Annotated in this window: 82 protein-coding genes, 1 tRNA gene, 3 rRNA genes, 5 pseudogenes and 1 riboswitch (2 of these 92 running past the window's edge); of the genes and pseudogenes, 31 read left to right on the plus strand and 60 right to left on the minus strand. The window is 58.2% G+C overall.

Translation table 11 applies throughout. The features are described 5' to 3' along the window. The 10 genes in view from BLLJ_RS06550 to mraZ are tightly spaced (at most 54 nt apart) and all read right to left on the minus strand, a layout consistent with a single transcriptional unit that may run on beyond the window. Positions 1-206, minus strand: partial view of a UDP-N-acetylglucosamine--N-acetylmuramyl-(pentapeptide) pyrophosphoryl-undecaprenol N-acetylglucosamine transferase gene (locus BLLJ_RS06550; protein ID WP_007052550.1) — the 5' portion only. It extends 976 nt beyond the left edge of the window; the window shows 206 of its 1,182 coding nt (coding positions 1-206); its start codon is at positions 204-206; its stop codon lies beyond the left edge, outside the window. A gap of 15 nt (positions 207-221) precedes the next feature. Beyond that, the gene (gene ftsW / locus BLLJ_RS06555; RefSeq protein ID WP_007054401.1) at positions 222-1,439 is read right to left on the minus strand and encodes a putative lipid II flippase FtsW; all 1,218 of its coding nucleotides are present in this window, start codon (positions 1,437-1,439) and stop codon (positions 222-224) included. Then, the gene (murD, locus tag BLLJ_RS06560; RefSeq protein WP_007054400.1) at positions 1,426-2,871 is read right to left on the minus strand and encodes a UDP-N-acetylmuramoyl-L-alanine--D-glutamate ligase; all 1,446 of its coding nucleotides are present in this window, start codon (positions 2,869-2,871) and stop codon (positions 1,426-1,428) included. Before murD ends, ftsW begins: the two co-directional genes overlap by 14 nt. A gap of 54 nt (positions 2,872-2,925) precedes the next feature. Beyond that, positions 2,926-4,032, minus strand: coding sequence for a phospho-N-acetylmuramoyl-pentapeptide-transferase (gene mraY / locus BLLJ_RS06565; RefSeq protein WP_007052547.1), 1,107 nt, complete (start codon positions 4,030-4,032; stop codon positions 2,926-2,928). A gap of 44 nt (positions 4,033-4,076) precedes the next feature. Beyond that, entirely contained in the window at positions 4,077-5,528 is a 1,452-nt protein-coding gene (locus BLLJ_RS06570) for a UDP-N-acetylmuramoyl-tripeptide--D-alanyl-D-alanine ligase (protein ID WP_007054398.1), read from the minus strand. A gap of 48 nt (positions 5,529-5,576) precedes the next feature. After that, positions 5,577-6,449: a hypothetical protein gene (locus tag BLLJ_RS06575; protein ID WP_007054397.1), complete on the minus strand. Its 873-nt coding sequence runs from the start codon at positions 6,447-6,449 to the stop codon at positions 5,577-5,579. Positions 6,450-6,475: 26 nt separating this feature from the next. Continuing rightward, a complete protein-coding gene (locus BLLJ_RS06580) occupies positions 6,476-8,278 on the minus strand; it encodes a peptidoglycan D,D-transpeptidase FtsI family protein (protein WP_013582825.1) in 1,803 nt (600 codons plus the stop codon). After that, positions 8,275-8,724, minus strand: coding sequence for a hypothetical protein (locus BLLJ_RS06585; RefSeq protein ID WP_007052543.1), 450 nt, complete (start codon positions 8,722-8,724; stop codon positions 8,275-8,277). Before BLLJ_RS06585 ends, BLLJ_RS06580 begins: the two co-directional genes overlap by 4 nt. Before the next feature lie 6 nt (positions 8,725-8,730). Beyond that, entirely contained in the window at positions 8,731-9,810 is a 1,080-nt protein-coding gene (gene rsmH / locus BLLJ_RS06590) for a 16S rRNA (cytosine(1402)-N(4))-methyltransferase RsmH (RefSeq protein ID WP_007052542.1), read from the minus strand. Then, positions 9,810-10,331, minus strand: coding sequence for a division/cell wall cluster transcriptional repressor MraZ (gene mraZ, locus BLLJ_RS06595; protein WP_007052541.1), 522 nt, complete (start codon positions 10,329-10,331; stop codon positions 9,810-9,812). The genes rsmH and mraZ overlap by 1 nt, the downstream gene beginning before the upstream one ends. Before the next feature lie 332 nt (positions 10,332-10,663). On the opposite strand from mraZ, the gene BLLJ_RS06600 reads away from it, so the two are divergent. Both BLLJ_RS06600 and serA read left to right on the plus strand, forming a co-directional pair. Beyond that, positions 10,664-12,943: a HelD family protein gene (locus BLLJ_RS06600; RefSeq protein WP_007052539.1), complete on the plus strand. Its 2,280-nt coding sequence runs from the start codon at positions 10,664-10,666 to the stop codon at positions 12,941-12,943. 10 nt (positions 12,944-12,953) lie between these two features. Then, on the plus strand, positions 12,954-14,153 hold the full coding sequence (gene serA, locus BLLJ_RS06605) for a phosphoglycerate dehydrogenase (RefSeq protein ID WP_007054393.1): 1,200 nt from the start codon (positions 12,954-12,956) through the stop codon (positions 14,151-14,153). 134 nt (positions 14,154-14,287) lie between these two features. Here the strand turns inward: serA and nrdR are convergent, their stop codons facing one another. From nrdR to istA, 4 genes and pseudogenes are all read right to left on the minus strand, one after another. After that, a complete protein-coding gene (nrdR, locus tag BLLJ_RS10050) occupies positions 14,288-14,728 on the minus strand; it encodes a transcriptional regulator NrdR (RefSeq protein ID WP_007056380.1) in 441 nt (146 codons plus the stop codon). A 52-nt stretch (positions 14,729-14,780) separates the two neighbouring features. After that, positions 14,781-15,011 (minus strand): annotated as a pseudogene (locus tag BLLJ_RS06615) (LysM peptidoglycan-binding domain-containing protein); the annotation flags it as partial. An 85-nt stretch (positions 15,012-15,096) separates the two neighbouring features. Beyond that, positions 15,097-15,858, minus strand: a complete 762-nt coding sequence (gene istB / locus BLLJ_RS06620; RefSeq protein WP_013582291.1) for an IS21-like element helper ATPase IstB — start codon at positions 15,856-15,858, stop codon at positions 15,097-15,099. Beyond that, on the minus strand, positions 15,855-17,312 hold the full coding sequence (gene istA, locus BLLJ_RS06625) for an IS21 family transposase (RefSeq protein ID WP_013582292.1): 1,458 nt from the start codon (positions 17,310-17,312) through the stop codon (positions 15,855-15,857). Before istA ends, istB begins: the two co-directional genes overlap by 4 nt. Positions 17,313-17,731: 419 nt before the next feature. Here istA and lexA point away from each other — a divergent pair, with 419 nt between their 5' ends. After that, positions 17,732-18,457: a transcriptional repressor LexA gene (lexA, locus tag BLLJ_RS06635; protein WP_007052535.1), complete on the plus strand. Its 726-nt coding sequence runs from the start codon at positions 17,732-17,734 to the stop codon at positions 18,455-18,457. 165 nt (positions 18,458-18,622) lie between these two features. Further along, positions 18,623-19,561 (plus strand): cation diffusion facilitator family transporter, encoded by a 939-nt coding sequence (locus BLLJ_RS06640; protein WP_007052534.1) that lies wholly within the window; start codon positions 18,623-18,625, stop codon positions 19,559-19,561. 141 nt (positions 19,562-19,702) lie between these two features. On the opposite strand, the gene BLLJ_RS06645 is transcribed toward BLLJ_RS06640, so the two are convergent. Together BLLJ_RS06645 and hflX are read right to left on the minus strand one after the other, a co-directional pair. Then, positions 19,703-20,665, minus strand: coding sequence for an L-lactate dehydrogenase (locus BLLJ_RS06645; protein ID WP_007052533.1), 963 nt, complete (start codon positions 20,663-20,665; stop codon positions 19,703-19,705). A gap of 180 nt (positions 20,666-20,845) precedes the next feature. Continuing rightward, positions 20,846-22,351, minus strand: a complete 1,506-nt coding sequence (gene hflX / locus BLLJ_RS06650; RefSeq protein WP_007056520.1) for a GTPase HflX — start codon at positions 22,349-22,351, stop codon at positions 20,846-20,848. Positions 22,352-22,509: 158 nt separating this feature from the next. On the opposite strand from hflX, the gene BLLJ_RS06655 reads away from it, so the two are divergent. The 3 genes from BLLJ_RS06655 to BLLJ_RS06665 are packed head-to-tail and all read left to right on the plus strand — an operon-like array spanning position 22,510 to position 28,260. Beyond that, the gene (locus BLLJ_RS06655) at positions 22,510-23,166 is read left to right on the plus strand and encodes a class I SAM-dependent methyltransferase (protein ID WP_007054390.1); all 657 of its coding nucleotides are present in this window, start codon (positions 22,510-22,512) and stop codon (positions 23,164-23,166) included. Further along, positions 23,156-27,292, plus strand: a complete 4,137-nt coding sequence (gene hrpA, locus BLLJ_RS06660) for an ATP-dependent RNA helicase HrpA (protein WP_007058451.1) — start codon at positions 23,156-23,158, stop codon at positions 27,290-27,292. The genes BLLJ_RS06655 and hrpA overlap by 11 nt, the downstream gene beginning before the upstream one ends. Next, positions 27,289-28,260: a hypothetical protein gene (locus BLLJ_RS06665; protein ID WP_013582827.1), complete on the plus strand. Its 972-nt coding sequence runs from the start codon at positions 27,289-27,291 to the stop codon at positions 28,258-28,260. The genes hrpA and BLLJ_RS06665 overlap by 4 nt, the downstream gene beginning before the upstream one ends. Before the next feature lie 67 nt (positions 28,261-28,327). Here the strand turns inward: BLLJ_RS06665 and BLLJ_RS06670 are convergent. Both BLLJ_RS06670 and glnA read right to left on the minus strand, forming a co-directional pair. Further along, positions 28,328-28,795: pseudogene (locus tag BLLJ_RS06670) on the minus strand (MFS transporter); the annotation flags it as partial. Positions 28,796-29,012: 217 nt separating this feature from the next. Next, positions 29,013-30,350, minus strand: a complete 1,338-nt coding sequence (gene glnA, locus BLLJ_RS06675) for a type I glutamate--ammonia ligase (RefSeq protein WP_007052524.1) — start codon at positions 30,348-30,350, stop codon at positions 29,013-29,015. Positions 30,351-30,498: 148 nt separating this feature from the next. Between glnA and BLLJ_RS06680 the strand changes: the two genes are divergently transcribed. Beyond that, the gene (locus tag BLLJ_RS06680; protein ID WP_007052523.1) at positions 30,499-31,932 is read left to right on the plus strand and encodes a DUF2252 domain-containing protein; all 1,434 of its coding nucleotides are present in this window, start codon (positions 30,499-30,501) and stop codon (positions 31,930-31,932) included. A gap of 103 nt (positions 31,933-32,035) precedes the next feature. Here the strand turns inward: BLLJ_RS06680 and priA are convergent, their stop codons facing one another. The 8 genes from priA to BLLJ_RS06720 form a co-directional block, all read right to left on the minus strand. Further along, entirely contained in the window at positions 32,036-32,761 is a 726-nt protein-coding gene (gene priA, locus BLLJ_RS06685; protein ID WP_007054385.1) for a bifunctional 1-(5-phosphoribosyl)-5-((5-phosphoribosylamino)methylideneamino)imidazole-4-carboxamide isomerase/phosphoribosylanthranilate isomerase PriA, read from the minus strand. Between the two features lie 69 nt (positions 32,762-32,830). After that, positions 32,831-33,478: an imidazole glycerol phosphate synthase subunit HisH gene (gene hisH / locus BLLJ_RS06690; RefSeq protein ID WP_013582828.1), complete on the minus strand. Its 648-nt coding sequence runs from the start codon at positions 33,476-33,478 to the stop codon at positions 32,831-32,833. 34 nt (positions 33,479-33,512) lie between these two features. Next, on the minus strand, positions 33,513-34,307 hold the full coding sequence (locus BLLJ_RS06695) for a hypothetical protein (protein ID WP_013582829.1): 795 nt from the start codon (positions 34,305-34,307) through the stop codon (positions 33,513-33,515). Beyond that, a complete protein-coding gene (hisB, locus tag BLLJ_RS06700) occupies positions 34,307-34,906 on the minus strand; it encodes an imidazoleglycerol-phosphate dehydratase HisB (RefSeq protein WP_007052519.1) in 600 nt (199 codons plus the stop codon). The genes BLLJ_RS06695 and hisB overlap by 1 nt, the downstream gene beginning before the upstream one ends. An 85-nt stretch (positions 34,907-34,991) precedes the next feature. After that, positions 34,992-36,152 (minus strand): histidinol-phosphate transaminase, encoded by a 1,161-nt coding sequence (locus BLLJ_RS06705; protein ID WP_007052518.1) that lies wholly within the window; start codon positions 36,150-36,152, stop codon positions 34,992-34,994. Beyond that, positions 36,149-37,546, minus strand: coding sequence for a histidinol dehydrogenase (gene hisD, locus BLLJ_RS06710; RefSeq protein WP_013582830.1), 1,398 nt, complete (start codon positions 37,544-37,546; stop codon positions 36,149-36,151). The genes BLLJ_RS06705 and hisD overlap by 4 nt, the downstream gene beginning before the upstream one ends. Before the next feature lie 101 nt (positions 37,547-37,647). Further along, positions 37,648-37,941, minus strand: coding sequence for an acylphosphatase (locus tag BLLJ_RS06715; RefSeq protein ID WP_013582831.1), 294 nt, complete (start codon positions 37,939-37,941; stop codon positions 37,648-37,650). Positions 37,942-37,953: 12 nt separating this feature from the next. Then, positions 37,954-39,429 carry a xylulokinase gene (locus tag BLLJ_RS06720; protein WP_173361539.1) on the minus strand — a complete coding sequence of 492 codons (1,476 nt, stop codon included), beginning with the start codon at positions 39,427-39,429 and terminating at the stop codon, positions 37,954-37,956. A gap of 109 nt (positions 39,430-39,538) precedes the next feature. Between BLLJ_RS06720 and BLLJ_RS06725 the strand changes: the two genes are divergently transcribed. Beyond that, positions 39,539-40,366, plus strand: coding sequence for an aldo/keto reductase (locus BLLJ_RS06725; RefSeq protein WP_007052514.1), 828 nt, complete (start codon positions 39,539-39,541; stop codon positions 40,364-40,366). A 187-nt stretch (positions 40,367-40,553) separates the two neighbouring features. On the opposite strand, the gene rrf is transcribed toward BLLJ_RS06725, so the two are convergent. From rrf to dnaE, 7 genes are all read right to left on the minus strand, one after another. After that, positions 40,554-40,670 (minus strand): 5S ribosomal RNA (rrf, locus tag BLLJ_RS06730). A 170-nt stretch (positions 40,671-40,840) separates the two neighbouring features. Continuing rightward, positions 40,841-43,906 (minus strand): 23S ribosomal RNA (locus BLLJ_RS06735). Positions 43,907-44,338: 432 nt separating this feature from the next. Then, positions 44,339-45,863 (minus strand): 16S ribosomal RNA (locus BLLJ_RS06740). Together the 16S, 23S and 5S rRNA genes form the textbook arrangement of a ribosomal RNA operon. 620 nt (positions 45,864-46,483) lie before the next feature. Beyond that, positions 46,484-46,984: a GNAT family N-acetyltransferase gene (locus BLLJ_RS06745; RefSeq protein WP_007053332.1), complete on the minus strand. Its 501-nt coding sequence runs from the start codon at positions 46,982-46,984 to the stop codon at positions 46,484-46,486. A gap of 96 nt (positions 46,985-47,080) precedes the next feature. Further along, entirely contained in the window at positions 47,081-48,958 is a 1,878-nt protein-coding gene (locus BLLJ_RS06750) for an oleate hydratase (protein WP_007053331.1), read from the minus strand. A 205-nt stretch (positions 48,959-49,163) separates the two neighbouring features. After that, on the minus strand, positions 49,164-49,574 hold the full coding sequence (locus BLLJ_RS06755) for a DUF4186 domain-containing protein (protein ID WP_007053330.1): 411 nt from the start codon (positions 49,572-49,574) through the stop codon (positions 49,164-49,166). 112 nt (positions 49,575-49,686) lie between these two features. After that, positions 49,687-53,244 carry a DNA polymerase III subunit alpha gene (dnaE, locus tag BLLJ_RS06760; RefSeq protein WP_013582833.1) on the minus strand — a complete coding sequence of 1,186 codons (3,558 nt, stop codon included), beginning with the start codon at positions 53,242-53,244 and terminating at the stop codon, positions 49,687-49,689. A 357-nt stretch (positions 53,245-53,601) separates the two neighbouring features. On the opposite strand from dnaE, the gene BLLJ_RS11450 reads away from it, so the two are divergent. The 5 genes and pseudogenes from BLLJ_RS11450 to BLLJ_RS11660 form a co-directional block, all read left to right on the plus strand. Next, positions 53,602-54,051: a transposase gene (locus tag BLLJ_RS11450; RefSeq protein ID WP_007054859.1), complete on the plus strand. Its 450-nt coding sequence runs from the start codon at positions 53,602-53,604 to the stop codon at positions 54,049-54,051. A gap of 30 nt (positions 54,052-54,081) precedes the next feature. Continuing rightward, on the plus strand, positions 54,082-54,516 hold the full coding sequence (locus BLLJ_RS10495; protein WP_007057562.1) for a DUF6508 domain-containing protein: 435 nt from the start codon (positions 54,082-54,084) through the stop codon (positions 54,514-54,516). 4 nt (positions 54,517-54,520) lie between these two features. Next, the gene (locus BLLJ_RS06775; RefSeq protein WP_013582834.1) at positions 54,521-55,831 is read left to right on the plus strand and encodes a DUF262 domain-containing protein; all 1,311 of its coding nucleotides are present in this window, start codon (positions 54,521-54,523) and stop codon (positions 55,829-55,831) included. Further along, entirely contained in the window at positions 55,828-57,771 is a 1,944-nt protein-coding gene (locus BLLJ_RS06780) for a DUF262 domain-containing protein (RefSeq protein ID WP_013582835.1), read from the plus strand. The genes BLLJ_RS06775 and BLLJ_RS06780 overlap by 4 nt, the downstream gene beginning before the upstream one ends. Positions 57,772-58,246: 475 nt before the next feature. Next, positions 58,247-58,448 (plus strand): annotated as a pseudogene (locus BLLJ_RS11660) (IS30 family transposase); the annotation flags it as partial. A 119-nt stretch (positions 58,449-58,567) separates the two neighbouring features. On the opposite strand, the gene BLLJ_RS06795 reads toward BLLJ_RS11660, so the two are convergent. The 5 genes from BLLJ_RS06795 to BLLJ_RS06815 all read right to left on the minus strand — a co-directional run bounded on the left by BLLJ_RS06795 (position 58,568) and on the right by BLLJ_RS06815 (position 70,660). Further along, entirely contained in the window at positions 58,568-59,866 is a 1,299-nt protein-coding gene (locus BLLJ_RS06795; protein ID WP_007057560.1) for a hypothetical protein, read from the minus strand. A gap of 41 nt (positions 59,867-59,907) precedes the next feature. Next, positions 59,908-60,336, minus strand: a complete 429-nt coding sequence (locus BLLJ_RS06800; protein ID WP_007054079.1) for an FtsZ/tubulin family protein — start codon at positions 60,334-60,336, stop codon at positions 59,908-59,910. Between the two features lie 144 nt (positions 60,337-60,480). Continuing rightward, entirely contained in the window at positions 60,481-64,596 is a 4,116-nt protein-coding gene (locus BLLJ_RS06805; protein WP_012577189.1) for a UvrD-helicase domain-containing protein, read from the minus strand. Continuing rightward, positions 64,590-67,895, minus strand: a complete 3,306-nt coding sequence (locus BLLJ_RS06810; RefSeq protein ID WP_224743491.1) for a PD-(D/E)XK nuclease family protein — start codon at positions 67,893-67,895, stop codon at positions 64,590-64,592. Before BLLJ_RS06810 ends, BLLJ_RS06805 begins: the two co-directional genes overlap by 7 nt. A 128-nt stretch (positions 67,896-68,023) precedes the next feature. Further along, positions 68,024-70,660, minus strand: a complete 2,637-nt coding sequence (locus tag BLLJ_RS06815; RefSeq protein ID WP_012577187.1) for a PHP domain-containing protein — start codon at positions 70,658-70,660, stop codon at positions 68,024-68,026. A gap of 83 nt (positions 70,661-70,743) precedes the next feature. Between BLLJ_RS06815 and BLLJ_RS06820 the strand changes: the two genes are divergently transcribed. Next, entirely contained in the window at positions 70,744-71,790 is a 1,047-nt protein-coding gene (locus BLLJ_RS06820) for a helix-turn-helix transcriptional regulator (protein WP_007057559.1), read from the plus strand. Between the two features lie 27 nt (positions 71,791-71,817). On the opposite strand, the gene BLLJ_RS06825 is transcribed toward BLLJ_RS06820, so the two are convergent. The 10 genes from BLLJ_RS06825 to BLLJ_RS06870 all read right to left on the minus strand — a co-directional run bounded on the left by BLLJ_RS06825 (position 71,818) and on the right by BLLJ_RS06870 (position 81,829). After that, positions 71,818-72,684 (minus strand): YihY/virulence factor BrkB family protein, encoded by an 867-nt coding sequence (locus BLLJ_RS06825; RefSeq protein ID WP_074710155.1) that lies wholly within the window; start codon positions 72,682-72,684, stop codon positions 71,818-71,820. Positions 72,685-72,888: 204 nt separating this feature from the next. Then, positions 72,889-73,362, minus strand: a complete 474-nt coding sequence (locus BLLJ_RS06830; protein WP_225090357.1) for a DUF4143 domain-containing protein — start codon at positions 73,360-73,362, stop codon at positions 72,889-72,891. A 315-nt stretch (positions 73,363-73,677) separates the two neighbouring features. After that, on the minus strand, positions 73,678-74,640 hold the full coding sequence (locus BLLJ_RS06835) for an RluA family pseudouridine synthase (RefSeq protein WP_007054072.1): 963 nt from the start codon (positions 74,638-74,640) through the stop codon (positions 73,678-73,680). Further along, positions 74,640-75,188, minus strand: coding sequence for a signal peptidase II (lspA, locus tag BLLJ_RS06840; protein WP_007053323.1), 549 nt, complete (start codon positions 75,186-75,188; stop codon positions 74,640-74,642). The genes BLLJ_RS06835 and lspA overlap by 1 nt, the downstream gene beginning before the upstream one ends. A gap of 21 nt (positions 75,189-75,209) precedes the next feature. After that, positions 75,210-76,589: a DivIVA domain-containing protein gene (locus tag BLLJ_RS06845; protein ID WP_007055428.1), complete on the minus strand. Its 1,380-nt coding sequence runs from the start codon at positions 76,587-76,589 to the stop codon at positions 75,210-75,212. A 139-nt stretch (positions 76,590-76,728) separates the two neighbouring features. Next, the gene (locus BLLJ_RS06850) at positions 76,729-77,031 is read right to left on the minus strand and encodes a YggT family protein (protein ID WP_007054068.1); all 303 of its coding nucleotides are present in this window, start codon (positions 77,029-77,031) and stop codon (positions 76,729-76,731) included. A gap of 121 nt (positions 77,032-77,152) precedes the next feature. After that, entirely contained in the window at positions 77,153-77,632 is a 480-nt protein-coding gene (locus BLLJ_RS06855) for a cell division protein SepF (RefSeq protein WP_007053320.1), read from the minus strand. 12 nt (positions 77,633-77,644) lie between these two features. Then, the gene (gene ftsZ / locus BLLJ_RS06860; RefSeq protein WP_007053319.1) at positions 77,645-78,856 is read right to left on the minus strand and encodes a cell division protein FtsZ; all 1,212 of its coding nucleotides are present in this window, start codon (positions 78,854-78,856) and stop codon (positions 77,645-77,647) included. A gap of 111 nt (positions 78,857-78,967) precedes the next feature. After that, entirely contained in the window at positions 78,968-80,212 is a 1,245-nt protein-coding gene (gene dusB, locus BLLJ_RS06865; protein ID WP_007053318.1) for a tRNA dihydrouridine synthase DusB, read from the minus strand. Positions 80,213-80,356: 144 nt separating this feature from the next. Further along, positions 80,357-81,829: a glycine--tRNA ligase gene (locus BLLJ_RS06870; protein WP_007053317.1), complete on the minus strand. Its 1,473-nt coding sequence runs from the start codon at positions 81,827-81,829 to the stop codon at positions 80,357-80,359. 336 nt (positions 81,830-82,165) lie between these two features. Further along, positions 82,166-82,274: riboswitch (TPP riboswitch) on the plus strand. On the opposite strand from BLLJ_RS06870, the gene BLLJ_RS06875 reads away from it, so the two are divergent. Together BLLJ_RS06875 and thiC are read left to right on the plus strand one after the other, a co-directional pair. After that, a complete protein-coding gene (locus tag BLLJ_RS06875) occupies positions 82,265-83,209 on the plus strand; it encodes a hydroxyethylthiazole kinase (protein ID WP_007053316.1) in 945 nt (314 codons plus the stop codon). It overlaps the preceding riboswitch by 10 nt. Before the next feature lie 82 nt (positions 83,210-83,291). Continuing rightward, positions 83,292-86,045 (plus strand): phosphomethylpyrimidine synthase ThiC, encoded by a 2,754-nt coding sequence (gene thiC / locus BLLJ_RS06880; protein WP_011067965.1) that lies wholly within the window; start codon positions 83,292-83,294, stop codon positions 86,043-86,045. A gap of 114 nt (positions 86,046-86,159) precedes the next feature. On the opposite strand, the pseudogene BLLJ_RS06885 reads toward thiC, so the two are convergent. Further along, positions 86,160-86,424 (minus strand): annotated as a pseudogene (locus tag BLLJ_RS06885) (ATP-binding protein); the annotation flags it as partial. Positions 86,425-86,551: 127 nt separating this feature from the next. On the opposite strand from BLLJ_RS06885, the gene thiD reads away from it, so the two are divergent. From thiD to BLLJ_RS06900, 3 genes are all read left to right on the plus strand, one after another. Beyond that, complete coding sequence (gene thiD / locus BLLJ_RS06890) at positions 86,552-87,361, plus strand: bifunctional hydroxymethylpyrimidine kinase/phosphomethylpyrimidine kinase (protein ID WP_007055440.1); 810 nt, start codon at positions 86,552-86,554, stop codon at positions 87,359-87,361. A 50-nt stretch (positions 87,362-87,411) separates the two neighbouring features. Further along, on the plus strand, positions 87,412-87,789 hold the full coding sequence (locus BLLJ_RS06895; protein WP_007053312.1) for a thiamine-binding protein: 378 nt from the start codon (positions 87,412-87,414) through the stop codon (positions 87,787-87,789). Positions 87,790-88,294: 505 nt separating this feature from the next. After that, a complete protein-coding gene (locus BLLJ_RS06900; RefSeq protein WP_007058690.1) occupies positions 88,295-89,674 on the plus strand; it encodes an MFS transporter in 1,380 nt (459 codons plus the stop codon). 9 nt (positions 89,675-89,683) lie between these two features. Here BLLJ_RS06900 and BLLJ_RS11455 read toward each other — a convergent pair. Continuing rightward, a pseudogene (locus BLLJ_RS11455) lies at positions 89,684-89,964 on the minus strand (serpin regulatory histidine kinase SerK); the annotation flags it as partial. A 338-nt stretch (positions 89,965-90,302) separates the two neighbouring features. Between BLLJ_RS11455 and BLLJ_RS06905 the strand changes: the two are divergent. From BLLJ_RS06905 to BLLJ_RS06940, 8 genes are all read left to right on the plus strand, one after another. Then, complete coding sequence (locus BLLJ_RS06905; RefSeq protein ID WP_007053306.1) at positions 90,303-90,713, plus strand: hypothetical protein; 411 nt, start codon at positions 90,303-90,305, stop codon at positions 90,711-90,713. 21 nt (positions 90,714-90,734) lie between these two features. Beyond that, the gene (serU, locus tag BLLJ_RS06910) at positions 90,735-92,168 is read left to right on the plus strand and encodes a serpin-like protein SerU (RefSeq protein WP_007054058.1); all 1,434 of its coding nucleotides are present in this window, start codon (positions 90,735-90,737) and stop codon (positions 92,166-92,168) included. Positions 92,169-92,211: 43 nt separating this feature from the next. Then, positions 92,212-93,252 (plus strand): LacI family DNA-binding transcriptional regulator, encoded by a 1,041-nt coding sequence (locus tag BLLJ_RS06915; protein ID WP_007054057.1) that lies wholly within the window; start codon positions 92,212-92,214, stop codon positions 93,250-93,252. A 213-nt stretch (positions 93,253-93,465) separates the two neighbouring features. Next, complete coding sequence (locus BLLJ_RS06920) at positions 93,466-94,803, plus strand: MFS transporter (protein ID WP_007058711.1); 1,338 nt, start codon at positions 93,466-93,468, stop codon at positions 94,801-94,803. A gap of 10 nt (positions 94,804-94,813) precedes the next feature. Continuing rightward, positions 94,814-96,370 (plus strand): glycoside hydrolase family 32 protein, encoded by a 1,557-nt coding sequence (locus tag BLLJ_RS06925; protein WP_013582837.1) that lies wholly within the window; start codon positions 94,814-94,816, stop codon positions 96,368-96,370. Positions 96,371-96,564: 194 nt separating this feature from the next. Next, a complete protein-coding gene (locus BLLJ_RS06930; protein ID WP_007056912.1) occupies positions 96,565-97,347 on the plus strand; it encodes an ABC transporter permease in 783 nt (260 codons plus the stop codon). A 259-nt stretch (positions 97,348-97,606) separates the two neighbouring features. Further along, positions 97,607-98,677, plus strand: a complete 1,071-nt coding sequence (locus tag BLLJ_RS06935; RefSeq protein WP_007053300.1) for an ABC transporter substrate-binding protein — start codon at positions 97,607-97,609, stop codon at positions 98,675-98,677. Between the two features lie 123 nt (positions 98,678-98,800). Beyond that, a complete protein-coding gene (locus tag BLLJ_RS06940; RefSeq protein ID WP_013582838.1) occupies positions 98,801-100,018 on the plus strand; it encodes a nucleoside hydrolase in 1,218 nt (405 codons plus the stop codon). 156 nt (positions 100,019-100,174) lie between these two features. On the opposite strand, the gene BLLJ_RS06945 is transcribed toward BLLJ_RS06940, so the two are convergent. The 9 genes from BLLJ_RS06945 to BLLJ_RS06985 all read right to left on the minus strand — a co-directional run bounded on the left by BLLJ_RS06945 (position 100,175) and on the right by BLLJ_RS06985 (position 109,560). Continuing rightward, positions 100,175-100,963, minus strand: a complete 789-nt coding sequence (locus BLLJ_RS06945) for an isoprenyl transferase (RefSeq protein ID WP_007055433.1) — start codon at positions 100,961-100,963, stop codon at positions 100,175-100,177. A gap of 2 nt (positions 100,964-100,965) precedes the next feature. Continuing rightward, the gene (recO, locus tag BLLJ_RS06950; protein ID WP_007054051.1) at positions 100,966-101,685 is read right to left on the minus strand and encodes a DNA repair protein RecO; all 720 of its coding nucleotides are present in this window, start codon (positions 101,683-101,685) and stop codon (positions 100,966-100,968) included. A 49-nt stretch (positions 101,686-101,734) separates the two neighbouring features. Continuing rightward, positions 101,735-103,513 carry an alpha/beta hydrolase family protein gene (locus tag BLLJ_RS06955; protein ID WP_013582839.1) on the minus strand — a complete coding sequence of 593 codons (1,779 nt, stop codon included), beginning with the start codon at positions 103,511-103,513 and terminating at the stop codon, positions 101,735-101,737. A 54-nt stretch (positions 103,514-103,567) separates the two neighbouring features. Further along, a complete protein-coding gene (gene ispG / locus BLLJ_RS06960; RefSeq protein ID WP_007054049.1) occupies positions 103,568-104,791 on the minus strand; it encodes a flavodoxin-dependent (E)-4-hydroxy-3-methylbut-2-enyl-diphosphate synthase in 1,224 nt (407 codons plus the stop codon). Then, positions 104,788-105,978: a 1-deoxy-D-xylulose-5-phosphate reductoisomerase gene (gene dxr / locus BLLJ_RS06965; RefSeq protein ID WP_007053294.1), complete on the minus strand. Its 1,191-nt coding sequence runs from the start codon at positions 105,976-105,978 to the stop codon at positions 104,788-104,790. The genes ispG and dxr overlap by 4 nt, the downstream gene beginning before the upstream one ends. Continuing rightward, positions 105,975-107,678 carry a DivIVA domain-containing protein gene (locus BLLJ_RS06970; RefSeq protein WP_013582840.1) on the minus strand — a complete coding sequence of 568 codons (1,704 nt, stop codon included), beginning with the start codon at positions 107,676-107,678 and terminating at the stop codon, positions 105,975-105,977. Before BLLJ_RS06970 ends, dxr begins: the two co-directional genes overlap by 4 nt. Before the next feature lie 231 nt (positions 107,679-107,909). After that, a tRNA-Val gene (locus tag BLLJ_RS06975) sits at positions 107,910-107,983 on the minus strand. A 163-nt stretch (positions 107,984-108,146) separates the two neighbouring features. Then, a complete protein-coding gene (locus BLLJ_RS06980; RefSeq protein WP_007053292.1) occupies positions 108,147-108,563 on the minus strand; it encodes a DUF3052 domain-containing protein in 417 nt (138 codons plus the stop codon). A gap of 115 nt (positions 108,564-108,678) precedes the next feature. Continuing rightward, positions 108,679-109,560, minus strand: coding sequence for a S16 family serine protease (locus tag BLLJ_RS06985; RefSeq protein ID WP_007056931.1), 882 nt, complete (start codon positions 109,558-109,560; stop codon positions 108,679-108,681). A gap of 220 nt (positions 109,561-109,780) precedes the next feature. On the opposite strand from BLLJ_RS06985, the gene BLLJ_RS06990 reads away from it, so the two are divergent. After that, positions 109,781-111,526 carry a zinc-dependent metalloprotease gene (locus BLLJ_RS06990; protein ID WP_007055437.1) on the plus strand — a complete coding sequence of 582 codons (1,746 nt, stop codon included), beginning with the start codon at positions 109,781-109,783 and terminating at the stop codon, positions 111,524-111,526. Between the two features lie 72 nt (positions 111,527-111,598). Here BLLJ_RS06990 and BLLJ_RS06995 read toward each other — a convergent pair whose 3' ends face one another. Beyond that, positions 111,599-113,173 carry an ATP-dependent helicase gene (locus BLLJ_RS06995; RefSeq protein ID WP_008782659.1) on the minus strand — a complete coding sequence of 525 codons (1,575 nt, stop codon included), beginning with the start codon at positions 113,171-113,173 and terminating at the stop codon, positions 111,599-111,601. 145 nt (positions 113,174-113,318) lie between these two features. Here BLLJ_RS06995 and BLLJ_RS07000 point away from each other — a divergent pair, with 145 nt between their 5' ends. Further along, positions 113,319-114,974 (plus strand): phosphotransferase, encoded by a 1,656-nt coding sequence (locus BLLJ_RS07000; protein ID WP_013410460.1) that lies wholly within the window; start codon positions 113,319-113,321, stop codon positions 114,972-114,974. 148 nt (positions 114,975-115,122) lie between these two features. After that, positions 115,123-115,343, plus strand: the 5' portion of a protein-coding gene (locus BLLJ_RS07005) for a DUF3107 domain-containing protein (protein WP_007054042.1). Its footprint extends 4 nt past the window's final position; 221 of the gene's 225 nt are visible here — the first part of the coding sequence; the start codon lies at positions 115,123-115,125; the stop codon falls past the right edge of the window.

A 115,343-nucleotide genomic window follows, 5' to 3' on the forward strand; every position in this document is an offset into this window, starting at 1 on the left:
CGCGGGAACGGCACTTTTTCGATGGTGTCGAGCTCGTAGCCGGCCTCCGGCACCAAATCCTTCTCCAAACCCACCGCAGTGCCGATGACGGTGACCTGTGCCGTGGGTTCGATGTCGCGAATCGCCCCGGCGACCGCGAGCAGCGGATTGACATGTCCGGCGGTACCGCCGCCAGCAAGAACGATATGTGGTGTGCCTTGATTCATGATTACCGAGTCTACTTACGCGCTCTGACGCGACTGTTTTATCTGCGGTTGAGAGCGCATAAGTCCCACAACCAGTCCGGCCGCCGTCAAGCACATAATCATGGATGAGCCACCTGCGGAGACGAACGGCATAGGCACGCCCAATACCGGGAACACACCCACGACCACGCCGATGTTGACCATGGCCTGGCCCACGATCCAAATGGCGACGCACATCAGCACCATGGCAACATAACGATCGGTGACCTGCAATGCGATGACGATCATGCACCAGGCGAGAATCGCGAAGAACAGCAATACGATGGCGCAACCGACGAATCCGGTCTCCTCGCCGATGATCGCGAAAATGAAATCGTTATGGGCGGCCGGCAGGTAGTTCCATTTCTCCCGCGAATTGCCGATGCCCAATCCCAGAAAACCTCCGGAGGCGATGGCGTACTTGGCGTGAATGGACTGGTAGCATACGCTCTGCGCGTCAGCGGCCGAGCAATCGCCATATGTGGCCAGAATACGACGCAAGCGGTTCGGGCTGGAAACCGCCAATGCACCGACCATAACCACCGCGCCCAATACGCCGACTCCCATCCATTTGCCGGGGAACCCGACGATCAGAAAGGCCACGCCTCCGATGAAGACCAGAATCATGGCCGTGCCGAGGTCCCTGCCGCCCATCACCAGCGCCACGCCTATCGCATACAACACCAACGGCGCGGCATATGCTTTGATTCCCTTCTTGTGGTACATCTTGCTGCAGGCATGCAACGACGAGGGCAGCCATATGCACATCGCGAACTTCATGAATTCAGCCGGCTGGATAGTGGTGAAGCCGAGGTTCAGCCAACCTTTGTTGCCATAGACGTCGATACCCAAAGGAGTAAAGGTCAGCGCCTGCAACAGGCAGGCACCCACCACAAAGAGCACGCCGGTCCGTTTCCAGAACGTCACCGGCATCATCAATGCCACGAAGCCCAGCACCAAGCCGATCAGGCAAAACGCGCCCTGGTTCAGAAGCTGAAGGAACGGCGACTTGCCCAGTGCGGCCATGGTGACCGTGGAGCTGGAGAACACCATGATCAGGCCGAAGCATGTCAGCCCCACCACGGCCATGCGGAAGCCGTGGTAGCACCATAGCGGGTTGAGCAAGCTTCGCCAACCCGTGTAGTCAGTGATTTCGAGTGCGGGCTTGTCAGGGACTCTGTATGCCTTACGCTTATGGGTATCAGTGGAGGCCATGCACCTCGCTCCACGTCTTGGCTGCGGCGGCGAATCGATTGCCTCGATCCGCGTAGGACTTGAACTGGTCCATGGAGGCGCAGGCCGGAGCCATAAGCACGATGTCGCCGGCGGCGGTATACGTGCCGCAGGCTTCGACGGCACGATCCATGACGGTATCGTTGTCTTCGGGATCGATGATGGTCACCGGGATGTCCGGAGCTTGGCTGGCAAACGCTTCGATCATCGGCTGCTGGTCTTTGCCGATGATGACGGCCGCTTTGATGGTGTGTGCCTGGTCCTTGACCAGGTCCTCGAATCGACTGCCCTTGGCCAGACCTCCGGCAATCCAGATCACAGACTTGGCCGGGAAGCTGGACAGCGAGGCGCGTGCCGCATGGCCGTTGGTGGCTTTGGAATCGTCCACAAAACGAACAGAGCCGCCCTCGACTGCGGCCTCAGCCACGGTTTCGATGCGATGGCCGCCCGGCTTGAACGAGGTAAGCGCCTTCAACGCGGTATCGCGATCAGCGCCAAGTCCCAGCACCAACGCCAATGCCGTCAATGCATCGGCCACCAGATGCGGGTACAGTGAGCCGTCCGGCTCTGCCAGATGCGTGAAATCGGTGATGGCGGCCAGTCTGACCGACTCTCCTACTGCGCCGCCGGCCACGCCGCTCCTGTCCACGATCCAGCCATCTTCAATGCCGATCTGGCCGGCTTGAGGGGCCTCGAGCGTGAATCCCACCTTGCGGCATCCTTCGGCAGTCTGAGCCTCGGCCGCCAGTTCGCTGACTTTGGCGTCCTGCGCATTGTAGACGATGGCGCGTTTGGCGTTGTGGAACACCTTGGATTTGTCGGCGGCGTAATTCTCGCGCCCGCCATGCCAGTCGAGGTGATCGTCGGCGATATTGGTGATCGCCGCGCAGTCAAGTGCCAGCGAATCGGTGAAGTGCAATTGGAAGGAGCTCAGTTCCACGCACAGTACGTCGTGCTGCGGATTGGTGGCGCAACGAGACAGGCTCATGCTCATGTCTCCGGAGGCGATATTGCCGGCGGTCGGCGCGTCGAGTCCGCAGGCGGTGAGCATTTCCGAGGTCATCTCGGTGGTGGAGGTTTTGCCGTTGGTGCCGGTGATGCCGATCCATGGAGCCGGAGTACCGGTGCGCTCGTTATTCACACGCAGCTGCCATGCGAATTCCACCTCGCTCATCACGGGGATGCCACGGCGTTGGGCTTCCAGCACGAACGGGGTGCGGGGGTTGAACACCGGGGACGACATGACGTAGTCCACGTGGTCCCAGTCCACGTCATCAAAGGAGTGGAGATCGGCCTCGGGCTTCCTCTCGTCGACGCCAATCACGTGGGTGCCGCGTTCCCTCAATACCTCCGCCAACGAGGTGCCGGACACCCCCAGTCCGGCGATCACCACTGTCTTATCCGCTACTTGCATTGTTCCTCCTGATATAGGAATTCCGTGGGTGAGCATAATCCACCCAGATTTCCGCTAGCTGAACAGCAGGCCGGAGCGGGTGACCCAGTCGCCGTAGAAAATCGTCAGGGCGAGCAGCACGAAGATGAGTTCGATCATCCAGAACCGCACCACCACCTTGGTTTCGGTCCAACCCTCCAGTTCGAAATGATGGTGAATCGGCGCCATTTTGAATACACGTTTGTGGGTCATCTTGAAGTACCCGACCTGGATGACGTCGCTCATGGCTTCCATGACGTACAGTCCGCCCAGAACCACCGCCAGGAATTCGGTGTGCGTGGCGATGGACAGGGCTGCGAACAGACCACCCAAGGCCAGGGAACCGGTATCACCCATGAAAATCGATGCGGGGTTCGAGTTGTACCACAGGAAGCCGAAGCAGGCGACGGCCGCGCATACGGCGATGACGGTCAGATCGAGAGGATCTGACACGGCATAGGAATATCCGCCATGGCTGCCGCCCTTGATGTGGTAGCTTTCCCAGAATGCGATGATGCCAAAACCAGTGAAGGCGATCATCGACGAACCTGCCGCCAGACCGTCAAGTCCATCCGTCAAATTCACTGCGTTGGTCCATGCGGTCATCAGGAAGTTCACCCAGATGACGAACAGGATGATGGCTACGGCACGGCCGGCGAAGTCGAAGTTGAAGAACGGCTGTTCGATGAAGCTGATGCCTGCCTGCGCACTGGGGAATCCCGATTTGGTGGGAATCAGCAGCGCAAGTACCGCGTAGATGGTGGCGAAGATGAACTGGCCGATGAACTTGCCGCCCACCGATAGGCCTTCGTTCTGCTTCTTACGCACCTTGGCGAAGTCGTCGATAAAGCCCAGCAGACCCATCGACAGCATGGCGAACAGTACGAGCGCCGCGGACCAGGAGGGCACGTCGCCCGAACGCAGGTATCGGTACAGTGCGGAGGATGCCCAACCGAGCAGAATCGCGAAGTTGATGACCACGCCGCCCAACGTGGGGGTGCCGCGCTTGACCAGATGCGACTGCGGCCCATCCTGGCGGATGTACTGGCCATAGTGCAGCTTGTGGACCAGCCGAATCAGCAGCGGGGTGCCGACTAAGGTGACGATGAGCGACACCAGCATTCCAATGATCAGAGCAATCACGTGCAGCTTCTCTTTCTTGTCGGTTTCTTGGGGTGGTTATCAGGTCAGTTCTTTGCCCAGCGTTCAGCCAAAGCGCTCAGGCCTGACGCGTGCGATCCCTTGAGCAGTACCACAGCGTCGGGATGGTTGCGAGCCAAGTCGATGACCAGCTGTTCGGCCGCATCGATGTCGTGTACGCAATCCACCGACGCGGATTGGCTCTGACGGGCACCGTCCGCCAGAGCCTGTGCCAGTGCATCGAGATGTTGGTCTTGGGCGGAACCGACCGCGATGATCGCGTCGATGCCCAATTCGTCCGCATACGTGCCGATCGAGGTGTGCAATGCCGTTTCATCGGCGCCGAGTTCCAGCATGGCACCCAGCAGCGCCACGCGGAACGGCTCCTTGCCGTCATTTGAGTTCCAGGCCTTCAACCCGTTCAGGCCGGCTTTCATGGAGTCGGGATTGGCGTTGAAGGAATCATCGATCAGCGTGAAGGAAGTCCCCTCGCGATTCACCGTGGACAATGCCATGCGATGAGGGCTGATGGTGTGCTGCGAGGCCAGAATCCGTGCCACCGTTTCGGGTGCCATACCGTAACGCATCGCCACGGTTGCGGCGGCCAACGCGTTCATCACATTGTGACGTCCAGGAATGCCCAGATGCACCGGCGTATGGTTGCCGTCCGCATCGACCAACGTGAATTCAGCATGATCGGACCGGTCGGCAGTGACATCAATGGCCCGCACCTCGGGCTCCTGCGACGATCCCAAGCCGAACCACAGCACGTCGCCGTTGGCCAGGCCGGCCATGGGAACCACGTGTTCGTCATCGGCGTTCAGTACCGCGGTGCCTCCGGGAAGCAATCCCTGCACGATCTCGCTTTTCGCCTGTGCGATGCGTTCGCGGGAGCCGAATTCTCCAAGGTGAGCGACGCCGACCTTCAATACGATTGCCGTGTTCGGCGGTGCGATACGGGTCAGTCGCGCGATTTCGCCGATATGGCTGGCACCCATCTCAGCCACGAAGAACCGGGTGTGCTCATCGACCCGCAACGCAGTGAGCGGCAGGCCGATCTCATTGTTGAACGATCCCACCGGAGCCACGGTCGGACCTACGGTGGCAAGCAGGGAGGAGAGCAGATCCTTGGTGGTGGTCTTGCCCACCGAACCGGTCAATCCGATGATGTCGAAGTCGCCGTCCAGCTCGCGGCGGCGAACGATGTTGTATCGGGCGAGTTCGCCAAGGGCGTCGACCGTGTCTTTCACTACGATCTGCGGAAGGCCATCGGACTTCACCTCATGGTCGACGATGGCCACCGTGGCTCCCTGTCCAGCGGTTTTCGCCACAAAGTCATGCCCATCGACACGCTCGCCTCGGATGGCCACAAACACCGATCCGGGGCCGGCCTGCCGCGAGTCGCTGACCGTATTGGTGGCTCGAGACTCGGAACCGGCGTCTCCGATCAATCGACCATCGACGGCCTTGGCGATCTCCTCCACGCTCATCGGAACCATGGTGTTTCAAACTCCTTTACGATTACGCTTCGTCCCGTATCCACGGACTTAATTGAGATTATTGGCCACATGCAGGGCACTGCGTATGTTGTTTTTCCTCACGCCGGCGGCCAGCACCATGGCGATGGCCAAGGACATGTGCCCGAGTCGGACGCGGTCATACATTGCCGGTGAATCCGCAGCCATTTCATCCGATTCGGGTGTCGACGAGGTCATGGACATGTCATGTTCCGCAACGAATGCGTAGCGTGTCTTCAATTCGTTCAAGCTTGCGCTTGCGTTGACATCCTCCGTGCCCAGTACATCCACGTTCACCGATTCCAACGCATGCTCGGCCAACGTGCGGTCATCCATGGCGATGATCACGGCCGCCACACCGTCTTCGGCGCACACGGACAGCGCGCGCTGCATATCGAGGATGCCCAGAGGATAGTTCAGGTTCATGGTACGTGTCATCGACGTGGACCCGGATGCGGTGATTACCGCCACCGGATTGCCCAGCATGTGCAGGAATTCGGAGAGCTGGGACACGCCTGCGTCGACGGCCTGCTCATCCGCACCGGTCACCGCGAACACCGCCATGGCATTGGACGGTCCGCCGGCCAGACCGCTGGCCAGATCGCCGAGTACGCGATCGTCGAAATCGCCGTAGAGCAACGGTATATCGGCATTGGCGATCTGCCCTTTGGACGCGCGTGGCAGCAACGCCGCATAGGCACCGGCCTGTGCGGCATGCAGTACATCGGGTTCCTGCTCATGCGTGCAGATGAACAGCGAGCCGGGAATCACGGTGTCCACGGCATCGCTGAGTGAGGTAATGGTGACATTGGTGGCGAAGGGTGGATCGACTTCAAAACCGTACCGTTCGACCAGCATTCCCAGGGTCACCCGCTGGGCGATGGATTCGCTCACTGCACTCATGGGCTATCGCCTTTCTCCCCTGATCCTTACCACGTGACTGGAATAGCATTTTTGCGTGGACTGGAGACAGGCACCTCGTATTTCTGCATAAGGAACTCACAAATCTGTGCGGAAACAGGGCCGGCCGTCAGACCGCCGAACACACCATTCGGATCCTTCATCACCACGGTGACCGCATAGCGCGGGTTGTCCGCGGGAATCACCACGGAATAATCGGAGATAATGGACGAGAGCGTACCATCCGAGCCCTGCACCTCTGCGGTACCGGACTTGGCGGCCATGCGGTAACCATCGACCTTGACGAACTTGTTGTAGCCTTCCGCCACTGATTCCATCGCATTCATCATGTCCGATGCGACCTTTTCATCCACCACGCGGGTGGCTTCGCCCTTCTTGGTCTCAGTGGTCTTGCCATTGGCATCGGTGGTTGATTTGATGATCGACTGCTGCTGCTTGACACCCTTGTTCGCGATGGTGGCCACCACGTTGTTGAGCTGCAGGGCGTTGACGGTGTAGCCCTGACCAAACAGGATGGTGTTGCGCGTACGCAGATCCCACGCCGAAGGGTTGGTGAGCAGACCGCTCGATTCACCGGGCAGGTTCAGTCCGGTCGGTTGTCCGATGCCGAATTTGGTCAGGTACTCGTAGCGTTGCTCATCCGGATAGTTCTCCCCGGCCATAATCATGCCGACGTTCGATGAGTTCTGCAGAATGCCGGCGAGCGTCCAGCGCTCAGTGCCATGGTCGAATGAGTCCTTGTAGGTCTGGCCCTCCTGTGTGATGTGGTCCGGGACCGACAATTGATCGCTCATCTTATGCAGTCCCATCTGCAGATAGCCGGACATGGAGATAACCTTGCCCACCGAACCAGGCTCGAAGGTTTCGGACACGGCCCGAGACGGGCTCATCTTCGCCGCATCGGTACCAGCCTGTACTTCATCGCTATCGGCCAGTGCGCGAATCTCCCCGCTCTGGACATCCTGCACCACGGCGATCGCCCACGCTGCACCATACTTGGATTCGGCCTCCTTCAAGACCTTTTTGACATACCATTGCACATCACGGTCAATGGTCAGGGTGACATCGTCGCCATTTTTGGCCGCCACCGATTCGGTCATGGTGCCGGGAATCTCTTCGCCGCCATTACCACGCTGGTAGGTTTCATGGCCATCGGTTCCGGTAAGCGTCTTGTTCTCGACCTGCTCGATGCCGGCGACGCCATCGCCGTTGTCGTTCACGCCGCCAAGCAGCGCGCCCATGAGATCGCCATCCGCATACAGTCGTTCACTGCTCAGCTCACCCCAGACAATACCGCCCAGGTGCAACGACTCGATGCTGCGCTTGACCTGCGGAGTCACATCTTTCTTCAGAATCACATACTGCCCGGTACCGGACAGATCAGCGCCCAGTTCCATGGCGTTCATATCCAGGACTTTGGCCAGCAGTCGGCCCACGGCCGCCGCTCCGGTAGCGCCCACGGGTTTGCCGTCAATTTCGTGGCAGTAATCACGGGTGTTGTCATTGCAAGTAATCGGCTCGAACTCCTGTGCAGCCTCCGGATTGGCGACGATAGTATAACGCTCCACGCTTTGAGCGAGCACGGAGCCGTTGGCGTCGAGGATACGCCCACGCTTGGCGCTCAACGTCACGGTCAGGGTGCGGTTAGCCGTGGCCGCTTGTGCGGTTTGACGGCCGCCGATGAGCTGGGTGGAGGCCAGCTGAATCACGCATGCCGACGCCACCAACGCCAATGCGGCGCCGATGGCGATGCATTTGAACGCGAAGGTCTTGACCTTGGCGAACTCTACGATGCGACGAATGGTGTTCACTGGGTTCCGCCTTTGTTGGACTGGTATCCGCTTAAGTCGATGGACACTGATCCCTGCTGCGGGACCATGCCCATGTCGCTGGCCTTGTCGGGCAGGTTCGCGACCAATTGATCGAGTTTGGCCTGATCGTCTTCGATATCTTGGGTAAGTCTGTTGATGTTGGTTTCGATCTGTGCCGCCTCAAACGAGTTCTGCACCATCTGGGTACGCAGCATCAGCGCGCCGAACAAGGTGCCGACGAGGAAGATCACTGCGATGGCCACGTGCACCAGCGGTGCGCTTCTTGTTCTGGTCCATTCGATGACCCGTCCGACGACATTGCCCTGCTCGTTTCCACGCGGGTTGGAGACCACCCGCAGCTCAGGTCGGGAGGAGGACTGATGCTTGGTGTGCGGTCGGTTCGAGGCTGGAGCCGCGTTCGATCGAATGCTACGTGCAGTTGCCATATGCTGTTATCCCCTCCTTGTACGAATTCGTGCCGTGTTTTTGGCTCTGCCCGGAGACGCGGAGCCTTGTATCTTGACGTCATTCAGGCCCTGCGCGGTTTGCGTAAAGCGTTTCCTCCATCGTGACGGAATCTCACGGCTGACTTCCACCGCCCGCAACCGCACCGAAGCCGATCTCGGGTTGGCTGCGATTTCATGTTCGTCGGCCTTGATGGCACCTCGCGTGAGATCCGTGAAAAACGGTTGGGCATCCGGCGGTATGACAGGCAGGCCAGCCGGAACATCCACTCGCAGCCCTTGTGCCATGAACGATTTGACGGTTTTGTCTTCGAGCGAATGATAGGACTCCACCACCAGTCGTCCCCCGACATGCAGTCGGTTCGCGGCCTGCGGCAATGTGGAGGCGAGCTTGTCCAATTCGCCGTTGACTTCAATGCGCAACGCCTGGAAGACGCGTTTGGCGGGATTGCCCGCCGGGCGGTGGGCTTGCGGCACCACTTCATCGACCAGACGGTTGAGCTGTGCGGTGGTGGTAAACGGCTCCTTGTCTCGACGCGCCACGATGGCGCGGGCGATCTGACGCGAGAAACGCTCTTCACCGTATTCCTTGAATATGCGGACCAGTTCCGCCGCATCATAGGTGGCAAGAATCCGTTCGGCCGTCAACGGCTGGCTGACGTCCATGCGCATATCCAGCGGCGCATCATGCGAATAGGAGAAGCCACGATCGGTTTCGTCGATCTGCAGGCTGGATAATCCCAGATCCATGAATACGGCGTCCACGCGTTCGATGTCTTGGTCCGCCAACACCTGATCGAGCTGATCGAAGGCGGCATGCACCGGAATGAATCGATCGGCGAGCCCCTCCCGTTCCATACGTTCGGTGGCCAGCCCCAGCGCTTCACTGTCACGGTCAATGCCGATGAGCCGAGCCTGAGGCGCGGCCTTGAGGAAGGCGATGGAATGGCCGGCAAGGCCCAGGGTGCAATCCACTGCGATGGCGTTCTCATGTTCCAGGGCAGGTGCCATCAGGTTCACGCAATCGTCAAGCAATACCGGCAGATGAATATTCGCCACATCAACCATCAGAATTCCACCTCCGGCAACACATCGTCAGCAATATCGGAATATCCCTCTTCCTTCTCGGCGAGGTAGGACTCCCACGTGTCCTTATTCCACAGTTCGGCACGGGTGCCAACGCCGATCACCACGACGTCGGAACCCAGATTGGCGTAATCGCGCAGCATCTGCGGCACCAGCACGCGGCCCTGCTTGTCCGGCTGCTGGTCGACGGCACCGGAAAGGAACACACGCAGGTATTCGCGGGCGGCTTTGTTTCCCACCGACACACGCTGAATCTGCGAGGCGATACGTCGAAATTCGTCGAACGGCAGCAGGTACACGCACCGTTCCTGGCCTCGGGCCATGACCAGGCCCTGCCCCAGCTGGGAGCGGAATTTGGCCGGAAGCGCCATACGGCCCTTGGCATCGATCTTCGGCGTATATGTTCCGAGAAGCAATGGCGGCAGACCAGCCATGAGATCGGCCATAGTGGTGGAGCCTTGTGCGTTGGCATCAGCGTCGCGAATCGTCTGATCGGCAACCATGGCTCCACCTCCTTCATCGTTACGTGGGATACACTTCGGCCAACTGGCTCACCACTCTACCCCACGATTCCCCATTTCTCCCCACTCATGCACGATTTGCTCACCCTTTTAGGGCAATTACCGATGGATTGCGCGTGTCGGCCACGACTGTCGCACGAATGGACGCTCCGCACATTCAATCCACGTCGCGCACCCCACCGACCGAGCAGCATGGTGAATTCACGCTGAATTCACCTATTCCGGGTTGTCCGCATCACTGACGTAGGGGGTGTGCGGTAAATTTGAATGCCTTAAGTTTTTCTGCCCCACGGAAATGGAACGAAGAGAACAGCATGTCGAGTTACGCCTCCCAGCTGCATGAAGAGCAGCAGGCCGTCGATCGCGCCTATGGACGATTGGATGATCTGCGAGCCGAAATGTGGCAACGCCTGGACACCGTACGCGCCGCCGGCTCCCACGGATCCCCCACGCAACGCAGCGAACGAGACTCCTTTGCCACAATGTACGAAAACCGCCTCACGCAATTGCGCAGCGTTGAGGATCGGCTGGTGTTTGGCCGCCTCGATGCCAAGAACGGCGACCGTCATTACATCGGCCGCATCGGCCTGTCGAGCCCGGACCATGAGCCGATTCTGACCGACTGGCGTGCCGAAGCCGCACGTCCTTTCTATGAGGCGACCCCTTCCAATCACGGCGACATCGTGATGCGCAGGCATATCACCTTGAGTTTCCGCGAAGTCGTGGGCGTTGAGGATGAGGTGCTTGACGTGCATTCAGACCAGGTCGGCCAGGCGTCTTCCGCCGGCACATTGACCGGCGAGGGTGCGCTGCTGGCTTCGTTGAGCTCACGCCGCACCGGCAAGATGACCGATATCGTGGCCACCATTCAGGCCGAGCAGGACCGCATCATCCGCTCCGACATGAATCGCGCCGTGGTGGTGCAGGGCGGCCCCGGCACCGGCAAGACGGCCGTGGCGCTCCATCGCGCCGCCTACCTGCTGTACACGCACCGGCGCACGCTGGAACGTTCCGGCGTGCTGGTTGTTGGCCCCAGCTCGGCGTTCCTGCACTACATCGATCAGGTGCTACCCTCCTTGGGCGAGACCGGCGTGGTCTCACGCACCATCAGCGATCTGATTCCCGGCATCACCGCCACGGCGGTCGACTCCCCTTATGCAGCCAAGCTCAAGGGCGATCGACGCATGACCTCCGTAGTGGCCAATGCCATCGCCGCACGCGTGCGTGTTCCCGCTGCTCTGCCGACAGTAACCATTAGCGGCATTCAGGTACCAATGCTGGCCACTGATATCGAGCAGGCGCAGGCGGACGCGAAGCGCACCCGACAACCTCATAACAAGGCCCGCGAGACCTTTATCCGTTCGATGCTGACCAGCATGCAGAACCGTTATGCCGAACAGCTTGATTACACGCCGGATCAGGCGGAGCTGAACCGCGCGATGTCGCTGCTACGTATGAACGAGCAGGTTCGCAAGACCCTGAACCTGTGCTGGCTGCCGATGACCGCCCCATGGCTCATCGATCAGCTGTTCGCCCATCCCGAACGTCTGAAGTCTCTGGCTGGTTGGCTGACCGACAACGACATCGCGGCACTTGCCCGCCCCAAAGGCTCCCCGTTGACCCGCTCCGATATTCCGCTGCTCGACGAAGCAATGGATATGCTGGGCCCCGATCCCAAGGCGGTGGCCCGCCAGTCCGCCGCCGACGCACGTCGTGCCGCCGAAGAGCAGTATGCCAAAGACACTCTGGCCGCGACCGGTCTGGGTGGAGGCATCGTCTCCAGTCAGATGCTGCTCGACCAGATGAACGGGGACGACGCTGAGCTGACCGCGCAGCGGGCCGCGGCCGACCGTGAATGGACCTACGGGCACATCGTGGTCGATGAAGCGCAGGAATTGACCGCCATGGACTGGCGTATGTTGATCCGCCGTTGCCCCTCCCGCTCGTTCACCATCGTGGGCGATGTGGCGCAGACTTCGGCGCTGGGTGGCACCCGACGCTGGAGCAAATCGATGAACCGCCTGTTCGGCGAAAGCCACTGGGATTTGAACGAGTTGACCATCAACTACCGTAATCCGCAGGAAGTTTCCGAACTTGCCTCACGATTTGCCGAGGAGGAAGGCCTCTACATCTCCACGGTCAATGCGGTGCGCACCATCCCCGATTCGGTGTCCCGCAATGTGGTGCCCGACATGTCGTCCTTGCTGGAAACGACGGCCGAGCAGGCGGCGCAGCTTGCCGAACAATTCGTTTCGGCAGACGGCACCGGCCGCATCGCCGTCATCTGTCCGGATAATCTCATCGCCCCGGTGCGCGATGCCGTGCGCCGCAAACTGGCTGTCATTCTTGACCCGGCCGAATACGCAAGGCTCATCGAGCAGCCCGAATGGGATGAGCAAATCAGCGTCTGCGGCACTGAAACGGTCAAGGGTCTGGAGTTCGATGCCGTCGTGGTGGTCGAGCCCGGTCTCATCGAGGATGACGCGCCGAGCCGCCTGGTCGCCGCCTCGGACCTGTACGTGGCAATGACCAGGCCGACCCAGAAACTGGTTATAGTTCGGACAAAAGCGGACGAAAAGTCCCTGAACATCTAAGGTATGAAGCATGCCCAAAGCACTGTTATTGGAAAACATTCACCCCGATGCGGCCAAATCGCTGCGTGATCACGGTTTCGAAGTCGAGACCATGAAGGGAGCCCTGAGCGAGGACGAACTCATCGATGCGCTGGATGGCGTGGACTTGGTGGGCGTACGCTCCAAGACCAACGTCACAGCCCGCGTGCTGGATGCGCGTCCTACGCTAAGCGCCATCGGCTGCTTCTGCATCGGCACCAATCAGGTCGATCTGGCACATGCCGGCAAGCGTGGCATCGCCGTGTTCAACGCTCCCTACTCCAACACCCGTTCCGTGGTGGAATTGGTGATCTGCGACATCATCTGCTTGATGCGCCGCATTCCCGCACACACGCATCACATCAAGCATGGCCTGTGGGACAAGTCCGCTTCCGGCTCGCATGAAGTGCGAGGCAAGACCCTCGGCATCATCGGCTACGGCAACATCGGCTCCCAGCTGTCGGTACTGGCCGAGGCCCTCGGCATGCGCGTGGTGTTCTACGACATTGAGGAGAAACTGGCACTGGGCAATGCCCACCGTTGCGACACCCTCAACGAACTGCTGGAACAGTCCGATGCCGTGACCCTGCACGTGGATGGCCGCAAGTCGAACACCGGATTCTTCGGCGAAGACCAATTCGCCCACATGAAGCAGGACGCGATTTTCATTAACCTTTCGCGCGGTTTCGTCGCCGATCTGGGAGCTCTGAAGCAGCACCTCGATTCCGGCCATCTGTCTGGCGCGGCGGTCGACGTGTTCCCCGTTGAACCGAAGAAGAGCGGAGATCCGTTCGAGACCTCACTGGCCAATGAAGACAATATGATTCTGACTCCTCATATTGGCGGCTCCACCTTGGAAGCTCAGGAATCCATCGGCCATTTCGTCTCTCAGCGTCTTGAGGATTACTGGTTCAAGGGTTCTACCTCCTTGTCCGTGAACCTACCACAGATCAACCTCGGTGAGTGCAAGGGTGTGTGCCGTATCGCCCATCTGCACGACAATCTTCCTGGTGTGCTGGCTCATGTCAATCATGTGCTCGGCGAGGAGAACATCAACGTTTCCTTCCAGTCGCTGGCAACCGAAGGCGAACTTGGCTATGTGGTCACCGACGTGGCTCAGACGCCCAGCGCCGCCACGCTTGAAGCACTGCGCAACATCGAAGGCACCATTCGCATGCGTGTCATCAGCTGACGCAGCTCATCCTCGATTGATATGAAAGAGACCCGTCATCATGACGGGTCTCTTTCATAAGTGCTGGGCTTCATGATTGGCTCGCACCATGGTTTGCGAATCACTCGCATATCACGGTGCATGGCATTCGCATATTATTCACGCAAACCATCAATGGCGCTTTGGAAATCCTCCAGACCTGCAAAGTTCTGGTACACACTCGCGAATCGAAGGTACGCCACCACATCCAAGTCACGCAACGGTTTCAGGATGGCTTTGCCCACTTCATCTGAGGTGACTTCGGCAAGGCCTCGGGAGCGAAGATCCTCTTCGACTTTCTGTCCCAGCAGCTTCAGATCCTCTTCTCTGACCGGCCGCCCCTGACAAGCTTTGCGTACGCCGGAAATCACTTTGTCTCTACTGAATGGCTCCACGCCACCCGAACGTTTAGTGACCAGCAGCATACTGGTTTCCACCGTGGTAAAACGCTTGCTGCATTTCGGGCATACGCGACGCCGACGGATGGAATGACCGTCATCGCTAATGCGCGTATCAATGACTTTGGTGTCGGGGTTCTGGCAAAAAGGACAATGCATGCTCCCCAGAATAACGTGTACGGGCGGAAAAACCATGCCGCTCGGGTTTCATTTACTCAACCGGAACAATAATGCGCTGCCCGGCCTGCAATGATCCGGACTCAAGATTGTTCAACGCAATCAGCTCATCCACCGTTTCCGATACATCATGACCAGCAGGCGTGATAGCCGAAGCATATGACCAGAGCGTATCCCCCGGCCGCACGATATAACTGGTCACCTGCGTGGCCCCCGTATCCGATTGGGCCCGCTGAGCGGTAAGCGCGCCGAAACCACACCAGGCCTGTATTTAGTCAAGTCGGTGTTTCGTGTTTCGTCACTAATTTTTTTCGGTTTTCGGCATGAGGAGTGCCGGCCGGTGGTTTGTTTTACTGGTTGTCCGTCTTGCCGAACATGAGGGCCTGGCTGACGCGTCGGCTGGGGCCGGTGAATTCGATGAGGCGTCCGTGGTGGACGATGCGGTCGATGATCGCGGCGGCGAGTTTGTCGTCGGCGAAGATCGTCCCCCATTTGCTGAACTCGATGTTCGTGGTGAAGATGATGCTGCGCCGCTCGTAGCTGCCGGCGATGATCTGGTAGAGGAGGCGGGCCCCGTCGATGTCGAAGGGCACGTAGCCGAACTCGTCGAGGATGATCAGGTCGGCACGGGCGAGGTCTTTGAGCAGGTTGTCGAGGGCGCCGTCGCGTTTGGCCTTGCCGAGCTGGAGCACGAGCTCCGCGGTCTGCCGGAACCTCACGCTCCTGCCTTGCTCGATGGCGAGCATGCCCAGGGCGGTGGCCAGGTGGGTCTTGCCGCGTCCCGTCTTGCCGTAGAACACGAGGTCCTGCGCCTTGGCCACGAAATCGAGGCCGGTCAGCTGCTCCTTGGTGTATCCGTCGGGCAGGCGCACGTTCGCGAAGTCGTAGCCGTCGAGGCTTTTGGGCACCGGGAACCGGGCCTGGCGCATGAGCCTTGCCCGTTTGGAGGCCTCCCTGTTGGCCAGTTCCGTGGCGAGCATGCGGTCGATGGCGTCCAGTTGGCGGGGCGTGGCCCATTCGAGCGTTTCGTCGATGGTGGCCTGCGAGATGAACAGGCTCCTCGCCCGCTCGCGCAGCGGGCCGGGGTCGGTCCGTCCGTTCTTCTGGTTCACTCGTCCTCCTTGGTGTAGGCGATGTCGTATTCGCTCAGGTCCACGGGGTCGTCGTAGGCCACGGGTCCCAGGCCCGAGGCGTGGCGTGCCGCGGCCAGACATACCCCGGCCCGGTCCGTGCCTCCGGTGGATTCGAGGATCTCGAGCATGCCGGCCACGGCCGCCCGCCAGCCGCTCTCGCCGTCGGCGTGCAGCAGGGCACGCAGGCTGTCGCGCCGCGTGGCCTCGTCCTGCGCGTCGATCCATTCGCGAAGCGGGTCGGGCATCGCGTCGCGCACCCGGCTGTTGCGCCAGGCCGCCGGCCGGTCGCACAACAGCCCGAGCTGGCTCGACGGGTCGCCGCTGTCGGTCGGCTTGTCCCCGTAGGACCTCGGATGCGTGATCACGCGTTTGCCTTCGGCATCGAGGATCTCCACCTCCAGGGCCCTCAGGCCGACGATCATCTCATGGCCGGCGTGTTCGGGTCCGGCCGCGTACCGGTGGCGGCCCTGGACGGTGACGTTTCCGTATTTGTCGGCCTTCATCCTCGTCCACGTGACCACGTCGAACGGCTTGGCGGGCAGGGGCAGCAGCGCCTTGCGATCATCCTCGAACAGGCCGGCCTGGCTCTCGCCCTTCCTGTAATGGTCCTTGTCCCCCAGCTCGAGACAGCGGTCGGGAAGGCGCAGGTTGAAGTTGTCGAGGCTCCACACGCTGGGCACCGGCACGAACAGCCTTCGGCGCACGGCCCCGACCCTGGCCTCGACCGCGCCCTTCTCGTGGCCCGAGTACGGGTTGCAGAACGAGTACTCGAACCCGTAATGGGCCTGGAACGCCTGGAACAGGCGGGTCAGGCGGATCTCGTCGAACCGTCGGCGGCCCACGCCGGCGGCATTGTCGTACACGATGCGCCGGGGCACCCCGCCCAGCCATTCGAACAGGTTAAGCAAAGCCTGACACGTGCATTCCGCGTTCTCCCCGGGCATCAGCTGGCACGGCGAGATGTTCGAGTACGGGAAATCCAACACGAAATGCCGCATCCGCGTCACGACGCCCCGGTAGCGCACGTCGACCTGGCCGAAGTCCGCCTGGCATTCGCCCGGATGCCACGACAGGTCCAGGAAACCCATCTCGCGCTCCGCCATGAACTCACGCTTCAACCGGGCCACCGTCCGGGTCACCGTCGACAACGACGCCTCCACCCCGTACTCGTCACGCAACCGCTCGTGGATGCGCGTCGCCGTGTGACGTTGCTTGTGCCAGGTCTCCCGGTCCTCGGCGAGCATGCCCTCGATCACGGGAATCCACTCGTCGAGCACCGAGCCACGGCGTCTCCTTACCGGAGGCCTGGCCGACAGGTCGTCGGCCTTGAGATACTTGCGCACGGTCGGCTCGCTGACCTTCTCGCCGCGCGCGATCGAGGCGACGGACTCCCCATTCCTGCGCCTCTGACGGATAGACTGTATTTTGGGCATGCTGATCATTTGCCTTTCCGGCCCTTTCCCGAATGGATTCGAAGCACCATCAGGCTAAGGCCCACGGGTGGTCGGCATGCCTTTCTGCCTAAACCCGAAAAAACTACGTGACTAAAACCTCAACTCCCTATTGAACACATACACCAGGCCAGCGCCAAGGCGACCATCACTGCGATAATCTTCCCACGCACATTCCGGTGGAACGTTCCAGCATGCTGCATAGCTACACGTGCGCTACGGGCCGGGGCCATCACCATTGAACCAGTCATCACGACCACCTCTCTCGAACAGATGTTCTATCGAACAACTGTTCTTATAATGACACAAACGTTCGACACGGTCAAGTCGAAACTCGAACAGATGTTTGATTTCACACGAACAACACGTTATGCTGGTGACATAACGAAAGGAGCCCTGACGTGAGCACCATTCCCTTCTCCCCCAAGCAGAAGCCGGACGAGTCCACCCTGACCGACCGCCAGCGCAAAGTGTTGGACGCCATTCGCACGCATATCGACGAACAAGGCTTCGCTCCCTCTTTCCGGGAAATCGGAAATGCCGCCGGGCTCAAAAGTCCGTCTTCGGTCAAGCATCAGCTACAAGTTTTGGAAGACAAGGGCTTCATCCGCATGAACGCGAACAAGGGTCGCGCCATCGAGGTGGTGGCAGGATCCGCCCCGAATGCCGAAAAGCCCTCCCAAGCCAGCGAAGAGGCAACCAGCACCAGTAATGTGGCGGAGATATACCAATTCCCCGCCGAAGCCATTGCCGAATCACACGATGTGCCGCTCGTTGGCCGTATTGCCGCCGGCGTGCCAATTACCGCCGAACAGCATGTGGACGACGTCATGCGTCTGCCGGAACGGCTGACCGGCTCCGGCACCCTGTTCATGCTGGAAGTCCACGGCGATTCCATGGTGGATGCCGCTATCTGCGATGGCGACTATGTGGTGGTGCGCGAACAGAATTCCGCCGTCAACGGAGATATCGTCGCCGCTCTGCTGGACGACGAGGCCACGGTGAAGACCTTCCGCAAGGAAAACGGCCATGTCTGGCTGATGCCGCACAACCCCGCATACTCGCCCATCGACGGCACACATGCCACGATTATGGGCAAGGTGGTCACCGTGCTGCGCAAATTGTAGCCTGTTCGCCACCAGCTGATCAGCGTGCACCGAATCGCGCTGGTCGTGCTATAGTCACGCACAGCTTACGAAACCCCGGCCTCGCGCCGGGGTTTCGTCGTATTCAGACCATATCGCAAATGGAAATGAGAAGCGGTTTCAACTCGATAGAGCGAAGGAGTACATATGGCTCATACCCATGCACCCGCACCATCCACATCCGTAAACCCTGCCGCGCACCAGCGTAGGCTGATTGCCACGTTGACCGTAACCGGTTCGGTCTTCCTCATCGAAGTGGTGTCGGCTGTCTTAACCGGCTCATTGGCCCTGCTGGTGGATGCCGGTCATATGCTCACCGACATGTCCGTGCTGGCGGCATCCACAATCACCGCCATACTGATGCGCCGCAAGCCCAGCAACACTCGTACTTGGGGCTGGGCCAGGCTTGAGGTGCTCACCGCTGCCGCAGGTGCCGTGGTGCTGCTCGTCGTTGGCATCTATGCGTTGATGGAGGCCGGCATGCGTCTGTTCGGCGGTTCCAAAGCGGAAATCGACGATATCGGCTTGCTGCTGTTCGTGGGCATTCTGGGTCTTGCCGCAAATATCATCTCGATTTTCATCCTTGCCTCGCAGCGCGAAGACAACATGAATATGAAGGCCGCGTTCCTCGAGGTGATGAATGACGCACTTGGCTCGGTGGCCGTGGTGGCCTCTGCCCTGGTAATGATCTCCACCGGATGGAATGGCTTCGACGCCGTGGCCGGTGCCGTCATCGCACTGATGATGATTCCGCGCGCCATCAAGTTGCTGCACAACGCGGTCAAGGTGCTGCTGGAGGAAACACCGGATGGACTTGACCTCGATAAGGTACGCGAACATCTGGAAGACGTGCCGCATGTGCTTGCCGTGCATGACCTCCACGCCAGCACGGTGTCCACCGGCATGCCGATTCTGATGGCCCACGTGGTAGTTGACAAAGACCTCACCATGGAAGATGCCGCCACAATCCTCACCCAACTGCAGGATTGCCTGCGCGAGCACTTCCCGGTCTCGGTCCCCCACACCACCTTCCAGCTCGAGCCCGAGGGCTATAGCTCCCCCTCCTCCAACGAAATCCACGAATAAAAAATGCTCCCAACGGGAGCATTCAGCAGGGTATAAAAAATCGCTGTACGTGTGCGATTTTCGTGCCGCACAAGTTGAAGGCCTACAAAGGTAGGTCGAGTCTTGTGCGGTGCGAAAGGCGCTCCGTACAGCGATTTTTTATCAGAAGCCGAACTGGGCGGCGGTTTCCTTCAGCGTCTCGGCAGAGCGCTTCAGAGCGGCGAGCTCCTTGTCGGAGACCGGGGTGTTGATGGTGTTGTTGACGCCCTGACGGTTGAGGAGGGTCGGCACGGACATGCAGATGTCGGAGATGCCGTGGAAGTCCTTGAGCATGGAGCTCACGGGCAGGATGCGGTTGGTGTCGTGCAGGACGGCTTCGATGATGTCGACGCCGGACATGCCGATGGCGTAGTTGGTGGCACCCTTACCGTTGATGATCTTGTAAGCGGCGTTCTTGACTTCCTGGTGGATCTCCTCGCGCTTGTCGGCGTCGAGCGGATCGTGGCCGGGCAGCGGGGTCCAGTCGCACATGGGGACGCCACCGATGGTGGCGGACTCCCACAGCGGGACTTCGGAGTCGCCGTGCTCGCCGGCGATGTAGGCGTGCACGTTCTTGACGTTGACGCCGGTCTGCTGGGCAATCAGGAAGCGCAGACGAGCGGAGTCCAGGTTGGTGCCGGAACCGAAGATCTGGTTCTCGGGCAGACCGGTGAGCTTCTGAGCCACGTGGGTAGCGATGTCGACCGGGTTGGTGATGAGCATGTAGATGGCGTTCGGAGCCACCTTGACCAGGTTCGGCATGATGGCCTTGAGGATGTTGACGGTAGCGCCAACGAGCTCAAGACGAGACTGACCCGGCTTCTGACGCGGACCAGCGGTGATGACGACCATGTCGGCGTCGCGGCAGATCTCAGGATCGTCGGAACCGTCGATGGACACGGTCGGGTAGAAGCTGGAGCCATGCTGCATGTCGAGCACTTCGGCTTCCACGCGCTCCTTGGCGATGTCTTCAAGCACGATCTCGCGAGCGATGCCACGCTGGGCAGCGGCGAAGGCGAGGGTGGAGCCAACGGCACCGGCACCAATAACAGCAAGCTTCGTGGGCTTAACGGTAGTTTCCGCCATGATGGATGAACCTCTCTTCAAAGGCGGTCTGCTGATGAATGGCAGGCCTTGTAACTAACGTCTTCACTCTATAAACCCGCTAAGACGTTTTGCTACCAGCACACCACCCTGTTTGATAACCGTATGGTAATGTTTTCAACGGTTGTTAGCGCTCACGAATATACTGTGATGTTTATCACGTTAGTCAATGGACTGTTCGACCACCTGAGCGGCAAGATGGGCGTCAACGTCCGCTTCAAGCTGTATGCCATCATCGCGGTACTCCACCTTGTCTACCTTGCCGTATTCGCGTACACGAGAGATCAGGGAGCCAGCGGTATACGGCAGCAGAGCGTTGACATGCACATGCGGGACCGGCAGCAGACTTTCGACCGCGGTACGCAGCTCGTCCAATCCCTCACCGGTATAGGCGGAGACGATGAACGCATCTGGCTGCAGCGCGGCGAGTCGTTCACGAGTCGCCTCGTCCGCCTGATCGGCCTTGTTGAATACGAGAATACGCGGAATCGAGGCCGTGCCTTCGATGTCCGCCAACACGTCATTGACCGCGTCGACCTGAGAGAACGGGTCAGGGTGGGAGCCATCGACCACATGCAGGATCACGTCGGCCTCGGCCACCTCTTCCAGGGTGGATTTGAACGCCTCGACCAGCTGGGTGGGCAGGCGGCGCACGAAGCCGACCGTGTCCACGTAGGCGTAAGCGCGTCCGTCGCGGGTTTTGGCGCGGCGCACGGCCGTGTCCAATGTGGCGAACAGCGCGTTTTCCACCAGTTCGGCCGAACCGGTCAGACGGTTGGTCAACGAGGATTTGCCGGCGTTCGTGTAGCCGACCACGGCCACTGTGGGCAGGCCGAAGCGACGGCGTGAACCGCGCTTGACCTCACGTGCCGGGGCCATCTCACGAATCTGACGGCGCAGTCTGGCGATACGCGTGCGAATTACACGACGGTCCATTTCGATTTTGGTCTCGCCCGGGCCTCGCGATCCGATGCCCGCATCCGCGCCGGCCGCGCGACCGCCGGCCTGACGGGACAGCGAACCACCCCAACCACGCAGTCGGGGCAGCATGTATTCGAGCTGCGCCAACTCCACCTGCGCCTTACCTTCACGCGAGGTGGCGTGCTGGGCGAAGATGTCCAGAATCACCGCGGTGCGATCCACCACCTTGACTTTGGCGGCGTCCTCCAATGCACGGCGCTGTGACGGCGGCAGGTCGTCGTCCACGATAATCGTATCGGCTTCCTCACGCGCCACGATGCCGGCAATCTCCTTGGCTTTGCCGGAACCAACGTACGTGGCTGCATCCGGCTTGGAGCGATGCTGCAGCAAACCATCGCATACCACCGCACCGGCGGTTTCGGCGAGCGCCGCCAACTCTCTCAATGATTCCTCGGCCTTGGCTTGCGTGGTGACGGCGGACGACCAGACGCCGACGAGCACCACACGTTCCAGACGCACCTTGCGGTATTCGACTTCGGTGACGTCCTGCAGCTCGCCGAGACCGGCGACATGCTTGAGCTCGTTGCGGGCCTCGCGCTCCTCCCATTCCTGGTTGGCGTCCTCATGCCAGCCGGTCGCGCGCTGGCTGTCGTCGAGCAACACTTCGGACTGCTCGGCCAGCACACCTTCAGGGGTAACGTCGTTGTTGCCGCGGTTGATGTCGGTGTACTGGGTGTTGTCGGTCAAGTGCGCCTCGTTTGGTTGGAATGGTTCACGATTCTTCTATGGTCCTTTATTATCATCACATGAGGTGACATGCTGGCATAGATCGGCACGTACCGGCATAGGCCGGCTGATACAGGTCGGCATACGAGAGCGGCGAATCCCGCAGAAATGGAGCGACCATGGCAGAACAGTATTTCTCTGCGGAACCCGCATCGAAGGATGTGCGCCGCACATTGAACGTAACGTTGCGCGGCCATGAGGCGACCGCTCAGGTGTCGAACGGCGTGTTCTCCGGCTCGCGCGTGGACCTCGGTACGTCGGTATTGCTGAAGCATGCGCCCGAGCCGCCGCTTACCGGCGATTTTCTGGATTTGGGCTGCGGCTGGGGCCCTATCGCCCTGACATTGGCGTTTGAGTCGCCCGAAGCGAACGTGTGGGCGGTGGATGTCAACGAGCGCGCGGTGGACCTGACCCATGCCAACGCACAGGCGAACGGCCACACGAACATTCATACGGCTCAGGTGGACGAGTCCAGCACTCCCCTGCCTGCCGAGAACCAGCCGGCGTTCTGCGAGACGGTGCCGAGCGACCTCACGTTTGATGTGATTTGGTCGAACCCACCGATCCGAGTCGGCAAGGAAGCGCTGCATACATTGCTTATGGCTTGGCTGCCGAAGCTCAAGGTGGGCGGTGCCGCCTATCTCGTAGTGCAGAAGAATCTCGGTTCCGATTCGCTGATCCCCTGGCTGGACGATGCGCTCGGCGAGGGGTTCACTGCGAGCAAATACGCGAGCTCCAAGGGCTTCCGTATCATTGAAGTTCGTCATGAAATATGAGTATCCCGCAGAACTTCCCGTATCTGCCGCGCGTGATGAGATAGCCAGCGCGGTCAAACGTTCCCAAGTCGTTATTGTGTCCGGCCAGACCGGTTCGGGCAAAACCACACAGCTGCCGAAAATCCTGCTTGAGCTTGGCCGTGGCACGCACGGCAAGCAGATCGTGCACACCCAGCCTCGCCGTATCGCCGCACGCACGGTGGCCGAACGTATCGCCTCGGAGATGGGCGTGAAGCTCGGTGACGAGGTCGGCTATCAGGTGCGTTTCACCGACGAAAGCTCGCCCGGCACACGATTGAGGGTCGTGACCGACGGTATTCTGCTCGCCCAGATCCAGCGCGATCCGAAACTCACCCGATACGATACGATCATCATCGACGAGGCGCATGAGCGCAGTCTTAACATCGACTTTCTGCTCGGCTATCTGACGGCACTGCTGCCTCAGCGCCGCGATCTGAAGCTCATCATTACCTCCGCGACCATCGATTCGGTCAAGTTCCAGGAGCATTTCGAGCACGCCTTGCATGAGAAGGTGCCGGTAATCGAGGTTTCCGGCCGCACCTTCCCCGTGCAGGTGGTCTACGAGCCGCTTGGCACCGCGCCCGCGTTGATGCGCGAAGTGCCGGGATTCGCGGTGGGCGCCCGCCCCGGCGACGCCGATTACGACGAGCTGGCCAGCGCCATCGCGGAATCCGATTCCGACCGGCCCCGCGGCCGGTCCGGTGCCTCCTATGCCGATGACGGCATCACCGATATGCCTACCGCCGTGGCTCGAGCCTGCGCCGAGCTGGTGATTCACTCCTCCCACGAGCGCGGTCCCCGCGATATTCTGGTCTTCGCCTCCGGCGAGCGCGACATCCACGAGTTCGAGGCCGCACTGCGGCATCATTACGGCCCGCGCGCCGACGACATGCGCCGGCCGGATGCCATCGAGATCATGCCGCTGTTCGCGCGACTGTCCGCCGCCGACCAGCATAAGGTGTTTGAATCGCACCTTCACCAGCGCATCGTCATTGCCACCAATGTGGCTGAGACCTCGCTGACCGTGCCCGGTATCCGGTATGTGGTGGACCCCGGTTCCGCCCGTATCTCCCGGTATTCGAAGACCGCAAAGGTTCAGCGTCTGCCGATCGAGCCGATCAGCCAGGCCAGTGCCGACCAGAGGTCCGGCCGATGCGGCCGTGTGGCCGACGGCATCGCGATCCGCCTGTATTCGCGTGAGGATTACGAGACCCGTCCGCGCTTCACCGAGCCGGAAATCCTGCGTACCTCGCTGGGTGCCGTGGTACTCCACATGCTGTCGGTGGGCGTGGCCCGCACGGCCGAGGACGTCACGAACTTCGGGTTCATCGATCCGCCGGATATGAAGGCCGTGTCGGACGGTTTCAATGAGCTCACCGAGCTCAAGGCCATCGGCCGCAAGCGCGGCGAGGTGACGCTCACCCATACCGGTCGTCAGCTGGCGCGCATCCCCATCGACGTGCGTCTGGGACGTATGGTTATCGAGGCCGCGAAAACCGGTTCGCCGAATCTTCTGGCCCAGGTGCTCGTGGTCGTGGCGTTCCTGAGCTTGCAGGACCCACGTGAACGCCCGGACGACAAGCGTGAGGATGCCGACCGCATCCACAACCGGTATGCGGATGAGACCTCCGACTTCCTGACGGCCCTGAATATCTGGGACCGCGTGTTCCAAGCAGACGGCGACCCGAGCAACAACGCGCTGCGCCGTATCTGCAAAACCGAGTATTTCAGCTGGCTGAGGATGCGCCAGTGGAAAGATCTCGTCTCCCAGCTACGCCAGATGTGCAAGGAGCTGAAGTTCAAGGTCGGCGACCCGCTGCCCGCCTCCCGCCCAGGCTTGGAGATCCGCCAGCTGCCGTTGAATCAGCAGGCCGCGCATTCGCTGTGCTGCGCGTGGGATGCGGACGGCATCCACAAGTCGATGCTCGCCGGATTGCTGTCGATGATGGGCATGCAGGTGGTGCGCGAGCCCAAGGCCTCCGATTTCGCGGGGCTGACCGGTGCGGCGCGCGCCCGTGCGATGAAACGCGCCCAGAAGCAGTCGAAGAACGATTATCAGGGCGCACGCGGCACCCGTTTCGCCCTGTTCCCCGCTTCCGCCGTGGCCAAGAAGACCCCGTCATGGGTGATGAGCACCGAACTGGTGGAAACCTCTCGCCTGTGGGCCCGCTATTCGGCGGCCATCGACCCCGCGTGGGCCGAACCGTTGGCCGGCCAATTGACCCGCACCACGTATGCGGAGCCGCACTGGTCGGGTTCGCGTGGCTCGGCTGTGGCCACCGCGCGCGTGCTGCTGTATGGTCTGCCGATCGTACAGGACCGTGCCGTGCAGTGGGGACGCATCAATCCACTTGAGGCGCGCGACTTCCTGATTCGCCAGGGTCTGGTCGAGGGCGATATTCAGCAGCGTTTCAGTTACGACGACTTCGTGGGCAAAAACCGCGACATTCTCGAGGATGCCGCCGATGATGCGAGCCGCACCCGCCAGCTGGCGGATACCGTGTCCGACGAGGATCTGTTCGACTTCTACAACGCGGTCATTCCCAACGATGTGACCAGCGTGGCCGATCTGGCGAAATGGTGGAAGTCCGAGCATGACCGTCAGCCGAATCTGCTTGATTTCGACCCGGCCAAGGTGGAGCGTCTGGCATCCAGCGATTCGGTGAGTCTGGACGATTACCCCGACCATTGGCATACGACCGGATCGGACGGCCAACCCATCGACCTGCGTCTGAGCTACGTGTACGATCCGGCCGACCCGGCCGACGGCGTCACCGTGCATGTGCCGTTGAAGGCGCTCTCGCGTATCACGCCCGACCAGTTCACATGGAATGTGCCGGGTCTGTTGGATGAGCTGATCCTGTCGATGATCAAGGCGCTGCCCAAGCAGCTGCGCGTCCAGTTCGTGCCGGCCCCGGATGCCGCGCGTGCGATTCGTGACTGGATCGACGAGCATTACCCGGATCTGCCGGGCTCGGGCTCGCAGCAGAAGCCGAATCTGCCGCCGGTGGATGAGGATGGCACGACCGTTGGCTGGCCCGATCTGGCACATGTGTTCACCAAGGCGGCCATCGCCACCAAGGGTGCGCAGATTCATCCCGAAGTGTTGGGGCCGGAACTGGTCGAGCGTCTTTCCCCGTATCTCAGAGTCACGTTCTCGGTGGAGCAGCAACTGCCGGCCGGCAAGCACCCTCGTGGACGCCGGCATGCGCGCGGCCCCATCAAGGTGCTGGGTGTGTCCAAGGATCTGAAGGCGCTGCAACGCAAGTTCGCCGCGCAGGCGGAGGCGTCGGCCCGTCAAATGGTCAAGAAGCAGGCCGATCAGGCTGGAGAACAGGGCAAGCTGGTCAGTCAGGCGAACCTGTTGCATAAGGCGGGTGCCACCACCGAGTCCCGGGCCACGATGCTCTGGCGTGGCGCATTGGATGCGTTGCGATTGCCGGCCGAACGCATTTCGTCGCGCTGGCTGGGTACCGAGGCGTTGATGCTGGCTTCTGCTCCGTACAAGTCCACCAAGGATCTGGTCGAAGACCTGCAGCTGGCCACGGTCAAACGGCTGATGCCGAATGTCGACAGGCTCTCGGACGATGAGGCGTTAGCCAATGCGGTGCTCGATGTGCGCGAAGTGTACGAGGACACCGTCTATCAGGTGGCGCATGACGTGATCGCCGTGCTCAAGGCTTATGCCGAGGTCGACAAGGCCACTGGCGGCAAGGCTGATCTGCCGATGCTTTCGGTGTTGCAGTCGATTCGCGACCATATCGCCACGCTCGTCTACCCCGGATTCATCGGGCGCACTCCCCCGGATGCGCTGAAGTCGTTGAGCCGATATTTGAGAGCCGATCTGAGCCGACTCAATAAGGCGAAAACCGATAAGAACCGTGATGTCAAGTGGGCTTGGCAGGCCGACGAGGCCCGTCAGGTGGTTGATAAGGCGTTGGCCCGTGCCAAGGCGGAGCCGGCCGGCCCGAAGCATGAGGCATTGATGAAGCAGGCCGAACAGGCCCGTTGGATGCTTGAAGAGTTCTACGTGTCCCTATGGGCGCAGGAGCTTGGCACCAAGGGGCCGGCTTCGCTCAACCGTATCAAGAAAGCGCTGGCGTGACCGGACGGCAAACAAGTCGCCAGGCCACGCGCCAGCGCACGCGCAAGCCGTCATCACAGCGTGGGCAAGTGCGCGGATGCCTCGGCAATCGGAACAGGAAACGCAATCGTAGGCACGGTCCGATCAATGCTCTGAAGCGTTCCTGGCGTAAGGCGAACTGGCCGACCCGTATCAAGATGGTGCTGATTCCCACGGTGGCGGTGGTCGTTGTCGTAGCGCTGGTGGCCGGGCTGGTTCGTTTCACAAACTGGCGGGCACAGGTTCGCGCAGCCGAGGCGGCACAGCTGGAACTGACGCGAACATACGATTTCAATCCGGGCAATATTATTTCGGATGGTCAGTTCTTCAACGGTTCGGCGATGAGTCAGGCCGAAGTCCAATCGTTTTTGGACACACAAGGTGGCTCGCTGGCCGCGATGACCTTCGACACATCGAACGAGTCAGGCGAAGGCCTGTGCGCGGACTATACAGGCACCAAAGGCGAGTCGGCGGCGGCAATCATCGACCAGTCGGCCCGCGCCTGCAAGGTGAGCCAGAAAGTGCTGCTCACCGTGATGCAGAAGGAGCAGCATCTGGTCACTGCCGTCGATCCCAGCGACTATCAGCTTATGGCGGCGATGGGGTTGAACTGTCCGGATACCGCCGACTGCGATCCCGCCTATGCCGGATTCTTTCGGCAGGTGTATGGCGCGGCCAAGCGGTACCGTTACTATCTCGAGCACGAGGAACAGTACGGGTATACGGCGCACAATCTCAACTACATCCAATATCATCCGAACGCGGCATGCGGCGGCGCACAAGTGTATATCGAGAACAAGGCGACCGCCCTGCTCTACATCTATACGCCCTACCAGCCGAACATCGCCGCACTGGCCGCTGGCAACGGTACCGGCGATTCCTGCTCCAGTTATGGCAACCGCAACTTCGCGCTTATCTACACCAGCTGGTTCGGTTCGCCGCGAAGCTGATAACGGCAGCTGACCGGTCTTGTCCGATTGGACTCGGCCAACACTGTCAGCGTTCGACGTATGGACGCAGCAGGGTCGTGGCGCCAACCGCCAGCAGCGAGGCGAAAGCCAGCAGACACAGGCAGACGGCCTGCACGCAGTAGATCGGTCGAATGTGGGTCAATGGTTCCACGCCATGACCTTTGTCGGCCAGCTTGCCGCCGTACAGGTTGCTCCACAGGCAGGCGCAGCCGTAAATCACCAAGCCGATGCTGATATAGCGTTCGGGCACGCCGATTTCGTCGCGCATGATCGGCGAAAGATACGTGTAGAAGACATAGGAGGCGGCTGCGCCGAAGACCACATCCGCCACGCCGAGCTGGATGCGGCGGTCGAAGAACAGGCGGAATTGCCTCAGGAAACCGATCTTCGCCGGATGCGAGTTGCGTGGCAGAGACACTGCCATCGATGCCATCAGCACGGCGGTGAGCACCGAGACCAAGGCAAAGGTGACACGCCAACCAAAGGTATCGGCCACCCAAGTGCCGGCCGGTACGCGCGGTGTTCGCAGGTGCGTTCGTCATGGGTGCTCTCTTGAGTGCTCTCGCTCGTACTACAAGCTGATTCGTCGGTTATGTCAATCGTTTTTTCGTATCAACTCAGCGACAACGTTATTCCCACCTCTGCCCACTACCCACCACCACGACACGCCATAGAAAACCCCGCCGATGACCAATCATCGACGGGGTTTGGCACATGTGCAACGCTTGCGATTACAGCTTCGGCAGATACTTCTTCAGCTCGTAAGGCGTGACCTGCTGGTTGTACTCCTCCCATTCCTGGTGCTTGTTGTCCAGGAAGTAGCCGAAGGCGTGTTCGCCGAGCACGTCGGCCACGAAGTCGGATTTCTCCATGATCTTCAGCGCCTCGTCCAGCGAGCGCGGCAGCGGCTGAATGCCCATAGCCTGACGTTCGCCGTCGGTGAGCTCCCACACGTCATCACTGGTAGGCTCGCCCAACTGCATCTGCTTATCGATACCGTCGAGACCGGCGGCCAGCAGCACCGAGTAGGCAAGGTATGGGTTGGCCACCGGGTCGAGCGCACGGAACTCCATGCGCGCGGAGTTGCCCTTGCCCGGCTTGTACTGCGGGATACGCAGCAGCGCGGAACGGTTGTTGTGGCCCCAGCAGATGTAGCTTGGTGCCTCGTTACCGCCCCACAGGCGCTTGTACGAGTTGACGTACTGGTCGGTGACCGCGCAGATTTCGGCCGCATGGTACAGGATGCCGGCGGCGAACTGGCGGGCGGTCAGGGACATGTTGAACTCCTGACCGGCCTCGTAGAAGGCGTTGGAATCGCCTTCGAACAGGCTCAGGTGCGTGTGCATGCCGGAACCGGGCGCGTCGGCCAGGGGCTTGGGCATGAAGCTGGCGTGAATGCCACGCTCCAAGGAAATCTCCTTGACCACCGTACGGAATGTCATGATGTTGTCGGCCATGGTGAGCGCGTCCGCGTATCGCAGATCGATCTCGTTCTGGCCTGGCCCCGCCTCATGGTGCGAGTATTCCACCGAGATGCCCATTTGCTCGAGCATGTTCACGGTGGCACGGCGGAAGTCCATGCCTGGGCTGCGCGGCACGTGGTCGAAGTAGCCGCCCTCGTCGATCGGGGTCGGGGCCTTGGACCAGTCGTCCTGGCTTTCGAACAGGTAGAACTCGATTTCCGGATGCACGTAGAACGTGAAGCCCTTGTCCTTGGCTTTGGCGAGCGTGCGCTTCAACACGTGACGTGGATCGCCGAGCGAAGGCTCGCCGTCCGGGGTCAGAATGTCGCAGAACATGCGGGCGGTACCTTGCGGGCCACCGCGCCACGGCAGGATCTGGAACGTCGAGGGATCGGGTTGAACGATCATATCGTCTTCGGACACGCGGGTCATGCCCTCGATGGCGGAACCGTCGAAGCCGAGACCCTCCTCAAACGCGGCTTCCAGTTCGGCCGGAGCAATCGCCACGGACTTCAGTGTTCCCAACACGTCCGTGAACCACAGACGAATAAAGCGCACGTCGCGTTCTTCGACCGTGCGCAGCGCAAACTCCTGCTGTTTATCCATAGTCGCCTATCGTTCCATAACCGTGTTACGAAGGGCGTTAACATCTCACTGTTCGTCACCTGCGAGTCGCGAGATTTCATCAACATGCCCCGGTCCGCATGTCAGGCATGGTTCAGGCCCATGCCGGCACGGCACTATGGTAGTGACTATGAGCGAAGATCATCTCACCCCATCCGCCAATCCGCCCGTCGACGTGACCAGCTGGACGCAGGCCACCGACCCGCGCGACCGTTCGCGCGCCGGCATCGCCACTCGTACCAAGGCGCCGCTGGACGCACATGCCATATGGAAGGTCAAGGAGGGCCGGCGTGAGGCGATCAGCCTTTTGGAGGAGCAGTCCGCGATTCGCGTACCGGATCTGATTCCGCTGCGTTACAAGCGTATGAGCGCCAGCCCCTTCACCTTCTACCGGGGCACCGTGCTCATCATGACCAATGACCTGGCTTCCACGCCAGTCACTGGCATTCCGGTGCAGTGCGTGGGCGACGCGCATATCGGCAATTTCGGCATTTTCCGCTCCCCTTCCGCCCGTCTGGTGTTCGATATCAATGATTTCGACGAAACCGCTATCGGCCCGTGGGAATGGGATCTGAAACGTCTCGCCGCCTCGGTGGAGATCTGCGGACGCGCCAACAAAATCAAGGAGAAGGACCGTCGCGCCGCCGTGGTCCAGTGCGTACACACGTACCGCACACGCATGAAGTGGTTCTCCGAAATGGATTACCTTGACGCGTGGTATGAGCACCTGGACGTGGAGGAGACGCTCGACCGCTTCGAGACCACCGGTTCCAAACGCAGCCGTGTGCTGCGTGAGGCGGCCATGAAGGCGCTGCTGAAGGATAACGACGCGGCGGCGGCCAAACTGTGCCGTTATGAGAGCGGCAAGCTCAGGTTCAAATCCAATCCGCCCGAGCTGGTGCCGATCAATCAGCTGGATGATTACGCCGACTTGGATGCGTTGCAGGCACGTATAGACACGCTGTTCGAGAGCTACCGGCATTCCCTGTACGACGATCGCCGTTGGGTGTTCGATCATTTGCGCTATCAGGATGCAGCCCGCAAGGTGGTGGGCGTGGGCTCGGTGGGCCAGCGCGCGTGGACGTCGGTGTGGATCGCGCGTGATATCGACGATCCGATGATGATTCAGATGAAGGAGGCCACGTATTCCGTGCTCGAGCATTACTGCGGCGCGTCGCCGTACGCCACGCACGGTGAGCGCGTGGTTCAGGGGCAGAAGCTGATTCAGAATACGGCCGATGTGCTGTTGGGTTGGTCGAGCTTTATGGCCGAGGATGGCCGACCGCGCGACTATTACGTGCGCCAGTTGTGGAATGGCAAGGGGTCGATTGATATCGACAATCTCAACGCTTCGGGATTGAGCGATCTGTCACGCATGTGCGCATGGTCGTTGGCGCACGCCCACGCCCGCACCGGCGATTCGATTGCGATCGCCAATTACATGGGTGGCACCGACGAATTCGATCAGGCCATCGCCTCATTCGCCGTCAGCTACGCCGAACAGAATGATGAAGACTACGCCGTCTTCAAAAAGCTCCTCAAATCCGGCGACCTCCCTTGCTGAGCCGTTAAGCGGACAGCCCATTGGGCTGTCCGTAGGAGGGGTCTGAGTGAAGCGATAGCTGAGCGAAGGTAGATTAACAGTCTCGCTAAGGCGAGTCCTTTGCCTACTTCGCTACTTCAAGCGCTTCCTGGAGCGTGAACGCACGTGCATAGAGGGACTTGCCGAGGATGGCAGAATCAACACCAATTTCAGCCAGTTCCTTGATGGCGCGCAAATCGTCCAGCTTGGAGATACCACCGGAAGCCGTGACCTTGGCGTCGGTGCGTTCAGCGACTTCACTCAGCAATTGAATGTTCGGGCCGGACATCATGCCGTCCTTAGCCACGTCGGTTACCACGTAACGCGAGCAGCCCACGGAGTCAAGGAACTTCATGGTCTCAAACAGGTCGCCGCCTTCGCGCGTCCAGCCGCGCGCCGCCAGTGTGTGACCGCGCACATCCAGACCAACAGCCACGCGGTCGCCGTACTTCTTGATGACCGAGGCGGTCCAATCCGGATTCTCCAAAGCGGCGGTGCCGATGTTCACTCGGGCGGCACCGGCCTCAAGGGCCGCGTCCAACGAAGCGTCATCGCGCACGCCGCCGGACAGTTCGATGTTCACGCGGTCGCCGAGCTCATGAACGATTTCTCGCAGCTGATCGCGATTGTTGCCCGTACCGAAAGCGGCATCAAGGTCGACCAGGTGAATCCATTCGGCACCGGCCTCAACCCAAGTACGGGCGGCCTCGAACGGCGAACCGTAATCGGTTTCGGAACCGGATTCGCCTTGGCGCAGGCGCACGGCCTTGCCATCGCGTACATCGACGGCGGGCAGCAGAGTCAACGACATAAGAAGAGCCTTTCTTCAGTTACTTATACACAATTTGAGCTCCCTCGTCAGAGGGAGCTTCATGCTTTTTTACAGCGTGGCGATCCAGTTCTTGAGGAGCTGGGAGCCAGCGTCCCCGGACTTTTCCGGGTGGAATTGCGTGGCGGACAGCGGGCCGTGTTCGTAGGCGGCCACAAAGCGCGATCGGCCGTACGAGCACCAGCTCACGCGTTCGGGCGAATCGCTCAGATCGATGTCGAAGCGGGACGTATCCGCCGGCTTCACTTCCATCGCGGCGTAGGAGTGCACGAAGTAGAACCGTTCGTTCTCCACGCCGTTGAGCAGCACCGAATCGGGGACGGCCTCGATCGTGTCCCATCCCATGTGAGGCACCACGTCGGCGTCCAGCAGGTTCACCGAACCGCCGATCAGTCCGATGCCTGCGGCATGGGCACCGTGCTCCAGACCGTGTTCGAACATGATCTGCTCGCCCACGCACACGCCGAGCACCGGGCGGCCAGCGCGGATGCGATCATAGATCACACGGTCGCCGTCGACCTTCTTCAGTCCTTCCATACATGCGGCGAACGCACCCACGCCCGGCACGACTAGGCCGTCGGCCTCCAACGACTGCCGGTAGTCGGAGGTGAGGGTGGTGTCGACGCCAAGATTGGCGAGCGCACGCACCATGGAACGTACATTGCCGAAACCGTAATCGAAAACAACCGCTGTGGTCATCTGCTCTCCTATCCCCTACTGGTTTGGTTGGCGTCTATTCGATGCGGGAGCCGCGCCCGCCACGTCCGCGCCTAGTGTGGTTGGCGAGAATCTGCATCGCCTGATCATGGTCGAGTCCAGCGGAATCCACCACTTCGAACCCTTGGGTCTTGAGTTGGTTCAGGGTTACGATGCCGAGCATCAGGTCCTCGACGAAGCGCGGTGTGGAGGTGAACAGCACGGGCGGCGCGAAACTCTGGCCGGCCTCTCCCTGCACGTACATGGCCACTTCGAGCTTGTCGGCACGGTTGACTGCAAGAATCACGGCCATGCCGGATACCACGGTGGTCAGGTCCTTGGCTGCGGCTTCCGGGCCGTCGCCGTTCAGATTCTTCAGCACCGCGACGGCCCCCTGATTGGCACCGATGCATGCGGCGGAGATGTCCGACAGCTGGCAGAACGCGGCCAACAGTTCGGCGGAGGCAAGACGGGTAACGATCAGCGCCACCTTCGCCTTGTTACCCAACAGTCCAGCGAGTTCGTTGTCGAAGCCGAGCGAGGGGTCGACCACGTCGGCCATGGCCTCGTTCACCGCATCCGCAACGGACCCGGTGACGTCGTCGGTCATAGGCTGGCCGGAATCAGCGGAAGCCTTATCAGCCGTATCATCATTCGCGTCGGAATCGGACTTCGCTGAAGCAGCGTCCGCTGTTTTATCGGCATCACTGGTATCACTGACATCGCCGGATACCGAATCGTCCGCGAATTCTTTCTCGAATCCGGCGAGCGCAGCCTCAAGCTCCTCGTCGGAGAAGTGCGATTCGTCCGGATCGAACTTGTCGTCGGTCATCACAGGGCTCCCTTGGTGCTGGGCACGCCGTCTACACGCGGGTCGATTTCCACGGCGAAGCGCAGCGCACGGGCCAGCGCCTTGAATTCGGCTTCAGCGATGTGGTGCGGGTCGCGGCCGGCGAGCACCTGCATGTGCAGGCAGATGCCGGCGTGGAAGGCGATGGATTCCATGACGTGGCGGACCAGCGAGCCGGTGAAATGGCCGCCGATCATGCAGAATTCGTAGCCTTCGGGCTCGCCGCTGCACACGCAGTACGGGCGGCCGGAAATGTCGACCACGGCCTTGGCCAGCGCCTCGTCGAGCGGCACGGTGGCGTCGGCGAAGCGGCGGATGCCTTTCTTGTCGCCGAGAGCCTGCTTCAGAGCTTCGCCGAACACGATGGCCGTATCTTCCACAGTGTGGTGCACGTCGATGTCGGTGTCACCGTGGGCGTGGATGGTCAGGTCGATCAGCGAATGCTTGCCGAGCGCGGTCATCATATGGTTGTAGAACGGCACGGATGTATCGATATCGGTTTTGCCGGTGCCGTCGAGGTTCAGTTCGAGGTCGATGTGTGATTCGCTGGTTTCGCGGACGATGTGCGCGGTTCTTGCCATCATGTCTCCTGTGTGATTCGTCATATTGGATTGCGGCGGGACTCGAATCGCTTCGGGTCTCGCCGCAATCGGAAAGAAATGTCCCTTATGCTGCTTCCACTATACGAAGCACTTCAACAAGGGCGTTACGGAAGGTTTCCATCTCCTCGTCGGTGCCCATGCACACGCGCAGCCAACCGTCCGGTCCGACCACACGGATGAGTACGCCGCGCTTCAGGAGCTCGTCGAAGATGGCTTCACGCTTGTCGAAGTGCCCGCCGAACAGCAGGAAGTTCGAGCCGGATTCGGCCACTTCAAGCGGCTGGTCCTTGTAGGTCTGTTCCTTGAGCCATGCGGCGGTGGCCTCGCGGGTTTCGCGCAGGTGCTCGACACGGCTCAGCTGCTCGTCGGTGTGTTCGAAGGCGGCCAGTGCGGCGGCCTGAGTCACGGCGGACAGGTGGTACGGCATACGTACGATACGCACGCAGTCGATGATGCCCTTGGACGCGGCCAGGTAGCCGACTCGCGCACCGGCGAAGGCGAAGGCCTTGCTCATGGTGCGGCTGACGGCCAAGTTCGGGTGGTCCTTGATCAGGCTCACGGCGCTCGGGGTGCCGGGCTTGCGGAATTCCACGTACGCTTCGTCGATGACGAGAATCGGGTGCACGCCCTCGCCCGCGCCGACCACTTCAGCGGTTTCGCAGGCGGCGAGAATACGTTCGATATCCTCCATCGGCAACGGGGTGCCGGTCGGGTTGTTTGGGCTAGTGAGCAGCACCATCGAGGGCTTGACCTCGGCGATGGCCTCAAGTACCTTGTCGACGTTCAGCGTGAAGTCGGCGTTGCGGTGGGCGAGCTTCCAACCGGTGAAGGTGTCGCGGGCGTACTCCGGGTACATGGAGTACGTCGGGTCGGCACCGAGTGCGGTGCGGCCCGGGCCACCGAAAGCCTGGAACAGCTGGAGCATGATCTCGTTGGAGCCGTTGGCACCCCACAGCTCGTCCACGTCCAGACGGGTACCGGATTCGCGGGCCAGGTAATCGGAGAATGCCTGACGCAATTCGATGTGCTCACGGTCCGGGTATCGGTTGAGTGTGGGGGCGATTTCACGCACACGCTTGGCGATGGTGTCGCATACGGCCGGGTCCGGCGCATACGGGTTCTCGTTGACGTTCAGGCACACCGGCACGTCCAGCTGGGGAGCGCCGTACGGCTCCTCACCGATCAGGTCGTTGCGCAGCGGCAGGTTTGCAGGAATCGAGCTCATCGCAGACCGGCTTCCTTCTCCTGCTCGCGCAGGGTGGCCTTGTCATACGGATCCTTGACGAAGCGGGAGAGCACGCACTCGCCGTGGGCGGGCAGGTCCTCGGATACCGCGAAGGCGTTGATGCGGGCGGCGAGGGCCTTGAGGCCTTCCTCGTCGTATTCGATGACTTCGACCGGCTTCATGAAGGTGTGCACGCCGAGGCCTGCGGCGAAGCGGGCGGTGCCGCCGGTGGGCAGCACGTGGTTGGAGCCGGACATGTAGTCGCCCAGCGGCACCGGGGAGTACGGACCGCGGAAGATGGCACCGGCGTTCTTGATGCGCTTGACGACCGCATCGGCATCCTTGGTCTGAATCTCAAGGTGTTCGGCGGCGTAGGCGTTGGCCGCGTCGATGGACTGGTCGAGACCGCCGGTCAGCACGATGGCAGACTGGGTGCCGGACAGCGACGTGTGGACACGCTCGGCGTGCTCGGTACGCGGCACGCGGTACTTGAGGCTCTCCTGCACCTTGTCGGCAATCTCGGTGGAGTCGGTGAACAGCACGGAACCGGCGAGCTCATCGTGCTCGGCCTGGCCGATGAGGTCGGCGGCCAGCAGGCTCGGGTTGGCGGTTTCGTCGGCGATGATGCCGATTTCGGTGGGGCCGGCAACCGCGTCAATGCCCACGAATGCGGAGACCAGCGACTTGGCGGTGGCCACGAAGATGTTGCCCGGGCCGGTGATCTTGTCAACCGGATCGCACAGGATGTCGCCGTCCTGCGGCTCGCTGCCCTTGGCGCCGTATGCGAACATGGCAATGGCCTGAGCGCCGCCGACCGCGTATACCTCGTCAACACCGAGGATGGCGCAGGTGGCGAGGATGGTCTTGTTCGGCAGGCCTTCCTCATTGTCGCGGGCGGGCGGGGTGGCGATGGCCAGCGATTCGACGCCGGCGGCCTGGGCCGGCACAGCGTTCATGATGACGGAGCTCGGGTAGACGGCCTTGCCGCCGGGCACATACAGGCCGACGCGCTGAATCGGAATCCAGCGTTCGGCCACGCGGGCGCCTTCGGCGAGGTCGGTGTAGAAGTCCTTCGGCACCTGGTTGGCGGCCACGGCGCGGGCGCGGCGCACCGATTCCTCGATGGCGGCGCGCACTTCGGGGTCGAGCGTGGTCAGGGCGTCCTTGATCGCCTCGACCGGCACGCGCAGGTTCTTGGGACGCACGTGATCGAACTTCTCCTCGAAGTCGCGCAGGGCAGCGGCGCCGCGTTCTTTGACATCGTCCAGAATCGGACGCACCAAATCGGTGGCTTCGGAAGTACCCATTGCAGCACGCGGCATCGCGGCAAGCAGTTCGGCACGGGACAGGTTCTGACCACGCAGGTCAATGATTCGCATGATGTTCTCACTCATAACGCCCCATCGTAGCAATGTGCGAGGCCTAAGCGGCGAGGAACGCCCATGTTCACCCGTATCGTGAGATTATCGTGCGTGATGTGGGTTCGTGATACAGGTTATTGACGCACGCCAAATGCCCGAGCGGTCTCATCGATAATCGGCATGTCATGCACGGCGACGTGACTCACTTCGGACCATCGCGGGCCAATGGCTAATTGCTCAACCAAGGCTTGCACTGCGTCGCTGCTGCCTTGTGCTTCCAGCTCAACCGAGCCATCGCGGCAATTACGCACCCAGCCCCGTACACCAAGCCGACGTGCCTGAGTCACCGTAAAATAACGGAATCCCACGCCTTGCACCAGTCCGGTGACCACTATATGTTTGCGGACCAAATTCGCCGATTGCCTCATGATGCTCAGTTCCTAATCCATCGTTCGCAGCATTGGGTAGAGGCTCAGGAATCGCCGGTATGCGTCGGCATATGTGCGTGCGGTGTCAGGATTCGGCTGGTATACAGTGCATTCGCATACTGATTGCAGCAGGTCTGGTACATTGAATACCAACGAGGCCATTGCCACTGCTGGCAGAATATCGGCATTGGCGAACACTTCAATAGGATGCTCCAACACATCGGCCAGAATCTGGCACCACGCATTTTCTCTGGCTCCGCCGCCAATCAGGGAAATCTCGGTGGGTTTGGCGTCAAAACTTTCCATACCTTGACGAATGGAGAAGGCCACACCCTCAAGCGCGGCACGCATCATGTCTGCCTTGGCGGTGTCTGGATCGAGGCCCACATAGGCACCGCGAATATTCGGATTCATAACAGGGAATCGCTCCCCCACCAGATATGGCAGGCATAGCACACCGTTGGAGCCGGGTTTGGATGTTTCGATAAGACGATGCGCCTCTACGTAATCGCCATCGGAGAATACGCCGGTAACCCATTTATGCACGTCACCGGCGTTGAGGAATGGCACGGCATTCACGAAGCCTTCTTCCACGCCAAATGCCAGATTCGCAGCACCTGGCTTGTCAGTGAACGGCTCGGGCGAAACGGTGGCGATCCAGCCTGAGGTGCCGATATTGATGTTGTATTGACCAGGGTGGCTGACACCGCTGGCAAGTGTGGTGGCACCCGCGTCTCCAATGCCCGCGTATACCGCAGTTCCGGCGGAAAAACCGGTGCGTTGTGCAGCGGATTCCGTCACTGTGCCAATGTTGTCTTGCGGATTGTGCAGGTGTGGCAATATGGTCATGTCGATTCCTGCGACCTCGCATAATTCGGCATTCCACTGGCCATTACGGATATTCATGGCCCCAGCTGTGGAACACGCCGCCACATCGCCCACGCATTCGCCAGTTAATTGGGCGATCAAGTAGTCCTTGGAACTGATCAATACATGACGAATGCGCGCGTACGTTTCCGGCTCGTGTTCACGCAGCCACATCAACTTGGGCAACGGCAAGCAGCCTTCGAGCCGGTTACCAACGGTGTTCAGGAAACGTTCTGCACCGCCCTGATATGTCTCGGCGAGTTGCTTGGCCTGTTCCTCGGCTCGGCCATCCGAATACAGAATGGCATTGCGGACGGGATTGAGCTCGCCGTTCAAAGCAATAACATCCTGCATCTGACCGCTGAAAATGATGCCACGAATGCGAGTCACATTGAATTCTGACTCGGATTGCCGCGCCTGCTCAATCATGTGCCTGGAGGCCGAGCAGAAAGCTTGCCACCATTGATCGGGGCTCTGCTCCCGATAGTCGCCGTTGATAATAAGGTCAAGTTCGCTACTCGCACTAGCTACAATGCAACCCTGCCCATTAACTAAGGCACCCTTCAACGCCGTGGTCCCCGCATCAAATGCAGCCACATATTCCGTAGTCATATCGTTCATCGTAGCGCTGAAAAAAAAAGAATCATTCTTTGCCAGCAAAACGCGGCTTATTGCATCGTCTTGTTTCTAGAATGGGAAATTGAACGAATACTACGACTAGTGAGGCATTATGGCAATTCAATCGACAATCATGCTGAACAACGGCACTGTCATCCCGCAGGTGGGCTTGGGCGTATTCCAGACACCGGATGGTGATACTACAGTGAACGCGGTGCAGACGGCTCTGGAGAATGGCTACCGCCATATCGATACCGCAATGATTTACCACAACGAGGCTTCAGTGGGTGAAGGTATTCGCCGTGCTGGTGTGCCGCGCAGCGATTTCTTCTTGACCACCAAGCTGTGGAATGACGATATTCGCGCACGCCGCGGCAAGGATGCATTCCAAGAAAGCCTCGACCGCTTGGGCGTGGATTATGTGGATCTGTATCTGATTCACTGGCCGGCAGACGGCTGGCAGCAGGCATGGGACGACTTGCAGGAGATTTATGCCTCCGGCCGCGCCAAGGCCATTGGCGTCAGCAACTTCCAAAAGCATCATATCGATGAGCTACTGACCCATAGCGATGTGGTGCCTGCTGTAGACCAGGTTGAGTCTTCCCCACAATTCACCAATCAAGAGCTTATTGGCCAGCTGCGTGCCAAGGGCATTCACACTGAAGCTTGGAGTCCGCTCGGCGGCACCGGCGGTAACCTACTCAGCAACCCAGTACTGGCCGGAATCGGTGCCAAGTACGGCAGGTCTGCTGCACAGGTAGTGATTCGTTGGCACATCCAGCGCGGCATCGTCGTGCTTCCCAAGTCCACTCATGCCGAGCGCATCAAGCAGAACTTCGAGGTCTTCGACTTCAACCTATCGGTCGATGATATGACCGCCATCTCCGCCATCAACACCGGCAAGCGCAACGGTGCTGATCCGGACAATTTCAATTTCTAGACCTTTATCGGTCCAGATACGCAAAGAGGGAACTCTCCGTCATTGGAGGGTTCCCTCTTCTATATGCTTTCGATTCGGCCACACCCTAGGTGCGAGAGCCTATGTCTTGTCGGTGTCTTGTCTTGTTGGTTTCGGGTATGCGAAAGCCCCTTGGGGCGTGTGCTCCAAGGGGCTTCCTGTACGTGTGGTGCGGCGGCGTGCTACTCTCCCACACCCTGTCGGGTGCAGTACCATCGCCGTGCCAGGCCTTAGCTTCCGGGTTCGGAATGGGACCGGGCGTCTCACCTGGGCCATGGCCGCCGCAAATCTTCTCTTATACGGTCAGACGCTGGGGTCTGCCGGCCTGTGGCGGCCTGGGAACCGGACAGCGGACGCGGATATGTCGATGTTTCGTCTTGTGGCCAGACAATGCTCATTGCCGTCTGGTGTCGTTTGCAGGAGGAAGATGCGGTCCAACCGCCAGGGGTTGGAATGTTAGTGTTGCCTTTCGTCCGTTAGTACCGGTCGGCTCCACCCCTCGCGGGGCTTCCACGTCCGGCCTATCGACCACGTGTTCTGCATGGGGACTACAGGAACTCGAAGGTTCCACGGAATGCTTATCTTGGAGCAGGCTTCCCGCTTAGATGCTTTCAGCGGTTATCCCTTCCGAACGTAGCCAACCGGCCGTGCCACTGGCGTGACAACCGGCATACCAGAGGTTCGTCCACCCAGGTCCTCTCGTACTATGGGCAGGCCTCCTCAGCATTCCAACGAGCGCAGAGGATAGAGACCAAACTGTCTCACGACGTTCTGAACCCAGCTCGCGTGCCGCTTTAATCGGCGAACAGCCGAACCCTTGGGACCTGCTCCAGCCCCAGGATGCGACGAGCCGACATCGAGGTGCCAAACCATCCCGTCGATATGGACTCTTGGGAATGATCAGCCTGTTATCCCCGGGGTACCTTTTATCCGTTGAGCGATGCCGCGTCCGTACACCGGCACCGGATCACTAGTCCCGACTTTCGTCCCTGCTCGGACCGTCGTCCTCGCAGTCAAGCCCGCTTGTGCACTTGCACTCGCCACCCGATTGCCAACCGGGCTGAGCGGACCTTTGGGCGCCTCCGTTACTCTTTGGGAGGCAACCGCCCCAGTTAAACTACCCGCCAGGCACTGTCCCTGAACAGGATGACTGTTCGAGGTTAGACATCCAATGCGAACAGAGCGGTATTTCACCTTACGGCTCCGCGCGATCTGGCGACCGCGCCTCTCGGCCTCCCGCCTATGCTACACAATCCACACCGAATGCCAATACCAAGGTATAGTAAAGGTCCCGGGGTCTTTTCGTCCTTCTGCGCTTAACGAGCATCTTTACTCGTACTGCAATTTCGCCGAGCTCCTGGTCGAGACAGTGGGGAAGTCGTTACGCCATTCGTGCAGGTCGGAACTTACCCGACAAGGAATTTCGCTACCTTAGGATGGTTATAGTTACCACCGCCGTTTACCGGGGCTTGAATTCACCGCTTCACCCGAAGGCTGACGGATCCTCTTAACCTTCCGGCACCGGGCAGGCGTCAGTGCATATACAGCGGCTTGCGCCTTCGCATGCACCTGTGTTTTTGGTAAACAGTCGCTACCCCCTGGTCTGTGCCACCCCCAAAAGCTCCCACAGCAAGTGTGTTCACCATCGGGGGTCTCCCTTAAACCGAAGGAACGGGAGTGATTTGCCGAGTTCCTTGACCAGGATTCGCTCGATCGCTTTGGTATTCTCTACCTGACCACCAGTGTCGGTTTGGGGTACGGGCGGCTTTGAGCCTGACGCCGAAGCTTTTCTCGGCAGCCGGGATCACCGGATATCGGGCCATAAGGCCCCCATCATCGCACCTCGGACCCATGCGGGACGGATTTGCCTGTCCCACGCCCTGCGTGCTTGACCACGGAAGACCACCTCCGCGGCCGGCTACCCTTCTGCGTCACTCCTGCGCTGACCTACTACAAGGATCGGTCCCAACAGGCCAGGGCATCCCGCCCCCGAAGGAGCAGTAAGCCCGGACCCGGAGGTTAGTACTCCAAGCCTCGGTTTTGGCGGCTGAAAGCCGGTACGGGAATATCGACCCGTTCATCCATTCGACTACGCCTGTCGGCCTCGCCTTAGGACCCGACTCACCCAGGGACGATGAACGTGGCCCTGGAACCCTTGGTCATCCAGCGGACGGGATCTTCACCCGTCTCTCGCTACTCATGTCTGCATTCTCACTCCCATGAAGTCCACGGCGCGTTCACACGGCCGCTTCGCCCCTCATGGGACGCTCTCCTACCCAGTACAAAATACTGCCGCGTCTTCGGTGGTGTGCTTGAGCCCCGCTACATTGTCGGCGCGGAACCACTAGACCAGTGAGCTGTTACGCACTCTTTCAAGGGTGGCTGCTTCTGAGCCAACCTCCTGGCTGTCTATGCGACTCCACATCCTTTCCCACTTAGCACACGCTTCGGGACCTTAGACGACGGTCTGGGCTGTTTCCCTTTCGACGACGAAGCTTATCCCCCGCCGACTCACTGCCGGGATACGCGTCACCGGTATTCGGAGTTTGGTTGCTGTTGGTACCCGATACGGGCCCGCAAGCATCCAGTAGCTCTACCCCCGGGACGTAATGACCCGACGCTGCACCCAAATGCATTTCGGAGAGAACCAGCTATCACGGAATTTGATTGGCCTTTCACCCCTAGCCCCAAGTCATCCCCCCGGTTTTCAACCCAGGTGGGTTCGGTCCTCCACGCGGTCTTACCCGCGCTTCAACCTGCTCAGGGCTAGATCATCCCGCTTCGGGTCCAGGACACGCGACTCAAACGCCTTTTAAGACTCGCCTTCGCTACGCATACCCCACACGGGTTATGCTCGCCACATGCCACTGACTCGCAGACTCATTTTTCGATAGGCACGCCGTCACCCCACAAAAGGGCTCCGACGGATTGTAGGCGCACGGTTTCAGAGACTGTTTCACTCCCCTCCCGGGGTACTTTTCACCTTTCCCTCACGGTACTCGTTCGCTATCGGTCAGACAGGAATATTCAGGCTTACCCAACGGTCTGGGCGGATTCGCACGGGGTTCCACGGGACCCGTGCTACTTGGGAGACGCGATCGGCAGACCATGCGCGTTCAGGTACGGGGCCCTCACCCTCTGCGGCCCGGTATTCAACCCGGTTCCCCTGACACATGGTTTTCTGCAACTGCCGGCCGGCCCGTCGGAGCCGGCGCACGCGATCCCGCAACACCCCGCGCGCAACCCCCGACGGGTATCACACGCGCAAGGTTTGGCCATCATCCGCTTTCGCTCGCCACTACTCACGGAATATCCTTTCCTGCAGGTACTGAGATGTTTCACTTCCCTGCGTACCCCCCGGCCGAAGCCGGTACCGACCCATGACGGTCGGTGGGTTCCCCCATTCGGAAATCCTCGGATCAAAGCCCTGTTGGCGGCTCCCCGAGGCATATCGCAGCCTCAAACGTCCTTCATCGGTCCTGTCTGCCAAGGCATCCACCATACGCCCTTGCAAGCAACACACACCACGAAAGTGCATGGCCGCAAGATTCCTCTAGCAAATTCCCAGACGACAAATCATCACACTAAAAATGATCACAAAACGATCGAAACGAACAATAGAGTTCGATTCGAAATCAACAGCAAAACAAAGATTCAAAAACTCTTGTTTTGCTCGCGTCCACTATCCAGTTCTCAAGCCACCACGCACCGCCACGCCATCGCGCCGGCACACGGCCGGCCCCCAGGCACGACGGGCATCGAATCGCGCCAGGCAAAAAGCCTGGGGTGGCGATCCGGGAGCCCAAAAGCGCATCCATACCACCCCGGCACCCACCGCACGACCGGCAGGGCAAAGCCAACGACGTCTTCCACACCAGCAACCCCGCCGCCATCGCACCATGCGACGCGCGGGGCGCACACCGTCGGACGAACATCCGACTGAATTCTCCGTAGAAAGGAGGTGATCCAGCCGCACCTTCCGGTACGGCTACCTTGTTACGACTTAGTCCCAATCACGAGCCTCACCTTAGACGGCTCCATCCCACAAGGGGTTAGGCCACCGGCTTCGGGTGCTGCCCACTTTCATGACTTGACGGGCGGTGTGTACAAGGCCCGGGAACGCATTCACCGCGACGTTGCTGATTCGCGATTACTAGCGACTCCGCCTTCACGCAGTCGAGTTGCAGACTGCGATCCGAACTGAGACCGGTTTTCAGGGATCCGCTCCGCGTCGCCGCGTCGCATCCCGTTGTACCGGCCATTGTAGCATGCGTGAAGCCCTGGACGTAAGGGGCATGATGATCTGACGTCATCCCCACCTTCCTCCGAGTTAACCCCGGCGGTCCCCCGTGAGTTCCCGGCATAATCCGCTGGCAACACGGGGCGAGGGTTGCGCTCGTTGCGGGACTTAACCCAACATCTCACGACACGAGCTGACGACGACCATGCACCACCTGTGAACCCGCCCCGAAGGGAAGCCGTATCTCTACGACCGTCGGGAACATGTCAAGCCCAGGTAAGGTTCTTCGCGTTGCATCGAATTAATCCGCATGCTCCGCCGCTTGTGCGGGCCCCCGTCAATTTCTTTGAGTTTTAGCCTTGCGGCCGTACTCCCCAGGCGGGATGCTTAACGCGTTAGCTCCGACACGGAACCCGTGGAACGGGCCCCACATCCAGCATCCACCGTTTACGGCGTGGACTACCAGGGTATCTAATCCTGTTCGCTCCCCACGCTTTCGCTCCTCAGCGTCAGTAACGGCCCAGAGACCTGCCTTCGCCATTGGTGTTCTTCCCGATATCTACACATTCCACCGTTACACCGGGAATTCCAGTCTCCCCTACCGCACTCAAGCCCGCCCGTACCCGGCGCGGATCCACCGTTAAGCGATGGACTTTCACACCGGACGCGACGAACCGCCTACGAGCCCTTTACGCCCAATAATTCCGGATAACGCTTGCACCCTACGTATTACCGCGGCTGCTGGCACGTAGTTAGCCGGTGCTTATTCAACGGGTAAACTCACTCTCGCTTGCTCCCCGATAAAAGAGGTTTACAACCCGAAGGCCTCCATCCCTCACGCGGCGTCGCTGCATCAGGCTTGCGCCCATTGTGCAATATTCCCCACTGCTGCCTCCCGTAGGAGTCTGGGCCGTATCTCAGTCCCAATGTGGCCGGTCGCCCTCTCAGGCCGGCTACCCGTCGAAGCCACGGTGGGCCGTTACCCCGCCGTCAAGCTGATAGGACGCGACCCCATCCCATACCGCGAAAGCTTTCCCAGAAGACCATGCGATCAACTGGAACATCCGGCATTACCACCCGTTTCCAGGAGCTATTCCGGTGTATGGGGCAGGTCGGTCACGCATTACTCACCCGTTCGCCACTCTCACCACCAAGCAAGCTTGATGGATCCCGTTCGACTTGCATGTGTTAAGCACGCCGCCAGCGTTCATCCTGAGCCAGAATCGAACCCTCCACAAAAAAACTTCATGAAAAGCATCCGAATAGATGACTCTCAAAACAAAAAATTGACGAGCACGTCCTTAAGGAAGGACGCCCTCAAAAAACCTCACCCCTCATCAAACCCTCCCGGGTACCCAACCACCACGACAGGCAATCAGGCGAGGAATGAACTGGCAATCATTGACTATAAAGAAGTAGTACAAACACGCTCTTGAGTTCTCAAACCACCACCACTCACCCACCTCGCAGCTCCCCGGAGGAGAACCACTCGCTGAGCGGCAGCAAGGAAATAACTTACACGCATTCACGGACTCGCGCAAACCGGGCACGAAAAAACACGCCAGAATCGTTGCAACGACAGCGTTCCATCGGCGTGTCGAAATCAGCTTGAATCACGCCGTTACCATCAGGATACGCCGGCTTTTTATGGGGCTCACGTAACGAAATCAGATGTTCACCGGCGTGTCGCAACAATTTATTCCACGTTCAACTCCCCTCAGTCCGATCACGCGGACGGCTCACCCGCAAAAAGCTCTCGTCCTTATGGCTCGACTATCGTCTCGCCTTCGTCTAAAAAAACAGTCCACCGGACTGTTTTTTTAGACGCCTCAGCATCAAAGAGGGGAGCCAAAGGGGGATTAGAAGGTCAGGCGCATCTGATGCCAGACCACGTCACCGTGAGTGGACTCCGAAATGCCCTCGTCCTCATACCCAAATTGCGCATAGAATCCGACCAGCCGATCTTTGCAGGTGAGCACCAGGCCTTTACGTCCAGCTGCACGAGTGTCTTCAATGACTTTCCTCATGAGTGTACTGGCGCAACCGCGATGCTGATACTTCGGCGCAGTATCCACGCCGAAAATCATTTGCCAGTCACCTTGAGGGTTGTGCTGCGCGGCATCCTCGTACATGTCATCGGTCAAGTCACGCCGATCGGTCGCGAAACCGTTGATGAACGCCATGACGATCTCGCCATCAATCAATAGCCAGAAACATTCCGGATAGGTCTCGATTCGGGCGCGCAGGGACGAGCGGTCGGCGGCCTCGGCGGCCGGGAAGCATTCGGATTCCATGGCGGCCAGCGCGTCCAGATCGTCGATGGTGGCGTGGCGGATTAACTGGGGATCAGAATCAGTCATGTTTTTGTCCTTCTCTTAACACTCCGTTGTGAGCAACTCTCCTCAATCACGCTTCGCGTGCTGGCTCCCCTCACCTTGAGGGGAGCCAGATGGATGTCAGATTACGCGGTATTCGCGTAACAGGGTGGCAATATCGGTGCCGTCGAGTTTCTTGAGCACCTTCTTGACCACGGCCTTTTCAATGAAGTTGAGCTTCATATCGGTGACCGGTGCACCGTCACGCAATTTGACGGTGGCGTTGAGCAGGTTGCGCACGTCATAGACGCTACCCCACACTTCAGGCACGCCGCGGTCCACGCCGAGCAACGTGTAGACAGCTTCCATACCGGTGCGCATCGAGTATTCGGTGGTGAAAATCGTGTCGCGCGGGGTCTCGGCGAACTGGCCAAGGAATGCGAAGTTCACGGCACCATCGGGCACCACGTCCGGGCGGTCGCCGGCCGCGCGCGGCATGAAGAACGCGGTGATGTACGGCATCATGACCGGCACGGTGTTGGCGTGGTGCTTTGCGAGCGCCTCGATCTTGTCGGTCGGCACGCCCATGTGGTAAAGCCACTCCTCGCAAATCTCTTCACCGGTGCATTCGGTCATCGGCTTCTTCACATAGTTGCCGGGCTTGTCCGGGAACAGGCCGTAGACCCATACGCACAGCTGGTCCTTGGGCTGGTCGCGGAACTGCTGCTGGCGGTTCAGGGTCCAACTCATGAGCCAGTTGGAGTCCTGCACGGTGACGATGCCGCCGGTGACGACCTTGCCGGAGAACGGGTCGCGCTTGCAGATCTTCTGGATGTACGGCGGAATCTCGCCGTCCAGGGTGGTGACGGTGGCGCTCATCCACTTGGTGGCATTCGGATCGGAGCAGAACTTCTCCGGATGGCCAAAGCTCGGGTCCTGGTCGGCGATACGCTTCCACATATCCCAGCCGCCACCGGGCTTCAGGTCTGGGTTCCATGCGGCGGGCGAGTTCTGGGAACCCATGGTGGAGTTCTCCACGCAACCGCCGTTGGTGATGAACACCAGATCGTTCTCGGTCAGGTCGATGGAGGATTTATCACCCTCGTGATCCACGTCGATGCGCACGGCAAGCTTCTTGGTGGGCGTGCTGGCAGGGTTGCGCTTGAAGAAGCCGGAGGTGGCCTGAATCTTCTGGATGGTGTCTTGGCCTACGCCGGTGTGCTCGCGCTTGGGGCCGGCTCCCCCGCCAATCGCGAATTCCACGTTCTCGACCTTGGTGTTGTAGCGGAATTCGACGCCGTGCGATTCCAGATACTTGACCATCGGCAGAATCATCGACTCGTACTGGTTGTAGCGGGTGAAACGCAGCGCGGAAAAGTCCGGCAGGCCTCCGATGTGATGAATGTAGCGCTTGATGTACAGCTTCATTTCCAGCGCGGAGTGCCAGTTTTCGAAGGCGAACATGGTGCGCCAGTACAGCCAGAAGTTGGAGTTCAGCACCTCATCATCGAAGAAATCGGTGATCGGCTTGTCATACAGGTCTTCGTCCGGGGTGAAGAACAGCTTCATGATTTCCATCGAAGCCTTGTCGGACAGCCCGAACTTGCCCTTGAGCCCCGCGTCCTTGCCGAGATTCTTGGTGGCGCGGCACAGCGAGTAGTTCGGGTCCTCCTTGTTGAGCCAGTAGTACTCGTCGAGTACGCTGACGCCTTCGGTTTCGATGGAGGGAATCGAGCGGAACAGATCCCACATGACCTCGAAATGATTGTCCATTTCGCGGCCGCCACGCATCACATAGCCAAGGCCGGGAATATCAAGACCGTCACAGGCGCCGCCGGGTACCGGGTCCTTCTCAAGGATGTGGATGTTCTCGCCAGGCATCTGACCATCACGCACCAGATAACAGGCTGCAGACAATGCCGCCAGTCCGGTACCGATGATGTATGCATGCTTGTTGTCCACGTCGGCCGGCTTCTTCGGACGTGCGAAAGCCTCATAATTGCCGCTGCTGTAGTACATATTCCGCCTCCTTGGGGCAGAGTTGACACTTCATCAACTCTTCTTGAATAGACATCATGTCGCATTATTGACGAACGCGCCATAGGCAACGTTCGGCGTTCTGCCGCATTCGCCAATACCTTGCATCTACGGTTTTCGAGGCCTATGTTGGCTGTTGGCTCATAACTATTGAAGGCATACAGGCATACTGAGGATGCGGGGTGCTTCACCGAACCGGATGATTGATAAGGTCCCGCTCAATCCATGCCATGACCAAATCGGCAAGTCGGTTTACCTCCGCTTCGGCGAGTTCACGGCCTTTGGGCAGATGATGCCATTTTTCGATGCATCCGCGGCAGCATGTGGCGGTAGCATGCTGAGCGGTGAATACCGGATGGCCGCGCCATGGCGTCTGCCTGCCGTCGTTCTTCGGTTCGGCTGCGCCTATGCGGTCTCGCAACATTTCTCGCGCATGACGATCGATGGTCGCCTTGCCTTTGGTGCGGGCATAGGCTCGGTCTTTGTCGGTCAAAGCGAATTTGGCGCGGAACTGCGAATGAGACAGCCGTTCCAGCATCGTGGCAATCCATTGTTGCTCGTCATCGTTGTTACCAGTATCCGCCATCTCCATGCCCATACGTTCCACAGTAGTCGCGCACATCGTATGGTGGCACACGCCTTAGCTCCCTCTGATGAAGGAGCCCCCAGCAAAGCCAGGTGAGGGAGAGGCCAGGGGCGAAACCCGCCAATCAGGCGGCAGGCAAGCAGCTGGGGCCAAACAGAATCTTGATCTCAGCAAACAACGAAGTATCTCGCTTGACGCGGAAACGATCGCCAAACGTGAGCACCTGAGCGTTACCCTTCTCATCCAGCACCGCAAGATGTACTTCGCAGTAACCAGGATGATTAGCGAGCACCTGACCGAGTTGCATCATGCGTTGGCGCTCCAACGCCACCGGCGGCAGCGTGATGACCAACGGACGTTCATCCTCGGCTTCCAAGGTCGGAATCTGCATTTCCGTGGCTCTCAGAGAAACGGTTTCGTCGCGCAACTCCACTTGGCCACGAATCTGTACGATGGCGTCCACGGCAAGTTCGGCGGCGGCCGCTTCATAGACCTTGCCGAAGAACATGCATTGGATGGAGCTTTCCATGTCTTCGATGGTCACGATGGCCCAGGGGTTGCCCTTCTTGGATACGCGCCGGTCCACATTGGTGACCAAACCAGCCAACGTGACCTGCTGTCCTTCACCCATCGTTTTGGCTCGATCAACCAGATGCGCGATGGACATTTCACGCAAGGACGCGAGAATCGACTGCATACCGGAGAGCGGATGGTCAGACACATACAGGCCCAACATTTCGCGTTCGAAGTTAAGTTTGGTCTTCTTGTCCCATTCCTCAAGATCGGGTACGGTCACGGAAGCGTCGCCCATGGCCTCCGCTCCCCCATCCTCGGCATCGGAGAACAAATCGAACTGGCCCTCCGCCTGTTTGCGCTTCAGACTCACCACCGAATCGATGGCGGCCTCGTGCACGGTGAGCAGCGCGCGACGGTTCGGGTCAATCGAGTCGAAGGCACCGGCCTTGATCAACGATTCGACCAATCGCCGGTTCAGCGCGGTCAGGGGCACGCGGCGGATGAAGTCCATGAAGTTCACGAACTTGCCGCGCGGGCCTTCGCGTTCGGCGATGATATCGGCCACGGCCTTGTCACCCACGTTACGGATGGCACCAAGACCGAATCGGACGACGTCGCCGACTGCCGAGTACTCGTACACCGATTCGTTGACGTCCGGCGAGAGCACCTGGATGCCCATGCGGCGGGCCTCGCCCAAGTACAGTGCGGTCTTGTCTTTGTTGGTGGCGGCACCTTGCAACAGGGCGGCCATGAACTCGACCGGGTAGTGCGTCTTCAGATATGCGGTCCAGTAGGAGATCAGACCGTATGCGGCGGAGTGCGCTTTGTTGAAAGCGTAGCCGGAGAACGGCACCAGAATATCCCACACGGCCTGGGATGCCTCTTCGGAATATCCGTGCTCCTTCATACCGGCGAAGAACGGCACCTTCTCCTTGGCCAGCACTTCGGGCTTCTTCTTACCCATGGCTCGACGCAGCACGTCTGCCTTGCCCAGTGAATAACCGGCGAGGATTCGGGCGGCGGACTGCACCTGCTCCTGGTAGATGATCAGACCATAGGTCTCGTCAAGCACCTGCTTCAGAGGCTCCTCAAGCTCAGGGTGAATTGGCGTGATCTTCTGCAGGCCGTTTTTGCGCTTGGCATAGTTGGTGTGCGAATCCATACTCATCGGGCCCGGTCGGTACAGGGCGATAAGTGCGGAAATATCGTTGAAGTTATCGGGCTTCAGGGTTTTCAGCAGTGAACGCATGCCGTCGGAATCGAGCTGGAACACGCCGAGCGTGTCTCCTCGGGACATGAGTTTGTAGGTTTCGGCGTCATCGAGCGGAATCTTGGTGTAGTCGATGGCGGGTTTGCCGTTGGCCTCGATGTTCTTCAGGGTGTCGTGGATGATCGTCAAGTTGGACAGGCCAAGGAAGTCCATCTTGACCAGCCCCAACGTTTCGCACGTGTGGTATTCGAAGGTGGTGGTGATGGTGCCATCGGTGCGTTCCAGCAACGGCGAGGTGTCGGTGATGGGTGCGCTACCCATGATGGTGGCGCAGGCATGTACACCGGTCTGTCGGATCAGGCCTTCGATACCCTTGGCTTCCTCGGTGATGCGCTTGGTGTCCGGGTCGGAATCGTAGAGTTCTCGGAATTCCCTGGCCTCGGCATAACGTTTGGCGGCAGGGTCGAAGATGTCATGCAGGCTGATGTCTTTGCCGCCGGTGGCCGCCGGAGGCAGCGCCTTGGTGATTTTTTCACCGACTGAGAATTCATAACCCATGATGCGGGCGGAGTCTTTCAGGGCCTGCTTGGTTTTGATGGTGCCATAGATCACGCACTGGGCGACCTTATCGGTGCCGTATTTTTCGCCGCAGTATTCGATGACTCGCGCACGACCTTCAGGGTCGAAGTCGACATCGATATCAGGAAGGCTCACTCGCTCAGGGTTCAGGAACCTCTCGAAAATCAGGCCATGCTTGAGCGGATCGAGCTCGGTAATGCCCATGGAATAGGCGACCATGGCGCCTGCGGCCGAACCACGGCCCGGCCCCACCATAATGCCGTGGTCCTTGGCCCACTGAATGTAGTCGGCGACCACGAGGAAGTATCCGCAGAACTGCATCTGGCAGATCACACCACATTCGTAGTCGGCCTGCTTCAATACGTCGAGCGGCGGGTTGCCGTCGTAACGCTTCTCCAGACCTTCCTCGACTTTTTTGAGGAACAGGGAGGTCTCATCCCAGCCTTCGGGGCAAGGGAATTTCGGCATGAACGCGCCGTCTTCGTGGTCGTCGAACATCACGTTGCAGCGTTCGGCGATAACGAGCGTATTGTCGCAGGCGTCCGGGTGGTCCTTGAACAGTTCGCGCATCTCTTCGGCGGTTTTGATGTAGTAGCCGGTGCCGTCGAACTTGAATCGGTCCGGATCGTCAAGACGGGAACCGGAGTTGATGCAGAGCATGGCGTCCTGCGCCTGTGCATCTTCGGCGTGTACGTAGTGGGAATCGTTGGTGGCCAGCAGTGGTGCGTTGAGTTTCTTGGCGATGGTCAGCAGGTCACCGGTCACCTGAGTTTCGATGGGCAGACCGTGATCCATGAGTTCGATGAAGAAGTTGTCTTTGCCGAAGATGTCCTGGAATTCGCCGGCGGCGCGCAGGGCCTCCTCGAATTGACCGAGGCGCAGACGAGTCTGGATGATGCCCGAAGGGCATCCGGAGGAGGCGATCACACCTTTGGAATAGGTGGCGAGCACCTCCTTATCCATACGCGGGTAGCGCATGACGCGACCTTCGAGGTTGGCCACGGACGAGGCTTTGATGAGGTTGACCAGGCCTTCGTCGTTTTCGGCCCACATGGTCAAGTGGGTGATAAGACCACCACCGGAGACGTCGTCGCGGCGCTGGGCTTCGGTGCCCCAGTGCACACGGGACTTGTCTTGACGCGCGGTTTCCGGGGTCACGTAAGCTTCGATGCCGATGATGGGCTTGACGCCATTGGCCACGCAGTTGGTGTACATCTCGTAGGCGCCATGCATGTTGCCATGGTCGGTGATACCGACCGCAGGCATGCCAAGTTCGGCCGCACGCTTGGCCAAATCAGGAATCTTCGACGCACCATCGAGCAGCGAATAGTGCGTATGGTTATGCAGTTGCACAAAGTTGTTCCCGTAATCAGCCATGCGCTCCACCATACCGTGTGGTCTGGGCGGGAAATATTTATCGATACGTACTATAAGGCGCTATTGCTGTTTTTGTGGGTGGTGGTTCGTCGTTGAGCCGTTGAGGGAGTAAGTGGAGAGCGCTTTCCGGGTAGGATGTTTTCGACCAAGATAAACAAACAACCGCAAAGCGCCTGATGAACAGCATATTCAACCAGCTCCTCAACGTCAAAGGCGTGGTGGTCGAGACCGTGCGGATCGTCGATTCGCCCCTGCGCCCCGAGCCCGTGCTCGAGGTTCGTGTGCGCCCGCGCAGGGGCATGCTCCGATGCTCACCGCTGTGGCAGACGTCGTCATGGTTACGACCAAGGTGGCGGCGTGCGTCGTTGGCGTCATCGGGATTTCGGCTGCTGGCGGGTCGAACTGGTCGCCATGATGCCGCGCGTGGACTGTCCCGGGTGCGGGGTCGTGGTCGCGTCCGTGCCGTGGGCGGAACCGGGCAGCCGGTTCACGCGCGACTTCGAGTCCGAGTGCGCGTGGCTGATGAGCGACCAAGCCAAGACGGAATTGAACCATTGGGTGTTCTGGGCGTCCCACAACCGTATCCCCGAGATAGTCGAACTCGCGAGGAGGATCAGGAGACGGCGCCCGGACATCCTCAGGACCATCCAACTCGGCTACTCCAACGCCAGGCTCGAGGCGTCCGACAACCGCATCAAGGTCACCATCCGCATGGCCTACGGCTTCCACCACGTCACCAACCTCATAGCACTCGTCATGCTCCGTTGCGGCGGACTCGACGTCCGACTCCCACAACCCGCAATCTAACCCACGAAAACAGCAGAAGCCTCAAAAGTAATGAGTAAATATGATAGTCTGGTCAAGTATATATGTATCCTTGACGGAGATAGTTTTGGCTCTTGGGTTATTGACCGTGAAAACGATGGAACGCTCGAACATCCAATTCAGATGCCATATGTAAGCTACTCTGATATGGTGCATCATTTTATCGATGATATATATGATTTTATCGACCATAACAAGGACATGGAGCTGAACCGTTACGGTGACATTCTGAATCAGAATGGCCTTAAATGGGGAAGCAAGTCTATGAGCACCGCAGATGTATCGAATCTGGATGCACAGTGCATCATGGCATTGATCACCGGAGCTGTCCGGGCAGAACGATTCTGTGATGGTGCTTTGCTTGGATTTTTCAAAGATGGCAGTATCCGGAAATGGCTGGAGCGACTGAAAGAACTTGATAATGGCAGCGGAACCGAGGTGAGATAAAGGCATGGCTGAAATTAAGAGCGTAAATGAACTGTTGAGCATGAATCTGAATATTCCGGACTATCAAAGGCCGTACAAGTGGGATATTCAAAACATCGACGATTTATTCCTAGACATCACCAATGCAATTAGTGATGCGGACAGATACAGAACTGAGTTCAAATACCGTATCGGAACGATCATCCTGCACAGAACAAAGAATGACACCTACGATGTGGTGGATGGGCAGCAGAGAATCATTTCTCTGGTGCTTCTAAAGCAATGCCTTGAACCGGGATTTGAGTGTTCGATTCTCCAGATAGATTTCACCAACAAGGTGAGCCAGTTCAACATTCACAGGAACTATGCGTTTATCAGAGAGTGGTTCTCCCTAAAGAGCGAAGATGTAAAACGGGACTTTATCCATGCCTTTGAGCATATTTTAGAGGTCGTCGTTGTTTGCGTAGACAAAGTAACCGAAGCGTTCCAGCTTTTCGATTCACAAAATACAAGAGGTAAGGCATTAGACCCGCATGACCTTCTGAAAGCGTACCACCTCCGTGAAATGAAAAAGTATCCCTATGAAATGGAACACGCTGTTACAAAATGGGAAGCAAAGGATACTGAGAAGATCAAAGAGCTGTTTGATCTATATTTGTTTCCAATCTTGAATTGGAGCCGAGGCATTAAAAGCAAACCGTTCATAGCCAAGGAAATCGACACCTATAAAGGTATCGCAGAAAGCTCAACCTATTCTTACGCACGACGGGCAAGCCGAGCTATGCCGTATTTCCAGATTACCGAGCCATTTATTTCCGGCAACGACTTCTTTGAAATGGTCGAGCATTATATGTATCTGCTCCAGGATATTAAGTCGGAGATCTGCAACAATCCCCGTTTCAAGGAGATTAAGCTGGTTATCTGCGGCGGCAAGGATGTAGAAACACCGGAAGAAATGGACAAAGTAAAGTTCGGCTCTGCCGGTTTCGGATACACGAAGAATCTGTTTTATTGTGCGCTGCTTTGCTATTACGACAAGTTCCATAACTTCGATGAAATGGCAGTCAAGAAGCTATTTTCCTGGGCGTTTATGCTCCGTGTAGATATGAAGACCCTGGGGTTTGACAGCGTAAACAAGTACGCTATCGGTGACGAAAATTCCAGATATACAAACACAATCGGTATTTTCTCCAAGATCAGCTTTGCCCGGATGCACCACGAAATATCCGGATTGCAGATAAAGGTACGGAGAGGACCGGACAGCCCATCCAATAGATGGATAGACTTGTTGTATGACACGATCAAAGAAATCAATGGATATGGAGGTGCGGAATGAGCAAATTAGTAACTGAACTTCATATTATTGGTGAAAACGGCAATATGTTCGACACAGATATGGAGTACATAATCCCTCTATACCAGAGAGCCTATGCGTGGGAGGACAAGCAACTCACCCAGCTGATTGAGGATATTAACGATGTTGCGGAGGACTCCAATTACTACATTGGCTCCTTGATCGTTTCCAAGCAGTTCGGACGATATGAAGTAGTGGATGGCCAGCAGCGGCTTACCTCGCTGTATTTGCTGCTGAACTGCCTTGGAATCAAAACAAAGCCCACACTCACATTTGCGTGTAGAGAAAAATCGAACTATACCCTAAGAAACATTGAAGAACTACTGCTCGAAAACCGCAGCAAGATCGATATGGATCGGATTGAACCGGGAATCCAAAGGGGCATCAGGATACTATCTCACGAATTGACAAAGGATCATTTCGACAGGGAAAGCTTTATGGAAAAGCTGGCTAAAATTATCGTCTATCGGATTGAGGTTCCGGAGAATACCGATCTGAACCGCTATTATGAGATAATGAACACCAGAGGTGAGCAATTAGAGCAACACGACATTCTAAAGGCCACGCTTATGAGCTATTTGAGTGATGATTCTGAGAAGGGCTTGTTTGCGAAGATATGGGATGCTTGTAGCGATATGACCGGCTATGTGCAGATGCACTTCATCAGCAAGAACAATGCGGTAAGAGAGGCTATTTTCGGCTCCGAATGGAACAGTATGCCGCCTAACAGCTGGCAGAAATACAAAAAGGCTATAAGTGGAACGACACAGGAAACCACCGGACATAAAATCTGTGACCTGATCGAAAAGAACTTCAAGGTTGAAGATGATGAAGGCTATGTGGATGGTGATGTGCGTGTTCGCTTTGAAAGTGTTATTGAGTTTCCATACTTCCTGCTGCATACGCTGAAGGTCTATGTGAGTCTTTACGGTGTCACCCATGAAATAGCAACTTCAAAAATCGTGGATGAACTCTTGGATGATAAGAAGCTCCTTGATGCGTTCAACAGAGTTGTATCCTGCGGCATAACGGATACCGGCAGGATCGCAGACAGCAAAGAAGATTTTGCCAGAGGGTTTATTATTTGCCTGCTCAGAACCAGATACCTGTTCGATAAGTACATCATAAAGAGAGAGTACGCAAATGACAGCGCTGATGGCGAATGGAGCTTGAAGAGCCTGTATGTTTCCGGACAGCAATCGAAGAAGAAAGCATATTACGGGAACTCCGAGTTCACCCGTTCCGGCGAATGGACATGTACAAATGATTGGCGAACCAAGACCAATATTATGATGCAGTCCGCCTTGCGTGTTTCCTACACTTCCCCAAAGGTAATGCACTGGATTACCAAACTCTTGATATGGCTTTCGGAAGCTGATTGCAAGAATATCAAAAATGATGCCATTACAAAGTTTGATAAAGTTGCCGAAAACATCGCTATTGATGCAGTAAGGGAAAACTTCTTTCAGGTTTGTTCGAACGGCGTGTATGCGATGGGTGTCAATACTCCGCATATTGTCTTTAACTACCTGGATTACTTGCTGTGGAATGACGACCGGAACGGAAAGAAGAAGAAATACAGCGACTTTGTTTTTGAATTTAGAAATTCCGTAGAGCATTGGTATCCGCAGAATCCATCTGAGGGAACATTCGAGCAATGGAAGGATGGTGTTGACCAGTTTGGAAATCTCTGTATCATTCAGAGAAATGTGAACTCCAAATTTTCTAATATGTCTCCGGAAGCAAAGAAAAGTACATTTAAGGATATGATAGTCAAGGGGAGTATTAAACTTCGCATTATGAGTGAACTGACAGAAAAAAACGGCGACAAACCAGCCAGCCTTTACTGGAAGGAAAGGGCGTACAAGGCGCATGAAGAAGAAATGCTTGGCCATTTGAAAAAAGCTTGCAACATTGAGTAAGCAAAGAAGCCATAGCGACAACTCCAGGCGAGAGAGTGACAGCTATGGCTTTTCTTTACACTTCAGCGTTGAAATGCCAAACCTTGGCGGGTATTTCTCTGTTGTTGCCGCTGATCTTAATGTGGTCGGTATAGATGTTCAATTTCCAATGGTTGTACTCATTGGCGTTGTATCTTTTACATTCCTGAGTTAGATATGATTTCAGAACCTCCCACTTTACCATGAGGATGTTCCTACTCTTCAAGCGGAGCACAACAAGGGCTTTATCGGTTTCGCTCAGAACATGGGCTTGTTCTTCTGTAATATCAACCCAATAAAAACCTTGCGGATGCATCTTCGACTGAGGGGTGAAGAATGTGATGGTTTCGCCATTCTGTTTTCTCCCTCTAAACAAGATTTTGAGGCTTCTGCTGTTTTCCTGAGTTCTAAATAGAAGCGCAACACCTAAACCTCAACTCCCTATTGAACACATACACGGATCCGCCGCTACCTGCCCAAGAGGACCAGTCTCGACGGCCTGACGGACGCCGACCTGCAGGCCATCGTCCAGGAGATCAACGACACCCCCCATGAAGGTCCCGGACTGGGAAACACCCAACGAGGCTTGGTACCGCGAGCTCGGCAAGCTAATGTCGAGGACAAGCCACCCAAAGACGAGCATTGCACTTACAAATTGAATCCGGGCCAGCCACTCGCCAACAACGTATCGGTCCATTATATGTCAGCAACATTCTGAACTATCATGAACCATCAAGTACAACTAACTACTGAGAAAATCCAATCTTGCGAGAGGAAATTATGCGGCGGTGATGCTATTTCTGATCATCGTGCGCCATTGAACGCGGCTAATAGGAGAAACAGTCTGGAATTGTAAAGACCTCAGGATCGTAAGGGCCTCTCTGTCCAGGGTCAACAAACTACAAATTCTGCGATCCTGTATCATACAATCAAAGTTAATTCGTTCTAAACCATAATGATCGAACAATCTCTGTAACAAACCGCCCCACCGGCTAAGCATCTCTATCAGGTTGCTCGGCGACGCCATATTCCACACAGTCATATATCTTTTATCCGAATACAGAGGTATGCACTGTGAAGCTCTGACTATTTCCGCCTTCTTTATGCCCGTTTCTTTGGAGGCATCCGCTATATGCCAAACATATGCGTATGGCGGATCATGCAGGATACATCGGATTAGCTCCAACATATCATAAAGGCGTTTCTTGGACCCTTTATCGCATTCCAGAGCCGCGCTAGCGAACCCAGATCTTTCACCACCTTCACAATGTATAATCCGAAGCTCATGTCTTTCGGTATCCACTTTGGGCCAGCTCCGATTGGCTTTCATCAAAAGGTTTAGACCGTCAATAATCTCATTGATACAGAACTCAGACACATCCTTCGTCAAATCACTGAGCACTCGTATATGAATATCGCAATCCGTCTTCTCCGTGAATATATGATTCACCCAACGCGCGCCAGTTATCTTATACTCAGAGAAACGAAGCATACAATCATCTATATTTCTTCGTGCACTACTCAACTGAGCGAGCATCTTTAATTCATCTAATCCAATGCGGCAATGAGTGCTTCCACAACTAAATTGTATTGTCGATATCCCATATTTAGGAAATACATAACACAAGCGGTCAGACCAAGATTGAAAGCGAGCGAAAGTGCCAGGAGGCAATGACCTAGCACCAACGTCACCTCCAACTTCAAGAGGACAGCAGCCAACCCCTCTCCCATTCTCATCCTGCAGATCAAGACCATTACTCTCATTTAGATAGCTTTGAAACGCATAGCACAAAGACATCAAAATGGCGATGGCCGCACGGTCATAAGCAGATTGAAAATCAGCAGTCGCCTTTCCGTTCACATCGGCCTGCAACACGCAGCAATCAGCAACATATTCATTCGCGCTGTCAGAAGGACGAAGATTAAACTGACATAGGGCCACACCAAAATGCTCCATATATGTCAGGTGCTCAAAATACTTCTCTATTGCAACACCGATTTCGCCATAAAGCGTTCGCGCAAGCTCAATGGGAATTCTTTTACCTTCATCCCGGATTACGTTCATGGTCACGGACACGGCTAATCAACTCCTTCATTAGGCAATCAGCAGCTGCAGAATCAAACACTGTCCGAGCATCGACCGAATCCGATTACTGTGACCTCTCCGCCCGAATCAATTTGGCCATCGAACATCATGCCCCAAACAATCATGGCATCAGGTTGAACGCAGGCACGTATCTCATCCACAGCACGCGTTACTTTCTGGAGTTTTTCATGAGCCGAACAAGCGAAAGAGATGCAGACGGCGTTCATCATCTTCAACGAATCATTTGAGAATGATGCCATTGCGCGCTTCGCGGCCTCAACTATTCCATCCGTACCTTCTGCTTGGCCAGCGCCGGACCAAGCCAGATCGTTGCCGCCCATCGCCGCTTTGATATCGGACCAATCAACATGTATGTACGAAGAATTCATATCAGATATATCATCCAATACCCGAAAACCAGCGTTTAACTTTTTCGCCATCTGCAACTCTTGCTTGTCCATTTTGACTCCTTATCGAGAGCTATCAATACTCCTCACAATATGCACGACAAGCAATCAACAGTAGATATCTACCGGAATATTGAAGATGAACAAGCTACTAACGTTTAGCTGAAAACGAGTCAGTTACCGAGGCCCCGGCATTGATCACGAAATGTGAATAATCCTGTGTCCAATGAGCCCTACAAGCCATCGCCGTACTACAGCATATCCAGAATAGCGATGTTCTAGGGCCTCGGCGTAGAGAGCTTGTTGTTGAGCGTATTCGGTGCGGAGACGCTGAGACCAGTCTTTGACTGTTTCACCCGGGCGCATTTTGTCGGTTTTGTAGTCGAAGAGGGTGATGGTCTTGGCGGTTGGATCAAGGAAATAGCCGTCTATGATACCTCGGACCACGATTGTGTCGTCACATTGCTCAGCAACGTTGCCGCTGTCATTCTTCGTGTTGGGCACGCCACCAGCCATGCCGCTACCGTTCACCTTGGCATTAAGCCGGTTACGTTCAATCAACATCGAGAATGGCTCTTCCCGGAACAGAGTATCCCGATGAGCTCGTATTTGCGCCGATAGCGGGCAATTTTCTCCAGTGACAAACCAGAGCAAGCCTTCCAGCTCGCGAGTCAGCACAATATGAGCCACTTGCGGCGTGATGACATGATTCGCTTCCAGACGGTCAACAATGTTTCTCAGCTCGGCTTCGCACTGCTCACGGAACGGCTCAGTACCCCAATCAAAGAGTTCCAGTACATTGTGGACCGCAGTACCCACCTCCGAAGCAGATGGCTCAACGTCGGATACCTTCTTCATAAAGTCAGGAATAAAGAACCCACTATGCGCTTCCCGCCTTTGCTTCCAATCATCTAGATTGTCTTCCAGCATGGCAATTGGCGCAGCCGCGTCATCAGACGGCAATACAGCCAGCGAATCAGTGTCATCAGATATAGATTCCGCATCATCAATCATCCAGCTGCGAGCCTTGGAGGAACTCACTACCACTGGCATGCGCGGAGGCTCATCAGGCAATCGCAAACCAGTCACATCAATACGTTTATTGATATAGCCATACCCGTCCGTTCGCTCATTCATAGTGGTCGTCGGCTCAGGCGCAGCACTGCAGAATCGAATCGTAATGGCCCTGCCCGTCGCCGCCATAGCCGGCGCTGTTTCCTGTAGTCCCGCAGCAAGATTCCACGCACGGACCTCATTAGGGCGAAGAATCGCAGACGAATCATCATCCGCATCTCCAGACGCCAGCAATGATCCTAGAATCCAATAGAGATAATTGGGGCTACCACTATTCTTGACCACCGTTCGTGGATCTATGGTGCGTCCATCGCCGCTTAGCGCGATGCCTTGAGCCATCGTACGCAAATTCAGATTGCCATCATCGTTCTTTCCTGGACGGTACGATCCCGCGATAATCAACTTGCGTTCGGCACGAGTCATCGCCACATAGAGCAAACGAAGTTCCTCTGCCGCCTCCAACTCCTTGGCCCGCGAATCAATCACTGCGCGCTGGAAAGTATCCACTCGAACATGGTTACGTTGGTCAACCAACGATAAGGCACCTTCGCCATATTCGGCAACAGCCCCATCCTCATTCCTTGTCTGATGAGCAATCGTGCGAACGACAGCGGTTCTCGATCCGGTCAGCAGATTATTGCTGGCACCCATGAGTATCACGACGGGCCATTGCAATCCCTTGGATTTATGAATCGTCATGATATGCACGGCGTTTTTGGTAGGCACTGTTGAAGCTTCTTCACCGGAGCCACTCGCGGACCACATTGTTACGGCATCAAGGAATGGTTGCAATCCACGCTCCTGAGCTACAGCAAATGCATCAGCCTTTTCTACAAGCAAGCGCAGGTTCGCCTGCCGTCGCTCACCTTCAGGCATATTGCCTGCGAAATCGAACAAGCCAGAAACGGCATAGAGATGCCACAACGAATCAGACAGAGAGTGAACTCGCGCATAATCGCATGCGGCATCATAGATTCGCAGGAATGCCGATATCTTTGCAAGCAACACATCAGAAGAAAGAACAGCCGATTCATCAGCTTCTCCCCCACTCTCAGCAATCCGCCGCATAACGTCAAATAGCCAGCCTCTGTTATGCAGACGAATCCGCGCCAAATCATCATCCGTGAACCCCATAGTCCGTAGCACCGCAACCAACGGCACATCCTGATGACGATTGGCGATAATACGCAACCAATCCAAGGCGATCTGTATCTCCGGCTGACGATACAGGTCTCCAACGCCCTGTACTTCGACTGGAATGCCGACACGATATAGTCGGTCAGCCAGGTCGGCAAAATGAGTAGCGCCACGAGCCAGCACCGCGATATCCCCATATGAATACTGCGCGCGAGGCCCCTCGCAGAGCTCCTGGACACGGCGCACTATCATGTCCACCTGTAATTCGTCCTTGCCGGCGCGAACTGTCGGTGCAGTGTCAGTGCCGTTTTCATCAGCCACAACATCAGCACTCAAGTCAGGTGCCGCGTTACTCACCAACAATTCAATGGCTTCTGCATCGAATGGTTTACCGGCTTGCTTTGCCGAGCCGATTTGCAACTGTTCCTTCAGGTAATCGGTCGCACCCATATTCGGCGTCATCAGTCGGGCAAATACCGTATTCACAAAAGTGATGATTTCCGGCACCGATCGATAGTTCACCCACAATTCCCGGCGATGGCTCGCATCCGTAACACTATTGCAGATATCGCCGAACTCCTCCGGCGAGGCATCACGGAACCCATAAATGCTTTGCTTCACATCACCGACCATGGTAAGTTTGGCTGCATTTCGGCTGATTTCGCGAATGAATCGATTCTGCAGGGCGTTATTATCCTGGCATTCATCCACATAAATATATCGCCACTGAGCACCGATACGCTTGGCCACGTCAGGCTGCTGCATGGCATCCAATGCCCAGAAAGCCACATCACTGAACTCCGCTACGGACTCCTGCTGTTTCACAAGCGCATACTGCTGGTCGAACGTGGTGATGAGCGCAATCAATCCTTCGAGTCTTCGCGCAGCGACCTCATCAAGCGAGTCCACTTGTTCAGCGGTAAAGGCCAGTTTCGATTGCAAATCAGAAACGATCCCTTTAATGCCCCGCACCGTTTCCGCCAAGCGACGGCCCAGTTCACTGTCTTTGGGTACGGCGATTGCCGTACTCTTAAGAATGGCAGTTTTGCCGACAGTAATGCGCTTGGGCAGTACGTCCAATGGATTGGCATCGATAACACGAGCACGAACTGCATTCCATGATTCGCTACGCAAGTACTGAGGCAAATCGCATATCATCCGCAATGATTTGACTACCGTATCTTGCTGCGCGGTGTGCGCATCGTGGCAGCTGGCGAGCGCCTCATCAAGACACGATCGCAATTCGGCAAGAGGATGTTCTGCCATATCAATCCAGCCTCGAAAATAACGGTCCAAATATTCATTGCCGTATTCACCACCAACGACCTGATTCAGCGACGCAATGTTGAACCGGTATGGTTCGGCGAGCCGGCTAAGCCAACCGATGCGGTTGGGCTTGGTGAGTGCCTTGTCATACAGGCTCATCATGGTGGCGCGCAAGTCACCATCATGCCGGGGCCCTTGCATGTTGTCCAACACATCCATGAACCGCGCGTGCATTGAGTTGCGCTCGTCATACCACGATTCGAATAACGCGTCGAGTGTTTGGCCTCTCAGCCGGTTCTTCATGGCATCATCAGCAAGAATCTGGAATCCTGGAGCCACCGGCAATGTATCGGCATTGCGATCCACGATTCTTTTGGAGAGCGCATCAATAGTGCTGATTTGCACGGTTGGCAGATCGTTCAAGGCAACGGAGAATACGGTTTGCGCATGGTGGCAATCGTGCAGAATCGTACGCGCCAGTTCGCTGTCGTCTCCACCTAATTGATAGTCCGTATCCAAGAGCACGAGTGAACCCGGCTGGCATCCATGATTGCGCCGCGCATACAGAATGGCGTACTGCAGGTTCTGTTCCAAGCGCCGGCGAATTTCTGCGGCTGCGGCAACGGTGAAAGTAATAATTAACGATTCGCGGATGGATGAATGCGCTTCGTCTGCATTACGGTTCAGCAAGTCCAGCAGAATATCCTGCAAGAGTTGAGTGGTTTTGCCGGTGCCTGCGGATGCGCTGATGACGTAAGGCATGGTGTTTGTCGGAAAATCGTCCGAGAGATTATCCGCATCTTCCGACCTAGGTAATGCATCAACATGTTCTACCATGCCTTGCCTCCTTCAGATGTATTATTCATATGAAGAGCCGCTTCTTTGAGCTCCAGCAATGTCACTGCTGTCTCCACCTCGAATATGTTGCTATTCAACACATCCCACGCCATGATGTCGGCCACATCGCTGTAGGCAAGACCATCACGGCCGTCAACCAAAGAACGATAAGGGCGCACCGGCAGTTTGCCGTCCAATATGTTCTGGCAGGCACCCACTATTTTCCCGTGCACATAATCCGCTATGCCACGAAATTCTTCCGCACTCAGTTGTTCGATACCGATGCCGGTTTCGTCGGATTCTCCTATAAGCACGCCACTGTTCGGCATATCAAAGCCTCGCCATACGTTTCTGATGCGCATGTTCTGAGCACTTGAATCGTCACTTGGCTCATCGAACAGACTCGTTGATCCATCGTCTGCGCTCGGCAACATGTTGTATTGGTTATTCAGCGCGATGCGTTCTCGAATGGTTGCGCTGGGTTTAATCGGGAGAAAGAACATGCCTGCTACTGGCATTCCGGAGTTGTGCTGGGCGGCAGAAGCATACGTAAACAGCTGAAGTTCATGGCCGTAGTACACATTTGAAGCGCGGCCGCCATCATTGCGAGACGGTTTGCCGAACAACGTACGGGCAGAAGACTTATAGTCCAGCACAACAATGCCGGCGCTCTCTCGCGAAATATTGGTATCGCGAATTACCGTATCAATGCGGTCGACCTTGCCATTGATACGCAATGCAACCGGGATTTCCTTGTCCCTCGCCCTACCGATTAATTGTTCCCCTGAATATGGCGACTGCCATGCACCGGTCGTTCCTCCAACGTTGCCAAATACTTGCTCTACACACGTAGGCGTAAGCATCGTCTGTGCGGACGATAATGCCTCACGTTGCGCAGCAGCATCGACGGCAAAATCCATCAGCGTATCGACCAGCTGACGATGAATCATACGCATACGATTACTGGACCGCAGCACCTCCATACGCGGGTCTTCGTTCAGCACCGTCCACTGATTGCAGCCTCGATCCAGTCTGGAATAGTCGGCGATAAGCTCTTGCATGTCTGTTGCAGTGGGCTGAGGTGGTAAGCCGTTCAAATCTCGTTCGTTCTTGTGTCGCTCGATCCAGGCATTGACCGCATGTTCCAGCACTGCATGATAGAACGTGCCTTCAAGCGCGGCATCAAAAGCGAACGCATTTGCCACGTTAACTTTCAATCCGTATTTCAGGAAATACTCATACGGATTGCGATAGTACGTTTCTATTGCCGAAACCGATGCATTGAACACACGAGTCGAGATCGAAGGATCTGCACCATGAGTGCGATAAACGCGATGCACATAATCCGGCCTAGTGAACAACCGATATGCCAGTTCGCGGTCAAGGGGACGATACTCTGTTTCAACGGTCGGCACAGCGCGTTTGCTCGCTCCGATGATTTCGCTCGTATCCGATGTACCCGTCTCCCATTGGCTGATATATGGCGAGCATGCTTGTGCAGCGTTACGCAGACTCTTTGGATAGGTCATAGACAACTGCTGCGTTGCGCTGGCAACAACACCGTTAAACCATAGCGGTTCTTGCCCGGACCTACGTTCCACCGTACCGGAAAGTACATTCCACGCTTCCAAAGTTTTGCCTTGGGAAGTCAGGAACTGTGACAAATCCAGCCGCTCGCCGTCATCGAGCAGACCGGTCTCATGCGGAATCGCAGGCAATTGAGATTCACTGCAACCCAGAACAATCACATATCTGTATGGATGTAAAGGCGATGACATCGGCAATACGTCCACGGCGCTGGCGGAGACCGGACGCGAATCGATTGACTGCGCGGCGAGCGTCGAAGCTAGATTTCTAGCAAAGATTCCTACATATTCAGCAAAATAATCGTTACCGAGCTGTTGAACCATGTCGTCAAACGCATTCATGATGACGGTCCAAACTGGCGCGGATCCTTCAATGGTTTGGGCGTATTCGGTAAGAAAACCAACCATCCCGCCTAGAGCCTCCCGCACGGTTGCGCTAGGCCGCGGCCGAAACACATCAGCGGCTTGCTGAATCAGCGAACGAATCTTCTGCAAATGTGCAGCGAACGGTATGTCTGTATCGATCCATACCGTTGCCGGATTGTTGGAGTTCAGCTGATTTTCAATGTCATCGATTGCCGTTGGAGTCAAGTTCAGATACCGGCTGAAGATACCGGAACGCAGTATGCGCAGGATGGACTGGGGTTGAAGTTCGTAGGTCGCGGAATCAAGCAGTCCCAGAATCGCATCAGCGAACGGATGGTCAAGCATCGTACTGGACGCGGCAATATTAATCGGTATCCCCTGATACGTGAATTCCGATGCAATTTGGGCTTGATATGAACCAAGGTCTCGTGAGGTGACCAGCACATCACCGTATGAAATTTCTGGATTGTCCGCGATGAACTTCTTGATGGACGCTGCCGCATAGCGCACTTCGGCAGTAGTATCCGGCATCGCACACACTGATGTAGAAGCGGATGAAGCGAAAATACTGGACAGCGTATTTCGGTTTCCATCATCGCGTCTCTGCAATGCTTCCAGATAATCCGGATCAGAACCGGCACCAACCATCACCGTCAGATGCACGTATTGCGCAAGTGTATGAACTATCCTCATCTCCGAAGCGTTGAGGTGTGCGAAACCGTACAGATAGAACCAGCGATTACTCCCATGCCGCTGTGCCCATGCACATATGGTTTCATGGGCGGCTCCGGGGAATGTATACCGTTTACCTAACCGTTGCTCCACCAGTTGCAGCAAAGAGCCAAGCACCGAAAGTCGAGCATTCGACTGATGAGCGGCCAGAGCAAGCACCTCTTCAGCACTGACCCCATCATTATGCAATTCAACAATTTGCTTGGTGAACTGGTCAATAGCCTCAAACGAGTCACCAACCTGATTACGCAACGATTCATTATCATTCAGACACTTCGCTACGTAATTTCTCAGCGACATCATGCTGATTGATGGGCGAATGTACCTTCCATAATCCTGGTTGCCGATAATCGAGCTCATCATGCTTGCCAGAGAATGGACACCCACATTCATCCCCGGTTCCAGACGTTCGCGGAATTCCGGTCGGACCATCGACTGCAGTACTTGCTTTTCCACATATGCGCGCAAGCTTGCCGGTGTCAGAATAACGAATCGCCCACGGCAACTATCCGGAAAATCTGCTTCCGTACATCCGGCACCATCAGAAAGGACATGATCAATCAGGGCATGAATGTCATCACACCCTCGCTCGGGCCGTATCACCATGACACTCATACCTTACCCTCCCCAGTGAGTTGTATCTGTTCTCAGCATATAACTGACGCAACAAATATCCGGGACTTCGCGCATGACACTTTGCACTCTTACGCAAGCCTAGTGATTTCGTAGTATCACATTGCCGTCTAAGCACACACATATTGTTCAATCGCACGTCCTATTGGCCATTTGAAAGACTCACACTGGAGCTGTTGCCGAGTGGTTTGATCCCAATCCGAACCATTAGGGACGACTTCATCTGTACTCTTTTGCGCACAAGGACTTGCATCCATTACATCCTGCAATAAATCACCCTGTCCATGGGATTGTGCTGCTCTGTATTGCCTTTCCGCCTCGATAAGGTCATTGCCACATTGGGCAAGAGCCTTCCTGCAGGGGTTGACGCAATCAAAAGCACCGGCTCTAATGAGGTAATTGACATTCCCTGCATTGCAATGTTCCAATGAAACACGACGTATAAAATCATTAAAACTGCGATAGGCACTGCCTTTATTACGGGTTGAAACGATTTCTTCTGCCAATTGTTCCGAAATGCCCCGTATCGCATTAAAACCGAGCTGAATTCCATATGCCGATTTCTCATCGTCACCGGTACTGGAATACGCTGTCGCATAATATTGAGATTGATTAATGTTTGGCATTCTTACATGAATACCTAAACAGTACATTTCTTCAAATATACTTTCCAGTTTCGCTCTAGCGCCATCCTCGTTATAACTATTCAACATTGCGGTCATGAATTCGATTGTGTATAACGTTTTCACATAGGCGACACGGTATGCGAACATTGCACGAGCAACAGCATCTGCGCGGTCGGCACCTCTGCTATGGCATATGTCAATTAGCTCCGCAAAAGAGGTAAGCTTCTGCTGCATCAGTTCGCTCTTCATTCCATCCAAGAATGGAATACCGGCCGTATAGCCCGCGGACAGTAAGTCATACACACGGCTCTCATCCAACGAACTGCAAGAATCGTCCCATACTTGCGGCACATTGCAATCCGGTATGAATCGAAGGGCATCCTGCACCACCTGCAAAACTCTCGAACCTGCAATACGGAGACGAGGAAGCCCAAGTTCATCACAGCCTTTTGCATCAAACGCGGTGCTTTCTGCCCCCGAAGGAAAACGAACAATGGACGTTACTTCGGCAAGGGGCTTGTTGCAAAGAGCCAACACATCACTGCGAACGGAACAGTCATATATACAGTCTTTCAACCCATCCGCAATAGACTTCTTGGCGTTATCCTGCAACCAAACCTCAGCCGAGGATGCATCCCAGAACCGTTGATATCCGCATACATGCGACACATCTTTCACTGCCTTGGCATCGTTAAAACGGCTGTATGCAATTACAGCAGCTGCATAACCATTCCCATATCGGTCACATAGATATTGCAATACCCGCCTGGACAGTCCCCGTTCCGTTTGCAAAACAGCTGTAGGAAAGACTGAATCTTGAAAATCAGTAAAGGGTAAATCGTATTCGATGGGATCAATCTCACTAATCCCCAGCGCATAGGCGACAAGGCTGCGAGCCAATATCCCCTTCCCGGGCCCGACCAAATGCCCCTCTTCTCGCAATCGATTCGTACAATATGCGACGGCCATCAAGTATTCTTCAGCATGGGTTTCACGAATCACAGCCATTTCGTGTTGAGCACGATTCCACACTGAATCCGGTATGCTTCCATACTTCGTTTGCAGCCATCCTTCAACTTCCCCTTGAAGAATTTCACTCGACGCTCGGCCATCAGCACCAACATGCTGCGGCATTAATGAGCCATCTTCCGCTACACAAAATCCGGTATCGCACCGCTCTGCTATGAGCAACGTATTGTCGCAGGCTTCAGGCACATCGGAGAACAGAGACCGCATAACCGCAGATGAACGCAAATAATACTCCTCGCTTTCAAACTTGAAACGATGAGGACCATCCATCACATCACCTGTTTCAATGCATATACGCACATCATGTTTTAGACTGTCATCACGCTTTGCATAATGCACATCACTAGTTGCGACTAACGGCGCATTAATTCGTTTCGCCAGTTCCACTAGATCATTCCTGATTTGGTGCTCAATGGACAAACCATGATCCATGATTTCTATAAAGAAATTATCTCGACCGAAAATATCCTGTAGTTCACCGGCCATTCGCAACGCTTCATCAAATTGTCCAAGCAACAATCTTGTCGGAATGGCTCCAGACATGCAGCCCGACCCACAAATAAGTCCTTTTGCAAATGATGACAAGACATTGTTATCCATGCGAGGATAACGCGAGACCAGACCTTCGAGATTCGCCACGGAAGATGCTTTCATGAGATTGACAAGACCTTCATCGGACTCTGCCCATAGCGTCAAGTGAGTAAACAGCCCACCACCGCTGACATCATAAGGATCATGAGGCACACAAGTAACACTTCTTCGAGTATTCCTCTCTTTCCACGAATTATCCCAAGATACGCATCTCGTATCCGTGCGGCCAGTTTCTGGCGTTACGTATGCTTCAACACCCAAAATCGGCTTAATGCCTCGCTGACGTCCTGCTTTCCAGAACTCCATCAAACCGCCGACACTGCCGTGATCAGTCAGACCAATTGCTGGCTGACCTAATCGTTGCGCTTCACTCATCAGCTCGCTCACAGTAGAGACACCATCTGCCAGCGAATAGTCACTATGTACATGCAAATTAACGAAATCCCGCATAAGAGCACCGCCTCCATAGTCATGGTTGCTTCGAATTCGAATCGGCTGCATGTTCAGTTTCCTGCCGCGCTACAATCAACGGTAATTATCTACTGGTTCTTGAAGCAGTCTCGATACTCAGCGAGAGGAACATGATGGCCGTCTCATCGCAACAAGCAACACCTTCCACTGCGCAGATTGTCATCGAGATTCTCGAACTGCTGGATGCGCATACAGACCGCGAGCACGGGATTACTGCCACTGAGATCAGCAAGCGCATCAGCGTTTCGGAAAAGACCGTACGAGGGCATCTCAAGGCGTTGCGTGACATGCAACCATTCGGCCGTCGGGTGGAGCATCTGGAGCGTCGAGACCTGCTCTCTGCTGAAAGCGCTGATCCAAAGCCGGGATGGTACATTGAACCGGTGTTTGATACGGCCCAGATGCGTCTGCTTGCGGACGGCGCGGTAATATCACGGTCTGACAGCGAATATCTGAGCGACCTTATCGCCAAAATCTATACGTTCGCGGGCAAGTCGGGCCAATTGCGCGGTCTGAGGCAGCTCACTACGCCAAAGAATTACAACACCGAGTTTCTCAACAATATCGAAATGCTCAACGATGCCATCGAACACGAACGAGTAATTCGATTCCGTTACTGCACCTATGACATTGATGGCAATCTGGTTCCTCGCCGCGACAATGCGGGTGAAATCAAAGAATACCAAGCCGATCCGTACCATCTGATGTACAAGAACAACAAATACTATCTGATTTGCCACATGCATCAGCATGACAGTCTCTCGTATCTGCACGTAGAACGTTTCCGCAACCTTTACGTCGAGGAGACTGATCATGCGCTCAATCGCTCACTGGATAGCTTCAGTCCGATTCCGGGAACGCCGTTCAACATCGAAGAGCATATGGACGAACGCCCTTACCCCATGGACGGCGCAGCAGTACCGATTCACCTGCGTATTACCGGCACGCTGGAGCCCTTGTACGACTGGTTCGACAACGCCAAGGTCACTCAAATCAGCGCCAACGAATACGACGTGCATATCATGGCCAACGAATTAGCGACCTTGTGGTGGGCATTGCAATATGCCGATTCGCGCCTCATTGAAGTCCTTGAACCACAATCCTTACGCATTATGCTGCGAGATACTGGCGAATCTTTGCTAGAAAAGTATCGAGACTAGCTAGTCCCGCTATATTCTCACCAACGCTCAGCTCTTTTGTCGACACTCGGCAATGAGGGCGGCACAGAGCAAAATGACCTGGGCGACGAGGTTGAACCAAATGAGCACGCCGATCAACGCGGCGAACGGGGCAAGCATCGGATTCCGGGAGGCTCCGGCTAATAGTCGCGCACCGAGAAGCTGCATTGCGGAAACCGTCAGAGATCCCAGTAACGCGCCGAGTATCGTGAATCGTCCGGCTTTGATGTGGGAGACCACGCGCAGCAGCAACATGAACAACGCGAAATTCAGCGCGACGCCGGTACCGAAACCGGTCATCTCCAAAAGCACGGTGCCGGGCAACGAACTGCTGGGGATGCCGCCCCATTGCAGCAGTCGGCGTACGATGCCGCCGGACACCGTACCGGCCGCGGTCGAAAGAATGAACAGTATTGCGATGGCGATGGCGGCAAGCGTATCGCGTAACCTTGCGACGACGATATTGAGCTCGTCGCCGCAGTCGTCGAACATGGCCCGTACGGCGTGGCGCAGCGAGTTCATCCAGCCGGTCACTGTCCACCAGAATATGGCCAACGTGGCCAGACCGGTCCACGTCAATGCGCTTGACATGGCGCCTAGCGCGGAAGACGTCAGAAACGAGTCGGCCACACCGGGAATGACTTCACGCACCGCGTCAATCAGCATCTGCTGCCAATCAATGTTGCCGACCATGATAAGGCCGAACACGCTCACCGCAATCCAGACGCCGGCAAAAAAGGCGAACAGCAGACCATATGCCAGACCATTCGCCAGCAGGGGGCCGCTCCGCGACACATACCGGTCGAGCACGCGCCCAGGCAGCGAACGTGCCCACGCGTCCGCTCCCCTGTCAATCGCACTCTTCAACCCATGCATAGTTCAACTGTAGCTGTTGCCACCGTTGTTGAAACAGCATGGCGCGAAATCGCATTTAGCCAGCTCAAACGATGGCAACCATCAACGCCCCCACTCAATTGTTCAGAATCGGATACCATATGAGTATTCAATTCATCCGTCGGAGTGCAATGTCAGCAGTCCTCACCAACTGATGTCTTGCTAACCCGCTGGCCGCCCTAGTATCTACTGTTTCTTGTGGTCTTCGTTCAACAGCCAGTCAAGCGCGTATATCTGTCGGATGCCTTCGTGGGAGTAGGGCCGTTCGTCATCCAGCGTAATCAGCGTCTTGGGATAGTTGTCACGCACGGCGCGCAGCGAGGACGGCTCCCGATCCAGCGTCGCCGAATCGTGCACCGATTCGCTGACCTGGTAGTACCGACGTCCGCCTGGCCCGTTCGTGACGAAGTCGATCTCGCTGCCGGAGCTCTGTCCGACATATACGTCGCCCTCGCGGCGCATCAGTTCGAGGAACACCACGTTCTCGAGGAGGCGTCCGATGTCCCGCACGTTGTTGGAGCACAGGATACGTCGCATCCCCAAGTCCACGGCATAGTACTTCTTTTCCTGCTTGAGAATCCTCTTGCCCTTGATGTCGTATCGGTGGGCCGGGTAGAGGATGAACGCGTCGTAGGCCGCGATCGTCGTCGGAACGGGCACGGTCAACGACTAGGAAACGGTTTTTATCAGCAGGAGATTCTGCAATCCGGATGGCATATACCGCCCGGCTTCATTACTGCTTTGGCTCATTTCTGTTCACTTCACGCTGGAGTACCGAGACACGTTGAGCGGAAATACCGGTAATTCACGTACGGTTACCGACCATTGGCCTGAATGGTACTCAGCATCAGCAGTCACTTGGGGTATGGTCATGACGGAGAGCCATCATGACCGATCTCTCGTTATTCTGGGATGAATCCGGCGAAGCCGGAACTGAATCTAAATATTAAAACGCATGATGCACACGTCGCGGAATTAGTCCACCAGAACTTCGGCATATTCGGCAGGTTCAGCGGGTTCGATGTGTCGGGCACGCATGGCATCGAGTGCGGCAGCCAAGTCGGCCGGGTACTGGGACCGGACCGTGGTCCAGACGCGGGTGCGGGGATGACGGAATTCGAGCTTCATGGCGTGCAGCCACTGCCGGTCAAGTCCCAAGGCCTCAGACAGCACCGGATTGGCACCATACATGGGGTCGCCGCACAGGGGATGCCCAATCGAGGAGAAATGCACGCGAATCTGATGAGTACGTCCGGTCTCCAGATTCACGGATACCAGAGTGGCCTCATGGCCGAAACGCTCCAGCACATCCCAGTGCGTAACGGCCGGTTTGCCGGCCGGAGTCACGCAGAAGCGGAAATCGGACACTTTGGCGCGCCCGATCGGCGCCTCAATGGTTGCTTTGTTCTCTTTAAGACCACCCTGCACGAGCGCATGATAGGTTTTCTTTACCTCATGCTCGGCGAACTGCCGACGCATCTCGGTGTACGCAAGGTCGGACTTGCACACCAACATCAAGCCGGAAGTGCCTACATCAAGGCGAGAAACAATGCCCTCACGCCCGGCCGCACCATAGGAAGTGATATGCACGCCGCGGTCACGCAGTGATCCGAGCACGGTTGGACCGGTCCAGCCAACCGAGGCATGCGCCGCCACGCCTACAGGCTTATCGACTACAACGACATCATCGTCTTCGTAGACAACGGCCATATCAGTTGCGATAGGCTCAGGCTCGGCCTGTTCCTCCGCCAAATCAAATTCGACGGTCTCCCCCGCCTGCAATGTGCTGGACCGCGCAACTTCACGTCCTAAAACGCGCGCCTGCCCGGAGTCAACCAGATCGGCGGCTTTAGATCGTGAAATACCCAGCATTTTGGCCACGGCTACGTCGAAACGCTTACCCACCAATGCATCGGGAGCAGGGACTATTCGACTCATTACTTGGCGTCCGCCTCCGGCTCAGACTGTAGGGATTCGTCGGATTGCTCGATGAGATCCTTGTGTGAGAACGGCTCCCCCATAAGAATCAGAATCACCAGGACCACACCGGCGACTACCAGATAGATATCCGCCACATTGCCAACGGACCAGCCATAGTTAAGGAAATCCACCACTTTGCCGTCGAGGAAGCCGTCAGCGTACATAACACGGTCAATCAGGTTGCCCAGAGCGCCTGCAAACGCGAAAGAAATCGCCACCGACCATTTCATGGAGACAGTGCGCACCCCAGCCACAGCAAGGGCCACGCAAGCCACAACGGCCAACAGACTGATTACCCAAGTAGCGCCTGATCCCATGCCCAAGGACGCGCCCGGATTACGCACCAAGGTGAAGGACAGCAGTCCGGGAATCACTCGAATGGTCTGACCGTTGGATAACGCGGCCATCGCCCAAGCCTTGGTGAGCTGATCGACAATCAGCGCAGCCGCGGCCACACATGCAAAGACGGCCACGCGGGTGCGCAGCCGTCCCTGTTGGTTCGTCATACGACCTGTACCTGCCTACGCTCAGTTGGTCTTGGACGAGGTCTGGTCGACGTAGTTGTTCGACTCGGAAACCTGCGATGCCAGCTGGCCGAGGTACTCGGTGAGGCGGGCGCGGTATTCAGTCTCGAACTGCTTGAGGCTCTGGATGTTGCCCTCGACGACCTTGGACTGAGCCTGAAGGTTGTCGCGCACCTGCTCGGCATACGTATCGGCTGCAGAGCGGGTGTTCTTGTCGTACGCATCAGCCGCGGAACGAGTGTTCTTGTCATACTCGGCGGCACGCTGCTGTACTTCCTTCTCGTAGTTGTCAGCGTCATCGTGCTGAGACTTGGAGTAGTTGTCCGCATCCTGACGAGTCTTGACGGAGTATGCGTCGGCCTCAGAACGGGTGTTCTGGGAGTAGGTCTCGGCATCCGCGTGAGTCTGGTCACGGTAAGCGTCGGCCTCGGAGCGGGTACGATCCGAATAGGTGTCGGCGTCGGAACGAGTACGAGTGGAGTAGTCGTCGGCCTCGGAACGGGTACGCTCGGAGTAGTTGTTGGCCTTGGTGACCAGATCGTTGTACTTGTTCTGGCTGGCCTCGGTGATTTCCTTGGCCTTGTTCTTGCCCTTCTCCACGTACTGATCGTGCAGCTGCATAGCCAGGGTCAGCATGGCGGTGGCGCGCTCGGGCTCGGTGCCCGGCATGGAAGCGGCGCCAGCGATCTTCTGCAGAGAACCGGTCTCGGTGCTCGGCTCGACCTTAGAAACCTGAGCACGAAGCTGGTTTTCACGCTGCTTGGCTTCTTCGAGCTGACGGGACAGCTCAGCGATCTGAGCGGACTGCTGCTGAGCGGCGGAACCCTGCTGCTGAGCAGCGGCGAGCTGACGGGACAGCTCCTCGTTGGCCGCGCGGAACTGATCACGTTCCTGCTGAATGGCGGCGATCTGCTGACCGACAGCCTCCTGGTCACCGGAGGCCTGAGCAGCCTGAGCGGTGAGCTGATCGATTTGAGCGTTCAGCTGATCGACCTGACCCTTGAGCTGCTCATTCTGGGAGGACAGCGCGCGGTTGGATTCCTCGGCTTCGCTGAGCTTGGCAGAGACAAGCTGTGCTGCCTGATCATTGCCAGCCTGAACGGCCTGCTGGGCCTGAGCCACAGCGTTCTTCAAACCAGCATTCTCCGACTCGAGTTGCTGCACCTGACCGGTAAGATCGGAGATCTTCGCATTAAGGTTGGTCACGTCAGGACCCAGAGTCTGGGTGGCCTGACCGCCGGCTACCGCCTGACGTCCAAGAGCCTCGACGGTTTCCGTGACCTGATCAAGGAAGTCATCGACCTCGTCGACATCATAACCTTCCTTGAATCGAACAGTCTGGAAGGTGTGCTCCCTAATATCCTTCGGCGTCAACAGAGCCATAAATCTTGCACCTCGCTTTGGGGCATCGCCCGCACTTACGTTGGTCTCAAGTCAGAATGCTATCACGACCCCATCGTTTCAGAACATTCGACGTGGGTTTTTATGCCAGATATATGCCTCCGGCGGGTCAAAAACGGCCTCAGAACACTATCAGAACAACACTTTCCAGTACCACCAGCGCAAAATACAGCACAATGAAGCTGACATCAAGATAAATCGAACCGAGCGGCAATGGGCGAATATAGCGACGTAGCCAGCGCAGAGGGGGTTCGGTAATGGAATACACAATATTGATCAGCTGGGCCACCACACCACGTGGATACCAGTTTCGTGCGAGAACGGAGACCCAGTCCAGAATCATGCGCACGAACAGAACCGTGATATACGCGTTAATGAGCCATGCAAGAATGCGGCCGATCAGAGAGAACACTAAGGAAAGCATGCTGACAGACTAACAACCGCGCATGAAAAGTTTGCTCGGAGCACAATAAGAATCGGCCGACTCCTTGCTGGGAGTCGGCCGAATACCGATATAACGTCGAATGCGAAAACTACTGAACCGGTCAGTCAGCGAACAAATCGTGTGCCGAGGCTGGTTTTGTCGGCTCTTCGACCTTGATGTTCACCTGCGCCGGGCTCAACAGGAACACGCGCGGAGTGACACGCTCGAGGGAACCACGCACGCCGAACACCACGCCGGCGGAGAAGTCCACGATGCGATATGCCACGGCTTCGGCCACACCGGTGAGATTCAGTACGACCGGAACACCGTCACGCAATGCGCGGCCGACCAGTTGAGCATCCTCATATGACTTCGGATGGATGGTGGTGATTCTGTTCACACGGCCACCGGGGAACGGCTTGGTAGTCGACGATGCGGCAGGCGCGGTGGTTGACGCCAGCGGCGTGACCGTATGGTCGGAATCAAATGCGGACTTCGAAGCCGGCTTCTGCTCCTCGTCCTCCTCGATGTAGTCGTCCTCATCGTCCACAACGTCACTCATGCCCAGATAGGACATCGCGTTTTTCATGAACCCAGCCATGGATCAATCCTTTCAGCGCAGGAAGTCAGGGATGTCGAGATCGCCAGCCGGATCGTTCACGGCGATATTCGGATGAGCGGAAGTCGGATCATCAAAAGGCAACGATGCGGAGTCACCGATAGCCGGTGTGAATGCCGGTTGGGCAGTGGCAGCGGGCTGTGCAGCCGGTGCCGGTGCTGGAGCTGGCTGTGCCACGGGAGTCGCAGGATCGGCGGCGGTTGGCACAACCGGCGTCACCGTGCTCTGAGTGTCGTCATCTTGAGCGGCGACGGGGTCAAAACCAGCAGCAATAACAGTGACACGCACTTCATCGCCATAAGCATCGTCCAGAGCAAGACCCCAAATAATCTGGGCTTCAGGGTGAATCGCCTTGCGCACCAGTTCGGTGGCAGCAGAGGCCTCCTGCAACTTCAGGTCGGTCGGACCGGCGATGTTGATCAGCGCACCGTGTGCGCCTTCGATGCTTTCCTCAAGCAGCGGAGAGCTGATGGCGATTTCGGCGGCCTGCGTGGCACGATCCTCTCCCCGTGCGGAACCGATACCAAACAGCGCAGTACCAGCACCACGAAGAATGGAGTTCACATCGTTGAAGTCGACGTGAATATAGGAGTTCATCGAAATCAGGTCAGTGATGCCCTGAACACCGGCAAGCAGTGCGGTATCAGCGGTCTTGAAGGCCTCAATGATGCCGATGGAACGGTCGGAAAGCTCGAGCAGGCGATCGTTCGGAATGACGATCAGCGCGTCGACTTCCTTGCGCAGGTTGTCGATGCCGTATTCGGCGGAAGCGGAACGCTGAGGGCCTTCGAAGCTGAACGGACGAGTAACAACCGCGATGGTGAGAGCACCCTGTTGATGAGCCGCACGAGCGACGATCGGGCTGGCGCCAGTACCGGTGCCACCGCCCTCGCCGCAGGTGACGAACACCATGTCGGCACCCCTAAGCGCCTCTTCGATATCCGACTGGTGGTCCTGGGCCGCCTTGGCTCCACGCTCCGGGTCGGCACCAGCACCGAGACCACGACTGGACTTATCGGAAAGGGAAATCTTGACATCCGCATCAGAGCGCAGAAGATCCTTCGCATCGGTATTTACCGCCACAAATTCAACATTCTGTAATCCCTCGGCAATCATGCGATTGACGGCATTACCGCCGGCACCGCCGACGCCAACAACCTTGATGTTGGTCTTGTCGTTGAACTCATTCTGCGCGATCTCGCTCACGTTTGGCTCCTGTCACTTCACGGTTACACCCAAGAGTAGCGCAAACAGGCTACTCTTGGAGGGAAATTCACGCGCAGAATGGCGCGTGTTGCGTGTATTTTCAGTATTTTCTCAGTAACTGGCGTCCATTGGGTCGTCACCGAAGAGCGCCTCACGCTCTTCGTGGGTGGTGGTACGCGATTCCAACCAGCCATACGGCAAGTGCACCTTCTTGGCGAAACGCACGCGGCCGCGCGGTTTGTCGACCACGCGTGGCGGGTATTCGATAGTCGGGTCGAGCTTGCCGATCTCGCGGTCCACATCGGCCAGGCTCTCGCATTCCATAAAGGCCTTGCGGGTGGAGCCGCCCACCGGGAATCCTTTCAGATACCAGGCGATGTGCTTGCGCAGATCGTGGACGGCCATCATCTCATCGCCCTCATAAAACTCGGTAAGCAGCTCGGCATGACGGTGAATCACGCGGCAGACCTCGCCCAGATTCGGGTTGAGCCGTTCGGGATTGCCCTCGAAGGCGTTTTTGATGTTGGCGAACAGCCACGGCCGGCCCTGGCATCCGCGGCCGATGGCCACACCGTCGCAGCCGGTCTCGCGCACCATTTCGAGCGCATCCTCGGCACCCCAGATATCGCCATTGCCGAATACCGGAATGTTGAGGTGTTCCTTGAGCTCGCCGATGCGGGACCAGTCGGAATGACCGCCATAGTATTCGGCGGCGGTACGGGCATGCAGGGTTACGGCCTTGCAGCCCTCCTCCTGCGCGATGTGTCCGGCTTCGAGGAAGGTCTCATGGTTATGGTCGATGCCGACGCGGATCTTCGCGGTGACGGGGATGCCCGCCGGCTCGCATACGGCGACCACGCGCTGTAATAGCTCAGTGAAAATGTCGGTTTTCCAAGGCAAGGCCGAACCACCGCCTCGACGAGTGACCTTGGGCACCGGGCAACCGAAGTTCAGATCCACATGGTCGGCCATGTTGCCGTCGACCACGATTTTCGCCGCCTGTTCGGTGATGGAGGGGTTCACGCCGTACAACTGCAGTGAACGGATTTTTTCGCTTTTGGCGAAATGACAGAGGCGCAGTGCTTTCGGGTTATGCGCCACGAGGGCTCGAGCGGTGATCATCTCGGCCACGTAGAGTCCATCGGGACCATATTCCTCGCAAATCACGCGGAAGGGCCAGTTGGTCACTCCCGCCATCGGCGAGAGCACCACCGGGGTCGGCACGGTGATGTTGCCGAGTTGGACCGGGGCGATATGCACCGGGGTCCCGGGGCGCGCCGGCGCGTCCGTACGTGGGTCGAGGTTGTCGGTCTCGTGATGCTCGGTGAGCACTGTTTCGGATTCGGATTGTGCCATGTGATTCCTAAGAAAATAAGTAGGGGCTCCCCTGAGAGAGGAGCCCCGGCGTCTATCGCCGCCACTTCGCCTACAAACAGCCCACTGGGATGTCTTCCTTACGGCTCAGCCCACAGAGGGGAGCCCAAGTTGTGCGACTCCGGCTTAGTACAGGCCGCCGGCTTCCTGAACGCCGGACTCAGGCCAAGGCTCACCGCCCATTTCCACAGGCTTCAGGGGCACGCGGGTGCGCTTCTCGCCGATGCGGGCGGCCACGTAATCGGCCACCTTGTCAAGAGCGACGCGCTCCTGGGCCATGGTGTCACGCTCACGGATGGTCACAGCGTGGTCCTCGAGGGTGTCGAAGTCCACGGTGATGCACAGCGGGGTGCCGATCTCGTCCTGACGACGGTAACGACGACCGATGGCACCGGACTCGTCGTAGTCGATCATCCACTCGTTGAAGCGCAGGTCGTCGGCCAGGTTCTGGGCCACGGTCTGCAGTTCAGGCTTCTTGCTCAGCGGCAGCACGGCGGCCTTGACCGGGGCCAGACGCGGGTCGAGACGCAGCACGGTGCGCTTGTCAACGCCGCCCTTGGTGTTCGGGGCCTCGTCCACATCGTAGGCGTCCACGAGGAAGCACATCAGGGAGCGGGTCAGGCCGGCGGCCGGTTCGATGACGTACGGCACGTACTTCTCGCCGGTGGCCTGGTTGAAGTAGCTCAGGTCTTCGCCGGAGTGCTTGGAGTGCGCGCTCAAATCGTAATCGGTACGGTTGGCGATGCCTTCGAGCTCGCCCCAGTCGGAACCCTGGAAGCCGAACTTGTATTCGATGTCCACGGTGCGCTTGGAGTAGTGGGAGAGCTTCTCCTTCGGATGCTCGTAGTGGCGCAGGTTCTCCGGCTTGACGCCGAGGTCGATGTACCAGCGGGTGCGGGCGTCGATCCAGTACTGGTGCCATTCCTCATCGGTGCCGGGCGTGACGAAGAACTCCATCTCCATCTGCTCGAACTCACGGGTGCGGAAGATGAAGTTACCCGGGGTGATCTCGTTACGGAAGGACTTACCCATGTTGGCGATGCCGAACGGCGGCCTGGAACGGGAAGAGGTCATCACGTTCTTGAAGTCCACGAAGATGCCCTGTGCAGTCTCCGGACGCAGGTAGTGCAGGCTGTTCTCGTCCTCGACCGGGCCGAGGTGGGTGCGCAGCATCATGTTGAAGTCGCGCGGTTCGGTCCACTGGCCACGGGTGCCGCAGTTCGGGCAGACGATGTCCTTCATGCCGTTTTCCGGCATCTTGTCGCCGTGCTTCTCGGCGTAGGATTCCTCGAGCTTGTCGGCGCGGTTGCGCTTGTGGCAGTTGAGACACTCGACGAGCGGATCGTTGAACACGCTCACGTGGCCGGACGCCACCCACACTTCGGGCGGCAGAATGATGGAAGTGTCGACACCGACGACATCAGGACGGGTGACGACCATGGAGCGCCACCATTCACGTTTGATATTGTCCTTGAGAGCGACGCCGAGAGGGCCGTAATCCCAAGCGGAACGGGTGCCGCCGTAAATTTCGCCGGCGGGGAACACGAAGCCGCGACGCTTCGCAAGGGATACGACTTCATCGAGTTTGGACTGAGCCACAATGCACCTTCTGGTTTGAACGGTTTGGGGTCTAATAACAACCGCTTCAGGATAGCCGTATATGGTGACAGGTCAGGCGGCATTGTCCGGTATATGTTCCGCGTCTCACGAGCGGCCGTTCGCAGCGATTCCTATATCGCAACACCTCCATATTGTTCCTGTTGTTTTACCCTTCCCGAATTTGTGCCACTGACATCGCGTCAGCGTCACAAATTCGGGAGATGTTGCTCGGCGGAGGCGTCTATGTATCACGAATGGACGGGGACGCGCCAGACCTGACGACACGTATCGAACAAATCCGTCACGATAATGTCCATGTTGGCGCATAGCGTCGGCACTGTAATGCAGGGGAACTCGCATGTGGTTCGCGAGTTGAGAAAGGCCTGAGCCTGACCCTTAGAACCTGTTGGTTAAGACCATCGTAGGGAGCAGTAAATGAGCAATAGTGCATCATCGTTTACCGGCGTGTCCAGCGGTTATACCGCCGGGACTCCGGTTCCAGCCGATTCACCCATCCGTGACAATATCGCCGATGCCGTTCGCCGCGTACGCGAGACGACTCCGTTGGCCCAGTCATTCACCAATTTTGTGACCATCAATTTGGTTGCCAACGCGCAACTGGCGGCCGGCGGCACTGCGGCCATGAGTTTCCTGCCGGACGACGTGATCGAAACCGCGAAAATCGCGGGCGCGAACTACATCAACGTGGGCACGCTGCTGCCGTTCTATAAGGACGCACTGCCCGAAATCGCCCAGCGACTCAACTACTTGGACAAGCCGTGGGTGCTCGACCCGGTGGCCGCCGGCATCGGCCGCACCCGTACCGCCATTCTTCAGGCCTTCAAGGCCGCTCCCCCGACCATGATTCGCGCGAATGCATCCGAGGTAATCGCGCTGGCGAACATGTGGGGGCTCAATACCGAAACCGTGGGGGACGCTTCCGAGCACCGCCCCGCCGGAGTGGAATCCGTCGACGACGTGGAGTCCGCAACCGGCGCGGCGGTGGCGCTGGCACAGTATCTGACCGAACAGCACGCCAAGCATTCCTCCCATGACGCTTCCACCCGCTGCGCCGTGGCCGTGTCCGGCATCGCCGATCTGGTGACCGATGGCGAAACCGTGTACCGACTGCCGGGCGGCAGCGCGATGATGACCAAGATCACCGGTGCCGGCTGCTCGCTGGGCGGCGTGGCTGCCACGTATTTGGCGGTCTCCGATCCGTTGACCGCCGCCCTGTCCGCGTCTCTGCTGTACAACCGCGCGGGAGAGGTGGCCGATACAACTTCGCACGGACCGGGCTCGTTCCAAGTTGCGTTCCTTGACGCGCTGTGGAATGTGACCGCCGAACAGGTGGCGGAATCCGAGATTTTGGTGCAGTAGTTTCAGTTCCCTCTGATGAGGGAGCTCATAACAGTTTTTTCCAATAAGACTTCCACAAGAAACAACAAAAGCAGGAATAATAATGAGTAATGAATACCCATACGCCTCCATGCGCGACAGCTTCGACCTGTCCGCGTACTTCGTGGTGGGGCCGGAGGACTGCAAAGGCCGTCCGCTGACCGACGTGGTGGATCAGGCTCTGCACGGCGGCGCAACCTTCATCCAACTGCGCGCCAAGGAGGCCGATGCCTCTGAGCTGACCGACATGGCTCGCGACATCGCGCAAATCATCGAGGACAATGAGAAGTCCGATTCCGTGGCCTTTGTGATCGACGACCGTGCCGACGTGGTGTGGCAGGCCCGCCGCAAGGGCATCAAGGTGGACGGTGTGCACATCGGCCAGACCGACATGGAGCCGCGCGAAGCCCGCGCCCTGCTCGGCGACGAGGCCATCGTGGGTCTGTCGGCTGAGACCGAAAGCCTCGTTCGGCTCATCAACGAGCTGCCCGACGGCTGCATCGACTACATTGGCGCCGGTCCTCTGCACGTCTCCACCACCAAGCCCGAGGCTTCCGTGGGCGGCAACGACGGCTCCGGCAAGACGCTGGACGCCGCCCAGATCAACACCATCTGCGTTGCCAGCGAATTCCCGGTGGTCGTGGGCGGCGGCGTGACCGCAGCCGATATGGCCATGCTCGCCGATACCAAGGCTGCTGGCTGGTTCGTGGTCTCCGCCATCGCGGGTGCCGAGAACCCGGAAGAGGCCGCGCGCACCATGGTCGAAGGCTGGAAGGCCGTCCGCGGCGACAAGAAGCACGGCTACGCTCCGCGCGTCGTAACCCACACCCCCGCTACTGACACTCAGGCTGCTCAGGAAGGGGCCGCGAAGCCCGGTTCCGAGGCCACTGAGAAGAAGTTCACCAACGCCAAGGACGCCAAGGATGCCCAGAAGCTTGCCAAGCAGCAGCGCGTGGACATCGCCGCCCGTGGTTCCAAGCAGCGCGACAAGGCGCACATCCGCAAGACCAAGTCCGTACCGTTCACCTATCAGTATGGTTCCTACGACCTGGAAGTGCCGTACACCGAAATCAAGCTGAGCGACACGCCCGGCGTGGGCCCGAACCCGCCGTTCCACGACTACAACACCGAAGGCCCCAAGTGCGACCCGAAGGAAGGCTTGAAGCCCCTGCGTCTCGACTGGATCCGCGACCGCGGCGACATCGAAGACTACGAGGGCCGCCGCCGCAACCTTGAGGACGATGGCAAGCGCGCCATCAAGCGCGGCCGCGCCACCAAGGAATGGCGTGGACGCAAGCATGAGCCGATGCGTGCCAAGGACCACCCGATCACCCAGATGTGGTACGCCCGCCACGGCATCATCACCCCGGAGATGCAGTACGTGGCCACCCGCGAGAACTGCGATGTGGAGCTCGTGCGCTCCGAGCTGGCCGCCGGCCGCGCGGTGATGCCTTGCAACATCAACCACCCCGAGGCCGAGCCGATGATTATCGGATCCGCCTTCCTGACCAAGCTCAACGCCAACATGGGCAACTCGGCCGTCACCTCCTCCATCGATGAGGAAGTGGAGAAGCTGACGTGGGCCACCAAGTGGGGCGCCGATACCGTGATGGACCTGTCCACCGGTAACGACATCCATACCACCCGTGAGTGGATTCTTCGCAACTCCCCCGTGCCGATCGGCACCGTGCCGATGTACCAGGCCCTCGAAAAGGTCGAGGATGATGCCTCCAAGCTGAGCTGGGAACTGTTCCGCGACACCGTAATCGAACAGTGCGAGCAAGGTGTGGATTACATGACCATCCACGCCGGCGTGCTGCTGCGTTACGTGCCGCTGACCGCCAACCGCGTGACCGGCATCGTCTCCCGCGGTGGCTCCATCATGGCCGACTGGTGCCTGCGCCACCACCAGGAGAGCTTCCTGTACACGCACTTCGACGAGCTGTGCGACATCTTCGCCAAGTACGACGTGGCGTTCTCTCTGGGCGATGGCCTGCGCCCCGGCTCCCTAGCCGACGCGAACGACGCCGCGCAGCTTTCCGAGCTCATGACTCTGGGCGAGCTGACCGAGCGCGCCTGGGCCAAGGACGTGCAGGTGATGATCGAGGGCCCGGGCCACGTGCCGTTCGACACCGTACGCATGAACATCGAGCTGGAGAAGGCCGTGTGCCACAACGCCCCGTTCTACACCCTCGGACCGCTGACCACCGATACCGCTCCGGGTTACGATCACATCACCTCCGCTATCGGCGCCACCGAGATCGGTCGTTACGGCACCGCTATGCTGTGCTACGTGACCCCGAAGGAACACCTCGGCCTGCCGAACAAGGATGATGTGAAGCAGGGCGTGATTGCCTACAAGATCGCCTGCCACGCCGCAGACATCGCCAAGCACCACCCGCACGCGATGGATCGCGACAATGCGATTTCCAAGGCTCGCTTCGAGTTCCGTTGGCTCGACCAGTTCAATCTGTCCTACGATCCGGACACCGCCATCGCCTTCCACGACGATACCCTGCCCGCCGAGCCGGCCAAGATGGCGCACTTCTGCTCGATGTGCGGCCCGAAGTTCTGCTCGATGGCCATCTCCCAGAACATCCGCAAGGCATTCGGTGGCGAGGCCGCTCAGCAGCAAATCGTGAAGGAGGCTGCTGCAGGCATCGACTCCGAGGCACTGGCTACGGCCAAGGCCAATGTCGATAACGGCGTGGTGTCCGCCAACGTGCTCAGCCCCGAAGAAATCCTCGCCGGCATGGATGCGATGAGCGAAAAGTACACCGCCCAGGGCGGCAAGCTCTACTCCACCGCCCAGGAGTAAACCTCTCTGGCTCCCCTCTCTGAGGGGAGCCAATTATTATGCCCGGTGGTGTCTTAATTCGGGACGACGCTCGACTCGCTCGAAGGCGGTGCCGAAGTGTGCGCCATCTGGACCGAGGCCGTCGGAAGTCTCCAGGACCACGCCTTCGTTGAGCGCACGGCGCACGATGCCCACACGGGGCTTCAACGGCCACACATCATGCGGCACTTTGCGATAGAAATCCGTACCGACGAGCAACACGTCGCCCACATCGAACACTTCCTGACGCGGAAATGTGAGCTGTGTGGTGTGTCCGTTAGGCATTACGCCAAAATATGCGGTGAGTTCCGGTGATGCGCACCAAGACGCCGTCACGGCGCAGTACATCGTTATCAGCCATGTCTCCTCCCGAACATTTCATGAATCAATCGCAATCAGCAAACCTTCCCCGTCTCACCACAGGAGCGGCAAAACATCAAGGAAAACCGCTCCGAAAAACATCATGGGCCCCACTTAGAATGAACACTATGGCACAAATTGCAACATCTACACTTCCCGCTGTTCTCGCGATCTCCGGCTCCGACTCGTCCGGCGGTGCCGGCATGCAGGCCGATCTGAAGACCATGCTGGCCTGCGGCGTGTTCGGCATGAGCGCCATCACCGCGCTCACCGCACAGAACACCACCGGCGTGCGTTCCATTCAGGATACCAAACCGGACATTCTCGCCGACCAGATCAACATGGTGTTTGAGGATATTCCGCCGGTCGCGGTGAAAATCGGCATGGTGTCTGCCACTGACATCATCGACGTCATCGCTGAACGACTCACCTTCCATCACGCCACGAACATCGTGCTCGACCCGGTTATGGTGGCCACTTCCGGCGCCAATCTCATCAGTGACGATGCCATTGCGGCCTTGACCGGCAAGCTGTTCCCGATGGCCACGGTCGTGACTCCGAACATTCCCGAGGCCGAAGTGCTGACCGATACGCTGATTCGCGATCAGGAGGATATGGAGGCCGCCGCCCACCGCCTCGTGGAGCGTTATGGCTGTGCCGCGCTGGTCAAGGGTGGTCATGGCACCGAGGATGCCAACGATGTGCTTGCCGAGACGGATGGAACCGTGACCTGGTTTGATGGCGCGCGTATCAATAATCCGAACACGCACGGCACCGGATGCACGCTGAGCTCCGCCATCGCCTCGTATCTGGCGCTTGGCGACACATTGCCCAAGGCCATCAAGCATGCGAAGAAGTATCTGACCGGTGCACTGAAGGCCCAGCTGAATCTTGGCCACGGCTCCGGCCCGATGGATCATTTCTGGAAGTATCGCTGAGTCCTACTGGCTCTCCTCTCTGAGGGGAGCCAAGTAATAAAAGGAGAATTATGATTATTGACCGTAATGCCGTTACTCAGGAAGTGCCGATCGACCCGGAAACCGGCAAACCGTACCTCAATACCGTGGCCGCCATTCAGGTGTCGGCCAATGGCGTGGGCTCCGAGGTTTCGCCATACGTGGCTCAGGCCGTCGAGGTGATTCGCGAATCCGGCCTGCCGCAGGAAACCAACGCCCTGTTCACCAACGTGGAAGGCGATCTGGACGACGTGCTCAAGGTGGCCGGTGAGGCCGCCAAGAAGCTCGCCGAGCAGGGCTACCGCACTTCTCTGGTGCTGCACATGGATATCCGCCCCGGCTTCACCGGCCAGCTGACCGAAAAGCCCAAGCTGGTGGATGAGATCCTCGCCGACAAGCAGGCGAAGTAGCAAAGCATCGCTTCCACCAGCAAGGGCATGCTTTGTTATTACACGTTTCATGGGGCGGTAGCTCACCCATGGGGTGGTAAAACCCTCATGGGGCGGTAGTCGAAAACGGCTCTATTCTGCGGAAAGGCAAAATCCGCTAACCGCCCCATGGGCCAAATACCGCCCCATGAGTGTTTTACCGCCCCATGGGAATCACGGTTCTGCCTTCTTTCGACGGGGTAAGAGCGTAAGTGGGGCATATATAGGAGCGTCACAACCTCTGTTATCGTTCACGATGTGACCGCAACGCGGCGTGCCACAAAATCGAACCTATAGTTAAGCCCCATGTAGTGAGCTATCTCACAACGATTGGCTCGCTACGTAGAATTCAAGACTTGGATCGCAAACGTCGTTCATCCCACACAATGGGAGGGCGAACGGAACACACAGTCCAATCAAGAGTTCGCTCGCCGCAACACCATTGAGCAGTTGCACGCGGGCAGGTTTGCAAGAAGAGGGCTCAAATATGACTGCTGCTGAACAGCAGATTTCCGGCAATCCCGCGGCTATGGAAAACGCACAAGCACGTACCACCGTGACGGATCAAGCCAAGGTTCAGGATATTATCTCGCGCATGGATCGCGCACATGAAACCCCGATGTTCCATCGCATCGTGACGCTGGTCGCCGCTGGCATGCTGATGGACAGCATCGACGTATATATTGGCAGCGCCGTCGCCTCCAGCACGTTGGCTACCCGCTGGTCCACCGTTGCGCAAAATTCCACCTTTATGTCCGCGGGCTTCCTGGGTCTGCTGGTCGGTTCGCTGCTGGCCGGCTTCGTCGGTGACCTGAAGGGCCGCCGCGTGGCTTACCAAATCAACCTGCTGCTGTTTGGCGGCTTCACCTTCCTCGGCGCATTCGCCCCGAACATGGCTGTGCTGTCCCTGTGCCGTCTGGGTGCCGGCCTGGGCCTCGGCGCTGAAATCGTCACCGGCTTCGCCATGGTCAACGAGTTCGCACCGATGAACCGCCGTGGCCACTGGTGCGCGATTGTCTCGCTCGTGGCCAACTGCGGTGTGCCAATCGCTATGCTGCTGTGTGCATGGATCATCCCCCGCTGGTCCTGGCGTCCGCTGTTCGTGGCCATCGGCCTGGTGGCCGCCATCATCTGGTGGCTGCGCCGCGACATCCCCGAATCCCCGCGTTGGCTCGCCGTGCGCGGCCGTTACGATGAGGCCGACGCCATCGTCAAGCAGCTTGAGGCCAACGGTTCCGAACCGATCGACGCAGCCGCCAAGGCCGACACCAGCGACACCCGCAACGCCGGAGGCCGTTCGCTCGGCATCTGCCTGCTTGTGGCTGTGGTTGCTGTGGCCGCCACGAACGTGTGCTCCTACGCCTTCACTTCTTGGGTTCCGACGATTCTGGTCAAGCGTGGTATTAACCTGTCCAGCTCGCTGCTCACCTCCACGGTGATGATGCTCGGTGCCCCGGTCGGCTGCCTGATTGGCTCTCTGCTTATCGACCGTATCGGCCGCAAGCGCACGATTGTGCCGGCCTTCCTGTTCACTGGCGTGTTCGGTTTGATGTATGCCTTCCAGACCTCTACCGTGAGCGCAATTATCGTTGGCTTCCTGCTCATGATGTGCCTGTACGTGCTTATGGCTTCCGTGGTGGCTGTGTACGCTCCGGAACTGTTCGCCACCAAGGTTCGCTTCCGTTGCGTCGGCTTCGCGAACGCCGTGGCCAAGCTGCTCAATGTGTTGATGCCGATGGTGGTGGGCTGGATGCTTACCTCGCTTGGTGCCACGTCCATCTTTGTGGCCATCAGCGCGATTGCTATTGCATCGATGCTGATTGTCGGCTTCTTTGGCGCGGAGACTGCGCAGAAGTCGGTTGGGTGATCGGTTTCCTCACAGTGGAATAACTGCTGATAATGTCCATTCGGCGTCTTGCGTGGTGATATGCAGGGCGCCGTTTTGTTGTTCTAGTAATTGTTGGTAACGGTTGAGGCCGGTGCCGGTGGATAGGTCTGCGTCTCCAGCGGACAATCAGCGTCTGTGATGTCACATGCAATGCCAGGAGCGGCATCAACGGTCGAATCATGCGGAGTCACTGCACTGTGCGCCGCTTCTCCCCTGCCTTCAATCACATCAATGACTTGATGCGTGCGATCCAATGCGCCCATAGACATATCCGTAACCAGCACGTCAGGCCGCTTGGTGGGGCTCAGGCATCGGCTGATGGCCACAGCACCCAAATCGCAGGTCTATATCACGGCAAAATCGCTGGACATACGTTCGATTAGCGCGCCGAACACTTTCAGCGCATATGGGTCATTGTCCACAATGCCGATGCGTATGTTGCGGTTGCGCGCTTCTTCCATTACATTCACCCCTTCAGTGTGCCCGACGCCGAACTACTCCGTCCTGACACGTCATGGTCACTATGACAACTATCATTCCACATTTCCTGCGTGATTTACGATGGAATCATCATCAATCCTTGACAAGGCGGTAAAGGAGGACGGCAATGAACCGTGCACAAGCACTCAGCAAGCTCAACAGGAGCGATATGCGCAATGCCGCCGCCGAGCGCGGGATGCAACGACTGTTCACATGGAACCGCGCGCATTGGATTGGCATGGTTGTACTGATAGCGGTGTTGCTGCTACTGCAGTGGAGCTCATCAATGTATCTCATGCCCGACGAGGTTCTTGACAGGGCTGCCAAAAACCTGTTCGTATGGTTCCCCGGTATGGTTCTGCACTGGCCATTGGTGTTGGGAATCACCAACTTGATACTCGGTTCGACACGATCCGGCAGTCTGTCTTTCCCGTTGGCGAGCGCAATCATCGGACCACTGGCATTCGGCTGGACCAATCTTCGCTTACGGCCGGGGTTCCCATACCGTTCCTGGGCTCAAGGGAAAGCCGCAATATAATGAAAACAGCGATTTCATGCAATGATGCACGAGCCGATCCAAGCAAAGGGGCCAACCATGAGCGAGCAACTGATGGAACAGTACCGGTTGCGCGGACAACGCAAATGCCGTAACGCTTGTATCGCCGCCATCGTGACAGTAGTGCTTGTCCTTGCCGTCGCCGGCGGCGTATGGTGGACGGCCGGCGATGGCAGCGCATTGGTTCGCAATATGTTCAAGCCGAAGGCCACGCCTGCCACGCAGCCGGTAGTCAACAGCACCGCAACCTTCGCCTACCGCACCGCACCGGAATTCCTGGCGATGGAAGCCGGCGACCGAGGCACCGGCAATGTGAACTACTCTCCTGCTTCGATGTGGATGGCGTTGGCCATCGCCGCGCAGGGCGCCAATGGCACGACCCGCTCGCAACTGAACGAACTGCTGGGCTCCGGTTCGCTGACCGATAGCGACTACCAATCGCTGCTAAGTTCGATCAACGGGCAATATTCGGGGGCGAAATCCGAGATGAGCGCCGCGAACTCGCTGTGGATTGATGACGACTACTCTCTTGCCAGCGATTACCAATCCACCGTCAAGAAGATGTTCGAGGCCGAAGTCACCACGTTACCGTTCGACGATCAGGCCGCCGCAAAGATGTCCGATTGGATCGCCAAGCATACGAATGGTTCGCTCAAGCCGAAGATTACGCTGCGTGACCGTGAAGTCCTGTCCATCATCAACACCGTCTATGCGGATGGCCGTTGGAAGGATCCGTTCGAAGAGCAGTCCACCGGCAACGGCACCTTCCACGGCGAAGCCGGAGATGCTCAGGTGCCGATGATGCACCGGACCTTCAGCCAAATGGCTTACGGACATGATGAGTACAACACTTGGCAGCGGGTGGAGATTCCGTTCGACAACGGCGGCAATCTGGCCATCGTGCTGCCGGCCGAAGGGCATTTCGACGAGTTGGCCGGCGATGCCGAGAAGCTCAGTTGGGCGTTCGGTACATGCTCGACGGCTTCCCTTGGCGAGGGCGCAATGGGTTGCGCCGCGGACAGTATGCCCGGATGGGGCGTCTCCGTCAACTCGGTCATGGTGAACGTCACGCTACCGCGATTCACCATCGACAGCATGTTCGACTCGGAAGCCACCATCAAGGCATTCGAAAAACTGGGGGTGACCGATGCGTTCAGTGCAGGCGACGCCGACTTCACCAAGATGATCGACACCGGTTCGCACGGCGAGAACCTGTATATCGGCTCGATTCTGCAAGGCACGCGCATCGAGGTGAACGAAGCCGGCGCCAAGGCCATGTCCTTCACCAAGGTCGGCGCAGACTCCGTTAGCGCGCCGGTGGACAACGTCGAGTTCACGGTGGATCGCCCATTTCTGTATTCGTACGTCACCCCGGACGGCATACCATTATTCATCGGTGCGGTGCGCAACCTCGGCGGAGTCGGTGGAGAAAACTGATACTTTCCTGGCAGTCCGTCAATTAGGGTGTATCGTTTGACGCATGGTTACGATGAAGGAAATCGCGAACAAGGCGGGGGTTTCCGTCTCTACGGTATCGCTGGTGCTCAACGGACGCGACGAGGGGCGCGTAAAGTCCAAAATTGCGGACAATGTGCGCGCCATCGCCACCAAGCTCGGCTACCAGTCGAATCCGCTGGCCAGTTCGCTGCGTACAGGCAGGACGCACATCCTCGGTTTCATCAGTGAGGAGGTGGCCACCACCCCGTACGCCGGCGGTATGATTCTGGGCGCGCAGACCGCTGCAAGCCAGTTCGGCTATATGCTCATCACCGTGAGCACCGACGGCGAGAACAGCGAGAGCGAGGAAATCGCCGCACTCAAGCGATACGGCACCGACGGCTTTCTGTACGCCAAGATGTCGAACCGCATCACCCATGTGCCTTCCTCGCTGGCCAAGACGCCACTGGTGTTGGTGGATGCCACCGACTCGCTTGGCAAAATCCCGAGCGTGGAACCGGACGAGTTCCAAATCGGCTACGACGCCACCACCAGATTGGTTAAGGCCGGATGCGCACGTATCGCCTATGTGGGTTGCTTGGAGCCGCTGATTGCGCAGGACGATCGTTTGGAAGGCTATCAGGCGGCGCTCAGGGACGCCGGCCTCGACTATGACGATCATCTGGTCGTCAATGTGCTCAACAACGGGCCGGCACTGACCGCAGTCAGCGATTTGTTCGATGCCGAGCATCCGGACGGATTCTTCTGCTTCAACGATGCCCGCGCCTGGTATGTGTACGAATGCGCCGCACGCCGAGGACTCACGGTCGGCAAGGACATCTCCGTGGTCGGCGTGGACAACCATCGCGTGTTCGCCGAAACGCTGGAACCGATGCTCACCACTGTGGAACTGCCGCATTTCGAGATGGGCTACTGGGCCGTGGCCAAGCTGGTGTCGATTATCGAAGGACGCTCGATGGACGACGTCTCATGGCCAGCGACCACCGCTCCCCTGCCGCCGATCGACGCGCCGATTCCGGCGAAGATCCACTGCACGCTGATCGAAAAGGCCTCGGTGAAGTAACCGAGTCCCACACGATTTCTCAAGGCCTCCGTTCAGCACGGAGGCCTTTTGCGTGTCGAACGGATACGACACGCCGATTTACGTCAATCGATTGACGTAAATCGATTGACGTCGCATAATAATTACTACGCAACAACTTCTACAAAGGCACGGCCGCCCGAGCAGAAGCGTTACATAACCAATAACCAACCAAGTAGTAATCAAAGGATGATTATGGCAAGTGCAACCAAATCTGCATGGAAGAATCCTTCCTATCTGCAGAGCTCTTTCGGCATCTTCATGTTCTTCTGCTCCTGGGGCATCTGGTGGTCCTTCTTCCAGCGCTGGCTCATCTCAGGCGTTGGATTGACCAATGCTGAAGTCGGCACCATCTACTCCATCAACTCGCTGGCCACCCTGGTCATCATGTTTGTGTACGGCGTGATTCAGGATCAGCTCGGCATCAAGCGCAAGCTCGTCATCGTAGTCTCGGTAATCGCCGCCTGCGTTGGCCCATTCGTCCAATTCGTTTACGCCCCGATGATCCTCGCCGGTGGCACCACCCGCTGGATCGGCGCACTCATCGGCTCCATCGTTCTGTCTGCCGGCTTCATGTCCGGCTGCTCCCTGTTCGAGGCCGTCACCGAACGCTACTCCCGTAAATTCGGTTTCGAATATGGCCAGTCCCGTGCTTGGGGCTCCTTCGGTTACGCCATCGTGGCGCTGTGCGCCGGCTTCCTGTTCAACATCAACCCGCTGATCAACTTCTGGGTCGGCTCCGCATTCGGCCTTGGCATGCTCCTCGTGTACGCCTTCTGGGTCCCGGCCGAGCAGAAGGAAGAGCTCAAGAAGGAAACCGACCCGAACGCAGCCCCCACCAACCCGTCCCTCAAGGAAATGGTCGCCGTTCTCAAGATGCCGACCCTGTGGGTGCTCATCGTCTTCATGCTGCTGACCAACACCTTCTACACCGTGTTCGATCAGCAGATGTTCCCGACCTACTACGCCAACCTCTTCCCCACTGAAGAAATCGGCAACGCCACCTACGGCACCCTGAACGGTTTCCAGGTCTTCCTTGAGTCCGCAATGATGGGCGTGGTCCCGATCATCATGAAGAAGATCGGCGTGCGCAACGCTCTGCTGCTCGGCGCTACCGTGATGTTCCTGCGCATCGGCTTGTGCGGCGTGTTCCACGACCCGATCACCGTCTCCATCGTCAAGCTGTTCCACTCCATCGAAGTGCCGCTGTTCTGCCTGCCGGCATTCCGCTACTTCACTCTGCACTTCGACACCAAGCTCTCTGCCACGCTGTACATGGTGGGCTTCCAGATCGCTTCCCAAGTGGGTCAGGTCATCTTCTCGACCCCTCTGGGTGCCTTCCACGACAAGATGGCTCAGATTCTGCCGAACAACGACATGGGATCCCGCGTGACCTTCTGGGTCATCTCCGGCATCGTGCTGTGCGCGCTGATCTACGGCTTCTTCGTCATCAAGCGCGATGATCAGGAAGTCGGCGGCGACCCGTTCTACACCGACAAGCAGCTGCGCCAGATGGAAGCGGCCAAAGCCTGAAAGGACCACCATGACTGACTTCACTCCCGAAACCCCTGTTCTCACCCCCATCCGCGACCACGCTGCTGAACTGGCAAAAGCCGAAGCCGGCGTGGCTGAGATGGCCGCCAAGCGCAACAACCGCTGGTACCCGAAGTATCACATCGCCTCCAACGGTGGCTGGATCAACGACCCGAACGGCCTGTGCTTCTACAAGGGCCTCTGGCACGTGTTCTACCAGCTGCACCCCTACGGCACCCAGTGGGGTCCGATGCACTGGGGCCACGTCTCCTCCACCGACATGCTCAGCTGGAAGCGCGAGCCCATCATGTTCGCACCGTCTCTAGAGCAGGAGAAGGACGGCGTGTTCTCCGGTTCCGCCGTCATCGACGACAACGGCGACCTTCGCTTCTACTACACCGGCCACCGTTGGGCCAACGGCCACGACAACACCGGCGGCGACTGGCAGGTGCAGATGACCGCGCTGCCGGACAATGACGAGCTCACCTCCGCCACCAAGCAGGGCATGATCATCGACTGCCCGACCGACAAGGTCGACCACCACTACCGCGACCCGAAGGTCTGGAAGACCGGCGACACCTGGTACATGACCTTCGGTGTCTCCTCTGCGGACAAGCGCGGCCAGATGTGGCTGTTCTCCTCCAAGGACATGGTCCGCTGGGAATACGAGCGCGTGCTCTTCCAGCACCCGGATCCGGATGTGTTCATGCTCGAATGCCCCGACTTCTTCCCCATCAAAGACAAGGACGGCAACGAGAAGTGGGTCATTGGCTTCTCCGCCATGGGGTCCAAGCCCAGCGGCTTCATGAACCGCAACGTCAGCAACGCCGGCTACATGATCGGCACGTGGGAGCCGGGCGGCGAATTCAAGCCGGAAACCGAGTTCCGCCTGTGGGATTGCGGCCACAACTACTACGCCCCGCAGTCCTTCAATGTGGAAGGCCGTCAGATCGTCTATGGCTGGATGAGCCCGTTCGTGCAGCCGATTCCCATGGAGGATGACGGCTGGTGTGGCCAGCTCACCCTGCCGCGCGAGATCACTCTTGGTGATGACGGCGACGTGGTCACCGCGCCGGTCGCCGAAATGGAAGGCCTGCGCGAGGATACCCTCGACCATGGTTCGATCACACTCGACATGGATGGCGAGCAGATCATCGCCGATGACGCCGAGGCCGTGGAAATCGAAATGACCATCGACTTGGCTGCCTCCACTGCCGAGCGTGCGGGTCTGAAGATTCACGCCACTGAGGACGGTGCCTACACCTACGTGGCTTATGACGACCAGATCGGCCGCGTGGTGGTGGATCGTCAGGCCATGGCCAACGGCGATCGCGGCTACCGCGCCGCCCCACTGACCGACGCCGAACTGGCCTCCGGCAAGCTGGACCTGCGCGTGTTCGTGGATCGCGGCTCCGTGGAGGTCTACGTCAACGGTGGCCACCAAGTGCTGAGCTCCTACTCCTACGCCTCCGAAGGCCCGCGCGCCATCAAGCTCGTCGCCGAGTCCGGTAGTCTCAAGGTGGATTCCCTGAAGCTCCACCACATGAAGTCCATCGGACTGGAGTAGCTCTTTCACCTCCCTCTGACGAGGGAGGTTTTTTGTGCGCCCTGTCGTTCGCCTTCGCCTATACTGATGGACGGCATATAACACGATCCATCACACGACCGGCAGGCGCGCAGGCTCCTCACCTTACTGTTCCACGCCCCGGCCGCAAGCGCCACCAGCAAACCGGACTGGCGCGGAAAGCAAGGTGACATCCCATGTCCATCGCCAAGCGCCTCAAGCGCCGCATGCCCACCGTCATCGCCGTCATCGTATTGCTGGCAGTCTGGGAAACGTGGGTGGATCTAGGACATGTCTCCCCCACGATGATCTCCGCGCCAAGCGAGATTTTCGCCGCCACCATCGAAACATGGAACACGCTCGGCCCGGCCGCGGCAATCACCGGCTATGAGGGCGTGGTCGGCTTCCTGTTTGCCGTGTTCTTCGGCATTATGATCGGCATTGCACTGTACTGCTCGCACACGTTCAACGCGGCGTTCTATCCGCTGCTTGCCGCCGCACAAACCATGCCGCTGATTTCCATCGCCCCGTTGTTCCTGATTTGGTTCGGTTTTGAGATTTCCGGCAAAATCGTAATCGTGGCGGTATTCGGCCTCTTCCCCATCGCCGTGCAGACTGTGCGCGGACTAGAAGCAGTGCCCCAGTTCTATTCCGACGTCGCATTGACCTGCGGCGCGACCCCGGTCTGGACGCTCTGGCACGTGAAGCTGCGCGTTGCCGCACGTCAGATCTATGGCGGTATCCGAGTATCTGCCGCATACATCTTCGCCACGGCATCCACCGCTGAATACCTTGGCGCACGCAAGGGCCTTGGCATCTGGCTGCAGGCTGCCTACAATTCATTCCGCACGCCGCTGATCTTCTCCGCCACCATCGTCATTATCCTGATGACATGCGTACTGATGCTGGCGGTAAACGCCAGCGAGCGCATCCTGCTCGGCCCGGCCGGCGACGACGAAGACCCCGACGCGGACCAGTAGTTCTTTTTTACCGTCAAAGGCACGAGCCGGCAGCCAGGACCGACTGAACGAGGCGGCTTCTCATGAGGTCTCCAACCCTGTCTCTATAATGGAACAGCTTTACCAGCGTGTGGCAAACCGGCTTTCCCGAGCTTTCATAGGGAATGTCGGGGGCGCTGGTCGAACGGAAATCAAGGCCCTCCATATCGTTTTCTGCCGACTTCCGTTCGAAGCAATCCCAGAGAACGATAGAGAGACAACGAATTAGGGAACCATCATTATGAAGAAAAGCCTTGTATCCAAGGCCGCTGCCCTCGTGGGCGCCCTTGCCATGACTTTCGGTTTCGCCGCATGTGGCCAGACCAACACCGCCGACTCCTCCAACTCCAACACCTCCGACCTCAAGAAGGTCACTTTCATGCTTTCCTGGGCACCCGATACCAACCACATCGGCGTGTACGTGGCCAAGAACAAGGGCTACTTCAAGGACGCCGGCCTTGACGTGGATATCGTGGCCGTGGCCCAGGCCGGTGCCGAACAGGCCGTGAACAACGGTGTGGCCGACTTCGCCCTGTCCAACCTGACCAACGTGGGCGTCTACACGCTGAAGGGCGCTCACATCAAGCAGGTGCTGCAGGTGCAGCAGAAGCCGAGCGCCATTTGGTGCGCACTGGCGTCCAACACCGCCATCAAGTCCCCTAAGGATTTGGATGGCAAGACCTTCGCCACCTTCGGCTCCAACGAGTCCGATGCCGTGGTGCGCCGCATGATCCAAACCGATGGCGGCAAGGGCGAATTCGACAAGGTGACCGTCGGCACCTCCACCTTCCAGACCATGGAATCCGGCAAGGCCGATTTCGGCGGCTTCTACGCCACGTGGGAAGGCGTGCAAGCCGACATGTACGGCCCGAAGCTCAACTGCTTCACCGAGCCTGACTATGGCGTGCCCGGCAACGCCGACACCATCGGCATCATCACCAATGACAAGACCATCAAGAACAATCCCGACCTGGTCAAGAAGTTCACTCAGGCCACTCAAAAGGGTTACGAGTACGCGTACGCCAACCCGGATGACGCCGCGCAGATTCTCGTGGACGAAGCCCCTGACGCCAACCTCAAGCCCGAATTCGTCAAGAAGAGCATGCAGGTTATCGTCGACGGCCAGTACTGGGGCGATCCGGCCAAGATCAAGGACGGCTCTTTCGTGCTCGGCACCAACGACTTCAAGGGCGCTCAGGAATACTTCGACTTCCTGGCTGAAGAAGACGCATACACCGACAGTCATGACAAGATAATTCATGAGGCCCCGCAGGCCAAGGACCTTGCCACCGACGAATTCATCGGCAAGTAATTTCCGATATTCCGAGTTTGAATCTACGCAAAAATGCGTCCTTCCCATGAGGAAAGGACGCATTTTTGCGTATCGGCCGATAAGGTTATTCATAGCGGATCACGCTAACAAGGAGACGATTCTATGGTCCAATGTCCTGACCGCATTATTGCCAGCATAGATACGGGTGTTGATGATGCGTTGGCGTTGGCGTATTTGTTGGGGTCGACGGATGAGTGCGAGTTGGGTGGCGTGATTGCCAGTTATGGCAATGTGGATGCGAACACGGCTTATGCCAATACTTGCGCGGTGCTTGATTTGTTTGGTCGGGCGGATATTCCAGTGTTTTTAGGGTCTGAGCATCCTTCTTGGGCTGATGCGTTTATTCCTGATGCAGGGTGTGCCCAGTTCCACGGGGATGATGGACTGGGGAATACTCGGCTGGCAGGGTCCGGGGCTCTGGCTGATGGAGCTGGTGTGCCTGGTGATGATATGTCTGGTGATGATATGTCTGGGGATGACATGTCTGTGGATGTGCCCGATGAGGTTGTTTCTGTTGGCGGGTATTTGGCGGGGGATGTTCATGCTCATCCGGCGTTGGGTGCTTGTTCTCGTGTGAACCGCTCTCGGTCGGTGGGCCACCCCCAGTCGACTATGCCGACAGCTCTCGCCAGCGGGGGCAAAAGGAGATGCTCCGTTGATGCTGCGGATGGGATTGAGTATCTGATTGAGCAGGTTCGCGAGTTTGGCCGAGACGTTACCGTGCTGGCTACCGGGCCGTTGACGGATGTGGATGCGGCTATTACTCGAGCACCGGATATTGCATCGAAACTCAGGCTGGTGATGATGGGCGGTACGCTTACCCAACCCGGTAATTGTTGGGATGCGGTAGCTGAGACGAATATCATCCAAGACCCTGAGGCCGCGAATCGTGTATTTCATTCCGGCGCAGACATCACAATGGTGGGACTTGATGTGACTCACCAGTGTTTGCTACCGCAATCGGCGGCCGACCGGTGGCGTGCGACGGGGACCAAGCGCGGGCGGTTCTTGGCTGATCTCGCGGACTTTTCCATCAAGGCAAATTTGGAAGCCGACCCCGCACTGTTCTCTGGCGGCATGCCGTTGCATGATCCGTTGGCGGCGGCGGTTGCACTTGATTCTTCACTGGTCGATTGTTTTGATCTTGCGTTGCGCGCGGAGACCAATACCGGTGATTTCAATGGAGTACGAGGCCGGACCACCGGAGACCCGGTTGGGCTGGTGAATCATTCCATGCCGCATGTGCATGTGGCACTTGGTGTGGATTCGGAACGTTTTTTGGATGAGTTTGTAGAGAGGATGGCTGAGGTGTGCCGGTAACTCCCCTCAGTCCGCTACACGGGCAGCTCGACCGCAATTACGGACAAGCTGCCGCTCGCATTCTTCTGGCTTGACTCTCGTCTCGCCTTCGCCTACAAACAGCCCACCGGGCTGTTTGCTTTACGGCTCAGCCCGTCAGAGGGGGCCTAACAAGGACTATTTCACACCGCCGAATCGGCGATCGCGGTGGATGTAATGGTCGATGGAGCGCCATAGCACGTCACGGCCGCAGTCCGGGAAGAGTTCGGGCACGAAGTCGAGCTCGGCGTAGGCGGCCTCCCACGGCAGGAAGTTGGAGGTGCGCTGTTCGCCGGAAGTACGGATCACCAAGTCGCAATCGGGAATGTCCGGATTGTACAGATGGTCGGCAATCATCTTCTCAGTCACACGGTCGCCGGAAATCTTGCCATCGCGCACTTCGCGAGCGATGGCGGCGCAGGCGTCGGCGATTTCAGCACGGCCACCATAGTTGATGCAGAACACCACATCGATGACCTTGTTGTTCTTGGTGCGCTCCTCGGCGGCTTCAAGCTCGTCGATCACCGACTTCCACAGCTTGGGGCGACGGCCGGACCAGCGCACGCGCACACCCCACTCGTCCATCTGTTCCACACGACGGTGGATGATTTCACGCGAGAAACCCATGAGGAAGCGCACTTCCTGTGGCGAGCGCTTCCAGTTTTCAGTGGAGAACGTGTACAGGCTCAAATACCGTACACCGGCTTCGATGGCACCGGCGATAGTGTCGAACACCACCGGTTCGGCGGCCTGATGGCCATTGGTGCGGACCATGCCGCGCTGCTTGGCCCAACGACCATTACCGTCCATAATCACACCGATATGGCGGGGTACCTTGTTCTTGGGGAAGTCGGGAATACGAGCGGGGTCGCTGAACGGAGCTGCGGGAATGTCCAACGACGTGTAATCAACGTTCTCAAAAGCCATACTCATGAATCTATCAAGCGCAGCGAACGAATCGGGCGTTCGAGGTAATACTCCCCCCAATCTTCAACCAACTCCTGCACAACCCGCTCCACAGGCGCGGCATCAAGCACCGACCAATCGCCACGAATCAGTGCATCGAACTGGTTTAACACGAACGGTGCGATACGGCGCGCATCGGTAGTGTGGTCGGCTTCGCACATCACGCCGCCGGACGCGATGGACAGGTACGCCGGCTCCGCCTTGCCGCATACCACGCAAGTGCCCAATCGTGGCGTCCAACCGGCCAAGGCCAAGGCGCGCATCACGTAGGAGTCTCCTATGGCTTGCGGGGCGTGGGATTGTTTGGCGAGCGCGTTCAACGCGCCGATGAGCAGCCGATATTGGTTCGGCAGCTGCTCATGTTCGGTGCTGGCGAGTTTATCGATAGTCTCAACGATGACGTTGGCGGCCTCATACGCCGCATAATCCGCCGCGATCGGAGCACCATAAGCGGCGACCGCTTCAGCTTGGGATACCACGTCAAGCGAGCGGCCTTCAGCGATAAGCACATCGACGCGCATGAACGGCTCGAGCCTGGCACCGAAGCGTGATTTGGTGCGACGTACGCCTTTGGCGACCGCCCGAATCTTGCCATGCCCACGCGTCAGGATGGTGATGATACGATCAGCCTCGCCCAGTTTGGAGGTGCGCAACACCACACCTTCGTCTCGGTACAGCGACATCTCATCTCCTTTCCCCGCGACGCCCGGCAGACTCCACTCAATGAAGTAGTCAGTAAATAAACAGACCCCAGAAAGCGAACACCAACAGTATGTACAGCATGGTGAAGGTCACCAGCCAGAACAGGATTCGGCCCAGACGGGTGGAGGCGAGTACCGGGTCGGCACCGGTGACGATGTCTCGAACGGATTCGCGACGAGGGGGTATCTGAATCAGGCCGCGGACGGAAGCGGCTTCTATCAGGTGCATAAAGACGCGGGACCAAGCCCATAGCACCAGCACGGACACCACTTGGATGACCGGCCAGCTCCAATACATGACACCCGGCGTCTCGGTAGGTGCGCCACCCCATGCAAGTTTGACCACGCCCATGATCACCTGCCCGAGTCCGGCGAAGAAGATGAGCAATGTGGCAAGAGTGGTGAGGGTCAAAGTCAGCAGCGCATTGCCGAAACCATGTGCGAAACCGAGTACCACAGGCCGTTCCGGTATCAGCATGCCCGCATGTTTGGCCTCGCGCTTCTCTCGCCGCCATCGGGCATCCGCCGCGATTTTGCGACCCAGCGCCACCAGTGCCAGCACGATGGATGCGAGCAGCAGCAGTACCACCGTGACGTGCAGAATCACACCATATATGGTGCCGACGCGTCTTGCCTTCAAAGCGCCCGGCAGACCGATTGATTGGTACAGATTGGTGCCGGCCACCTTTTCACTGGTCTGCGTGAGTCCGGCGGAAGTGCCGACGGCCCAGTCGATGAGATCGTCCACATAGGCGTCCGCAAACGGGGTGCCCGCTTCGGACTCATCTCCCAAACGCAGCACATGGTTGGCGACCGGGTAGCTGCGCACGGTCACATTCCAGTTATCGGCTTTGTGGGCGTTGTAGAGAATCGCACGCACACCGTCGACCTGCGCCGTCATCACGTCTTTCGAACCGTAAGCCACATAGGTGGGTACGGCGTAGGCGGCGGGTTTGAGTGTGGCGAGGTCGAAATTGTTCAGTCCGAACAGGCCGGTGTCCGCGCTGAACACACGTTGGACGATGGATTGATAGCCTTCGTTCGCGCCAACAAGGGTGAAGTCCTGGGTGACGAAAAATCCCAGTGATTGGCGTGGGCTGAACACCATCGGGCTCAGAAGAATCTGGAAGGCGACGTCCGGATCGTCCTCGAGCAGATACGAGGAGATCCATGTCGATTCGGAGGTGGCATAGATGCCGACCTTGGCCTCGTCTACATCGCTTTGGTCTCGCAGGTATTCGATGACCTGATCATAAGCCTTGGCTGAGGCCGGATAATCGCGGTTGATGTCGGTGGTGTTCCAGACGGGTTTGTCGAGCACTGCGGTCACAAAGCCGGCCGAAGCCATACCGGAGGCCACGTCGCCAAAGGAGTTGTCACAGGTGCCGTATCCGGCACCGTGCATGAACACCACGCCGGGGCGCTTGCCTGATGCGTTCTGAGGTTCCCGAATCAATACCTTGATAGCTTGGACGCCGTCCGCATTGGCCTTGCCCCGAGCACCGGACTCCTTGGTCAGATTGCCGTCGCTGGTCATGTTCAGCGTGATGTATCGCTCGGTGACCTCATACGTGCCTTTTGCCGGCAGCGTTTCTCCGGACGGGTTATCGAAGGTGACTTCGGTATCGTCGGTGAGCGTGGCCATCGACTGGCCGGTGGGTTCGATGTTCCAAGGCACCGTGGTCAGATTGGAAATGGAGACCAGCACGCCAATCAGGATAATGAAGATGGGCAGGCTGACCATCAGCCGGTGGATGCTGGTCCACGGCTTGGATCGAACAGTCAGGCGATGCTCTTCTTCTTGCGGCACGTGCGCTATTGTAATCTGACCGCGATATTTATGCCGAGGGCCTATTCGGCCGAATCAGTGACCGGGGTGCTGGATTGGGACCACGACCGGGCCGGTGGAATTGACGGGGACTTGACCGTCGGCCTCCATTTGGGCGGCGATATCGTTCGCTATGGTGAGCAGCGTGTCGACGATCTGGTCTTCGGGCACGGTCTTGATGACCTTGCCCTTGATGAAGATCTGGCCCTTGCCATTGCCGGAGGCCACGCCGAGGTCGGCTTCGCGTGCCTCGCCCGGACCGTTGACGATGCAACCCATGACGGCCACTCGGATCGGCGCGGTCACGTCCTTCAGGCCTTCGGTGACGGCGGAGGCGAGCTGGATCACATCCACTTGGGCGCGGCCGCAGCTCGGGCAGGAGATGATGTCGAACTTGCGGGGGCGCAATCCCATGTATTCCAAGAGTTTGCAACCCACCTTGACCTCTTCGGCCGGCGGCGCGGAGAGAGACACGCGAATCGTGTCGCCAATGCCCTCGGCCAAGAGCGCACCGAACGCCAGGCAGGATTTGATGGTGCCTTGCCAAGCAGGGCCGGCCTCGGTGACGCCGAGGTGCAGCGGCCAATCGCCCTTGGAAGCGAGCAGTCGGTACGTTTCGACCATGGTGATGACGTCATGGTGTTTGACGGAGATCTTGAAATCGTGGAAGCCGACGTCCTCGAACATGTGCGCTTCCTTCAAGGCAGAGGCCACCAATGCTTCCGGAGTCGGGCCACCGTATTTGGCGTAGAGTTCCTTGTCCAGCGAGCCGGCGTTCACACCGATACGCAGCGAGATGCCCGCGTCGGTGGCGGCCTTGCAGATGTCCGGGCCGACTTCGTCGAACTTACGGATGTTGCCGGGGTTCACGCGCACGGCCGCGCAGCCGGCGTCGATGGCCTGGAACACGTATTTGGACTGGAAGTGGATATCGGCGATGACCGGAATCGGCGATTTGCGGCAGATTTCCGGCAGTGCGTCGGCATCGTCCTGACTCGGCACGGCCACGCGCACGATGTCGCAGCCGGCGGCGGTCAGTTCGGCGATCTGCTGCAACGTGGCAGGTACGTTGGCCGTGAGCGTGTTGGTCATCGACTGCACGGAGATGGGCGCGCCCCCGCCCACCGGCACCGGGCCCACCATGATGCGGCGGGACTTGCGGCGCGGGTGCAAGGGCGATTCGCTGGTCAGGTCGACCGGATCACCGGTTTTGCGGAACGGCTTTTCGATGGGATTTTCCGTATTCAAGGTATTCATCATTGCTTGTTTATCAGGTCGTCGGCGCGTCGGCGGGCTTCAAGCTCAAGCTGGTTCATTTCCTCCACGTCCGTGAACAGCGGGTTACCACGAAGCTCGGCGTCCATCTGGTCCAGCACGGCTTTGACCGTGTCCACGATGCCGAGGTATGGCAGACGATGCTCGAGGAAGGCATGCACGGCCTGTTCATTGGCTGCATTGAGCACCGCCGTATGCTTCTCGGAGGCGGCCAGGCAGTGGCGGGCCAGTTGCACGGCAGGGAACGCCTCATCGTCCAACGGTTCAAAGGTCCAAGTTGCGGCTTGCGTCCAGTCGCACGCGGCGGCCACATTGGTCATGCGGTCCGGCGCGGACAGGCCCAGCGCGATGGGCAGACGCATGTCTGGGGGCGAAGCTTGGCAAATCGTGGCGCCATCCACAAATTCGACCATGGAATGGACGATGGACTGCGGGTGCACGGTCACGTCGATGCGTTCAGGCGGCACGTTGAACAAGCGGGACGCCTCGATGACTTCGAGGCCCTTGTTCATCAGTGTGGAGGAGTTGATGGTGACAACCGGCCCCATGTTCCACGTCGGATGATGCAGCGCCTGCTCGGGAGTGATGTTCTCCATGTCGGCACGTTTCCAGCCGCGGAACGGTCCGCCGGAGGCGGTGACCACAAGCTTGGCGACTTCGGCGTGGGTTCCGGAGCGCAGGGATTGCCAGATGGCGGAATGCTCGGAATCGACCGGGTTGATTTGGTTCTCGCGCACTTGCGCGCTGAACAGCAGATGCCCGCCCGCGACTACGGACTCCTTGTTGGCCAATGCCAGCTGGGAACCGGCCTTGAGCGCCGCGATCGACGGTTCGAGTCCGATGGAGCCGGTGATGCCGTTCAATACGACATTCGCACCGGAGCCGGCCATGGCGATGACCGAATCCGGACCGCCGGTCACGCGGACACCTTGTGCGCCGGCCTGTGCGAGAGCTGCTTGCAGCGCTGGAACCTTGGTCTCATCAAACACCGCGACTTCGGACACATGGAACTGTGCGGCCTGTTGCGCCAGCAGCTCGATATGTGCTCCGCCCGCCGCCAGACCGGTGACGGTAAATCGTTCAGGATGACGCGAGATGACGTCAAGTCCTTGGGTGCCGATGGATCCGGTGGATCCGAGAATGATGACAGTGGAGTTGGAGGCTATGCTCACTGTTCCTTCTTCGTATCGTCATTGTTCAGTGTGGGGAACGACAGGTCGGGGATATCCGAATCGAAGTTACCGCCAAGCGGGAACAGCAGCGGGAACGAATCGCTGGAATCGTGCTTATCCTGTGACGGCTGAGCTGCTTCCGTGTCATGGGAGGCGGCAACGTATTCAGATGATTCCGCAGCCGGACGGGAGATCGTGCTGTCTGCAGGCTGACTATCGGATACGCGAACCGGAATGGAGTTCGTGTTACGATCCGGCTTGCTGGTGGGAGCAAAGGAGACCGGCATAGCAGCGGACGCAGCCTCGTCAGCAGTGCTATTCACAGGCTGTACTGCCGGGGCGGAGGGTGCCGGGGATGAAACCGAACCCGGTACCTCATTCAATTTCAGCGCATTCGGTGCATCAAGGCTGGGCATCTTAGGAGCGAAGGACGGTGCATCCACTGCCGGAAGTTCCTGAGAAACCGCAGCCATGTGGGCGAGAGCGGCCAAAGAGGAATCGTTCTGCACCATATCCACGGGCTGTTCCGCGAACACCGACGGGGTCGATGACGGAGCTGCGGGTTCGTGAGCTGCCTGTGCCGGAGCAAACGAGGGGACGCTGCCAGCGGTCACACCGGAAACCGGCGCGGACGGGGCACTGACGGGAGGCTCAGCCGCAGCAACTGCGGTAGGAGCCACGGAAGGCGTCTCGGAGACGGGCTTCGCCGCAGACTCGTTGGACGCATGCACCGGGTATGCTGCGGGAGCAAAGGAAACCGGCTGTTCCGCATTGGTGCTATTGGTGCTTGTGGAAGCATCGAACGATGCAGGAGCCGACGCATAGGTGATCGGTGCCGCCGCGGCCGGCGCTGCGGGAGCAACCGGAGCCGGAGCAGTGAACAAGCTCTGCTCGGCCTGATGCAGGGCATCGAATGATTCGTCATGAGCAACGGCAGCCGGAGCAAAACGTTCGTCAGTTGCCGGGCGCTGCGTTCCGGAAGCGAACAACGGTGAGACGCCGTTCGCTTGAACGGTCACGTTCGTGGCGGTCTGGGCAGGAGCCGCAGGCTCGCCGGACACGAAATCGGCCACACGGGCATAGGATTCCAAGCGACTCAGCAACTGTACGCAGGCGTTCAGGAAGTAATCGACCTGTCGCTCGTCATAGCCTTTCTTGCCCTTGCGCTGGGTGAAGATCACATTGTTGACCGTATTCGCATTGAGATCGGCCAAAGACCGTACATCGTCTTCGGTAACGCCGTCAACGCCCAATGCGGCCGCCGCCTTGTCCACAATCTGGTCGACCAGACGATCCACCTGCTTCTTATCGTACGAAGGCTGCTTGGGCGCTCCGGACTTGAAGCGTTCGCGCTCGTTACGCTCCGCATGGTTCTGGACTTCGTGATACAGCTTCTCGGTCTTCGCCTTCCACGTCACACGCCCGTGCTGTGCGATCTCCCATGTGGTCTGCTTATCGACCACGGCACGTTCCAGACGTCCAAGCGCGGCGTCAACCTGTGCGATCACATAGCCGTTCTTGCGCAAATCAAAGGACACGTTCTGAATGTCATGCTGGGTGAGATTCATGCCCTCGCTGTCATACAAAGCATGGGCGCGCTCCAGGAAAGCGTCCACCTGAGCGGGGTCATACCCCCACTTGCGCTTGCCCGCACGTGCGATGCCCGACTTGCCGTCCCCTTCACGAAGTTCCTGCGCCATCGGCTATTCGACCTCCTGCTGGATATAAACACTCTGCCACAACTTTACGTGACTATTGAGACGCATCTGACCAAGAAGACCGAAATTCACGATTTTGTAGCAGTACTGCCGGTTTCCTTCTGCACGCATCTCATTGAGATTTCAGAACCCTTGCCGAAGACTGTCAGGGAATATCGTCACAGCCTATATCCGTGGAATGAGGGGATTCCATGAAGCGATGAAAAATGAAAGTGGGCAATGAGGGACTCGAACCCCCGACATCCACCGTGTAAAGGTGGCGCTCTAACCAACTGAGCTAATTGCCCGCAAATGACAACAATAGCGTATGGCCAGCACTGCGCGACACGTGGTGTCGCATACGCGTGCCGTAGCGCTCAATCGCAATGACATTCAGTCACGCCCAGCAGCACTACGCAGCACACGACGCCGGTCAACACGCTTAAAGTCAAGCGTATTGATTGAGGCTTATCAGCGGCCCTTGCCGAATGCGCGCAGGCGGATGCCGTTCCAGTCCGAGCTGACGGTCAGCGGGGTGGCGGCGTTCATACCGGCGGTCTGTGCAGCGGACTGCACGGTGGACGAGCTGGCGGCACCCGGGCGGCCGGGCTTGGGAGTCAGTATCCACAGCGGGCCGTCATTGCCCAGTACCGCGTAGGCGTCAACGATCGTATCGGACAATTCGTCCTCATCATCGCCGTCGCGCCACCATACGATGACGCCGTCCACAGCGGAGTCGTAGTCCTCGTCCACGAGATCCTCGCCCGTGAGCTCTTCAATCTGGGCACGAATGGAATCGTCCACGTCGTCGTCCCAGAGCCACTCCTGGACGATATCGCCGGGCTCGAAACCAAATTCTTCAGCGTTCTGTGATGCCGTTTGATTCACAGGGGACACATTAGCAAGTCTTCGCGAACAAATGCGTTAACGCGGCCGAAAATCGCCGCATTGTGGGCAGACCCATGCGAGTCGTCTCACCAGAAACAACGACTGGCCGCGCGTGTCATGCCTCGCAATGAGGCAAATCGTCGGCCTGCCCCTTGCCGATGGCCACCAACGCCTGATACGCCTCGTTCAGCGTGGCGACCTTGACGTCGCGCAGACCATCCGGCACGCGGCCTGCCACATCCAAACAATTCGACGCGGGGGCCAGGAACCATGTGGCGCCATCGCGCTTGGCGCCAAGCATCTTCAGCTCTATGCCGCCGATTCTGCCGACTTTGCCGTCCTTGTCTATGGTGCCGGTGCCGGCGATGGTCTTGCCGCCGCTCTCGTTGGCGGGGGTGAGTTTGTCGATGAGACCGAGCGTGTACATCATGCCTGCGGACGGCCCGCCGATGCTGTCCACGTGCATCGTCACCTTGGCGTGTTGCAATGCACTGGCGTCAATGTCCAGTTCGTCCGCATGGGCTTTGGCATACGCCAGACCGACGGCACTGGCCGAATCCTGGGAACCGGCCATGTCTTGTTCGACTTTCTTCTGATACTGGTCCGCACTCTGGCCCACCGGTACCGTGGCCTCACGCGGCATGACCTCCACCTGCGGATTGCCCCAACCCCAGACGGCCTGCGCGTTGATGATCGGGTACCCGGGCACGCCGGACGCGTTCACCGTGGTCAGCAGCAGCTTGCCGGAATCCTTATACGTCGTCACGCCGGTACCAGTGATGTCGATAACCGCACCATCCTCAACTTTGCCCAGCACATCCTGGGTGGGTCCGGGCATCTCGATGACGTACGGGCTGGGCAGCAGCAGAATCACCACACCAAGCAACACGGCGAATGCACCGACGAAATGGCGTTTCGAACGAGCGGCCGCATAGGCCCGAGCACGGCTGATTCCACGAGATAGGCGCGAATCATGCTTCACTTCGAACGATGGCATGTGCTCATCTCCCGCTTCCGAATCCGCAGTCGGGCTCTCCTGCTCCTGGACGAGGTCTGGTTCCTGATTCCTGTGGCGTGCAAACATACCCTACAGTGTAAGCGGAGGGCCGAAATCGGCCGAAAACGAACATAAACCGAAAATAATGCTCGGCCACAAGCGAACAGGCCCGGGCAGACCCTACACTTGGGGTAACACACCGCGGCAAAGAAGGATACGCATGGACGACAACGCGATTCACGAGTGGCTGATCAAATGCTTCGGCCCCATTCAGGGTGAGATGGCCTGGCAGCAGATCAGCCAGTTGCCTGAGGAGATCCGTGAACAGCTGATGAGTCAGGACCCCAGCCGACTGCCCAATCCATCTGAAGTCCAGCAGATGATGGCCGCGTTCAGCGCCGGCGGACTCAACACGATGGGTGATATGCAGCGCACTGTCGAGGAAGGGCCGATCAACGTCAAGCTCGCCAAGTCGATTGCCTTGCAGCAGGCCAACGCCTCCGGTTCTGCATCCAGCGTGTCCGCCGTGGATGGCGAGGCGGCTCGCCGCGCGATGAGTGAGGCGAACCTGTGGCTGGATACCGCCTGCGAGTTCAATCCCGCACCCGGCGATCCGGATGTGCTGACCCGCGCCGGCTGGGTGGAGGGCACCATCGACCAGTGGGCGAAGTTCGCAGCTCCTGTGGCCGAGTCGATGAACGACGCTTTGGCTTCGGTGATTTCGGAGCGTCTTGGCGGCGCGTTCGGCGATGGCGAGATTGCCGGCATGTTCGCCGGACCGGTGCCGATTCCGATTCCCGACGGTATGAAAGACCCAGCCCAACTGATGAAGCTGCTGGGCAACACGTCCTTTGCCATGCAGTTGGGGCATGCGGCCGGCAATCTGAGCCATGAAGTGCATGGCAGCTTCGATCAGGGCATCGCGTTGCTGAAGAACCCGGCTGGTGGACTGATTGCCCAGAACGCCACCGAATACGCGAAGATGCTGAACGGTGAGGCTTCTGCGGCCGAGGCCGACACGGCCGGCACTTCAACCGACTCGGTCAATCCGTTCTCCACATCCACCGACGCTTCTGCCAATCCCATTGGCTTCACTTCGGCCGGCAACAGCGATACTCCGGCAACTGACGGTACCGCCCAAGTCTCCGGCTCTGATGCTTCCGCCGATGCCGCCGACGCCGCCGCGTTCGAGGCTGCGCTCTCCGGATTCGAGACCACCGAGAAAATCCCCGAATCTGAAGTGCTTTCCTTCCTGGCCCTGCAGGAAATGGCTCACGCCCGCCTGTATGCCTCGGTACCGTGGCTGATGCCGCGTTTCGAGGCGCTCATCGGCAAGTACGCACGCGGCATCTCCATTGATCTGGATGCGATGGAGGAACAGCTGCGTGACGCCACGTCAATGGATCCGGAGTCGATTTCCGGCGCGGTGAATCTCACCAAGGTCGGCATCCCCGACACTCCCGAACAGCGCGAGGCGCTGGCTTCGCTGGAATCGCTGCTGGCTATGGTCGAGGGCTGGGTGGATTGCGTGGTGTGGCGCGCCGGTATGGCCCATCTGCCTCATATCGAACAGTTGCGTGAGATGATGCGCCGCGAGCGCGCGATGGGTGGCCCCGCCGAGCGTACGTTCGAAAGTCTGCTCGGTTTGCAGCTGCGTCCCAAGCGCATGCGCGAGGCCACCGGGCTATGGGAGATGATCACCGCCGCCGAAGGCCCTGAAGGCCGTGACGCCAAGTGGTCGCATCCCGATCTGCTGCCTTCGCTGCCTGGCGACAAGCCCGCAGATGGCGCGTCTCCGTCATCCGACGCCCCTTCAGGTTCTTCTTCCGATGCCAACGGTTCCGCTTCTCACCCTGCCGCAGATGGCAAGACCGGCGATATCGATTGGGATGCCGAACTGTCCAAGCTGCTCGGCGAAGATGGCGAAGACGGTGAAAACGGCAACTCGGAGGATACGCAGGCATAGTCAACCGGCCTTCAGCCAATTCCCGCTCCTGAACGACGTTCAGGAGCATTCAGTATGCATTACAGACGCCCGTCACAAAAATCGTGATGGGCGTCTGCGCTGCACTCCATAACCATCCTTGGTCCGTGCATACGACAAATGCAGCGAATCCTCAGCTCGGGTGATGCCCACATACATAAGCCGGCGTTCCTCTTCCAGCGCATCCCCCGTTTCCGGCGAACCATACGGCAAGAGCCCTTCCGAACAGCCGATCAGAAACACGTGCTTGAATTCCAGACCCTTGGATGCGTGGATCGTGGAAATCGTAACCCCGAGATCGTCGTTTGCGGCAAGTCCGGTGGCGTCCAAACCCATCGCCTCCAATAGTGCGCGTTTGGACGCGGCATCGTCGGCGAGCGCGGATGATTGCCATCCCGAATCCTTGCGGACGCGATATTTCAGTCTCGCAGCGCGCAAGGCGGCACCGAATACCGGCTGTTGGGCGTTGATGCGGGTGAGGATCGCGCAATCGGACGGCTTGGCCCCGTTGGCAACCAACCGGGCTATGCGTGCCGCCACGCCCTGTGCCTCTTCCATATCGCTCTCATAAGCGGTTCGGGTAACGCGCGGGCCGGATTCACGGGCGGAAACCAGTTTCAGGTAATCCTCACGGTTCGGCGCGGCCGCAAGCACCCGGTTGGCGAGGTTCACGACTTCCGGCGTCGAACGATAGTCGGTGTTGAGATTGACATCGGCGGCGAGCGGCCCGAATTCATCGGCGAAACGCAGCAGATCCCAGCTGGAGGCACCGGCAAACGAGTAGATGGTCTGGGCCGGATCGCCCACGACGCATACGTTGCGGTTCATTGCGCTCTTGCCGTCAGGTCCTCCCCCGCCCAGCCACAGGGTCAGCAGCCTGTGTTGCAGGGGCGAGACGTCCTGATACTCGTCGACGGTGAGCCAGCCGATGGTGGAACGAATTTGGGCGGCGGCTTCGGGAAAACCATCCATGATATGGCATACGAGCAGCAGAATATCGTCAAAATCGATTTCGCCACGCGAGGTCTTTTCCTGCTCGTAGGCGCTGTAGACGTCGGCGAACCGAGCGGTGTCGAGTCCGGCGGGCGGCTGCCTATGGGCGATGGCACATGCCCGGGCATAATCTTCCACCGCCACCAACGAGATTTTGGCCCAATTGATTTCGGCGAGCACATCGCGAACGGTCAGCGGATCGGCATCGGTACGTGCGGTGGCGCGGATGATCGCGCGGGAGACGACGTCACGCTGATCTTCGATCACATGCGGAAATGGAGCCTCGCATATGTCTGCCCAGACGCTGTTGAGCTGATGCAATGCCGCTGAGTGGAAGGTCGCGGCCGTGACTCCGGCAGTTCCCGCACCCAAACCGGAACGTCCAGTACCTCCCCCTACGCCGAGCTGGCCCAATCGTGCGCGCATTTCCGCCGCCGCTTTTACCGAAAAGGTGACGGCAAGCACCCGCTCCGGCTTCCATGCCCCGGTGGCGCAGGCATAGGCGATTCGCCGCGTGACCGTGCGTGTTTTACCGGCACCTGCGCCGGCGATAATGCGCACCGGCCCTTGCAACGTAGTCGCGGCGGTACGCTGCCGCTCATCGAGCCCCTCAAGAATCCCCTGCGCCTGTTCCATGCGTCCATTGTGGCACGATTCGCGCTCACGGCACGACTCATGCCTATGGCTGAATCGGACTCACGACAAAACATCGCCAGAATCATGCGTTTTGCGTGTCATTCTGCGGTGCGAATCGCCACGGATGTATTAGTGTGGAAGGGTGATGAAACGTAGCGATTATATGTTGGCGGCACTCGCCTCAGCCGTCCTGCCGAATCTGGGGGTGGCCGGCGTACGCGAGAACGTGCAGGCCAGCGCAACCGACGAGGCCAAAGGCATCGATCAGACCGTGATCCAAGATGCCTCAGGCAAGTTGTACGACGTATACGCCACTAATACCAAGGAAGGGCGTACGCGTCTGATTCGCCGTGTGAAAGCGGCGCAGACACTGGCAGCCGCGCGCGAGCCTGGTGGCCTCGGCTTCGATATGGACCGTGTGGTCGCGTTCGCCCCGGGAGACGTTTCCCGACCCGGCCAGACGGCCACCGCACAGGCCGTGGGGCAGCAGACCCAGGCGGAGTCCACACCGCTGACCCCGCGCAAGCCCGGTCCCACAGGCGAGACGACCGTGATGATTGCCGTCCACCGTGATGGCCAGGCGCGGCCTCTCGACCTGTTGACATTGGATGACTGCGCGGCCGTCGGCACCGCCATCGGAGCCATTCATCGCCTGCCTTCGACTTTTCTGGCCAATGCCAAATATCCGGTAGTTACCACCGGTCAGATTCGTTCGCAGCTGACCGCCTGGATTCGCCGCTTACGCTCCGCCGGCCATGTTCCCCAAGAAATCACCGACAGCTGGGCGCGCATCATGGACACCGAGGGATTGTGGTCGTTCTCCACCTGCACGGTTCACGGCGGATTTTCCGACGGCGACTTCCTGTTCTCCGGTTCCACCATCACCACGGTGACCAACTGGCAGGATATGCAGGTCAACGATCCGGCACGAGACCTTGCCTGGATTTTCGGCAAGCTCGACGAATCCCATCGCAACGCCGTGCTTTCCGCATACGGCCGCATGATGGGCTCTCGACTTGACGATCTCATCATGCTCAGGGCCAACCTGTGGCTGCAGATGGAACAGGTGGGCGAATTCATTCAGGCGTTGAACCGTGCGGACAACGATCACATCATGCAGTTCAAGGCACAGGTCGAACGACTCGCACACCAGTTGGGCGTGATCAAGCACACTCCGGCACCGGCCCCAGCCGCAGGGTCGGCCGCCGCCTCGTCAACGAAGCCCGGTTTGCCTTCCACAATCACCGTCGGCACATTGTTGCAGGACGACCGTCATCAGGCACCCGCACAACCGCAGCAGTCCGACACCGGTACCGCGGCGGCCGAGGTCTCGGACGACACGCCCGATCCCGATCGCACCGGTTCCGCTGACATCGTGGCCGCTGGCGACGTGGATCTTACCCCGGAAGTCGAACCCGATGCTGACCGGACCGCCAATCACCCGCAAACGAATGTCTCCGGCATCGCAACCGGTACGGGATCGACCAAACCGCAGCCCTCACATGGCGCTTCCCATTCTTCGGTGACGATCACGCTGAAGGAGCTCCTCAGTATGAACGGGCATAGCGGCACGACGTCAACCGACGCTTCCCCTGCGTCTCAATCCGCCGCCCCGACCGACGATGCGGTGAATGACGATACTCCGGACAGTCTCGTTCAGTACGGAGCCTCGAGTGCCCAAACCACGGTGATTCCGCTGTTGGAGCGGGAAGAACGCGCTCTGCGCGATGCCCGTGCCGGGTTGGACGGGTATGACAGCGAGGGCAATCCGCTGGCCGAATCGTCCACATCATCCAAATAATGTCGTGTGCGGTGTTCCGCGCCACGCCGAGCGCGTAACACCGCACATGACGACGCAGACACGCGGCACAATAGAGTACAGAACCTCGGCCGGCGACGGCCACTTACCATGATGTTCGTCACAAAGACGGCAGAACAAGGAGCCTTATATGGATATCGAACTGGGCATTCAGAACGTGGCACGACCGGTGAACTTCAGCACCGACGAATCAGCCGACAATGTGAGCCAGGCCATCGCGCAGGCCGTGGCCGACAACGCGACGATCGATCTGACCGATGACAAGGGCCGTCGCATCATCGTGCCCGCCAAGGCACTCGGTTACGCGATCATCGGCTCCGAAACCAAGCACGCCGTCGGCTTCGGCACGCT

The sequence above is a fragment of the Bifidobacterium longum subsp. longum JCM 1217 genome (assembly GCF_000196555.1).
Taxonomy (GTDB): Bacteria; Actinomycetota; Actinomycetes; order Actinomycetales; family Bifidobacteriaceae; genus Bifidobacterium; species Bifidobacterium longum.

What these genes read in the sequence shown, in the direction of transcription:
- hisH (WP_013582828.1), bottom strand. Translation starts at nt 33,478, where the DNA reads ATGACCACAGCGGTTGTTTTCGATTACGGTTTCGGCAATGTACGTTCC.
- BLLJ_RS06850 (WP_007054068.1), bottom strand. Translation starts at nt 77,031, where the DNA reads ATGCTTTCCTTAGTGTTCTCTCTGATCGGCCGCATTCTTGCATGGCTC.
- BLLJ_RS06810 (WP_224743491.1), bottom strand. Translation starts at nt 67,895, where the DNA reads ATGAGTGTCATGGTGATACGGCCCGAGCGAGGGTGTGATGACATTCAT.
- BLLJ_RS06990 (WP_007055437.1), top strand. Translation starts at nt 109,781, where the DNA reads ATGGACGACAACGCGATTCACGAGTGGCTGATCAAATGCTTCGGCCCC.
- BLLJ_RS06725 (WP_007052514.1), top strand. Translation starts at nt 39,539, where the DNA reads ATGGCAATTCAATCGACAATCATGCTGAACAACGGCACTGTCATCCCG.
- nrdR (WP_007056380.1), bottom strand. Translation starts at nt 14,728, where the DNA reads ATGCATTGTCCTTTTTGCCAGAACCCCGACACCAAAGTCATTGATACG.
- BLLJ_RS06805 (WP_012577189.1), bottom strand. Translation starts at nt 64,596, where the DNA reads ATGGTAGAACATGTTGATGCATTACCTAGGTCGGAAGATGCGGATAAT.
- dusB (WP_007053318.1), bottom strand. Translation starts at nt 80,212, where the DNA reads ATGGCACAATCCGAATCCGAAACAGTGCTCACCGAGCATCACGAGACC.
- BLLJ_RS06680 (WP_007052523.1), top strand. Translation starts at nt 30,499, where the DNA reads ATGAGCGAAGATCATCTCACCCCATCCGCCAATCCGCCCGTCGACGTG.
- rsmH (WP_007052542.1), bottom strand. Translation starts at nt 9,810, where the DNA reads ATGGTTGATGTGGCGAATATTCATCTGCCGGTATTGCTTGACGATTGC.
- thiD (WP_007055440.1), top strand. Translation starts at nt 86,552, where the DNA reads ATGGCACAAATTGCAACATCTACACTTCCCGCTGTTCTCGCGATCTCC.
- BLLJ_RS06920 (WP_007058711.1), top strand. Translation starts at nt 93,466, where the DNA reads ATGGCAAGTGCAACCAAATCTGCATGGAAGAATCCTTCCTATCTGCAG.
- BLLJ_RS06600 (WP_007052539.1), top strand. Translation starts at nt 10,664, where the DNA reads ATGTCGAGTTACGCCTCCCAGCTGCATGAAGAGCAGCAGGCCGTCGAT.
- BLLJ_RS06575 (WP_007054397.1), bottom strand. Translation starts at nt 6,449, where the DNA reads ATGAGTGCAGTGAGCGAATCCATCGCCCAGCGGGTGACCCTGGGAATG.
- recO (WP_007054051.1), bottom strand. Translation starts at nt 101,685, where the DNA reads ATGTCGCTGTACCGAGACGAAGGTGTGGTGTTGCGCACCTCCAAACTG.
- hisB (WP_007052519.1), bottom strand. Translation starts at nt 34,906, where the DNA reads ATGGCAAGAACCGCGCACATCGTCCGCGAAACCAGCGAATCACACATC.
- BLLJ_RS06750 (WP_007053331.1), bottom strand. Translation starts at nt 48,958, where the DNA reads ATGTACTACAGCAGCGGCAATTATGAGGCTTTCGCACGTCCGAAGAAG.
- BLLJ_RS06755 (WP_007053330.1), bottom strand. Translation starts at nt 49,574, where the DNA reads ATGGGCATGGAGATGGCGGATACTGGTAACAACGATGACGAGCAACAA.
- BLLJ_RS06655 (WP_007054390.1), top strand. Translation starts at nt 22,510, where the DNA reads ATGGCAGAACAGTATTTCTCTGCGGAACCCGCATCGAAGGATGTGCGC.
- BLLJ_RS06815 (WP_012577187.1), bottom strand. Translation starts at nt 70,660, where the DNA reads ATGCAGCCGATTCGAATTCGAAGCAACCATGACTATGGAGGCGGTGCT.
- BLLJ_RS06640 (WP_007052534.1), top strand. Translation starts at nt 18,623, where the DNA reads ATGGCTCATACCCATGCACCCGCACCATCCACATCCGTAAACCCTGCC.
- BLLJ_RS06715 (WP_013582831.1), bottom strand. Translation starts at nt 37,941, where the DNA reads ATGAGGCAATCGGCGAATTTGGTCCGCAAACATATAGTGGTCACCGGA.
- BLLJ_RS06915 (WP_007054057.1), top strand. Translation starts at nt 92,212, where the DNA reads ATGGTTACGATGAAGGAAATCGCGAACAAGGCGGGGGTTTCCGTCTCT.
- hrpA (WP_007058451.1), top strand. Translation starts at nt 23,156, where the DNA reads ATGAAATATGAGTATCCCGCAGAACTTCCCGTATCTGCCGCGCGTGAT.
- BLLJ_RS06695 (WP_013582829.1), bottom strand. Translation starts at nt 34,307, where the DNA reads ATGACCGACGACAAGTTCGATCCGGACGAATCGCACTTCTCCGACGAG.
- BLLJ_RS07000 (WP_013410460.1), top strand. Translation starts at nt 113,319, where the DNA reads ATGAAACGTAGCGATTATATGTTGGCGGCACTCGCCTCAGCCGTCCTG.
- istA (WP_013582292.1), bottom strand. Translation starts at nt 17,312, where the DNA reads ATGCCCAAAATACAGTCTATCCGTCAGAGGCGCAGGAATGGGGAGTCC.
- BLLJ_RS06995 (WP_008782659.1), bottom strand. Translation starts at nt 113,173, where the DNA reads ATGGAACAGGCGCAGGGGATTCTTGAGGGGCTCGATGAGCGGCAGCGT.
- BLLJ_RS06745 (WP_007053332.1), bottom strand. Translation starts at nt 46,984, where the DNA reads ATGACTGATTCTGATCCCCAGTTAATCCGCCACGCCACCATCGACGAT.
- thiC (WP_011067965.1), top strand. Translation starts at nt 83,292, where the DNA reads ATGAGTAATGAATACCCATACGCCTCCATGCGCGACAGCTTCGACCTG.
- BLLJ_RS06945 (WP_007055433.1), bottom strand. Translation starts at nt 100,963, where the DNA reads ATGGCTTTTGAGAACGTTGATTACACGTCGTTGGACATTCCCGCAGCT.
- lspA (WP_007053323.1), bottom strand. Translation starts at nt 75,188, where the DNA reads ATGACGAACCAACAGGGACGGCTGCGCACCCGCGTGGCCGTCTTTGCA.
- BLLJ_RS06775 (WP_013582834.1), top strand. Translation starts at nt 54,521, where the DNA reads ATGGCTGAAATTAAGAGCGTAAATGAACTGTTGAGCATGAATCTGAAT.
- serA (WP_007054393.1), top strand. Translation starts at nt 12,954, where the DNA reads ATGCCCAAAGCACTGTTATTGGAAAACATTCACCCCGATGCGGCCAAA.
- dnaE (WP_013582833.1), bottom strand. Translation starts at nt 53,244, where the DNA reads ATGGCTGATTACGGGAACAACTTTGTGCAACTGCATAACCATACGCAC.
- mraZ (WP_007052541.1), bottom strand. Translation starts at nt 10,331, where the DNA reads ATGGTTGCCGATCAGACGATTCGCGACGCTGATGCCAACGCACAAGGC.
- BLLJ_RS06970 (WP_013582840.1), bottom strand. Translation starts at nt 107,678, where the DNA reads ATGGCGCAGGAACTTCGTGAAGGGGACGGCAAGTCGGGCATCGCACGT.
- murD (WP_007054400.1), bottom strand. Translation starts at nt 2,871, where the DNA reads ATGCAAGTAGCGGATAAGACAGTGGTGATCGCCGGACTGGGGGTGTCC.
- BLLJ_RS06985 (WP_007056931.1), bottom strand. Translation starts at nt 109,560, where the DNA reads ATGCCATCGTTCGAAGTGAAGCATGATTCGCGCCTATCTCGTGGAATC.
- serU (WP_007054058.1), top strand. Translation starts at nt 90,735, where the DNA reads ATGATGCACGAGCCGATCCAAGCAAAGGGGCCAACCATGAGCGAGCAA.
- BLLJ_RS06570 (WP_007054398.1), bottom strand. Translation starts at nt 5,528, where the DNA reads ATGGTTCCGATGAGCGTGGAGGAGATCGCCAAGGCCGTCGATGGTCGA.
- BLLJ_RS10495 (WP_007057562.1), top strand. Translation starts at nt 54,082, where the DNA reads ATGAGTAAATATGATAGTCTGGTCAAGTATATATGTATCCTTGACGGA.
- BLLJ_RS06825 (WP_074710155.1), bottom strand. Translation starts at nt 72,684, where the DNA reads ATGCATGGGTTGAAGAGTGCGATTGACAGGGGAGCGGACGCGTGGGCA.
- BLLJ_RS06645 (WP_007052533.1), bottom strand. Translation starts at nt 20,665, where the DNA reads ATGGCGGAAACTACCGTTAAGCCCACGAAGCTTGCTGTTATTGGTGCC.
- BLLJ_RS06845 (WP_007055428.1), bottom strand. Translation starts at nt 76,589, where the DNA reads ATGGCTCTGTTGACGCCGAAGGATATTAGGGAGCACACCTTCCAGACT.
- glnA (WP_007052524.1), bottom strand. Translation starts at nt 30,350, where the DNA reads ATGGATAAACAGCAGGAGTTTGCGCTGCGCACGGTCGAAGAACGCGAC.
- ftsW (WP_007054401.1), bottom strand. Translation starts at nt 1,439, where the DNA reads ATGGCCTCCACTGATACCCATAAGCGTAAGGCATACAGAGTCCCTGAC.
- BLLJ_RS06855 (WP_007053320.1), bottom strand. Translation starts at nt 77,632, where the DNA reads ATGGCTGGGTTCATGAAAAACGCGATGTCCTATCTGGGCATGAGTGAC.
- BLLJ_RS06900 (WP_007058690.1), top strand. Translation starts at nt 88,295, where the DNA reads ATGACTGCTGCTGAACAGCAGATTTCCGGCAATCCCGCGGCTATGGAA.
- BLLJ_RS06875 (WP_007053316.1), top strand. Translation starts at nt 82,265, where the DNA reads ATGAGCAATAGTGCATCATCGTTTACCGGCGTGTCCAGCGGTTATACC.
- BLLJ_RS06705 (WP_007052518.1), bottom strand. Translation starts at nt 36,152, where the DNA reads ATGAGCTCGATTCCTGCAAACCTGCCGCTGCGCAACGACCTGATCGGT.
- BLLJ_RS06835 (WP_007054072.1), bottom strand. Translation starts at nt 74,640, where the DNA reads ATGAGTCGAATAGTCCCTGCTCCCGATGCATTGGTGGGTAAGCGTTTC.
- priA (WP_007054385.1), bottom strand. Translation starts at nt 32,761, where the DNA reads ATGTCGTTGACTCTGCTGCCCGCCGTCGATGTACGCGATGGCAAGGCC.
- BLLJ_RS06925 (WP_013582837.1), top strand. Translation starts at nt 94,814, where the DNA reads ATGACTGACTTCACTCCCGAAACCCCTGTTCTCACCCCCATCCGCGAC.
- BLLJ_RS06820 (WP_007057559.1), top strand. Translation starts at nt 70,744, where the DNA reads ATGGCCGTCTCATCGCAACAAGCAACACCTTCCACTGCGCAGATTGTC.
- BLLJ_RS06720 (WP_173361539.1), bottom strand. Translation starts at nt 39,429, where the DNA reads ATGAACGATATGACTACGGAATATGTGGCTGCATTTGATGCGGGGACC.
- BLLJ_RS06905 (WP_007053306.1), top strand. Translation starts at nt 90,303, where the DNA reads ATGAACCGTGCACAAGCACTCAGCAAGCTCAACAGGAGCGATATGCGC.
- BLLJ_RS06585 (WP_007052543.1), bottom strand. Translation starts at nt 8,724, where the DNA reads ATGGCAACTGCACGTAGCATTCGATCGAACGCGGCTCCAGCCTCGAAC.
- ispG (WP_007054049.1), bottom strand. Translation starts at nt 104,791, where the DNA reads ATGATGAATACCTTGAATACGGAAAATCCCATCGAAAAGCCGTTCCGC.
- BLLJ_RS06930 (WP_007056912.1), top strand. Translation starts at nt 96,565, where the DNA reads ATGTCCATCGCCAAGCGCCTCAAGCGCCGCATGCCCACCGTCATCGCC.
- BLLJ_RS06780 (WP_013582835.1), top strand. Translation starts at nt 55,828, where the DNA reads ATGAGCAAATTAGTAACTGAACTTCATATTATTGGTGAAAACGGCAAT.
- BLLJ_RS06935 (WP_007053300.1), top strand. Translation starts at nt 97,607, where the DNA reads ATGAAGAAAAGCCTTGTATCCAAGGCCGCTGCCCTCGTGGGCGCCCTT.
- BLLJ_RS06895 (WP_007053312.1), top strand. Translation starts at nt 87,412, where the DNA reads ATGATTATTGACCGTAATGCCGTTACTCAGGAAGTGCCGATCGACCCG.
- BLLJ_RS06800 (WP_007054079.1), bottom strand. Translation starts at nt 60,336, where the DNA reads ATGGACAAGCAAGAGTTGCAGATGGCGAAAAAGTTAAACGCTGGTTTT.
- BLLJ_RS06940 (WP_013582838.1), top strand. Translation starts at nt 98,801, where the DNA reads ATGGTCCAATGTCCTGACCGCATTATTGCCAGCATAGATACGGGTGTT.
- hisD (WP_013582830.1), bottom strand. Translation starts at nt 37,546, where the DNA reads ATGAGTGAGAACATCATGCGAATCATTGACCTGCGTGGTCAGAACCTG.